116 protein-coding genes and 1 riboswitch are annotated in these 115,343 nt (G+C 44.6%); of the genes, 13 read left to right on the top strand and 103 right to left on the bottom strand.

What is annotated here, in order from left to right; genetic code table 11:
• Positions 1–28: 28 nt before the first annotated feature.
• From AC27IJ_RS01575 to AC27IJ_RS01305, 55 genes are all read right to left on the bottom strand, one after another.
• Positions 29–910 carry a DNA glycosylase gene (locus AC27IJ_RS01575; protein ID WP_312445999.1) on the bottom strand — a complete coding sequence of 294 codons (882 nt, stop codon included), beginning with the start codon at positions 908–910 and terminating at the stop codon, positions 29–31.
• Positions 911–968: 58 nt separating this feature from the next.
• Positions 969–1,583 (bottom strand): HAD family hydrolase, encoded by a 615-nt coding sequence (locus AC27IJ_RS01570; protein WP_487147281.1) that lies wholly within the window; start codon positions 1,581–1,583, stop codon positions 969–971.
• Positions 1,576–2,925 carry an MATE family efflux transporter gene (locus AC27IJ_RS01565; protein WP_312445997.1) on the bottom strand — a complete coding sequence of 450 codons (1,350 nt, stop codon included), beginning with the start codon at positions 2,923–2,925 and terminating at the stop codon, positions 1,576–1,578. The genes AC27IJ_RS01570 and AC27IJ_RS01565 overlap by 8 nt, the downstream gene beginning before the upstream one ends.
• A gap of 22 nt (positions 2,926–2,947) precedes the next feature.
• Positions 2,948–3,451, bottom strand: a complete 504-nt coding sequence (gene greA, locus AC27IJ_RS01560; RefSeq protein ID WP_312445996.1) for a transcription elongation factor GreA — start codon at positions 3,449–3,451, stop codon at positions 2,948–2,950.
• Between the two features lie 39 nt (positions 3,452–3,490).
• Positions 3,491–4,474: a hypothetical protein gene (locus AC27IJ_RS01555; RefSeq protein WP_312445994.1), complete on the bottom strand. Its 984-nt coding sequence runs from the start codon at positions 4,472–4,474 to the stop codon at positions 3,491–3,493.
• Between the two features lie 182 nt (positions 4,475–4,656).
• A complete protein-coding gene (locus AC27IJ_RS01550) occupies positions 4,657–5,901 on the bottom strand; it encodes a [Fe-Fe] hydrogenase large subunit C-terminal domain-containing protein (protein ID WP_312504204.1) in 1,245 nt (414 codons plus the stop codon).
• A 350-nt stretch (positions 5,902–6,251) separates the two neighbouring features.
• Complete coding sequence (aspS, locus tag AC27IJ_RS01545) at positions 6,252–7,577, bottom strand: aspartate--tRNA(Asn) ligase (RefSeq protein WP_487147280.1); 1,326 nt, start codon at positions 7,575–7,577, stop codon at positions 6,252–6,254.
• A 335-nt stretch (positions 7,578–7,912) separates the two neighbouring features.
• Positions 7,913–8,533 carry a peptidase C39 gene (locus AC27IJ_RS01540; RefSeq protein ID WP_312445990.1) on the bottom strand — a complete coding sequence of 207 codons (621 nt, stop codon included), beginning with the start codon at positions 8,531–8,533 and terminating at the stop codon, positions 7,913–7,915.
• Positions 8,534–9,009: 476 nt separating this feature from the next.
• Positions 9,010–9,597, bottom strand: a complete 588-nt coding sequence (locus AC27IJ_RS01535; protein ID WP_312504201.1) for a cyclase family protein — start codon at positions 9,595–9,597, stop codon at positions 9,010–9,012.
• Complete coding sequence (locus tag AC27IJ_RS01530; RefSeq protein WP_312504200.1) at positions 9,594–10,046, bottom strand: MarR family winged helix-turn-helix transcriptional regulator; 453 nt, start codon at positions 10,044–10,046, stop codon at positions 9,594–9,596. The genes AC27IJ_RS01535 and AC27IJ_RS01530 overlap by 4 nt, the downstream gene beginning before the upstream one ends.
• A 331-nt stretch (positions 10,047–10,377) precedes the next feature.
• Positions 10,378–11,562 (bottom strand): glycine C-acetyltransferase, encoded by a 1,185-nt coding sequence (locus AC27IJ_RS01525; protein WP_312504199.1) that lies wholly within the window; start codon positions 11,560–11,562, stop codon positions 10,378–10,380.
• 78 nt (positions 11,563–11,640) lie between these two features.
• Entirely contained in the window at positions 11,641–12,687 is a 1,047-nt protein-coding gene (tdh, locus tag AC27IJ_RS01520; protein WP_312504197.1) for an L-threonine 3-dehydrogenase, read from the bottom strand.
• 192 nt (positions 12,688–12,879) lie between these two features.
• A complete protein-coding gene (locus AC27IJ_RS01515) occupies positions 12,880–13,131 on the bottom strand; it encodes a hypothetical protein (RefSeq protein ID WP_312504195.1) in 252 nt (83 codons plus the stop codon).
• Positions 13,132–13,660: 529 nt separating this feature from the next.
• Positions 13,661–14,053, bottom strand: a complete 393-nt coding sequence (gene rpsI / locus AC27IJ_RS01510) for a 30S ribosomal protein S9 (protein WP_312445981.1) — start codon at positions 14,051–14,053, stop codon at positions 13,661–13,663.
• A gap of 28 nt (positions 14,054–14,081) precedes the next feature.
• A complete protein-coding gene (gene rplM, locus AC27IJ_RS01505; protein WP_312445979.1) occupies positions 14,082–14,516 on the bottom strand; it encodes a 50S ribosomal protein L13 in 435 nt (144 codons plus the stop codon).
• 259 nt (positions 14,517–14,775) lie between these two features.
• Entirely contained in the window at positions 14,776–15,801 is a 1,026-nt protein-coding gene (gene truA / locus AC27IJ_RS01500) for a tRNA pseudouridine(38-40) synthase TruA (protein WP_312504194.1), read from the bottom strand.
• 24 nt (positions 15,802–15,825) lie between these two features.
• Positions 15,826–16,626 (bottom strand): energy-coupling factor transporter transmembrane component T family protein, encoded by an 801-nt coding sequence (locus AC27IJ_RS01495; protein WP_312445977.1) that lies wholly within the window; start codon positions 16,624–16,626, stop codon positions 15,826–15,828.
• A 13-nt stretch (positions 16,627–16,639) separates the two neighbouring features.
• On the bottom strand, positions 16,640–17,488 hold the full coding sequence (locus AC27IJ_RS01490; protein WP_312445975.1) for an energy-coupling factor transporter ATPase: 849 nt from the start codon (positions 17,486–17,488) through the stop codon (positions 16,640–16,642).
• On the bottom strand, positions 17,478–18,383 hold the full coding sequence (locus AC27IJ_RS01485) for an energy-coupling factor transporter ATPase (protein WP_312445973.1): 906 nt from the start codon (positions 18,381–18,383) through the stop codon (positions 17,478–17,480). Before AC27IJ_RS01485 ends, AC27IJ_RS01490 begins: the two co-directional genes overlap by 11 nt.
• A gap of 653 nt (positions 18,384–19,036) precedes the next feature.
• The gene (locus AC27IJ_RS01480) at positions 19,037–20,062 is read right to left on the bottom strand and encodes an N-acetylmuramoyl-L-alanine amidase family protein (protein WP_312445971.1); all 1,026 of its coding nucleotides are present in this window, start codon (positions 20,060–20,062) and stop codon (positions 19,037–19,039) included.
• A 24-nt stretch (positions 20,063–20,086) separates the two neighbouring features.
• Positions 20,087–21,313 (bottom strand): N-acetylmuramoyl-L-alanine amidase family protein, encoded by a 1,227-nt coding sequence (locus tag AC27IJ_RS01475; RefSeq protein WP_312445970.1) that lies wholly within the window; start codon positions 21,311–21,313, stop codon positions 20,087–20,089.
• A gap of 334 nt (positions 21,314–21,647) precedes the next feature.
• Positions 21,648–22,184 carry a bL17 family ribosomal protein gene (locus AC27IJ_RS01470; protein ID WP_312445968.1) on the bottom strand — a complete coding sequence of 179 codons (537 nt, stop codon included), beginning with the start codon at positions 22,182–22,184 and terminating at the stop codon, positions 21,648–21,650.
• Between the two features lie 98 nt (positions 22,185–22,282).
• Positions 22,283–23,251 (bottom strand): DNA-directed RNA polymerase subunit alpha, encoded by a 969-nt coding sequence (locus AC27IJ_RS01465; RefSeq protein WP_025231347.1) that lies wholly within the window; start codon positions 23,249–23,251, stop codon positions 22,283–22,285.
• Between the two features lie 105 nt (positions 23,252–23,356).
• A complete protein-coding gene (gene rpsD, locus AC27IJ_RS01460) occupies positions 23,357–23,950 on the bottom strand; it encodes a 30S ribosomal protein S4 (RefSeq protein ID WP_312445966.1) in 594 nt (197 codons plus the stop codon).
• 16 nt (positions 23,951–23,966) lie between these two features.
• Positions 23,967–24,368 carry a 30S ribosomal protein S11 gene (rpsK, locus tag AC27IJ_RS01455; protein WP_120196334.1) on the bottom strand — a complete coding sequence of 134 codons (402 nt, stop codon included), beginning with the start codon at positions 24,366–24,368 and terminating at the stop codon, positions 23,967–23,969.
• Between the two features lie 98 nt (positions 24,369–24,466).
• Positions 24,467–24,835 (bottom strand): 30S ribosomal protein S13, encoded by a 369-nt coding sequence (gene rpsM, locus AC27IJ_RS01450; protein WP_312445964.1) that lies wholly within the window; start codon positions 24,833–24,835, stop codon positions 24,467–24,469.
• A gap of 27 nt (positions 24,836–24,862) precedes the next feature.
• Positions 24,863–24,976 carry a 50S ribosomal protein L36 gene (rpmJ, locus tag AC27IJ_RS01445; RefSeq protein ID WP_003497809.1) on the bottom strand — a complete coding sequence of 38 codons (114 nt, stop codon included), beginning with the start codon at positions 24,974–24,976 and terminating at the stop codon, positions 24,863–24,865.
• 345 nt (positions 24,977–25,321) lie between these two features.
• Positions 25,322–25,540 (bottom strand): translation initiation factor IF-1, encoded by a 219-nt coding sequence (infA, locus tag AC27IJ_RS01440; protein ID WP_013274317.1) that lies wholly within the window; start codon positions 25,538–25,540, stop codon positions 25,322–25,324.
• A gap of 5 nt (positions 25,541–25,545) precedes the next feature.
• The gene (locus AC27IJ_RS01435) at positions 25,546–25,827 is read right to left on the bottom strand and encodes a KOW domain-containing RNA-binding protein (protein WP_487147279.1); all 282 of its coding nucleotides are present in this window, start codon (positions 25,825–25,827) and stop codon (positions 25,546–25,548) included.
• A 10-nt stretch (positions 25,828–25,837) separates the two neighbouring features.
• The gene (gene map / locus AC27IJ_RS01430; RefSeq protein WP_312445960.1) at positions 25,838–26,602 is read right to left on the bottom strand and encodes a type I methionyl aminopeptidase; all 765 of its coding nucleotides are present in this window, start codon (positions 26,600–26,602) and stop codon (positions 25,838–25,840) included.
• A 3-nt stretch (positions 26,603–26,605) separates the two neighbouring features.
• Entirely contained in the window at positions 26,606–27,250 is a 645-nt protein-coding gene (locus tag AC27IJ_RS01425) for an adenylate kinase (RefSeq protein ID WP_312445957.1), read from the bottom strand.
• A 179-nt stretch (positions 27,251–27,429) separates the two neighbouring features.
• Entirely contained in the window at positions 27,430–28,752 is a 1,323-nt protein-coding gene (gene secY / locus AC27IJ_RS01420) for a preprotein translocase subunit SecY (protein WP_312445955.1), read from the bottom strand.
• A gap of 1 nt (position 28,753) precedes the next feature.
• Positions 28,754–29,194 carry a 50S ribosomal protein L15 gene (gene rplO, locus AC27IJ_RS01415; RefSeq protein ID WP_312445953.1) on the bottom strand — a complete coding sequence of 147 codons (441 nt, stop codon included), beginning with the start codon at positions 29,192–29,194 and terminating at the stop codon, positions 28,754–28,756.
• 26 nt (positions 29,195–29,220) lie between these two features.
• Positions 29,221–29,403 carry a 50S ribosomal protein L30 gene (gene rpmD, locus AC27IJ_RS01410; RefSeq protein ID WP_312445951.1) on the bottom strand — a complete coding sequence of 61 codons (183 nt, stop codon included), beginning with the start codon at positions 29,401–29,403 and terminating at the stop codon, positions 29,221–29,223.
• Positions 29,404–29,416: 13 nt separating this feature from the next.
• Positions 29,417–29,926: a 30S ribosomal protein S5 gene (gene rpsE / locus AC27IJ_RS01405; RefSeq protein WP_312445949.1), complete on the bottom strand. Its 510-nt coding sequence runs from the start codon at positions 29,924–29,926 to the stop codon at positions 29,417–29,419.
• Positions 29,927–29,946: 20 nt separating this feature from the next.
• Positions 29,947–30,315, bottom strand: coding sequence for a 50S ribosomal protein L18 (gene rplR / locus AC27IJ_RS01400; protein WP_312445947.1), 369 nt, complete (start codon positions 30,313–30,315; stop codon positions 29,947–29,949).
• A gap of 17 nt (positions 30,316–30,332) precedes the next feature.
• Positions 30,333–30,875 (bottom strand): 50S ribosomal protein L6, encoded by a 543-nt coding sequence (gene rplF, locus AC27IJ_RS01395; protein ID WP_312445946.1) that lies wholly within the window; start codon positions 30,873–30,875, stop codon positions 30,333–30,335.
• 67 nt (positions 30,876–30,942) lie between these two features.
• On the bottom strand, positions 30,943–31,344 hold the full coding sequence (gene rpsH, locus AC27IJ_RS01390) for a 30S ribosomal protein S8 (RefSeq protein WP_312445945.1): 402 nt from the start codon (positions 31,342–31,344) through the stop codon (positions 30,943–30,945).
• Between the two features lie 24 nt (positions 31,345–31,368).
• A complete protein-coding gene (locus tag AC27IJ_RS01385) occupies positions 31,369–31,554 on the bottom strand; it encodes a type Z 30S ribosomal protein S14 (RefSeq protein ID WP_124066982.1) in 186 nt (61 codons plus the stop codon).
• A 15-nt stretch (positions 31,555–31,569) separates the two neighbouring features.
• The gene (rplE, locus tag AC27IJ_RS01380; RefSeq protein ID WP_312445942.1) at positions 31,570–32,109 is read right to left on the bottom strand and encodes a 50S ribosomal protein L5; all 540 of its coding nucleotides are present in this window, start codon (positions 32,107–32,109) and stop codon (positions 31,570–31,572) included.
• Between the two features lie 21 nt (positions 32,110–32,130).
• Positions 32,131–32,436, bottom strand: coding sequence for a 50S ribosomal protein L24 (gene rplX / locus AC27IJ_RS01375; RefSeq protein WP_312445940.1), 306 nt, complete (start codon positions 32,434–32,436; stop codon positions 32,131–32,133).
• A 14-nt stretch (positions 32,437–32,450) separates the two neighbouring features.
• Positions 32,451–32,819, bottom strand: coding sequence for a 50S ribosomal protein L14 (rplN, locus tag AC27IJ_RS01370; RefSeq protein ID WP_024291900.1), 369 nt, complete (start codon positions 32,817–32,819; stop codon positions 32,451–32,453).
• Positions 32,820–32,845: 26 nt separating this feature from the next.
• Positions 32,846–33,100 (bottom strand): 30S ribosomal protein S17, encoded by a 255-nt coding sequence (gene rpsQ, locus AC27IJ_RS01365; protein ID WP_313153063.1) that lies wholly within the window; start codon positions 33,098–33,100, stop codon positions 32,846–32,848.
• Positions 33,101–33,193: 93 nt separating this feature from the next.
• Positions 33,194–33,400, bottom strand: a complete 207-nt coding sequence (gene rpmC / locus AC27IJ_RS01360) for a 50S ribosomal protein L29 (RefSeq protein WP_312446116.1) — start codon at positions 33,398–33,400, stop codon at positions 33,194–33,196.
• 2 nt (positions 33,401–33,402) lie between these two features.
• Positions 33,403–33,828, bottom strand: a complete 426-nt coding sequence (gene rplP / locus AC27IJ_RS01355) for a 50S ribosomal protein L16 (protein ID WP_089995526.1) — start codon at positions 33,826–33,828, stop codon at positions 33,403–33,405.
• The gene (gene rpsC / locus AC27IJ_RS01350; RefSeq protein ID WP_312445936.1) at positions 33,828–34,484 is read right to left on the bottom strand and encodes a 30S ribosomal protein S3; all 657 of its coding nucleotides are present in this window, start codon (positions 34,482–34,484) and stop codon (positions 33,828–33,830) included. Before rpsC ends, rplP begins: the two co-directional genes overlap by 1 nt.
• An 11-nt stretch (positions 34,485–34,495) precedes the next feature.
• Positions 34,496–34,882, bottom strand: coding sequence for a 50S ribosomal protein L22 (gene rplV / locus AC27IJ_RS01345; protein ID WP_312445935.1), 387 nt, complete (start codon positions 34,880–34,882; stop codon positions 34,496–34,498).
• 70 nt (positions 34,883–34,952) lie between these two features.
• Positions 34,953–35,234 carry a 30S ribosomal protein S19 gene (rpsS, locus tag AC27IJ_RS01340; protein ID WP_013274336.1) on the bottom strand — a complete coding sequence of 94 codons (282 nt, stop codon included), beginning with the start codon at positions 35,232–35,234 and terminating at the stop codon, positions 34,953–34,955.
• Positions 35,235–35,253: 19 nt separating this feature from the next.
• Positions 35,254–36,102, bottom strand: coding sequence for a 50S ribosomal protein L2 (rplB, locus tag AC27IJ_RS01335; protein WP_312445934.1), 849 nt, complete (start codon positions 36,100–36,102; stop codon positions 35,254–35,256).
• A 212-nt stretch (positions 36,103–36,314) separates the two neighbouring features.
• The gene (rplW, locus tag AC27IJ_RS01330) at positions 36,315–36,614 is read right to left on the bottom strand and encodes a 50S ribosomal protein L23 (protein WP_312445933.1); all 300 of its coding nucleotides are present in this window, start codon (positions 36,612–36,614) and stop codon (positions 36,315–36,317) included.
• The gene (gene rplD / locus AC27IJ_RS01325) at positions 36,614–37,234 is read right to left on the bottom strand and encodes a 50S ribosomal protein L4 (RefSeq protein ID WP_312445931.1); all 621 of its coding nucleotides are present in this window, start codon (positions 37,232–37,234) and stop codon (positions 36,614–36,616) included. Before rplD ends, rplW begins: the two co-directional genes overlap by 1 nt.
• Before the next feature lie 29 nt (positions 37,235–37,263).
• Positions 37,264–37,899 (bottom strand): 50S ribosomal protein L3, encoded by a 636-nt coding sequence (gene rplC / locus AC27IJ_RS01320; protein ID WP_312445929.1) that lies wholly within the window; start codon positions 37,897–37,899, stop codon positions 37,264–37,266.
• A 190-nt stretch (positions 37,900–38,089) separates the two neighbouring features.
• Positions 38,090–38,407 (bottom strand): 30S ribosomal protein S10, encoded by a 318-nt coding sequence (gene rpsJ / locus AC27IJ_RS01315; RefSeq protein WP_013274341.1) that lies wholly within the window; start codon positions 38,405–38,407, stop codon positions 38,090–38,092.
• Between the two features lie 326 nt (positions 38,408–38,733).
• Positions 38,734–40,086, bottom strand: a complete 1,353-nt coding sequence (locus tag AC27IJ_RS01310; protein WP_312504323.1) for a PspC-like choline-binding domain-containing protein — start codon at positions 40,084–40,086, stop codon at positions 38,734–38,736.
• Positions 40,087–40,381: 295 nt separating this feature from the next.
• Positions 40,382–40,618 (bottom strand): hypothetical protein, encoded by a 237-nt coding sequence (locus AC27IJ_RS01305; protein WP_487147278.1) that lies wholly within the window; start codon positions 40,616–40,618, stop codon positions 40,382–40,384.
• Positions 40,619–40,866: 248 nt separating this feature from the next.
• Between AC27IJ_RS01305 and AC27IJ_RS01300 the strand changes: the two genes are divergently transcribed.
• The gene (locus AC27IJ_RS01300) at positions 40,867–41,733 is read left to right on the top strand and encodes a class I SAM-dependent methyltransferase (protein WP_312445924.1); all 867 of its coding nucleotides are present in this window, start codon (positions 40,867–40,869) and stop codon (positions 41,731–41,733) included.
• 7 nt (positions 41,734–41,740) lie between these two features.
• Here the strand turns inward: AC27IJ_RS01300 and AC27IJ_RS01295 are convergent, their stop codons facing one another.
• The gene (locus tag AC27IJ_RS01295; protein ID WP_312445923.1) at positions 41,741–42,778 is read right to left on the bottom strand and encodes an acyltransferase family protein; all 1,038 of its coding nucleotides are present in this window, start codon (positions 42,776–42,778) and stop codon (positions 41,741–41,743) included.
• Positions 42,779–43,007: 229 nt separating this feature from the next.
• Here AC27IJ_RS01295 and AC27IJ_RS01290 point away from each other — a divergent pair, with 229 nt between their 5' ends.
• Positions 43,008–44,300: a S8 family peptidase gene (locus AC27IJ_RS01290; RefSeq protein WP_312445921.1), complete on the top strand. Its 1,293-nt coding sequence runs from the start codon at positions 43,008–43,010 to the stop codon at positions 44,298–44,300.
• A gap of 97 nt (positions 44,301–44,397) precedes the next feature.
• Here the strand turns inward: AC27IJ_RS01290 and AC27IJ_RS01285 are convergent, their stop codons facing one another.
• The 7 genes from AC27IJ_RS01285 to AC27IJ_RS01255 all read right to left on the bottom strand — a co-directional run bounded on the left by AC27IJ_RS01285 (position 44,398) and on the right by AC27IJ_RS01255 (position 53,504).
• Positions 44,398–45,447: a MupG family TIM beta-alpha barrel fold protein gene (locus AC27IJ_RS01285; protein WP_487147277.1), complete on the bottom strand. Its 1,050-nt coding sequence runs from the start codon at positions 45,445–45,447 to the stop codon at positions 44,398–44,400.
• Positions 45,448–46,878 (bottom strand): PTS transporter subunit EIIC, encoded by a 1,431-nt coding sequence (locus tag AC27IJ_RS01280; protein WP_312445918.1) that lies wholly within the window; start codon positions 46,876–46,878, stop codon positions 45,448–45,450.
• Between the two features lie 60 nt (positions 46,879–46,938).
• Positions 46,939–47,832 carry an N-acetylmuramic acid 6-phosphate etherase gene (gene murQ / locus AC27IJ_RS01275; protein ID WP_487147276.1) on the bottom strand — a complete coding sequence of 298 codons (894 nt, stop codon included), beginning with the start codon at positions 47,830–47,832 and terminating at the stop codon, positions 46,939–46,941.
• Entirely contained in the window at positions 47,825–48,682 is an 858-nt protein-coding gene (locus tag AC27IJ_RS01270) for a MurR/RpiR family transcriptional regulator (RefSeq protein WP_312445915.1), read from the bottom strand. Before AC27IJ_RS01270 ends, murQ begins: the two co-directional genes overlap by 8 nt.
• Before the next feature lie 285 nt (positions 48,683–48,967).
• Positions 48,968–50,641, bottom strand: a complete 1,674-nt coding sequence (locus AC27IJ_RS01265; RefSeq protein ID WP_487147275.1) for a DUF5722 domain-containing protein — start codon at positions 50,639–50,641, stop codon at positions 48,968–48,970.
• Between the two features lie 362 nt (positions 50,642–51,003).
• Complete coding sequence (locus AC27IJ_RS01260) at positions 51,004–52,830, bottom strand: LTA synthase family protein (protein ID WP_487147300.1); 1,827 nt, start codon at positions 52,828–52,830, stop codon at positions 51,004–51,006.
• Positions 52,831–53,099: 269 nt separating this feature from the next.
• Positions 53,100–53,504: an HIT family protein gene (locus AC27IJ_RS01255; RefSeq protein WP_312445911.1), complete on the bottom strand. Its 405-nt coding sequence runs from the start codon at positions 53,502–53,504 to the stop codon at positions 53,100–53,102.
• Positions 53,505–53,610: 106 nt separating this feature from the next.
• Here AC27IJ_RS01255 and AC27IJ_RS01250 point away from each other — a divergent pair, with 106 nt between their 5' ends.
• Entirely contained in the window at positions 53,611–54,036 is a 426-nt protein-coding gene (locus tag AC27IJ_RS01250) for a VOC family protein (RefSeq protein ID WP_312445909.1), read from the top strand.
• A gap of 134 nt (positions 54,037–54,170) precedes the next feature.
• On the opposite strand, the gene AC27IJ_RS01245 is transcribed toward AC27IJ_RS01250, so the two are convergent.
• From AC27IJ_RS01245 to rpoB, 22 genes are all read right to left on the bottom strand, one after another.
• Positions 54,171–54,635, bottom strand: coding sequence for a cytidine deaminase (locus tag AC27IJ_RS01245; RefSeq protein ID WP_487147274.1), 465 nt, complete (start codon positions 54,633–54,635; stop codon positions 54,171–54,173).
• A gap of 57 nt (positions 54,636–54,692) precedes the next feature.
• Positions 54,693–55,400 (bottom strand): purine-nucleoside phosphorylase, encoded by a 708-nt coding sequence (gene deoD, locus AC27IJ_RS01240; protein ID WP_312445906.1) that lies wholly within the window; start codon positions 55,398–55,400, stop codon positions 54,693–54,695.
• Positions 55,401–55,417: 17 nt separating this feature from the next.
• Positions 55,418–56,194, bottom strand: coding sequence for a uridine phosphorylase (udp, locus tag AC27IJ_RS01235; RefSeq protein WP_487147273.1), 777 nt, complete (start codon positions 56,192–56,194; stop codon positions 55,418–55,420).
• 17 nt (positions 56,195–56,211) lie between these two features.
• Positions 56,212–56,931, bottom strand: a complete 720-nt coding sequence (locus AC27IJ_RS01230) for a Crp/Fnr family transcriptional regulator (RefSeq protein ID WP_312445903.1) — start codon at positions 56,929–56,931, stop codon at positions 56,212–56,214.
• A gap of 83 nt (positions 56,932–57,014) precedes the next feature.
• Positions 57,015–57,932 (bottom strand): ABC transporter permease, encoded by a 918-nt coding sequence (locus AC27IJ_RS01225; protein ID WP_313256709.1) that lies wholly within the window; start codon positions 57,930–57,932, stop codon positions 57,015–57,017.
• On the bottom strand, positions 57,925–59,049 hold the full coding sequence (locus tag AC27IJ_RS01220) for an ABC transporter permease (protein ID WP_312445900.1): 1,125 nt from the start codon (positions 59,047–59,049) through the stop codon (positions 57,925–57,927). Before AC27IJ_RS01220 ends, AC27IJ_RS01225 begins: the two co-directional genes overlap by 8 nt.
• Positions 59,042–60,577 (bottom strand): ABC transporter ATP-binding protein, encoded by a 1,536-nt coding sequence (locus AC27IJ_RS01215; RefSeq protein WP_312445899.1) that lies wholly within the window; start codon positions 60,575–60,577, stop codon positions 59,042–59,044. Before AC27IJ_RS01215 ends, AC27IJ_RS01220 begins: the two co-directional genes overlap by 8 nt.
• A 70-nt stretch (positions 60,578–60,647) precedes the next feature.
• A complete protein-coding gene (locus tag AC27IJ_RS01210) occupies positions 60,648–61,703 on the bottom strand; it encodes a BMP family lipoprotein (RefSeq protein ID WP_331655741.1) in 1,056 nt (351 codons plus the stop codon).
• A gap of 24 nt (positions 61,704–61,727) precedes the next feature.
• A complete protein-coding gene (locus tag AC27IJ_RS01205) occupies positions 61,728–62,591 on the bottom strand; it encodes a YjjW family glycine radical enzyme activase (RefSeq protein WP_487147272.1) in 864 nt (287 codons plus the stop codon).
• The gene (locus AC27IJ_RS01200) at positions 62,588–64,084 is read right to left on the bottom strand and encodes a YjjI family glycine radical enzyme (RefSeq protein ID WP_312504342.1); all 1,497 of its coding nucleotides are present in this window, start codon (positions 64,082–64,084) and stop codon (positions 62,588–62,590) included. Before AC27IJ_RS01200 ends, AC27IJ_RS01205 begins: the two co-directional genes overlap by 4 nt.
• 326 nt (positions 64,085–64,410) lie before the next feature.
• Positions 64,411–65,604, bottom strand: a complete 1,194-nt coding sequence (gene tuf, locus AC27IJ_RS01195) for an elongation factor Tu (RefSeq protein ID WP_312445894.1) — start codon at positions 65,602–65,604, stop codon at positions 64,411–64,413.
• Positions 65,605–65,758: 154 nt separating this feature from the next.
• Positions 65,759–67,879, bottom strand: a complete 2,121-nt coding sequence (gene fusA, locus AC27IJ_RS01190; RefSeq protein ID WP_312445892.1) for an elongation factor G — start codon at positions 67,877–67,879, stop codon at positions 65,759–65,761.
• 15 nt (positions 67,880–67,894) lie between these two features.
• Positions 67,895–68,365, bottom strand: coding sequence for a 30S ribosomal protein S7 (gene rpsG / locus AC27IJ_RS01185; protein ID WP_312445890.1), 471 nt, complete (start codon positions 68,363–68,365; stop codon positions 67,895–67,897).
• A 179-nt stretch (positions 68,366–68,544) separates the two neighbouring features.
• Positions 68,545–68,964 (bottom strand): 30S ribosomal protein S12, encoded by a 420-nt coding sequence (rpsL, locus tag AC27IJ_RS01180; RefSeq protein ID WP_038281378.1) that lies wholly within the window; start codon positions 68,962–68,964, stop codon positions 68,545–68,547.
• 210 nt (positions 68,965–69,174) lie between these two features.
• The gene (locus tag AC27IJ_RS01175) at positions 69,175–70,434 is read right to left on the bottom strand and encodes an ABC transporter substrate-binding protein (RefSeq protein ID WP_312445887.1); all 1,260 of its coding nucleotides are present in this window, start codon (positions 70,432–70,434) and stop codon (positions 69,175–69,177) included.
• Positions 70,435–70,540: 106 nt separating this feature from the next.
• Complete coding sequence (locus AC27IJ_RS01170) at positions 70,541–71,458, bottom strand: AraC family transcriptional regulator (RefSeq protein ID WP_487147271.1); 918 nt, start codon at positions 71,456–71,458, stop codon at positions 70,541–70,543.
• A gap of 108 nt (positions 71,459–71,566) precedes the next feature.
• On the bottom strand, positions 71,567–72,646 hold the full coding sequence (locus AC27IJ_RS01165) for a glycoside hydrolase family 88/105 protein (protein WP_312504383.1): 1,080 nt from the start codon (positions 72,644–72,646) through the stop codon (positions 71,567–71,569).
• Positions 72,639–75,170, bottom strand: a complete 2,532-nt coding sequence (locus tag AC27IJ_RS01160) for a hypothetical protein (protein WP_487147270.1) — start codon at positions 75,168–75,170, stop codon at positions 72,639–72,641. The genes AC27IJ_RS01165 and AC27IJ_RS01160 overlap by 8 nt, the downstream gene beginning before the upstream one ends.
• Before the next feature lie 19 nt (positions 75,171–75,189).
• Entirely contained in the window at positions 75,190–76,011 is an 822-nt protein-coding gene (locus AC27IJ_RS01155; protein ID WP_312445883.1) for a carbohydrate ABC transporter permease, read from the bottom strand.
• 1 nt (position 76,012) lies between these two features.
• On the bottom strand, positions 76,013–76,888 hold the full coding sequence (locus AC27IJ_RS01150) for a carbohydrate ABC transporter permease (protein ID WP_313153049.1): 876 nt from the start codon (positions 76,886–76,888) through the stop codon (positions 76,013–76,015).
• Positions 76,889–77,024: 136 nt separating this feature from the next.
• A complete protein-coding gene (gene rpoC / locus AC27IJ_RS01145; protein ID WP_312445879.1) occupies positions 77,025–80,687 on the bottom strand; it encodes a DNA-directed RNA polymerase subunit beta' in 3,663 nt (1,220 codons plus the stop codon).
• An 18-nt stretch (positions 80,688–80,705) separates the two neighbouring features.
• Positions 80,706–84,611 carry a DNA-directed RNA polymerase subunit beta gene (gene rpoB / locus AC27IJ_RS01140; protein WP_312445878.1) on the bottom strand — a complete coding sequence of 1,302 codons (3,906 nt, stop codon included), beginning with the start codon at positions 84,609–84,611 and terminating at the stop codon, positions 80,706–80,708.
• A gap of 210 nt (positions 84,612–84,821) precedes the next feature.
• On the opposite strand from rpoB, the gene AC27IJ_RS01135 reads away from it, so the two are divergent.
• From AC27IJ_RS01135 to AC27IJ_RS01125, 3 genes are all read left to right on the top strand, one after another.
• Positions 84,822–85,271, top strand: coding sequence for a hypothetical protein (locus tag AC27IJ_RS01135; RefSeq protein ID WP_312504395.1), 450 nt, complete (start codon positions 84,822–84,824; stop codon positions 85,269–85,271).
• A gap of 554 nt (positions 85,272–85,825) precedes the next feature.
• The gene (locus tag AC27IJ_RS01130; protein ID WP_487147269.1) at positions 85,826–86,446 is read left to right on the top strand and encodes a superoxide dismutase; all 621 of its coding nucleotides are present in this window, start codon (positions 85,826–85,828) and stop codon (positions 86,444–86,446) included.
• A gap of 16 nt (positions 86,447–86,462) precedes the next feature.
• Entirely contained in the window at positions 86,463–86,903 is a 441-nt protein-coding gene (locus tag AC27IJ_RS01125) for a Dps family protein (protein ID WP_312445875.1), read from the top strand.
• A 171-nt stretch (positions 86,904–87,074) separates the two neighbouring features.
• Here the strand turns inward: AC27IJ_RS01125 and AC27IJ_RS01120 are convergent, their stop codons facing one another.
• Positions 87,075–88,769, bottom strand: a complete 1,695-nt coding sequence (locus AC27IJ_RS01120) for a cell wall-binding protein (protein ID WP_487147268.1) — start codon at positions 88,767–88,769, stop codon at positions 87,075–87,077.
• Positions 88,770–88,998: 229 nt separating this feature from the next.
• Here AC27IJ_RS01120 and AC27IJ_RS01115 point away from each other — a divergent pair, with 229 nt between their 5' ends.
• The 3 genes from AC27IJ_RS01115 to AC27IJ_RS01105 all read left to right on the top strand — a co-directional run bounded on the left by AC27IJ_RS01115 (position 88,999) and on the right by AC27IJ_RS01105 (position 92,007).
• Complete coding sequence (locus AC27IJ_RS01115; RefSeq protein WP_312444758.1) at positions 88,999–89,862, top strand: tyrosine-type recombinase/integrase; 864 nt, start codon at positions 88,999–89,001, stop codon at positions 89,860–89,862.
• Positions 89,863–89,868: 6 nt separating this feature from the next.
• Complete coding sequence (locus AC27IJ_RS01110; protein WP_312444760.1) at positions 89,869–90,714, top strand: tyrosine-type recombinase/integrase; 846 nt, start codon at positions 89,869–89,871, stop codon at positions 90,712–90,714.
• Between the two features lie 72 nt (positions 90,715–90,786).
• On the top strand, positions 90,787–92,007 hold the full coding sequence (locus AC27IJ_RS01105) for an AAA family ATPase (protein ID WP_313151749.1): 1,221 nt from the start codon (positions 90,787–90,789) through the stop codon (positions 92,005–92,007).
• A gap of 126 nt (positions 92,008–92,133) precedes the next feature.
• On the opposite strand, the gene AC27IJ_RS01100 is transcribed toward AC27IJ_RS01105, so the two are convergent.
• Genes AC27IJ_RS01100 through AC27IJ_RS01090 form a run of 3 tightly spaced genes read right to left on the bottom strand, consistent with a single transcriptional unit; the run spans position 92,134 to position 94,500 of the window.
• Positions 92,134–92,580, bottom strand: coding sequence for a YwiB family protein (locus AC27IJ_RS01100; protein WP_312444763.1), 447 nt, complete (start codon positions 92,578–92,580; stop codon positions 92,134–92,136).
• Between the two features lie 13 nt (positions 92,581–92,593).
• A complete protein-coding gene (murI, locus tag AC27IJ_RS01095) occupies positions 92,594–93,412 on the bottom strand; it encodes a glutamate racemase (protein ID WP_312502844.1) in 819 nt (272 codons plus the stop codon).
• 23 nt (positions 93,413–93,435) lie between these two features.
• On the bottom strand, positions 93,436–94,500 hold the full coding sequence (locus AC27IJ_RS01090; RefSeq protein ID WP_312502842.1) for a D-alanine--D-alanine ligase family protein: 1,065 nt from the start codon (positions 94,498–94,500) through the stop codon (positions 93,436–93,438).
• Between the two features lie 95 nt (positions 94,501–94,595).
• Between AC27IJ_RS01090 and spoIIR the strand changes: the two genes are divergently transcribed.
• Positions 94,596–95,252, top strand: coding sequence for a stage II sporulation protein R (spoIIR, locus tag AC27IJ_RS01085; protein ID WP_487147267.1), 657 nt, complete (start codon positions 94,596–94,598; stop codon positions 95,250–95,252).
• On the opposite strand, the gene AC27IJ_RS01080 is transcribed toward spoIIR, so the two are convergent.
• The 8 genes from AC27IJ_RS01080 to ispE form a co-directional block, all read right to left on the bottom strand.
• Positions 95,221–96,417, bottom strand: a complete 1,197-nt coding sequence (locus tag AC27IJ_RS01080) for a TolC family protein (RefSeq protein ID WP_487147266.1) — start codon at positions 96,415–96,417, stop codon at positions 95,221–95,223. The two genes, spoIIR and AC27IJ_RS01080, sit on opposite strands and share 32 nt — an antisense overlap.
• A 3-nt stretch (positions 96,418–96,420) precedes the next feature.
• A complete protein-coding gene (locus AC27IJ_RS01075; RefSeq protein ID WP_487147265.1) occupies positions 96,421–97,572 on the bottom strand; it encodes a TolC family protein in 1,152 nt (383 codons plus the stop codon).
• 133 nt (positions 97,573–97,705) lie between these two features.
• The gene (locus AC27IJ_RS01070) at positions 97,706–100,747 is read right to left on the bottom strand and encodes an efflux RND transporter permease subunit (RefSeq protein ID WP_312444773.1); all 3,042 of its coding nucleotides are present in this window, start codon (positions 100,745–100,747) and stop codon (positions 97,706–97,708) included.
• A gap of 12 nt (positions 100,748–100,759) precedes the next feature.
• On the bottom strand, positions 100,760–101,899 hold the full coding sequence (locus AC27IJ_RS01065; RefSeq protein WP_487147264.1) for an efflux RND transporter periplasmic adaptor subunit: 1,140 nt from the start codon (positions 101,897–101,899) through the stop codon (positions 100,760–100,762).
• Between the two features lie 22 nt (positions 101,900–101,921).
• Positions 101,922–102,545, bottom strand: a complete 624-nt coding sequence (locus tag AC27IJ_RS01060; RefSeq protein WP_312444777.1) for a TetR/AcrR family transcriptional regulator — start codon at positions 102,543–102,545, stop codon at positions 101,922–101,924.
• 220 nt (positions 102,546–102,765) lie between these two features.
• Positions 102,766–102,954, bottom strand: coding sequence for a hypothetical protein (locus AC27IJ_RS01055; protein ID WP_312444778.1), 189 nt, complete (start codon positions 102,952–102,954; stop codon positions 102,766–102,768).
• A 15-nt stretch (positions 102,955–102,969) separates the two neighbouring features.
• On the bottom strand, positions 102,970–103,644 hold the full coding sequence (locus AC27IJ_RS01050; RefSeq protein WP_312444779.1) for a GntR family transcriptional regulator: 675 nt from the start codon (positions 103,642–103,644) through the stop codon (positions 102,970–102,972).
• Positions 103,634–104,539, bottom strand: a complete 906-nt coding sequence (ispE, locus tag AC27IJ_RS01045; RefSeq protein WP_312444782.1) for a 4-(cytidine 5'-diphospho)-2-C-methyl-D-erythritol kinase — start codon at positions 104,537–104,539, stop codon at positions 103,634–103,636. The genes AC27IJ_RS01050 and ispE overlap by 11 nt, the downstream gene beginning before the upstream one ends.
• A 280-nt stretch (positions 104,540–104,819) precedes the next feature.
• On the opposite strand from ispE, the gene AC27IJ_RS01040 reads away from it, so the two are divergent.
• Both AC27IJ_RS01040 and AC27IJ_RS01035 read left to right on the top strand, forming a co-directional pair.
• A complete protein-coding gene (locus tag AC27IJ_RS01040) occupies positions 104,820–105,158 on the top strand; it encodes a P-II family nitrogen regulator (protein ID WP_312444783.1) in 339 nt (112 codons plus the stop codon).
• Positions 105,159–105,370: 212 nt separating this feature from the next.
• Entirely contained in the window at positions 105,371–106,582 is a 1,212-nt protein-coding gene (locus AC27IJ_RS01035; protein ID WP_312444785.1) for an ammonium transporter, read from the top strand.
• A gap of 128 nt (positions 106,583–106,710) precedes the next feature.
• On the opposite strand, the gene AC27IJ_RS01030 is transcribed toward AC27IJ_RS01035, so the two are convergent.
• Entirely contained in the window at positions 106,711–107,289 is a 579-nt protein-coding gene (locus AC27IJ_RS01030) for a GTP pyrophosphokinase (RefSeq protein WP_312444786.1), read from the bottom strand.
• 185 nt (positions 107,290–107,474) lie between these two features.
• The gene (locus AC27IJ_RS01025; protein WP_312444787.1) at positions 107,475–108,257 is read right to left on the bottom strand and encodes a YesL family protein; all 783 of its coding nucleotides are present in this window, start codon (positions 108,255–108,257) and stop codon (positions 107,475–107,477) included.
• A 172-nt stretch (positions 108,258–108,429) separates the two neighbouring features.
• On the opposite strand from AC27IJ_RS01025, the gene AC27IJ_RS01020 reads away from it, so the two are divergent.
• Positions 108,430–109,131, top strand: coding sequence for a hypothetical protein (locus AC27IJ_RS01020; RefSeq protein WP_312444788.1), 702 nt, complete (start codon positions 108,430–108,432; stop codon positions 109,129–109,131).
• Here the strand turns inward: AC27IJ_RS01020 and AC27IJ_RS01015 are convergent.
• From AC27IJ_RS01015 to AC27IJ_RS01000, 4 genes are all read right to left on the bottom strand, one after another.
• A complete protein-coding gene (locus tag AC27IJ_RS01015) occupies positions 109,067–109,816 on the bottom strand; it encodes a GNAT family N-acetyltransferase (RefSeq protein WP_312502832.1) in 750 nt (249 codons plus the stop codon). The genes AC27IJ_RS01020 and AC27IJ_RS01015 overlap by 65 nt on opposite strands.
• Before the next feature lie 4 nt (positions 109,817–109,820).
• Entirely contained in the window at positions 109,821–110,339 is a 519-nt protein-coding gene (locus tag AC27IJ_RS01010) for a peptidylprolyl isomerase (protein WP_312502830.1), read from the bottom strand.
• Positions 110,340–110,477: 138 nt separating this feature from the next.
• Positions 110,478–113,195 carry a magnesium-translocating P-type ATPase gene (gene mgtA, locus AC27IJ_RS01005; RefSeq protein WP_312502828.1) on the bottom strand — a complete coding sequence of 906 codons (2,718 nt, stop codon included), beginning with the start codon at positions 113,193–113,195 and terminating at the stop codon, positions 110,478–110,480.
• Between the two features lie 538 nt (positions 113,196–113,733).
• A riboswitch (M-box (ykoK) riboswitch) is annotated at positions 113,734–113,894 on the bottom strand.
• Positions 113,895–114,268: 374 nt separating this feature from the next.
• Positions 114,269–115,258, bottom strand: coding sequence for a choloylglycine hydrolase family protein (locus tag AC27IJ_RS01000; RefSeq protein WP_312502826.1), 990 nt, complete (start codon positions 115,256–115,258; stop codon positions 114,269–114,271).
• Positions 115,259–115,343: the final 85 nt, after the last annotated feature.

Below are 115,343 nucleotides of genomic sequence, written 5' to 3'. Positions count from 1 at the left end.
TTCCTGCATATGGCTCATGCTGCAAGAGTCAAACACCTCTCAGCTTGCTTCGGGGTATTTGATTTATCTTATAATAAAACATATACTGCTGAAGGATTCCGGCATATCCCTGATACCGCTCCAAGGGAAAGCCCTTAGGATAGTGAAGCTCTAAAATCTGCTTTACGTGGGTATCCACAGGAAAAGCCCCCACATGGTGAAGCCCGAACAGGCAGACGCAGTCTGCGACCTTTCTTCCAATCCCATACTGCTCCATCAGCATGCTGTGGGCGCTTTTATAATCCGTTTCTTTTAAGCGCAAAAGCCATTCCCTTCCCTCCGGCCCGCTGCAGATTTCTGCAATCGACAGGATGTATTTATCCCGGTAACCAAGGCCCAGGCCGGACAGTCCCTTTAGGCCTGCCGAGGAAAGGCTCTCCGGCCCCGGAAAGGCATTATAGTCTCTTTCAGTTTCTTTCCAGCTTCCGTCAGGAGACATAGTCAGACCCAGACCTTTCCTTTTGTCACCGAATTGCTTGCACAGTTCCTTAACACTGCCCGTAATGCGGGTGATATTATTATTCTGAGAAATCAAAAAGGTCACCAGCATTTCCCACAGATCCTGATGAAGGATCCGGACTCCCCAGCCCCATTCCATGGCTTCCCGAAGATAAGAATCCTCAGAATCCACTCGCCTTTTATAACCGCCGTAATCGGTCTGTAAGTCAAAATAGCCGGCCCACGTTTCTTTAAACTCCCTTTCCCCGCAGGAAAACAGGAAGCCGTCTTCTTCTTTCACTGCTTCCACGTATTCTCCCGCTGCCGCGATCATCCAGACCCCATTTTCGTCCTCTCGGCCTTCCATACGGAAGCACTGGCCGGACCTGGCAATCTGTTCGAAATCCATATCCTTTATCTGAATCCGGTACATAATAAGCGTTTCTCCATTTCATTGTAAAACCACAAAACTTTATGATTCCAGGCTATTTCTAGTTATCATTGATATGGGTCAAAAATTCTTTCAGCCGTTTCACATCTCCGTCCTCAAAACAGTACCCATCCATACCGCAGGCTCTTGCCCCCTCAATGTTCATGGGCAAGTCGTCAATAAAAAAGCATTCCTCCGGCTTTAAGTGGAACCGCTCAAACAAATGGCTGTACATTTCCTTTTGAGGCTTCAAACACTTTACTTCAGCGGAAAATAATATCCCGTCAAAATGTTCAATCCCTGGAATGATATTATAACACGTCTGCAGGCGGAGAGAAGCATTGGAGCAAAGATAGATGCCATATCCATTTTCCTTAAGCTGTCCTACCAGTTTTCCCATCTCTTCATCAGGCCACATATTGTATTCATGCCAGTGCTCCAGGCAAAGGGCGGCCATATCCCTGGCATGGGCGGTGTCCAGACGTGCCTGCATCTTCTTTAAAGCCTCTTCCTCTGAGATCAGCCCCATATCCAGAAACAGCCACTCCTGAGACTCAAAAACAGCGATCCTTACTGCCTTCCGCTCCGCCTCATCCTCAATAAAATGTCTGCAGACAATGTCTCCATCATAATGTACCAGCACTCTGCCCATGTCAAATACTATATTTTTAATCATTATTTTTCTCCTGTAATAATTCATTTTTCTTTTTAAACCAGAAATAATAGGGAACCTCATAAAGCAGCATACAGGCCCAGCCAGCCAGGCAGGCATAGGGAACGCCATTCATTCCCATGGACGGAACCAGCAGGATGACCAATGCCACCCGGACGGAAATCTGGATCAAGGTGGAGATCAGGGTGATGGACATATTTCCCATTCCCCGGAAAAATCCCTGGATCCCATTGGTAAAGGCAGGCAGCAGATAGAAAAAAGCCATGAGGGTCAAATATTCCGCCCCAATCCTTACCATGGTCCCATCCCCATTGGGCACAAATAATCTCATCACCGGTTCCTTCACCAGCAGGATGACAATGCATATGATCACCCAGTAACCTGCTTCTATGAAAAGCCCGGTCCGAAAGCCTTTCCTCACCCGTTCTCCGTTACCGGCTCCCCGGTTTTGGGCCACAAAGGTCATCATTCCGCTGGAAATGCTTTGTTCCGGAGTAAAAGCAAAATCATCCACCCGGTTCACCGCCTGAAACGCCGCTATGGTGCTGACGCCCAAAGGATTTATGACTCCCTGTATCAAAAGCTTGCCAATAGGCTGGCAGGATTGCTGCAATGCCGTGACCGCTCCCTGCTTTACCGTAAGTCCTAAAAGCTCCCGGTCCATACGGAATTCCTTTGGCTTAAGTTTAAGAAGAGGAACCTTCTTATATATGTAAGAAATGCACAGGATTGCAGAAACCGCCTCCGCAATGACAGTAGACAGTGCAGCCCCAAAAACTCCCATGTGAAACCCTGCCACAAATACCAGATCCAATAATGCGTTTAAAACCGAGGCCATAGCCAGGAAGCGGACCGGGGTTTTTGAATCGCCCACGCTCCGGAGGGCAGAGGCCACTCCATTGTAAAAAAAGGTAAAGGGCGTTCCTATTAATATAACCCTTAAATACACAGCTGCATCCTCCGTGATCTCATCCGGCACACGGAGAAGCCTTATGATCCCGCCGGACAAAAACAGCCCCAGGCATACAATGGCCAGAGAAAAATAAAGTCCAAACAAAAGGGTGGTGGCTATCTCCTGCTTTAGCTTCTCATGGCTTCCTGCGCCGAAGAACTCACTCATCAGCACCGAAGCCCCGATGCAGATTCCCGTAATCCCAAGGATCACAATGTTCATAACCGGGCCGGCCGCGCCAACTGCTGCCAGCGCCTCTTCCCCCGCAAACCGTCCTACCACTATGGAATCCACCGCATTATAGGTGAGCTGGAATAAATTTCCCAAAACCAGAGGAATGGAAAACCGTATCAGTTGAGAGGAAATGCTTCCTCTAGTCATATCCTTCATCATATCAGCCTGTCCTTTTGGCAGATCAATAGCTTCTCAGCTTGTCACTGTCATCGTCCTTTGTATTTTCCAGGCGTTTCACCACTACGTAGTAGCCTGCCTTGTCATTGACCTTTACATAGACCCGGTCGCCTACCTTATGCCCCATAACGGCCCTCCCCAAAGGGGATTCAGAGCTGATAAGGCCTTTTATGGAATTCCCGCGGACTGTTGTCACAAGCTTGTAGGTCTCTTCCTCGTCATCATCCTCAAAATACAGGTCAACCGTATTATAAAGCCCGACCTCATCATCCTTGGATTCATCGGTTATGATCTGGGCAGTCTTTATCATCTTCTCCAGATAACGGATCCTGCTTTCGTTCTGATTCTTGTCCTTTTTTGCGGCATGGTACTCAAAGTTTTCACTTAGATCTCCATGGGCTCTTGCCTCTTTTACCGCTTCCAGGGCTTCTTTCCGGACGACCAGCTTCCGGTGTACTATTTCTTCCTGCATTTTCTTAATATCATTCTCCGTTAATTTGTCAAACACGTTATCCCTTCCTTTTTCTGCATTCTCCTATAGGAACTGTCATTCTTTCTTTTGGGCAATCACCTCAATGCGTCCGGAAGCAGTCCCTACATGACGGTATGATCGAATGGAAAGTCCGCATTTTTCCGCCAGAGCATCTATGCCCCTGTCCGTCAGGCAGACCTCTGCCACCTCCCCCTTCCACATGGAAGCTCCCTTTTTTTCCAGATTTTTAATGGATTTATCCAGATCCGGCCCATCAAACCAGAGAATCCCGTCATCTGCCAGGTACTCCGCCGCCTGAGCCAGGATCAGCTTCATATCCTGAGTGCGTGGGATCCGGTCAATGAGGACGATCCGGTATGCTTCCTCACTGCCTTCTAACCGGTCTCCGGCTTCTTCCAGAGACATGGCCTCAGGATCATACCCGGCCTTTCTGGCTTCTTTATATAATGGGCTTTTCTCTTCTCCAATAAACAGCATGGTTCCTTCCGCCGCAAATACACCAATATCTGCTAAAAGCTGTTCACATCTTGCCTTTGTGCGGCGGGAGCCCTTCTTTCCGTTTACAAACCGGCTTTCTTCCTTTGTAAGATAATAATTTCCGCACTCCCTGCACTTCATAAAGACCCGGACCGGCTCCAGCACGTATTGATCCGTCTCCTCGTCTTCCATATAGAGCACCGCTCCATAATGGGGGACGCCTTTTCCTGAGCAGACGGGACACCGTTCTATTTCTGCTGTCATTAAGTTCCGAAGCTCCTTTAACGTTGAAAAATACCAGCGGTACAGCCTGTTTTTAAATTCCTGGTCATAAACAAACAGCCAGTTCTTTATGACTTCCGCCATCCATTTCGTTTCATGGATCACGGTTTTATCTGCCTTAAATACTCTTAAATTATCCTCCAAAGTGAAAAGCCCTGTAACAGTATCCTCTTTCAGCCGTTCATTTTCCTCATAGGCCATAAGGTGTTCAATTCCTTCCACAACACTGCCGCATAAATTGACCATTACCAACAGCTGATTCATTCTGCCTGTTGTCATATCATTTCCTTTCTTTCAGTTGCCTGTCTTGTCCATGCATACTCTTTTATATTAGCATTTTTAAGGGGTGAAAAGCAAGATGCAATCAGGAAAACCGAAAATCAGTACATGGAAACCGCCTGGCATGGTTCCCATGTACTGATTTTACTGAAACAATATAAAGCCTATGAAAGCAACTTATCTTAAGTAATATTTCTGCTGAATAGATCAGTTTCTTCCAGCAGGCTTTCAATGCTGTCCAGGTTTAGGCGGTGCAGCAGCTCGATCACATATGGATTCTCAGCCGGATGCCCATAAGTCGCCTTTTCTCCATAATCATTGACCAGCTCCGTTCCCTGATCCACTCCCAAAATGGATCTTGGTCCGCCGACGCAGCCGCCCACACAGCCCATGCCTTCATAAAAATTTGCCTCGATCTTTCCTTCCATGATATCCTGGATCATCTTCCGGCACGCAGGCACTCCATCCGCCTGTTTGGTGCGGATCTCTGTTTTTTTATTGGGATTAATGGCTCTTACCGTACTCTCGACCGCTTCGCTGACTCCGCCCTTTCTGGCGTAAATCCTTCCGGCTCTTGAGGAATGGTCCTTTTCACTCTCTTCCATAACAGCCGGATCGATTCCAAGGGCATCAAAGATATTCTTTACCTCCTGGAATGTGAGCACATAGTCAACCGCACCCGCCAGATCCTTTTCCCGGGCTTCCGCCTTCTTGGCAAGACATGGTCCGATGAATACGGTCATAGCATCAGGATGAAGCGCTTTTACCACTCTTGCGCAGGCAACCATGGGTGATACCGAGCCAGGAACATGAGGAACCAGCTGGTGATAGACTTTACGGATCATGCCGATCCACATGGGACAGCAGCAGCTTGTCAGCTGGTAATCATTGATATCATTGATATTTTTATCAAATTCGAGAGCTTCTTTTAATGTAAGGATGTCCGCAAACAGGGCAACCTCCAGCATTCCGTCAAACCCAACTGCTTTTAATGCCGATCTTAACTTTCCAGGAGTGACCTCCTTTGAAAACTGGCCTAAAAATGCGGGAGCTATCATTGCATATACCAGTCCCTTGGAGCTTCTTATCGCTTTTAAAGCCGGGATAATATCCGTACTGGCTGTCAGTTTTTCCGGTGCGCAGCCTTCAATGCAATCTTCACAGCCCAGACATAGCTCCGGATCAACAGTGACCCCATCCTTATCGATTCCCAATGCCCCGAAAGGACAGCGCTTTAAGCATTCCTCCCGTTCCTCTTTGGAACAGGTGCAGGTTCCGGTACGGATCACCACCGGATGCTTCGTCGGATTCAAAAGGCAATCCAGATGATGAGGATCATATGAAGTTTCTAAGTCCTTCACCGGATCCGAATCATTATTTAATACGGACTTCACCAAACTTTCATACAACTGCTTAAATGTCTGCATAAGATACCTCCCGCAAGTACGTTTTGATTTTCTTTGTAGTACTGTGATTTTTGTCGGTTCTGTGATTTTATTATAGCTATTATTATAATACTTTTTCTTCTTCCTTACCATACCATTCATGGGGAAGATGACAATTTCAGGAAAATTTTGGCTGTATAAATGAATCATGGTTTCATATCCGCTCCTGTCATCCATCCAGGCATGGTCCGGCTGTGCGTGACGTACAAAATATACTCTTGCCATTATGCTTTATTCTCTCTCCCCTGTCTGCTATTTATAACATGATTTTCCGAATTATTATTTAAGTTGGAAACCAATCATTTACAATTTCTGTTAGTCATTTCATGGTACTATGGAGTCAGCCTGTTAATATCTCTTGGAAACAGGGTAGAAAGACGTACATTCTCCTGTCCAAGAAGTTTACTTGTAAAACGTTCCAGGCCCAGACCCAGTCCACCATGAGGCGGCATCCCATATTTATGCATCATAAGATAGCTTTCAAATAATTCTGTATTCATCCCTCTTCGTTCCATTTTCTGAGTCTGATCTTCATACCCATGAATTCTCTGACCGCCTGTCGTTATTTCCAGTCCCCGGAATAAAAGGTCAAAGCTTAATGTTTCCTCTTTATTCTCCACGCTATCCATCGCATAAAAAGGTCTCTTTTGGCTTGGATAATGAGTTACAAATACAAATTCACTCCCTGTCTTCTGCTTAATCAGCTCATAAAGCAGTTTTTCTTCTTCCGGCTCAAAATCATCAAAATCCTTGATGGGTCTATTATATTCCATTGAAATCAATTCTTTTGCTTCCTTAAATTTAATTGCCGGAATTTCTTTGATTACGGGCATGTTCACTTTTAACAGTTTTATTTCATCTTCATATTGTTTATTCAAATACTCCATTACATGTTTTAACATCATCGTTTCCATCTGCATAATATCTTCAAAGCTGTCAATGTACCCCATTTCAAAATCTACGCTGGTATATTCATTCAGATGCCTGGAGGTATCATGTTTTTCCGCCCGGAATACCGGAGCAATTTCATATACCCTTTCAAAAACGCCTACCATCATCTGCTTGTAAAATTGCGGGCTTTGAGCTAAATATGCCTCTCTGTCAAAATAGTCTATACGGAAAATATTTGCTCCGCCTTCGGCACCTGCATAAACGATTTTAGGCGTACGGATTTCCGTAAATTTTTCCTTTTTTAAGAACTCACGTATTCCATAGGTGATTCCCTCCTGAAGCTTAAAAATACCCCGTTCTCTTTCGTTACGAAGTGTAACCGGCCTGAAATTAAGCAGAGTTTCCATAGAAGTATCTACACATTTATTATTTATTACAACTGGGCTCGGCTCTTTCGGTTTTGATAATACCTCTATCTCAATCATCGAAAGGTCATAGCCTGTTTTGGATCTCTCTTCCCCTTTGACACAGGCAGTTACTATGACACTGCTCTCTTCCTTTATTTCATCAAGAGAAAATAGAGAAATTTCCTTTGAATAAATGCACTGGACTACTTTCCTTTTTGTTCTCAATAGTACAAAAGCAAAATCGCTCATTTTCCTGATTTTATAGATGCTGCCATGAATCCTTATGGTTTCTCCGATATGGTTTATCAACTCCTCCGCTTCAACGGTCATCTCTTTGATCTCTCCAATGATACTCTTCATTGTTTATTCCTCCTGAATTATAATTATTTGATTTTCATTGCTATCTAATATATCCATGAGGACATCATCAATATGTCCCATACGATCACAACCTTTCCCTTTCCCGCATGGGTAAAAAAATAGAACCACACGGGCAAATTAAATTTACCAATGTGGTCCCTAAAATATTCTATCCACACAGGCGCAACGCTTTAAGCGCTTGCACCTGCGGTTCGTCACAGATACAAGCGCTATCAATCGTCGTCCCAATTCAACTTTTTAAGAAGTTGATGCTGATTCATAATAGCTGCCTCCATTTATAATTTGATTCAGGTTATCATAATGAGCTTGTTTTGTCAAATAAAATATTCAATGGTATCTGCCGGTTTCTTCTGTGTCACGCTGTTAAAAATGATGACAGCCTCTCTTGTTTCCTTGGGTCCAAGGGCATAAGTGCCTTTTCCGGTGTCATTAAACATTTCCCATGGCACGCACCGGTTCCTATGGTAAGGCATATCTGTGATCAGCTCCAAACCCTTTTGCTTAAAAGGCTTCTTTCTAAAATAAGGATCAAACAAATAAACGTTCTGACCATCGGCACCTGTCAGCAATACATAGTGCCAGCAGCCATACATCACCCGTGCCACCACAACACCGCCCTGCTGCAGACCATATATGACCTTACTGTTTTCCCCTATAAACACTTCGTCTCCCGTCAGATAATCGCTTTGAACAGGAAATTTTTTCATCTTGCCGAATTGGTTGATCCAGTTGCTAAAAAACATCATCGCCATACGCGAGGTTCCGTTTTTCCCAAACTCCCCCTTCGCATTATAGGAATCGAGACAAAAAAGCATAATATGTTTGATGATATCCGGCGGAATCTGATCTCTGGTGAAGAGAAAGCTCATTGCATTAAGTAATGTGGTCGGGCCGCAGTCATATTCCGTGATCTGATAGTTTAGTGGATTTTTCATATTATATTCACTTCCTTGTCCTTAAGCGTATTTTATACCTGTCTTTAATAATACTCATTGTCATTCCAGGCATCAAACAATCTCTTCAAAAGTATGCCATCCGCATTTCTTTCTTATAAACATTATTTGTATCATTTAAAGATGATGTTGTCAATATATTTGTAACCGTATTATTACCTTGCCTCTGTCATCTCTACCTTACTTCATACTTGTAATGTTACAGGAGAAGTATCATAATGTCAGAAATTTGCGCCGAGATGTCTGCTCTTTTATTCTTCCAGCACAGTCACGATTCTATCCTGGCAGAAAATATGATAAAATAGCTCACTTATAACATTGTACCGCTGGATTTATTCGTAATAACATAAACATAATGGCATGATATTAATTAATAAGGAAAGGAAACGTTATGGTAGTGAAAAAGCTTCCTGCAATTCGCAGGCAATCCTTAAGTCTTTGATAGCTTTTATGAGAGCTTAAGTTAAAAGTTTATATTTTCCAATTTCCACCACCACTTTACATCGCAGTCCAGTAGCAACCGGATCATCAAACCAAAGAGTATAGACCTGTAAGACATTTGTATCTATTAATTGATTAAGACCACTAAGATTCTCAATAACGTAGATTCCATGCTTCTCCAGCATTCTGTCAGCAGGCTCATGCTCTTTTCCATGGCGTATTCCTGAACAGTCTATTCCCAAAAAGCGAATTGGCTGATTTGAAAGCCACTGGATCAACTCTTTAGATAACTGCGGATGTTCCCGAAAATAATCAGGTGTACCATACTTTTCTTTTTCACTTCGGCCAGTGCGTATTAGAAGAAATGCATTTTCTGGTATATTTAAATTCTCAATATCCGAAAGTGAAATCTCTCGGTTTTCTGCAATATCTGATACATCCCAAAGAACGCCTGGGCAAGTCATGTAATCGAGTGGGATAACACTTTTCTCATAGGTATCTAAATGCGTACCCACATGTCCTGTGGCTAAATGACGGTTTTCCTGTGCAGAGAGCCATTGCTCCATTAAACGCAGATCCACTTGTGTTGTTAAGTCATATTTCATTGTGATTCCTCCTGTATTTTTGCTTGCAGATAGTTATTAAATTTTTGCAGAAAGTCAAGTATTACTTCTTGCTCCTTTATGGGAACAGAATATAAAAAGGCAATATCTCGCTCTTCCCATTTTGTATGAGCAACTTCATGTTCCTTATATAGAACCTTTCCTATAGAGGTCAACCGATAGTAAATTTCTTTTTTATTATCAGGAAGAACATAACGTTCTATAAGACCATCCTGCAGCAATCGCTTCGCCAGCCTGGTAACAGCCCCCCGGGTCATTGAGAGAATCGCAGCGAGCTGCACTCCATTTGGGTGATCAAGCTTTCCGATCGCTTCAATACAATGCAATTCTGAATTACTATATCGTGAGTTTAAGCCACTATTTATAAGATTGCTAAGTATGTCTTGATTGTTATAAAGCTGCGTAAATTGTTGAAGTATCTTTTGCTCCATTTAATATCTCCTTTTTGTTTCCTGGTAAGCAATAATATAATAGCATGTCAAAATATTGTTGTCAAGTCAACAAAAAGTAAAATAACACGTTATTGAATAGCGTTTTGCGGTTTTTATGATGAATGTACGAATGGATGCGTTCGATAAGAATGAATGATTGATTGAAGAAAGAACCCGATTGTGAAAATAGCTTTCCAATGTTTCCATACTGACCCTTTTAACTAAAAATGAGCTGGATTTTGATTACGCTTCATTTTATCAACGTAATCTTAATCCAGCCCATTTTAATCTTAAATCAACCTTAAACGACTAATCAGAAGGTAGATGTATCTCAAATCCCCATCTCATCCTTTACGCATTTAAAGCATTCTACTGCAAAATCCAAATCCTCCCTGGTATGGGCAGCGGATATCTGTGTACGGATTCTTGCCTTTCCTTTTGGTACCACCGGATAGCAGAAGCCGATGACGTATACTCCACGTTCCAGCATCCTTGCTGCAAATTCCACGGCCGTCTTTGCATCATACAGCATAATCGCCACAATCGGATGATCACTCTCTATAATATCAAATCCCACCTCTTTTATCTTCTCCCTGAAATAACGGGTATTTTCATGAACGCGGTCCCTGTACTCCGTGCTCCGCTCCAGAATTTCAAAGGTCTTTAAGGCCCCGCCGGCGATTGCTGGTGCTACGGTATTGGAAAACAGATATGGTCTGCTCTTCTGGCGGAGCAAATCCACGATTTCCTGCCTGGCGCTGGTATATCCGCCGCTGGCTCCACCCAGGGCCTTGCCCAGTGTACCGGTGATGATATCCACCCGGCCCATGACGCCGCAGTGCTCGGGTGTGCCTTTGCCAAGCCTTCCCATAAATCCTACCGCATGGCTGTCATCAACCATAACCAGCGCGTCGTACTTGTCAGCCAGATCACAGACGGCTTCTAAATCTGCCACAATGCCGTCCATGGAAAATACACCGTCTGTGGCAATCAGACGTATCCTGGCATCCTGGGAATCCTTTAAGCACTGTTCTAACTCCTCCATATTATTATTGGCATAACGAAAGCGCTTTGCCCTGCATAAACGCACGCCGTCGATGATGCTGGCATGATTTAACGCATCGCTGATCACCGCATCTTCCTCCGTCAGCAGTGTCTCAAATAAGCCTCCGTTGGCATCGAAGCAGGAGGAGTACAAAATCGTATCATCCATGCCCAGGAAGGAAGAGATTTTTGCTTCCAGTTCTTTGTGTATCCCCTGGGTTCCGCAGATGAAACGTACGGAAGACAAGCCGTATCCCCATGTATCATAAGTGGCTTTGGCCGCCTCTATAATCTCCTGGTTGTCAGAAAGTCCAAGATAATTGTTGGCACACATATTGATGACATTTTCTGTCTTCGTAGTATTGATTCTGCTCCTCTGGGGAGTTGTGATAATGCGCTCCTCCTTGTAAGTTCCGTCTCCCTTGGCCTGCTCTACCGCTTCTTTAAAATAGTTTAATGCTTTTTTCAACATATAACTTCTCTCCTATCGTTTTTTTCCAAGTCCGGCTGAATAACCTCACCCTTGTCAATTCGTTCTTCCCTTCCTCTTTCAGACCTTCGTCCAGTCCAGAACAACCTTTCCGCACTGTCCGCTGTTCATTACGTCAAAGCCCTTCTGGAACTCCCGGAAATCGAATTTGTGGGTGATTATCTTCTCTATCTCAAGACCGCTGTTTAACATGGCCATCATCTTGTACCAGGTTTCAAACATTTCTCTTCCATAAATTCCCTTTAACTGCAGACAGTTAATCACGATCTTATTCCATGGCACCACGGTATCGCTTCCCTGAAGTCCCAGAACCGCAATCTTGCCGCCGTTGTACATATGGTCAATCATTGAATTAAACGCCTGACCACTGCCGGACATCTCAAGTCCGATATCAAAACCTTCCTCGATATGAAGCTCCCGCATCTTATCTTCTAAGCTCTCCCTGGCTACATTGACAGTATGGGCATCGCAGATTTCCCGGACCAGGTTCAGCCGGTAATCATTGACATCCGTGATCACCACATGTTTGGCTCCCACATGGCGGCAAATCGCCGCAGCCATGATTCCGATAGGACCGGCTCCTGTGATCAGCACATCCTCTCCCACCATATCAAAGGATAAAGCGGTATGTACCGCATTGCCCAACGGATCAAAGGATGAGCATAATTCCTGGGGAATTCCCGGCTCACAGACGATGACATTGGTCTGTGGAATCACCAGATACTGTGCAAATGCTCCGTCACGGTTTACCCCTACGCCGACGGTATTTTTGCAGAGATGTCGTTTTCCTGCTTTACAGTTACGGCAGTGCCCACATACGATATGGCCCTCACCTGATACGATATCGCCGATTTTAAATTCCTTCACCAGGCTGCCCATCTCCACGATTTCACCAACAAATTCGTGTCCGATGGTCATCGGCGGTTTTATCGTTTCCTGAGACCACTTATCCCAGTTATAGATATGTAAATCCGTACCGCAGATTGATGTGTAGTGAATCTTTATCTTCACATCATTTTCCCCCGTAACGGGAATGGGTACCTCTCTGAGCGCCAGACCACTCGCCGCCTGTTCTTTTACAATTGCAAACATCATTCTTTCTTTCATTGTAAACCTCCACCTTTCTTATTACTTTATATGTCTTTGTGAGACGAAAAATGTCTTTTATGCGCAGACACTTTCCCTTTTAATGTCTCCCCCTCAGGGACATAATAACATGAATGCAGGTAGATTGCAATCCCTTTTTCTTATGATTTCCGTTAGGAAATTTAGGGTGAAACAACGAAAGACCATGACCATTTAGTTGGAGGTTATTACGAAAAAAACTTCGCCTGCAGGACCTCCCCCATGCCGAGCAAACAAAAAAAGAGACGGCTTCCAAAATGGAAATACTCCAATCTCTTTATCATCTAATTTCATAAATTCCAACGCATCCGAATTGTTTTCAAATTTACTATTTGTAAAAACCTGATACAACGTATATTTCATCCATAAATAGTCCAATGTACCAAACGGAGATAATCCTTCTATGTTACTTTTAGGATAACCCATATAAAATCGCTCCTTTACAAACCACGCAATGCGTGGTATATTTATCTTAGAAAAGGAACAACCGCCCACAAGGGGTTGACCGATTATATGAGAAGCAAAGCCACCCTTAACCGTCCAAAGTTTATAGGGTGGTTTTTGCTATGTATAGCTACTTACAAAACGTAAAAACGAATGTAAGTAATGCCAAAAGGAATAGACCAAAGGTCATTAAATCCTTAAAATCAAAATGATTTTTCATAGGCATCACCCCCATTCTTTTAGAATGAGGTCAACACACCCTGTAACACGATTGTCCTTGTGCTCATCCTATCATAATCAGTGTCTTCATACAATCTACATTTTTGCTATTTCAATTTTTATCGCCTATTTCACATACCCTTTCTATTTGCTAGTTATGTGTTAGCTACTTGTCAGTTACGAAGAAGATTTGATACATTTTCAAGCTATTTCATTATTGTTGAAAATATAAAAAACCCTTGAAAATATCGCATTTTCAAGGGTTCTACTATTTCTCTTATTAAATTTCTTATTATCTCTTTGAGAACTGTGGAGCACGACGAGCTGCCTTTAAGCCGTACTTCTTTCTTTCTTTCATTCTTGGATCTCTTGTTAAGAAGCCTGCCTTCTTAAGAATCGGGCGATACTCTGCATCTGCCTGAAGCAATGCTCTTGAGATACCGTGTCTGATCGCACCGGCCTGTCCAGTAAATCCACCGCCGTGAACGTTTACAAGAACGTCAAACTTATCAACTGTCTCTGTAGCAACTAACGGCTGACGAACAACAAGCTTTAATGTTTCAAGACCCAAATACTGGTCAATATCTCTCTTATTGATGGTTACCTTACCTGTACCTGGTACTAAATATACTCTAGCGATAGACTTTTTTCTTCTACCTGTTCCGTAAAATTTTGCATTAGCCATGATAACTTCCTCCTTTCAGCACCTCTGATTAAAATTTGAATTCTAAAACTTCTGGTTTCTGAGCTGCATGACTATGCTCTGCACCTGCATATGCGTGAAGTTTTGTTATCATACTTCTTCCTAAAGGTCCCTTTGGAAGCATACCCTTAACAGCCAGTTCAATAACTCTTTCAGGCTTCTTAGCCATCATTTCTCTTAAAGTTGTTTCCTTCATACCACCGACATATTCAGAGTGGTTGTAGTAGATCTTCTGATCTAATTTCTTACCGGTTACGGTAATCTTATCTGCATTTACAACGATCACATAATCGCCGCAATCCATATGCGGTGTGTAGATCGGTTTATTTTTACCTCTTAATACTTTAGCTACTTCTGAAGCCAAACGTCCTAATGTATATCCTGTAGCGTCAACTACGTACCATTTTCTTTCAATTGTTGCTGGACTAGCCATAAAAGTCTTCATTGGACTACCTCCTGTAAATTATGGTGTTTTTAAGCATAACTATATTACAAAATGCTCACTCCGGGGCTTTGGCTGAACATTTTCGTCTAACGTCACAGTTATACATTATATTACATTCAGCCGGATGTGTCAACCTCTTTTCCCATAATACATGAAGAAATACGCTATGCGAGCCTCTTCATGTTGCTGCGGCAGTTGCCAAATAGATATGCAAGCACATTCACTTCGCTCGTTGCAGCACAAATCAAAATTTTTCGGCTTATTTTTGCGTTATGCACCACTCCTGGTTCTCAGGATTAGCCTGAAAAATATAAAATCCATAGGGCTTTCCTAAAATGATCCTTCCGTCCTTCTCCTCGTCCCGTACAAAAATGGTTTTAGCACCGTTTTGCACCGCCTGATGGACCACACGTATCAAAAGCCTTTGAAAGTCCTCTTCCCTGCACCGGTGAATATGAAGCCAGGCTTTTCCTTCCGAAACAATCTTATCCTGAAAAAGAGTATAGCTCCATTCCTTATTCTCTCCCTGGATCTGTTTCTTAAGTGACCTTTCATAATCAAGGCTTACCAGAGTAAGTCCTTTTGCCGCAGCCTTTGGCCCGGCCACCTTCCGGTCCCTGGCATCGAGGATTTCTTCCACATGAGCCGGCGGATACGCTCCCATGCCGACCTTCATTAGCGTCCCGGCGATGATCCGTACCATGTTGTACAGGAAACCGCTTCCCTTGATGCGGATTGTAATGAGATCCCCGCTCTTTTCGATGTCCAGGCTATAAATGGTACGTACGGTTTCTTCCGCCTGTCCACGGGCCGTACAGAAGCTTTTAAAATCATGTTCTCCCACCAGGTAAGCCCCGCCTTCCCGCATTTGTTCCACATCAAGGGGAATGTAACAGAAATAGCTGTAAAGCCTCATGGTAGGTACTTCGATTTTCCTGTTCATGATTTTATATTCATAGGTTTTAACACAGTTTTGCTTTCTCGGATGATAATCCGGCGCTACCTCCTCAGACTGCAGGATCCGGATATCATCCGGCAGCCTCTGGTTTAAGGCAAAGCTTATTTTGTCGGCAGGCATCCGGTTTTCCGTATCAAAAACCGCCACATTTCCCTCAGAGTGAACCCCGGAATCGGTTCTGCTTGCCCCGATTACGGTTATAGGCTCCTTTAAAAGACAAGTCAGCTCCTTATTAAGAACTTCTTCAATGGTGATTCCGTTATTCTGGATCTGCCAGCCGCAGTAATTGGTTCCGTCATAGGCCGCAATCATTTTAACCCGTTTCATACATCCTCCTATATTATGGGAACCTTATCCCATGATTCGAAGTCCTGCGATAGCGGCCAGATATACCAGAAACACCAGATAGGCGATCCCGTCCTGTTTTCCATACCGGAGCGGCTTCATTTTAGTTCTTCCCTCCCCGCCCCGGTAGCATCTGGCTTCCATAGCCATTGCCAGATCCGTTGCGCGGCGGAATGCAGAGATAAATAAGGGAACCAGAAGGGGAATCATATTTTTTGCTTTCTGGATCAGATTTCCTGTTTCAAAATCAGCACCCCTTGCCATCTGTGCCTTCATGATCTTATCAGTTTCTTCTACAAGGATGGGAATGAATCTTAAGGCAATGGACATCATCATAGATACCTCATGGACCGGAACTCCCACTTTCTTTAAAAATCCCAGACTCTTTTCCAGGCCATCGGTCAGCTGGTTTGGTGTGGTGGTAAGGGTCATGATGGAAGAGCCAACCACCAGGTAAATGAGCCGGACTCCCATGAGGCCCGCCGTTTTCACACCTTCCTTTGTCAATTTCAAAAATCCCAGTTGGAAGATCGGCTCTCCCGGAGTCAGGAACAGATTAAAGCTGACACTGATGAGCAAGAGAAACACAATCGCCTTTAACCCGCGTACCATGAACTTAAAAGGAACCTGACTTAATCGGATCGCTGCGATAAGAAAAAAAGTGGCGATCAAATACGCCCATATATCATTTGCAATAAAAAGGGATATGATGAAAACCATAGTCCCAAACAGCTTTGTCCGGGGATCCAGCCTGTGCAGCTTTGAGTCCACCGGATAATACTGCCCTAATGTAATATCTTTCAGCATAATATCTCCCGACCTATTTTCCAAGAAGCCGTAAAATTTCGTCTCTGGCTTCTTCTACGGTTGTAATGTTATCATCAACAGGGACTCCGTGATCCCGCAGCGAATGGACCACATAGGTGATCTGAGGCGCCGCAAGGCCGATGGCTTCCAGCTCCTTATAGTGCTTGAATACTTCCTTCGGAGTATCATCAAACACCTTTTCCCCGTGATTCATAACCAGAATCCGATCCACATACCGGGCGATGTCCTCCATGCTGTGAGAAACCAGAATAATGGTCATATTCCTCTCCTTGTGAAGCCGCTCAATCTGGTCTAAGATCTCGTCCCTTCCCCTTGGGTCAAGGCCTGCAGTAGGCTCATCCAGTATGAGCACCTCCGGCTTCATGGCCAGTACACCTGCGATGGCTACCCGCCTTTTCTGTCCGCCGGAAAGCTCAAAGGGCGAACGGGCATAAAAGCTTTCATCAAGCCCTACCATGGTGAGTGCTTCCCTTGCCCGCGTCTCGGCATCCTTCCTTGAAAGCCCCTGATTCTTTGGCCCGAAGCAAACATCCGTAAACACATTGATCTCAAAAAGCTGATGCTCCGGATACTGGAATACAAGCCCTACCTTACTTCTTAAGGCCCGCAAATTGTATCCTTCCTCATAAATGTTTCTTCCATTATAACAGATGGTGCCGTCAGTGGCTTTCATCAATCCGTTCAAATGCTGGATCAGGGTAGATTTCCCGGAACCTGTGTGTCCGATAAGGCCAACAAATTCCCCATCGTTTATTTCCAGATCCACATCCTTTAACGCACGCTGCTCAAAGGCTGTTCCAGGCCCGTAAACATAACTCAAATGCTCTGCTTTAATTGCCATCTTTTGCTCCATTCCCCAGAGTTACCTTTCCAGGAAAACGCTCTGCGAACTCTGGCAGAAGATTTTCCATCAGTTCTTCCAGTGTCAGTATCCCATCCGGTAAGTCCACGCCATTCTTCTGAAGCTCATAGGCCAGCTCTGTTACCTGGGGAACATCCAAGCGGTAGGATTTAAGCTCCTCAACCCTTGAAAAGATCTCTTTTGGAGTTCCGTCCATGACCACCTTACCGTTGTCCATGACAATGACCCGGTCCGCGTCTATGACCTCTTCCATATAGTGGGTGATCAGAAGGACCGTAATTCCTTCCTTCCTGTTTAATTCCCTGACCGTTTTCACAACTTCCTTCCGTCCGTTAGGATCCAGCATGGCCGTAGGCTCGTCTAAGACAATGCACTGAGGCCGCATTGCCATAACGCCGGCAATGGCAACCCTTTGCTTCTGGCCTCCGGACAGCCTGTTCGGGGATTTTAAGCGAAATGCAGCCATTCCAACACTCTCCAGGCTCTCATTCACCCGCTTCCATATCTCCTCCGTAGGAACGCCCAGGTTTTCAGGGCCAAACCCCACATCTTCCTCCACGATATTTCCGATGATCTGATTATCAGGGTTCTGGAATACCATTCCGGTCCTTTTCCGTACTTCCCACAAATTTTCTTCCACAGAAGTGTCCATTCCCTGAATCCACACAGTCCCATCCGTTGGAAGCAGGATCGCATCCAGATGCTTTGCAAAGGTAGACTTACCGGAACCGTTATGTCCAAGAATGGCTACAAACTGCCCTGCCTTAATATCCAGACTGACACCGTCAATGGCACGTTTAATCTCTTCAATATTTTCTTCCTCATCTCTTCTGATATAGTCATATATCAGCTTTGAAGTTTTTATTATTCCCATAGCAGACCTTTCTCTGATAAATTCGAACAATCATATGCCACATAATTTTAGATGAATATTTCATAACAGTCAAGCATCGGCGCAAATCTTTTGCAAATTCATGGGTACGGCAAGGCAGTAAAATGGAGTATCTGGGAGAAAAATTGAAAATATGGTATAATTAAGATGGTTTTGGTCAAATAGATGGATCGCAACTGACAGTTGCGGAAGTTCAAGGTTGGTTTGGTGGATTGCTAGATAATTTCTTTAGGAATTATCTTTGCAGGCTTGATCATCATATTCGTCGGATGGCGGACCTGGCAAACTCTTATTCCTGTAGGGTTAGGGATTTTGGTACAGCTAGCTGGCTGCATGACTTTTGCGGTGTTCCATCCCTTAAGTATGTCAGATGTGCAAGAGCAGGGAATAAATAAGCCCGGAAAGTACTATACGATAGGAGCATGGCTGCTTTTCCCGATTCCTGTGTGTGCATTCGTGTTCGGAGCCTTTCATTTTTATCCTCGCCCCTATATATTCTTTTACACCGTATATTTTATCTTTTACCATATATCTTACGCTGGCAATAACCGCGACAATTATCATTCAAAGGAACATGAAGTAAAATACAATAGAGGTAAAAAAAGACACAGATGCAGCCATCTGTGCCTTTTTTATTACGGAACCCAAAGTCCGGAAGCATCAATGTGGTAAATACCGTCGACCTTCGTATTCACCGCCAGGCTGCCGTCACTATAGAGATAATACCACTTTCCAGGCTGAGGCTGGATCCAGCCGATAGCCATGTCTCCGTCAGCGTTTAAATAATACCACTTTCCGTTTATCTGCTGCCAGCCGGTCATCATCTGGGCGTTAGCTCCCATATAATACCATTTGTCGCCTATTAACTGCCAGCCTGCAACTGCGTAGCCATCTTTGTTAAAATAATACCATTTTCCGCTGACCATCTTCCATTGGCTGACAACGTAATTACCGTCCTCACCCCTGTACTTTTTTCCATTCTGATACTCTGCCCAGGTTCCCGAAGTATCTCCCAGTTCCTGAACCACAGAATCATCGGAGGTAGTCACTTCTCCTTCTTTTAGATAATCTTCCTCAGAAGAATCTTTTAGGATTGCCTTTACGGTATAGTAATATTTATAACCTCCATCCATATATTGCAAAAGGTCCACAGAAGTAGTTGAGGTGGTCAGGCTTTTGATCCAGATGCCGCCTTCCTTATAGAGGACCACCTGATACCTGGATGCAAAAGGAACCTTTTTCCAGGAAGCCTTCGTCTTTGCACTGTCGCTCCAACCTGCCTTTTCCGGGCTTTCAAGCATTGCTACCGGAACGTAGGAAACCTTTATTTCGGTTTCACCGTCTTCTGCCTTTACTGAAACCAGGCTTCCACCATAAATCGTGCAATCAGATCTGGTAAACGTGCCGTTCACTGTTATGGTGCCGGTGATCTTCTTACCGGGAACCCAATCGTCTGCCTCCTCCTTGCTCCATTTCGGACTTACCTCAGAATAGTTGACAGTTACATCAGGAACCTGTATTCCTGCCGTCCAACTGCTCTTACTCCCATGATCCAGGCGGATCTTCAAGCTTCCGGAAGCCGGGACCGTCATCCCTGTTCCCAGAACCATAAAGGCGCATAAAAGCACCAGCCACTTCCCTTTCCCCTGCATCCATTTCATTGATATCTACTTCCTTTCCTGCTATTACTTGCGCCAGATACCGTTGCCATCTACCGGAAAACCACTGATCGTGGTATTGACAGCTTTTGAGCCTTCACCTGGATAGAAGTAGTACCAGTTTCCGTCTACCTGCTTCCAGCCTTCCTGCATGGCTCCGGTGGAATCCGTATAATACCATTTATTATTGTAATTGATCCAGCCAATGCTCATGGCCCCCTCTACTCCGCTTGTAGTAGATGGATTTAGATAATACCATTTGTTATTAGAAACAACCCAGCCGGTTGTCATCGTACCATCGCTGTTTATGAAATACCATACATTATTTCTCTGCTGCCAGCCAGTCACCATACCGCCGTTGGCATCAAATAAATACCACTTATTATTGATCTTAGCCCAGTTGTTCTTTTGATAGGTTCCATCAGGATATCGGTAATACCAGACGTTTCCGGTCTTAATCCATCCAACCTGCCCGTTTGCTGCAGTGTTGTCATCCTGGCCGCTTCCATCTGATACCTTTTCCTGGGGCAGATATACTTCGTCAGATTCTGTCCAGTCACTGTTCTTCCCATACTTCTGCTCGCTTTCCGTATAAGGTACAGTACGGACTTTAAAGCTATAGGTTCCCGCTTTTGTCATATAAGGATAGAAATTGTACGTGGTGGCCTTTAGCTTCTCCACCTTCTTTACCACATTGCTTCCCCGGTATAAATAAACATCATAGGCGCCTGAAGTATTATCTACAGAGCTCCACTTGGCATTGCCATATCCGGACTCTCTCCAATAAGCATCCTCCGGTGAATCATAAGTGCCCTTTATGGGCTTAAAAGTAAATGTGACATACAGAGTGTCCGACCCTGAACGGCTGGCAGAAACATAGGTTCCTCCCTTAATGGATACGTTGCTGGACTGATACCCGCCCTTAAAAGCATAATCATCGGAGTTTGTCGCTCTTAAAGTCACCTTCATCTTAGGTTCGGAACCAACCTTCATTTCCTTGCTGTCAGATGTGACCCAGTCTAAATCCGTCACTTCGTATCTGTCGTTATTGGTATAAACGTAATTTCCTGTTCCTTCATTCGTTTTAAAACTACTCTCCGCTGGCAGAGTCTCTCCTGAGGCAATCTCTTCCAATCCTGCGTAAATGGTCACTGATGTTATGGTCTTTACAGCAGCCAGGGATTCAAATGGGATGCTGAGTCCCAACAGGCTTACCATAGAAGCCAAAGCAACTAACCGTTTAAAGTGTCTCATAAAAAAAACCTCCCACTATAAATTAACGTAATTTGACAAAACAGTCATCTACTTCTTCTACTGACATTATATCCCTAAAAGCAATTATCCGTCAACTTACGATATTCTTTCTTTATTCTTGCATTTCTGTATGGATGAACAGAAAAACAAAAAATCCCCATAGAGAGTATGCTCCTATACCGGGATAAGTCTGCAGCGTGAGCTGGCAAATAGTAGGATTTGCCAGCTCACAGGCATTACCCTATGAAGAAAGGTTCGATAAAACTTTCTTATGTGCAAGCACAACGAAAATTTTATCGAACCTCTCTTCAACACTGCTCATTGCTTTCGTGCTTTATACCAGTTCAAGAACCACAGCCATAGCTCCGTCACCCTTACGCTGGCCGATCTTTACGATACGTGTGTAACCACCGTTGCGGGATACGTACTTTGGTGCAACTTCTTCAAACAGTTTTTTTGGCAGATCAACAGATTTTGTATTTTTCTTTCTTCCTGCAGCTTCTGCCGGAACTTCTGTTACATCATAAAGAACCTTTAACATCTGTCTTCTTGCGTGAAGTCTGGAAGGAAGGTCTTTCTTGATCTCTTTCTCTACTTCATCGTAAACGGTAACTTTCTTGCCGTTTACAACTTCTTTTACTCTCTTGCCGTCTTTATCTTTACGTGCAACCTTTGCGGTAACCTTAACAGTCTCAAAGTTGTCTTTCTCTTTTACCGCTAAAGCGATGAGGCCTTCAGCCACCTTGCGGATTTCTTTTGCTCTTGCCTCTGTTGTCACGATTTTGCCATTATATAATAATGCAGTTACCTGACTTCTGATTAATGCTTTTCTCTGGCTGGAAGTTTTTCCCAGCTTTCTATATCCTGCCATTTTAATATTCCTCCATTTGTGGAACACAGGTACATGCTTCTTCGGACTTACTGTACCGGCGCTTAATCTCCATAAATCAGCTACTTCAAGCGGTCCAGTTATACACCGGCATCATCACTTGGGTTAAGCTGCAAACCTAACTCTTTTAATTTGGCCAGCACTTCTTCTAAAGACTTGCGGCCCAGGTTACGAACCTTCATCATGTCTTCAGAGGTGCGGTTACATAATTCTTCTACTGTATTGATACCGGCTCTCTTCAGACAATTGTATGAACGGACGGAAAGCTCCAGTTCATCGATGTTCATCTCCAGAACCTTTTCCTTTTCATTATCCTCTTTTTCTACCATGACTTCTGCAGTCTTGGCGTTCTCAGATAAATCAATGAACAGGTTCAAGTGCTCGCTGAGCACCTTTGCGGCAAGGCTAACCGCCTCATCCGGTGCCGAAGTACCATTTGTAAATACATCTAATGTCAGCTTATCGTAATCGGTAACCTGACCTACTCGGGTGTTTTCTACCGTCATGTTGACGCGCTCGACTGGTGTATAGATAGAATCAACGGCAATCACGCCAATCGGTAAATCTTCACTCTTATTCTTGTCTGCGCTTACATAGCCGCGGCCCTTGGTGATAGTAAGTTCCATATAGAACTTGCTGTCCGTACCGCCGCTGAGGGTTGCAATGATCTGCTCCGGGTTCATAACTTCAATATCCGGATCCGCCTGAATGTCCGCAGCCGTTATTACGCCTTCGCCTTCAAACTCAATGTATGCAACCTTAGCTTCGTTGGTATCGCTGTTATTTTTAATAGATAAGCTCTTGATGTTCATGATGATCTCAGTCACATCTTCCTTAACTCCTGGAATAGAACTGAATTCATGCAACACGCCGTCGATTTTTACCTGACTGACTGCAGCGCCCGGTAAGGAAGAAAGCATGATTCTTCTTAAGGAATTTCCTAAAGTCGTGCCATAACCTCTTTCAAGCGGTTCAACTACAAACTTGCCATATTTCTTGTCTTCTGAGATTTCAGCAATCTCAATGTTTGGTTTTTCAAAATCGAACACTAATAGCCCCTCCTTTTGGGTGTTTTGTATCGAGGGTCTTATACTCAAACCTTGCCCAGGGGCCACCCCCTGGGCGAAAGCCGGCTTCAATCAACAGACTTTCAATTATTTGGAGTACAACTCGACGATAAGCATTTCATTCACCGGAACATCAATCTCATCTCTTGTTGGTAACTCTTTTACAGTACCACGTAAATTCTCATGGTCAACATCAAGCCATGCCGGAACCATACGTCCTGCGGTTGTTTCCTGAACACTTTTGAATCTTGCATTGGCTTTGCACTTCTCTTTTACTTCGATCACATCTCCAGCCTTAATTAAATAGGAAGGAATGTTTACGCATTTGCCGTTTACAAGAATGCTCTTGTGATCAACCATCTGTCTGGTCTCTCTTCTTGTTCTTCCGAATCCCAAACGGAATACTACATTGTCAAGTCTTCTCTCCAGAAGGATCATCAGGTTTTCACCCACAAGACCATTCATTCTGGAAGCCTTGGCATAGTAGTTACGGAAAGGTTTCTCAAGAACTCCGTAGATGAATTTGGCTTTCTGCTTTTCTCTAAGCTGAATACCGTACTCACTCATCTTTCTGTTAGCTCTTTTTAATTCTCTGTTGGATTTTTTATCTATTCCTAAATAGATTGGATCAAGACCAAGGGATCTACATCTTTTAAGAACAGGAACTCTATCAACTGCCACTGTAATTACCTCCTAATTAGACTCTTCTACGTTTTGGTGGACGACAACCGTTATGTGGAACTGGGGTTACATCCTTAATGCTGGTTACCTCTAATCCGCATGCCTGAAGTGCGCGAATAGCTGCTTCACGGCCTGAACCAGGACCTTTAACCATAACGTCTACTGATTTTAAACCATGTATAAGAGCTGCCTTAGTTGCAGTTTCTGCCGCCATCTGAGCTGCATATGGAGTAGATTTCCTTGAACCTCTAAAGCCAAGACCACCAGCACTTGCCCAGGATAATGCATTACCCTGTGTATCTGTTAATGTCACGATCGTGTTATTAAAAGATGACTGGATATGTGCTTGTCCGCGTTCAACGTTTTTCTTTACGCGCTTTTTTGTCACTTTTTTAGTAGTGGACATTTTTTTAGCCATTTTAAACTAACCTACTTTCTTTTTACTTGCATCTGAATCCTGTTATTCCTGTTTTTAAAACATGTAACGTGATTCGCTGTTATTGGGTGTGGATATTCTTATTTCTTCTTGTTTGCTACAGTCTTTCTAGGACCCTTGCGAGTTCTTGCGTTGGTCTTTGTCTTCTGACCACGAACTGGCAGGCTCTTTCTATGACGGATTCCACGGTAGCATCCGATTTCCTGAAGTCTCTTGATGTTCATAGCGATCTCTCTACGTAAATCACCTTCAACAATCTGAGAATCAGTAATTACTGTTGAAATTCTCTTTACTTCGTCGTCTGTCAAGTCCTTAACACGAGTATCAGGACTAACGCCAGCCTCTGTCAGGATGCGGTTTGAACTTGTTCTGCCGATACCGTAGATATAGGTCAAGCCGATCTCAACACGTTTTTCTCTTGGTAAATCAACACCTGAAATACGAGCCATTTGTGTATTACACCTCCATTAATTTTTTTAACCTTGTCTCTGCTTATGCTTAGGATTTTCACAGATTACTCTGATACTGCCTTTTCTCTTTATGATTTTGCATTTTTCGCAAATTGGTTTGACTGATGATCTAACCTTCACAGCAATTCTCCTTTCCGTTATGCGCCCTTTCACATGAAGCACTTGCCGTCTTTTTTCGGACGTTTCCGCGCGAAAGCGCTCCCCCGCACCCGGCCGGCTCTTTTACGAGCCTGGTGGCGATGGAGCTCTTTTTGGAAAGAGCCTTCTGAGTATACCCGCAGTGTGTTTTATCGTAAAACCAGTGCTGCCCATAAGGGCATAATACACCCAGTATTTCAACAAAGTCGCTATAGCATTATAACACTGTTTATTTTAAAATGCAAGCACTTTTTCCTATATATTTATTAACCCTTTACCCTGGCGTGTCGCATTTAAGAAACAGGCAGTGTTTTATGAAACAGCACCTTATTTGTCTCTCCAGATGATTCTTCCCTTGCTTAAATCATAGGGGGACATCTCAATGGTCACTTTATCTCCCGGTAAAATACGAATGTAGTTCATGCGAAGTTTTCCGCTGATGTGAGCAAGTACCTGATGGCCATTCTCCAGTTCTACCTGGAACATGGCGTTGGGAAGCTTCTCCACAACGGTTCCTTCAATTTCAATAACATCTGCTTTTGACATAAAGCTTACCTCCTAACAACCTGTTCTTCTCTTTTGAAACATCTGATAAAATGTTTGATTTCTTCATCGGTGACTGATTTATTTTCCCGGATCTTCAGTCCGGGAGAATGTTTCTCCCATAAAAGGGGTTCCACATGCTTTTTCTTTTTCTTCTTCGGGCAGTTTAAACGTCTGCTTTTTCCGTCCACCAGATATATATATTCGCCTACCTCCCGCAATATGAGGAAATAACCGCCTTTATCGTGTCCCGCCGCAGACTTTACCAATGCTCCGGTACTTAATTCCATGGGCATTTCCTCAGCGGTCATGGGAAACCAGACTAAGAATCTCCGGTTCACCTTCCGTAATCAATACGGTATTTTCATAATGGGCGGAAAGGCTTCCATCCTCTGTTACTACGGTCCAGTCATCATCAAGCCATACGACCTCCGGTGTTCCCCCATTGATCATGGGTTCGATGGCCAAGGTCATTCCCGGCTTTAATTTGATTCCCCGCCTTTTCCGTGCAAAGTTCGGCACCTCCGGCTCCTCATGGAGATGAGAGCCAATTCCATGGCCCACCAGATCCCGGACAACTCCAAATCCAAATTTTTCCGCATGGGTCTGGATTGCGACAGATATATCATTCAGATGATTGCCAGATTTTGCAAATTTAATCCCTTCAAAGAAACATTGTCTTGTCACTTCTATGAGCTGCCCTGCGAAAGGAGTGATCTCCCCGATTCCGTAAGTCCTTGCCGCATCGGAATGATATCCTTTGTAAATAACCCCGGCATCCAGGCTCACGATATCGCCCTCCATTAAAACCCGTTTCTTATTTGGAATCCCATGAACCACTTCATCGTTTACAGAAACGCAGATAGAGGCAGGATAACCATTATAGTTCAGGAATGAAGGCGTACAGCCGTAGCTCCTTATGATTTCTTCTCCCAGATGATCAATATCCCAGGTTGTCATCCCCGGCTTCAAGGCTTTTGAAAGCTCTTCGTGAGTTTTACAAAGAATCTTTCCCGCCTCTCTCATAAGTTCTATCTCTCTTGCAGATTTAATCGTAACTGACATAAACTATGCTCCTAATAGGACAGCGATGTCCGTAAACACCTTATTTAATTCCTGTGTTCCATCAATATTCACCAGTACACCAGCTTCCTTATAATATTCGATCAGAGGCTTTGTCTGATCATGGTAGACCGACAAACGCTTTTTAACGGTCTCCGGCTTATCATCATCCCGCAGAACAAGCTCTGCACCGCACACGTCGCATACATCGGGAACCCTGCTTGGATTATACACAATATGATATGTAGCTCCACAGGCAATACAAGCACGTCGGCCTGCCATTCTGCCTATAATTATCTCATCCGGTACTTCCACATTAATCGCAAAGTCAATCTTCTGTCCCATCTCAGAAAGCGCCTTTTTAAGGCTTTCCGCCTGGGGAATGGTTCTTGGAAAACCATCCAGCACGTATCCGTTTACACAGTCATCATTCTGAATACGGTCCATCAGCATGCCAATGGTCAGTTCATCCGGCACAAGAGCGCCCTGATCCATGTATTCCTTTGCCTTCCTGCCTAACTCTGTTCCTTCTTTAATATTGGAGCGGAAAATATCTCCAGTAGAAATGTGGGGAATCTGATACTTTTCAGCAATTTTTTTTGCCTGGGTACCTTTGCCGGCACCAGGAGCACCTAACATGATAATTCTCATATACAGTCCCTCCCTTGCATCTATAAGGTCAACTATAAGAAACACGCTTTGTGTGTTTCTTATAATTATCGCGGCAGTCGCCGAATGAACGTACAAGCATGATCACCCGGCTCATTGCTCGCGTAAATAACACAAATTCCAAGAGAAACACGCCGTGCGTGTTTCTCTTGGTTTGTCCTCTAATCGTTTAAAAAGCCTTTATAATAGCGCACAAGCATCTGAGATTCAATCGCCTTCAACGTTTCTAAAACTACGCTGACAATGATGATTAAGGATGTACCTCCAAAGGATAAACGGCTTACACTGAATATGCCGGAAACCATGATAGGAATGATACAGATGATCGTCAAGCCGCATGCGCCTATAAATACGATATAGTTCAAAATAGAATTGAGATAATCACTGGTTGGTTTTCCTGGGCGGATACCCGGGATAAAACCACCGGACTTTTTCATGTTATTCGCAACTTCAAGCGGGTTAAACGTAATTGATGTATAAAAATAAGCGAATATAATGATAAGTGCCACGTATACAAGCAGACCAATGGTATATAACGGTCTCTCCGGTTTAAACCAGCTGGAAGAATTCAGCGCCGATAAAATGTGGCCTCCAATGCTGTTGTAGTCGATCCTAGCCCCAAAGAACTGGGAAATCACTACCGGGAACGACATAATGGAGGAAGCGAAGATAACCGGGATAACGCCGGCCGTATTCACCTTTAACGGAATGTTGGTGGCTTGACCGCCGACCATCTTCCGTCCCTGCATCTTTTTAGAATACTGCACAGGAATTCTTCTCTCACCATTCTGAAGGATAACAACAAATACAACTATCGCTATGATAACAGCGACGATAATAATGCCGGCAACTGCTGCTACGGCAACCGACTTTCCAGACATGAATCTGGTATATAAGGTTGACGCATCGGACGGAAAGCTGGAAATAATGTTAAAGGTCAGGACAATGGAAATACCGTTTCCCACACCTTTTTCCGTAATACGCTCACCGATCCACATCAGAAGAGCACTACCTGCCGTCATAGTTGCAACAGCAATGATAATACTTAATACGTTAAATTCTCTTAACAGACCCTGGCCGCCGAATCCGATCGCCATAGCGACGGACTCGATTAAAGCCAGACCAACTGTTACGTAACGGGTGTATTCTGCAATCTTTTTTCTTCCATCTTCCCCATCTCGCTGCATTTCCTCAAGCTTTGGAATCGCTATCGTCAAAAGCTGCATGATGATGGAAGATGTGATGTAAGGGGTAATGCTTAAGGCAAATACGGACATGTTGGTAAAGGAGCTACCTGTCATAGCGTTGAAGAATCCAAACGCATCGTTATTCTGCCGAGCAAAAAAATCTTTAAAGAAGCTTGTTTCAACTCCTGGAATCGGCAATTGAGAACCAATCCTAGTAACCACCAGCATCAGGAACGTAAAGATGAGTTTCTTTCTTACGTCCTTGATCTTGAATGCATTACGGAGTGTTTTTAACATATTAGATCACCTCGCAGGTTCCACCTAAAGCCTCGATTTTGGTTTTTGCGCCTTCGCTGAAAGCATCTACCTTTACTGTAAGCTTTTTGGTTAATTCTCCATTTCCAAGGATCTTAACACCGTCACGCGGATTCTTTACAATACCGCTCTCTAATAAAGTTTCAACAGTAATAACTGCACCATTGTCAAAGCACTCTAAAGCGCCTACATTGATACCGATAATTATTTTTGTATTTCTATTTGTAAAGCCTCTCTTAGGAATACGTCTGTATAAAGGCATCTGACCGCCTTCAAAACCTGGTCTGGTTGCACCGGAACGTGCTTTCTGTCCCTTATGACCCTTACCTGCTGTCTTGCCGTTTCCTGAACCATGTCCGCGGCCTCTTCTAAAGTTGTCGCTGTGTTTGGAACCTAACGCAGGCTGTAAATTTGATAAATCCATCGCTTGCACCTCCTTACTGTATTCTCTTAAATCTCTTCAACTTTTACTAAATGACGTACGTTGGCGATCATACCTCTTACTGCGCCATTGTCCGGCATCTCAACTGTCTTGTGAAGCTTCTTTAAGCCTAATGCTTCAACGGTTGCTTTGTGCTTCGGAACTGCGCCGATCGGGGATTTCACCAATGTGACTTTTAATTTATCTGCCATCTTCTTATCCTCCTTAGCCTAAAATCTCTTCTACAGTTTTGCCGCGAAGCTTTGCAACTTCTTCAGGAGTCTTTAACTTAGTCAATCCTTCAATGGTAGCAAGAACTACGTTAGTCTTATTATTGGAACCTAAAGACTTTGAATGGATATTCTTAACACCTGCAAGCTCTAAAACTGCACGTGCAGGGCCTCCTGCGATAACTCCTGTACCTTCGTTAGCTCTCTTAAGAAGTACGGATGCACTTCCGAATTTGCCGATCAGGTCATGAGGAATGCTGCTGTTCTCATCGATGGGAACTGCAACCATATTCTTAACGGCAGCCTCTTTTCCTTTACGGATTGCTTCTGGAACTTCACCGGCTTTGCCAAGACCAGCACCTACGTGGCCATTGCCATCACCCACGACTACTAAAGCAGAGAATCTCATGGTACGTCCACCCTTAACGGTTTTAGATACACGCTTGATAGCAACTACTCTGTCGTTTAATTCTAACTGATTTGCATCAAAAATAGTACGTTTCACGTTGTCATTCTCCTCTCTACTTAAAATTCCAGACCAGCTTCTCTTGCTGCGTCTGCTAATGCCTGAATTTTACCATGATATATAAAACCGCCTCTGTCAAAGACAACTCCCTTAATTCCTTTTTCAAGGGCTCTCTTTGCTACTACGGTACCTACATATGCTGCAGCATCAACGTTGTTAGTTTTCTCTAATTCTGCCTTTACTTCTTTTTCTACTGTAGAAGCAGTGACTAAAGTCTTACCAACTGTATCGTCAATAATTTGAGCATACACATGATTATTGCTTCTAAACACAGCTAAACGCGGTCTTTCTGCAGTGCCTGCAAAACGGTTACGTATTCTGTTGTGCTTTTTAACGCGAACTTCGCTTCTTGACTGTTTGCTAACCATCTTTACACTCTCCTTAATTATTTCTTACCAGTCTTACCAACTTTACGTCTGATCACTTCGTCAGCATACTTGATACCCTTGCCCTTATACGGTTCAGGTCTTCTCTTATCTCTGATTTCAGCAGCGTACTGGCCAACTTTTTCTTTATCGATACCTTTAATAATGATGACGTTCTGTCCTTCCATGGTAGCTTCGACGCCTTCCGGGTCTTCCATCTCTACCGGGTGGGAATAGCCAAGAGAAAGAACCAGTTTCTTGCCCTGCTTCTGTGCTCTGTAGCCAACACCATTAATTTCCAGTTTCTTCTCATAACCGTTGGTAACACCAACGACCATGTTGTTTACTAATGTTCTTGTCAGACCGTGTAAGGATTTCATTTTCTTTAAATCATTAGGTCTTGTAACAACGATATGACCATCTTCTTCTTTGATTGTCATCTCAGATGGCAACACTCTTTCAAGAGTTCCCTTAGGACCTTTTACAGTCACTTTGTTATTTTCTGCGATTGCAACAGTTACGCCTGCCGGAACCGCGATAGGCATTCTTCCTATACGTGACATGCCGTCTACCTCCTTAAATTTTCGGAAGAAGCGCAGAGCTTCTTCTGTTTTCAGATGTTTCCTTTAATTACCAAACAAACGCCAATACTTCTCCGCCGATGCCAATGGTGCGCGCTTCCTTATCGGTAACAACGCCCTGGTTGGTGGAGATGATAGCAGTTCCTAAACCGCCAAGTACTCTTGGTAATTCTTCCTTGTTTGCGTATACACGTAAACCTGGCTTGGAGATTCTCTTAATACCTGTGATGATTTTCTCATTTTTATCTTTACCGTATTTTAAGGTGATCCTGATGGTCTGGAATGCACCGTCTTCTACGACATCATATTTTTTAATGTAGCCCTCTTTTACAAGGATATCAGCAATAGCTAATTTCATCTTAGATGAAGGTACATCTACTGTATCATGTTTTGCAGTATTTGCATTACGGATTCTTGTAAGCATATCTGCGATTGGATCGCTCATAGTCATTTTGAAATTGCCTCCTTCCTTATTTTACCAGCTTGCTTTTCTAACGCCTGGGATCTGACCCTTGTATGCTAATTCACGGAAGCAGATTCTGCAGATTCCGTATTTTCTTAAATAAGCATGTGGACGACCACAGATTCTGCAACGATTGTATTCTCTTGAAGAGAATTTTGCAGGTCTCTGCTGTTTGATCTTCATTGAAGTCTTTGCCATGGATTATTCCTCCTACTATTTTGCAAATGGCATATTGAATAATGTCAAAAGTTCACGGGCTTCTTCGTCTGTCTTAGCGGTAGTAACGAAAATTACGTCCATACCTCTTACCTTGTCAACTTTATCGTACTCAATCTCAGGGAAAATAAGCTGTTCCTTGATGCCAAGAGCGTAGTTCCCTCTGCCGTCAAATGCGTTAGGATTTACACCTCTGAAGTCACGTACACGAGGAAGTGCAAGGTTGATCAGACGATCAGCAAATTCATACATTCTCTGGCCGCGTAAGGTTACTTTGCAGCCGATTGGCATACCTTCTCTGATTTTGAAGTTAGCAACTGATTTTTTAGCCTTTGTTAAGACTGCCTTCTGACCGGAGATGATTTCTAAATCTCTTACTGCAGAGTCTAAAATCTTGGCATTTTCCTTTGCTTCACCAATACCCATATTGATGACGATCTTATTTAACTTCGGCACTTCCATGACGTTCTTATATCCAAATTTCTTGACCATACCTTCTACGATCTCTGTCTGGTATATCTCTTTTAATCTAGCCAATTTTTATTCCTCCTCTCCGAATTAATCAATTACTTTACCGGTTGCTTTTGCAACGCGGACTTTTTTGCCGTCTTTTATCTCAAAACCAACTCTGGTTGCTTTTCCGTCAACAACAAGCATTACATTAGAGATATCAAGTGCAGCTTCCTTCTGAACAATACCACCCTGTGGGTTGCCTGCGCCTGGTTTCACATGCTTTGTAATCATGTTAATACCTTCCACTACCACTCTGTTATTCTTCGTATCTATGTGAAGAATCTTGCCCTGTTTGTCTTTATCTTTTCCTGCGATAACCTTTACCAGGTCGTCTCTTTTAATTTTATGCACAGTCCGACACCTCCTTATAATACTTCCGGAGCTAAGGAAACAATCTTCATAAACTGCTTCTCTCTTAACTCTCTGGCAACCGGTCCAAAGATACGAGTTCCTTTTGGAGTCTTGTCATCTTTGATAATTACGGCAGCATTCTCATCGAACTTGATATAAGAACCGTCTTTGCGTCGTGCGCCCTTAACGGTGCGTACAACAACGGCCTTTACAACGTCGCCCTTTTTAACAACACCACCAGGCGTTGCATCTTTTACGCTGGCAACGATAACATCACCAATATTAGCATATCTTCTTGTAGAGCCGCCCATAACACGGATACAAAGAATCTCTTTTGCACCGGTATTGTCGGCAACCCTTAATCTGGTTTCCTGCTGAATCATACCTGTTACTCCTTCCTGGAAATAAATTATTTCGCTCTTTCGATAATCTCAACAAGTCTCCATCTCTTGTCTTTTGACAACGGTCTTGTTTCCATTACTTTTACTGTATCGCCCATATTGCAATCGTTTTTCTCATCATGGGCTTTTAATTTATACGTTCTTTTTACGATCTTGCCGTATAAAGGATGTTCTACATGGTCTTCAATCGCTACAACGATGGTCTTATCCATCTTGCTGCTCACAACCTTACCAGTACGGGTTTTTCTAAGATTTCTTTCCACGTTCGGTATTCTCCTTTCGAGTTTTGGCCCTGGCGGCCGAATCTATAAGTTTACACACGCTCGTGTGTGTCGTGTTTTTTTAAAAACCGCAACTTAAGCTAATTTAGCCTTCTCAGTTATAACAGTCTGAATTCTGGCAATGTTCTTGCGTACCTCTTTAATCCTGCTTGTGTTGTCAAGCTGGTTGGTCGCGTTCTGGAATCTTAAGTTGAAAAGTTCTTTCTTTGCAGCTACTAATTCTTCATTCAGTTCTGCAGCTGATTTACCTTTTAATTCTTCAACATACTTATCAATTTTCACTGTCATTCACCGCCTTCTAAATCTGCTTTAGCAGCAATCTTACACTTGCACGGTAACTTATGCATAGCAAGACGTAATGCTTCACGTGCTGTTTCTTCAGGTACTCCAGCGATTTCGAATAATACACGGCCTGGCTTTACTACTGCTACCCAGTATTCCAGAGCGCCCTTACCGGAACCCATACGGGTTTCTGCTGGTTTTGCTGTTACAGGTTTATCCGGGAAAATCTTGATCCAGACTTTACCGCCACGCTTGATATAACGGGTCATTGCAACACGGGCAGCCTCAATCTGGTTAGATTTAATCCAGCATGGTTCCATGGAAACTAAACCAAACTCACCGTTGCTGATGGTATTGCCTCTTAACGCTTTACCAGCCATGGATCCACGGAACTGTTTACGACGTTTAACTCTTTTAGGCATTAACATTATTTTCCGCTCCCTTCCTTGTTTCCTTTAGTTGGAAGTATTTCGCCATTGTAGATCCATACCTTAACACCGATCTTACCGAAGGTTGTATCTGCTTCAGCGAAACCATAGTCAATATCTGCTCTAAGTGTCTGTAACGGAATGGTTCCTTCGCTGTAGAACTCAGTACGAGCCATATCAGCACCGCCAAGACGTCCTGCAACTGCAGTCTTGATGCCCTTTATGCCAGACTTCATGGAACGGCCCATGGTGGACTTCATAGCCCGGCGGAAGGATACACGGTTTTCTAACTGCTGTGCGATGGATTCAGCTACTAACTGAGCGTCTTTATCAGGTCTTTTGATTTCCTTGATGTCAACAAATAACTTTTTATCTGTAAGCTTCTGAACTTCAGCTTTTACTTTTTCAATCTCAGATCCGCCCTTACCGATAACAACACCCGGTTTTGCAGTGTGAATTATAACTTTCACACGGTCAGATGCTCTCTCAATTTCAATATCAGAAATGCCAGCGCTGTATAATTTCTTCTTAAGGAACTTTCTGATCGCATAATCTTCAACCAGGTTATCTGCGAAATCAGCTTCAGCATACCATTTTGAGTTCCAGTCTTTAATAACACCGACTCTTAAGCCGTGTGGATTAACTTTCTGTCCCATTATTTGCCTCCTTATCTTTCATTAAGCACGATGGTGATGTGGCTCATTCTCTTTTCGATCCTGTAAGCGCGGCCCTGTGCTCTCGGTTTTACTCTTTTCATTGTCGGTCCCTTGTTTGCAAAGCATTCCTCTACATAAAGTTTTGCAGGGTCCATACCATTGTTATTCTCAGCGTTAGCAACTGCTGATTTTAATATTTTCTCGATTAAAGTAGAAGCATATCTGGGATTGTACGTCACAATACCAAGTGCTGTCATAACGTCTTTGCCTCTGATGGCATCTAATACGAAGCATGCTTTCTGAACAGAAACCCTAGCATAGGATAACTTTGCTGATGGTCTGGTGTCCTTCACGGCATTTCTTTCTCTTTTAATCTGGCTTCTATGTCCCTTAGCCATTGGTGAATCCTCCTTTCAACTTAAACGCCCCTGGGAATCCGGAAGAATGCCCGGAGGAGTTTGCTTCTATCTACTTACGGCCTGATTTTTTCTCGTCCTTACCATGTCCTCTGTAGGTTCTTGTGGCAACAAATTCACCCAGCTTATGTCCAACCATATCCTCTGTAACATATACCGGAACGTGCTTTCTGCCATCGTGAACTGCAATTGTATGTCCAACCATCTGCGGAAAGATTGTAGAACGGCGAGACCAGGTCTTAATTACCTGTTTCTGTCCTGCTGCGTTCATAACATCTACTTTTTTCAGTAAATGCGCATCTGCAAATGGTCCTTTTTTAAGTGAGCGAGCCATAGATTCTAACCTCCTTTAATTATTTAACGGTCTTTCCATCTCTTCTTCTAACGATCAGTCTGTTAGATTGCTTGTTTTTCTTTCTGGTCTTTAAGCCAAGCGCAGGTTTGCCCCATGGTGTACTTGGACCTGGGCGTCCGATACCGGTCTTGCCTTCACCACCACCGTGAGGATGGTCATTAGGGTTCATTACGGAACCACGTACTGTAGGTCTAAAGCCCATGTGACGTTTTCTACCAGCTTTACCGATGTTGATTAAGTTATGATCTCCGTTGCCTACAACGCCGATAGTAGCTCTGCAGTTGATTGGAACCATTCTCATTTCGCCGGAAGGTAAACGAAGGGTTGCATATTTGCCTTCTTTTGCCATTAACTGAGCTGCATTTCCTGCGGAACGAACCAACTGTCCGCCTTTTCCAGGATAAAGCTCAATGTTGTGAACCTGAGCACCAACCGGGATCTGGCTTAATGGTAAGCAGTTGCCAACTTTTGCTTCTGCCATCTCACCGCTCATAACCTTCATGCCGTCTGTCAAACCAGCCGGAGCAAGGATATAAGCCTTTGTACCATCTTCATAGCAGATCAGCGCGATGTTAGCAGTTCTGTTTGGATCGTATTCGATACCAATAACAGTTGCTGCAATGCCGTCTTTGCTGTTTCTCTTAAAGTCGATGATTCTATATTTTCTCTTAACGCCGCCTCCGCGATGTCTTACCGTGATCTTACCCTGGTTATTACGGCCGGCTGTCTTATTGATTGTCTTGCTGATTAAGGACTTCTCAGGAGCTGACTTTGTGACTTCGCCGAAATCAGAACCGGTCATGTGTCTTCTGGAAGGGGTATATGGGTTATACTTTTTAATTCCCATGATATTTCTCCTTTCTTCTTTATTGTCCATGCTTTTGGACATAAAGGTATGCCATTGGCGCTTCTGCTTTATTCCCGCGTTCCCGGGGCATAAAGACCAGTAGTGCAACGCCGCCTAGCGTATCTCAATTATCGTGATATAATGTTCATCACATAGAAAACTGAAAACCGTTTACGCCGGGCTCGAATGAATTCTCACCAAGCGCCCCGATCTTACAGTCCTTCGAAGATTTCGATGTCTTTGCTGTCAGCTGTCAGCTGAACGATAGCCTTCTTTGTCTTAGAAGTCTTACCAAAAGTTGTACCTCTTCTTTTGGTCTTTCCGTCTAAGTTCATGGTGTTCACGCTGGCAACCTTTGTACCTGGGAACATCTTTTCAACAGCTTCTTTGATCATAGCCTTATTAGCATCTGTGTGCACAATAAATGTGTACTTCTTGGACGTCATAGCGTTCATGCTCTTCTCAGTTACTACAGGCTTCTGGATTACGTCGTAATACTTAATTTCTGCCATTATGCGTACACCTCCTCGATTGCTGCAACAGCAGTCTTGGTAGCAACAACTGTGTTGTACTTTAAGATATCGTATACGTTGATGGTGTTAACGAAAGCAGTCTTAATAGCAGTGATGTTTCTAGCGCTCATTACTGCGTTTGTACTGTCGTCGCCAACAACTACAAGAGCTTTGGATACCTTTAAGTTATTTAAAACAGTCTGGAATTTCTTTGTCTTGATCTCATCAAACTTTAACTCGTCAACAACGATGAACTTGTTGTCATTTACTCTGCTGGTCAGAGCGGATTTAAGAGCAAGTCTTCTTTCCTTCTTGTTAAGTCTGATTGTATAATCTCTTGGTGCAGGAGCAAAAACAACTCCACCGCCTGTCCACTGAGGAGATCTTGTTGAACCCTGTCTTGCATGACCGGTTCCTTTCTGCTTCCACGGTTTTCTTCCGCCGCCAGATACTTCTGCACGTGTCTTTGCTTTCTGTGTGCCCTGGCGCTTATTTGCAAGCTGGCTTACGACTGCCATGTGTACGAGATGCTCATTTACATCTACACCGAACACTGCATCGTTTAACTCTACTGTGCCAACTTCTTTACCTTCCATATTGTAAACAGATACGTTTGCCATCTGTATGATCCTCCTTTCTGATAAAAGCATTATTTAGATGCTTTTACTGTTTCCTTGATTGTTACTAAAGACTTCTTAGGTCCTGGTATAGCACCCTTAACCAGAATCAGGTTGTTTTCTGCATCAACCTTAACGATTTCGAGGTTCTGGATTGTTACCTTCTTGTTACCCATCTGGCCAGGCATCTTTTTGCCCTTGAATACCTTGCTGGGATCAGAAGCTGCACCGTTGGAACCTGCATGGCGGTGGAACTTGGAACCGTGAGCCATAGGTCCTCTGGACTGTCCGTGTCTCTTAATAGCACCCTGGAAACCTTTACCTTTGGAGATTGCGGTTGCATCGATCTTGTCGCCTGCTGCAAAGATCTCAGCTTTGATTTCATCTTTTACAGAATACTGGTCAACATTCTCAAGCTTAAACTCTCTTACGTATCTTTTGTAAGATACACCGGCCTTATCAAAATGGCCCTTAATTGGCTTGCTGACAAGCTTTTCTCTCTTATCAACGTAACCAACCTGTACTGCACTGTAACCATCGTTCTCAACAGTCTTAACCTGTGTTACTACACAAGGACCTGCCTGAAGAACTGTTACCGGAGTTAAGACTCCGTTCTCATTGAAGATCTGTGTCATTCCGACTTTGGTAGCTAAAATACCCTTCTTCATGTTTTTACCTCCTGTTTGTTAATTCTACAGCGGATTGCTTTCGCAATCATCCTAGAACAGCCCAATATACGTGGAACACTATGACTCCGCCTGGCGGAGATGTTGATTCCTTACAGGAAAAAGTGTTGCTTCTATATTAAAACCCTTCAGGACATGCATGGAACAATTTCCATAATGGTTCTGATGAAGATTATTTATTCTTCATCTTGATATCGATGTACACACCTGCCGGCATTTCCAGTCTGGATAATGCATCAACAGTCTTCTGGCTTGGTGTAATGATATCAATGAGTCTCTTATGCGTTCTCTGCTCGAACTGCTCTCTTGAATCTTTGTATTTGTGGACCGCCCTTAAGATAGTTACCACTTCCTTCTTGGTTGGTAACGGCACCGGTCCGCTCACTTTAGATCCTGTCTTTTTTACAGTGTCGATGATCTTGCCCGCAGACTGATCAACCAACTGATGATCATACGCTTTTAATGTGATTCTCATTACTTGACTTGCCATAAAAAAAGTCGCCTCCTTTTCGCACTTAGTAGAAGTACGACAAGCGGTGACTGTACACGTTCCCGTGTGTGTCCTTCAGGATCACACACTGACCTCCTGTTTAAATAAACAGAACTTTAAATTGTACAGTGACTTGTCGCCAGTTTCCTAACTTGACATTCGCTCCACGGAAAACCTGCTTTTATAAGCAGCAACCTCACGTTTCACAGCTATCATGCCACAGCCTTTGTATAATAACATATTTTTTTTTACATTGCAAGCATTTTTTTCAAAAAAATGGCGCAAAATCTGATTTTCCAGGTTTCACGCCATTGATCGCTCTTTTCCTAATTCCAGGCCGGTTCTGTAGGGGTTCTGCCCTCTCCGCTTGGGTTTTCATCATCTACCTTTAATAAATTCCCGTTGCCCCCGGTCTTATACTTCACTCCATCGGAATTCTTTACCGTGGTACTTTTGGCCACCTTGCCGGAAGTATTCACCACATAGGTCGTGGTAGTGCTTCCTGTAGGAATCGCAATGGCTTCATATTTGGTTCCTTCATCCGCACACTGAAGCTTTCCCATATAATAGAGGGAACCATCCTTAACTCCGGTATAACCGCGGCCGCTGTCACTGAAATAATAGGTGGCATCGCTGCCGTCTCCCTCGATTACCTTTACCTTGCCCTTTTGCATGGTGCTGGCTTTCTTATCCCCGAAATAGAATGCCGTATATTCTGAAGTATTTCCAATCATCACCTTCTGCAGTCCATATACAGGATTGCCCAGGCTATTAAACAGATAGGTTTTATCATTAATTTTAGTTATATTCTGAGTGGTGGCATTTCCTTCCTTCGGACCGGTCTTTGGAACACCTGAACTTGAAAAATAAAACCATTCCACGCTCTCTTCATAACCGGAAATATCCTGAGGCGGTTCCACGGAATACCAGCCCACTCTCAGCTTTCCATTGCTGTCATAATATTTATAATTCTGGATTTCATACTCGGCATTTTCAATTCCGACGTTCTTCCAGCCTGTCTGAAGCGCTCCGTCTGAGTCAAAGCAATAAGCAACTCCGTCAATCTTATAGGAAGCATAATCCCCGGACACATCCTTTGGAGCATACTTTTTGCCGCTGTCATTAAAATAATACCAGGATTTTCCGTCGTCATTATCCCCAGGAGTGACACGGTCTCCGTCGTAATTGCTGTCCGGTGAGAAAAGCTTCTGCCAGCCGGTGCGCATGGCTCCGTCGGTTCCGCAATAATACAGGTTATCAAGGACCCATCCGGTCTGCATCTCACCATTGGAATCAAAGTAATACCACTTGTTATTAATCTTAGACCAATTGTCCATAATAGCTTTTCCGCTGCTGCCGAAATAATACCACTTGTACTGGGAATTGCCTGAATCCTGGAACTTCATCCACTTATCCGTGACCAGGATTCCGTTGGAGTCCATATAATAGGTGTTTTCCACCCAGGTATTTACGGCCATCTCACCATTGCTGTTTAGATAACGCCAAAGGTTGTCCGCTCCCTTTTTCCAGGTATTTGTAACTTTGCTTCCGCTTTCATCTTTATAAATCCATGCATTCCCCGAACCAGACTGTTCCCAACCAGCCCAAGCTTCCATGGATAAAGTACCAATTGCCAGCATAGCCGCAGCAGCTAACACAATGAGACCTTTTCTTTTCATATCTTCACTCCTTACAGGGATTTCCTTTTTTGCTAATATTTATTTTAACAATTAATCTAAGATTATTCAACTGTTTTAATCTTTCAATTCTATTACGAATTTATTTCCCCTGCTTTTTTAGCATCTTTACTTCAAAAATGAACAGTAAATGGAGATTTCCGTCATGGTAAATTTCCTCGGCCTTCAAAAGATAGAATTGTTTGCAGACTAATAGGACGGAGTTCTGTACAATACAGAACTCCGTCCTATAAAGCTACTTAATTAAAAGCTCCTGCATTTCCTGAAACCAAAGCTTTTAAATTCTTTTTAGGTCAATTACAGCGATTGTTACAGCCCCAGTTACCACAACATCGATTGCACCGGTTGCAACAACCCTGATTACAGCTATTATTACAGCTATTATTACAGCTATTATTACAGCCCCAGTTACAGCCGTTGCTCCAGCCCCAGTTGCAGCCATTGTTACAGCCCCAGTTGCAGCCATTATTACAGCCCCAATTGCATCGGTTGAAGCAGCCATTATTGATTCCACAGTTCCACCCGCAGCCGCAGTTACCGGCAGTGAATCCTATATTAAAACAACACATAAATTTTACACCTCATTATTTAAAATTATACTATATTATATAGGACAAAAGACAAGGTGTGATTACAGCCCGTTTACCAGCAATTCTCACGTACTTGACGCTCCCGGCTCCATCCAGTATAATCAAGGAAGTTCAAATTGGAATCATTTGAGAAAACTACTATTATCTATTTATGGAAAGGGCGGCACCAATTATGTGGATTGCAGACGGCTGGAAAGATTATGAAGTGATAGACTGTTCAGAAGGAGAAAAGCTTGAACGCTGGGGAAATTATCTCCTTGTTCGTCCTGACCCACAGGTTATCTGGTCCACTCCCAGGACAGAAAAAGGCTGGAAGAAGATGAACGGCCACTATCACCGGAGCGTAAAGGGCGGCGGCGAGTGGGAATTTTTCAATCTTCCGGAACAATGGACAATCAGTTATAAGGATTTAACCTTTCAATTAAAGCCTTTCAGTTTTAAGCATACAGGTCTTTTTCCTGAGCAGGCAGCAAACTGGGACTGGTTCAGTGAAAAAATAAAACAGGCCGGACGGCCTGTAAAAGTGCTTAACTTATTCGCCTACACCGGAGGAGCTACCCTGGCAGCGGCAAAAGCCGGAGCTTCTGTCACTCATGTAGATGCGTCCAAGGGAATGGTCGGCTGGGCCAAAGAAAATGCCCGTTCCTCCAATTTAGAATCCGCTTCTATCCGCTGGATCGTGGATGACTGTGTAAAATTCGTTGAAAGAGAAATCAGAAGGGGAAGCCATTACGATGCGATCATTATGGATCCTCCTTCCTATGGAAGAGGACCAAAGGGTGAAATCTGGAAAATAGAAGATGCCATTCATCCTCTTGTTCAATTGTGCGCCCAGCTTTTATCCGAGAAGCCGCTGTTTTTCCTTATCAATTCCTATACCACAGGATTGGCTCCTTCCGTATTAACCTACATGCTTTCCATTGAGGTGAAGCAAAAATACGGTGGTGCTGTCCAGTCAGGGGAAATAGGGCTTCCGGTAACAAGCACCGGTCTTCTCCTGCCCTGCGGCGCATCCGGCCGATGGTCGGCGGATGCTTAAAACTCGTTCAGCGCCCACCGTTTAACAGACGCCACAGGCCCGGAAGAAAATGTCTTAAAAACCGACCGATCTGATAACTGAAGAAAACACAAAAAAGCGGCATGAGCAGAAAAAGTCCAAACGGCACTGCCGAAACAGTCGGGAGCAGCAATGCTCCCGTTTTGTTCATCAGCCTTACCATGGCAAAGTGAGTGGCGTACAGAAAAAAATTCTGCTTCATCCATTCCTTTGCCTCTATCAGATGCCTTTCCGGTACCATGAGCCATAATCCTACCGGAACAAGAAGGCGGAAACATACATCAGAGGCAGCCATCTCCCCTTTGATATCTCCTGGAAAATCAACCCAATGAAGAAAAAAGGCTGCGATAAGAACCGCTGCACCTGCTTCAAGGTATTTTAAATTCCAGAGCCCTTCTACGATCTTTTTCCCATGTACGGCTGCAAAGGCGCCGAAAGAATAATAAAACAAGGCATCCAAATTTAAAAAGGGAAGCACACCTCCCATATAGATTGCCGCCAAAATTCCCGCTAGAAACAAACTTCCTGTTACCTTCCGCTTCACAATGATATAAATAAGGGGAGCCAGAAGGATCAACTGGATCAATTGGTTTAAATACCAGAATACATAATTATACGTATAATGAAGGACCGATTCCGCTGCCATGGAAAATGTAAAAGGAACTTTTCCCTTTCCAATAACATCAGAAAGCACCGGGATACGGCTGCCGATGACATATCCAAGATAATAAAGGAAATTCCATAGGATATAGGGGACCAACACACTCCGTATCCTGGAATTCCACTTTACCCAAAGGCGGTCTAAGGTAAAGCCGCGAAAGAAAAGATAGGAAGAAATCAGGAAGAAACCCGGTACGGCAATCTGTGCTACCGAGCCTCCTAAAAACCGTTCCATCCAGTCTGTCTTGTAAGCCAGCCTTGTGCTGCCTAAGAACAGCACTGCGTTGTAGGAGTGGACCCATATGACCAGAAAACTATATAGAAATGTAAACCATGTGATTTTATTTCGAAAATATTTTTCTTCCATGAAAGCCCTCCTCTCTGCATTTTTATATTTTATCACAGGACAAGAAGCTTTATCAAACTATTTTCATCAAAACAATTCTGATTGGTCAAATGAAGTATTTCATAGATACTTTAACCAAAAAATGTAAAATTTTCAAATTTTTCACATGTTTTTCCAACCTACTGCGTAGGGTATATGGTATAATAGGAACAATTTCAAAGATTGTTTTATATATAAGGAGATAGAAACCATGAAAAAAATAACTCGCGCTGCCTGTCTGATCCTAGCCCTCCTTCTAGCAGGCCTGCCCTTTTTTAACAGCCCCGATTCCGGGAAAGGATTTAATAAGACCTTAACCAGCGCACTTCAGACATATTCTTCCGACAGTGGACAAGCCCTGCAGACTATGGCCCTTGGCCCCGGCCTTGTAAACTTATCTCCCTCGGATGAATTTTCCACTTACCAGTGGGGATTAAAAAATGACGGAGAATTCCGTCTGATAGAGCTAAAATCCAGATTCAAATCCGTTGATAATATTTACGATGGGCGGAAATCTAAAGACGGGGCTTTAAAACCCGGCCCCGGAGATTATGAATCTACAGTGATCGGCGCTGTTACGGGAATTGATATTAACATACAGCCTGCCTGGAAGCTTTATGACCAGGGTGAAAACAAGCGTTCCGTCATTGTTGCCGTCATCGATACCGGCATTGACATCAATCATCAGGAGCTTAAAGATGCCATATGGACCAATCCCGGAGAGATTGACGGCGATGGAGTCGATAACGACGGCGACGGATATGTGGATGATGTTCACGGCTGGAATTTTTATTCCGGGAACAACCAGGTCTTTACCGGCAGCGAGGACAGCCATGGAACCCATGCGGCAGGAACCATCAGCGCCGCACGCGGATCCTACGGCATTGCCGGGATCACGGATAATAACTACGTAAAGATCATGCCCTTAAAGGCCCTTGGAGGCGAAGACGGGCTGGGGTCACCGGATGCGGTGATCCAGGCCATTCATTATGCCGAAGCACACGGGGCTTCCATCTGCAATCTGAGCATGGGTACCACTGCTTACAGTGAAGAACTGGCCCTGACTATGAAAAATTCCAAAATGCTGTTTGTGGTTTCCTGCGGAAACGGCGGGATCTCCGGGCTTGGATATGATACAGATACCTACCCTGTTTATCCGGCTTCCCTCCCATATGACAACATCATTTCCGTGGCAAACCTCCTGTTTGACGGAAGCTTAAGCAAGGATTCCAACTATGGTGCAAACAGCGTTGATATCGCCGCCCCTGGAAGCTACATTTTAAGCACGGTTCCAGGAAACGCCTACGGTTTTATGAGCGGCACTTCCATGGCAGCTCCCATGGTAACAGGTGTGGCCGCTATGCTCTATTCCTACCGGCAGGACATTTCTCTGACTGATGTGAAAAATATTCTTTTAAATTCCAGCAGGAAGCTGGATGCGCTTACAGGAAAGACGGTGAGCGGAGGCCTTTTGGATGCCTATGCCGCCCTGACCTGGCAATAAAAAGACAGGAACGCTGTTTTGCATTGGCTGATAAAAATTATAAATGTAAAAAAGTCTGTAACCCGGTTTCACCAATGGTTACAGACTTTTTTAATAGTTATATCAGCTTTACCCCAAGCCCCTTTTGAATATAGGGCAAATATTTCATATGAGAGTCATGTACCTGTCCGATGACATTTACCCTGTCCTCTCCGGGCAAATCAACTCTGGCAATTTCAAGTTCTCCCATATACCTTAAATAATTAACATTGGAGATACAGATACTTCCCTGCTTCCTTACTTGTGACTGATTCTCATGATCAGGCTTGATTTCCTGCTTATATTGTCTTGATTCCTGGGAACGGAAAACGTATTCGCTGGAATCCGGCCTGTCATGATGGATGATGTCTCTTACAAATTCATAGGAAGAAAGTATGTCTGCCTTAAGCTCCACATAATCATGGCTTAAGCATTGAATATCCTTCCAGTCCTTTTCTTCCACATCCACATCACCGGTCAGAACCACATCACAGGAACCTTCATAATAAAGCTCCAGCATGTTCAAAAGCACCTGGCCTTTCCTCCCCCGGTGTTCCTCCACCGTGGGAAGGCCCTCAAATAAAGGTCCTCTCAGCTCCAGATTTCCAGGCACAAAGGCCATGGTAGTAAAGCCAAGATATTGAAGCCTCTGATTCATTTCCTTTGTCCGTTTTAAGGACAGAGCCGTGAACTGCTTGGGATAAAAATTATGGCATGCTGTAAATCTGGTAAAATCAGCCCCATACTTTTTCCACTCCAAAAGTTCTTCCTCCATAATGGTGGAGGCATTAAATACCACATAGAAGTCCTTGGAAATCTCTACCGTCTCTTTTGCATCAAAGCCATAATCAAGACGGACATGGGTGATTCCAAGCTCCTTCAGCTCTGTAATGCTTTCTGTTCCAAGCTTTTCTAAGGTTTCCGGGCCAACATCCACAATGAGATTTAACCCGCCTTCCCTGCACATGCCCAGAAGCTTTTGCACATCAGAACGGTAATCAACTCCTGTTTCCTCAGGAATGTGGAGTGAAGTAAACGCATATTTCACTCCGCTCTTTACCGCTTTTTTTATTAAGCGTTCATTTTTTTCCATTCCGCTTGAAAAATAGATTGAAATTCCTGTATTCATTTATTCTCCATATACCTCGTTGATTCTGTCTTCATCTACTCCGAAGAAATAGGTTACCAGGAAGCCGCCTGCATAAGCAATGAGCATGGATATTATGTAGCCTACCTGCTGTCCCGGCTGAACAATCAGTAAACCAAACAAACCGGATACGCCCTGGGATACGGTACCAATGTGCATGAGAGCTGCAACAGCTCCTCCAAATCCCGCACCGACACAGGCTGTGATAAAGGATCTGCCAAGAGGCAGAGTTACCGCATACATCATGGGCTCTCCGATTCCAAGAATACCTACTGGTATGGAATCCCGAATATATCTCTTTAACTTTACGTTCTTTGTCTTTACATACAATGCGATACCGGCACCCACCTGTCCGCCGCCTGCCATCATAAGGATCGGAAGGAGATAGTTGATACCTTTTGTTGCTCCTGCAGGGTCATTTAACAGGGCATGGATCGGGGTCAAGGCCTGGTGTAAGCCTACTGCTACCAGAGGAAGGAAACCTGCTGATAAAATGTATCCGCCCACAACGCCCATTTTTTCATATACAAAGCTTAAGATGGCAAAGATCACCTTTGTTAAACCTGCACCCAGAGGCTGAATTACCAGCAGTGCAACGATACCTCCAATGATAAGCACTAAAAGAGGGCTTATAAAGGTATCAATTAAGTCAGGCATACGTTTTCTGATATTCTTTTCAAGGTAGGCAAAGAACGCACCTGCAATCAGAGCCGCTAAAAGTCCGCCGGAAGCCGGATTAAATGCCGTATTCGTAATAGGAAGAAGAATCTGGGCATCATTTACCGTTGCAAGCAGGGGCATACCCGGATTGGCAATGGACATGGCACCAGCAATCGCTCCAAGAACTCCTGAACCGCCGAATTCCTTTGCAGCATTGTATCCAACCAGAATAGGCAGGTAAGCAAACAGCGCCCAGCCCATCGTACGGATGCATTGATACCACCATACTCCTGAAAGTGCTCCACCGGTAGAAACATTAATAACATTACAGATACCATTGATCAAGCCTGCTGCAATGATGCCGGGAAGCAGCGCTACGAAAATATTAGAGATCTTCTTTAAAAATCTCTGCACCGGCTTATCATATTTCGCCTTTTGAAGAGCCTTATTTTCCTTTGCAACCTCATTAATATTCTGATCCGGGCCATTCTCAGCCTGGCCTTTTGCAAGCCCTGTAAGCTTATAAAATTCGTCCAATACCTTATTTACTTTCCCCGGTCCAAATACAATCTGGAGCGTGTCACTCTCAACCACTCCAAGAACTCCCTCTACCTTTTTCACACCTTCAATATCGGCCTTAGATGTATCCCTTAAACCGACACGAAGCCTTGTCATGCAGGCAGCATTGGAAGTTATGTTCGCTTTTCCCCCAAGCAGCGTTAATAATTGTTCACTGATTTGCTTGTAATTCACGATAATCCTCCTTCATAAATGTATTTTGTTACTTAAAATAACCCTTAAAACTCTTTTCTTTTATCTCAAAGCCTCTCGGATCTTCCCTACGGCTTGTGATAACTTCTGTCTTGCATCCTCTGGGGCACAGTCCAGCAATATCATGGTTATAGCAGTTTTAACATGTCCTTCTGCCAGCTTTAATACCTTTTCGGCCGCTTCCCTGGTGCAGCCTGTTGCTGTCATCACAATGTTCTGTGACCTCACCACCAGCTTTTCATTGCTCTGCTTTACATCCACCATAAGATTTTCATAGGCTTTCCCGATTCCAACCATGCTTCCTGTTGAAATCATATTGAGGATCATCTTCTGTGCTGTTCCTGCCTTTAATCTGGTTGATCCTGTCAATACCTCAGGTCCGGTCACCGGTTCAATGGCAAGCTTTGCTTTTTTACCTACATCAGATCCTTTATTACATGAAATGGCCACGGTGTGACATCCTGTTTTATTCGCATAATCAAGACCGTAGATTACATAGGGCGTTCTGCCAGATGCCGCCAGGCCGATCACAATATCTTCTGAAGTAAGGCCGATCTCCTTTAAATCTGCCTCACATAAAGTCTCACTGTCCTCAGCTCCTTCTACCGCCTCTACAAAAGCTTTGTCCCCGCCTGCGATCAAGCCTACCACCAGTTCCCTGGGAACGCCGAAGGTGGGCGGACATTCTACCGCATCCAGTACTCCCAGACGACCGGATGTCCCTGCGCCAATATATATGATACGGCCCCCTGCTTTCAGGCTGTCTGTTGCCCATTCAATCGCTGTGGCGATCTGGGGGAGCACTTCCTCCACGGCTTTTACAGCCTTTTCATCTTCCTGGTTCATGATGGCCGCAATTTGAAGCGGTGTCATTTCATCCAGGTTCATGGTATCCGGATTTCGGGACTCTGTTGTCAGCACTGACAAATCAATCATGCTCTGTACTTCCTTTCTTCTGTATATAATTTTTAGTAAATTTGCTCATACACACTTCATAATTTCGATTAACATAAGCAGTAAAAAAAATGTCTATTACATTTAATTGTGAAATACGGGAAGACATGGCGCCGCTTCGGTGTATCAGCTCTGTTGCCGCAACGGGAAGGACGAAATCAGCCTCCGAAGCCAGTTCCGATTCCACTGCCCTTGTTATAGCAATCACCTTTGCCCCATTTCCCTTCGCTTCCTTCATACATTGAAGTATTTCTTCCGTAAGTCCTGAGTAACTGATGGCAATAGCCAGGTCGTCTTTCCTTAAATTTCTGGCAGCCAGCAGTTGTGTATGCCAGTCATCACAGACATTGCATAGCACATCAGCCCTAAGGAGCTTCAAGTATAAATCTCTTGCAGCCAAAAGGGAGGTTCCAAGTCCAAATAAGGTAACGCTTCTGCTGTTTTCCAGCAGCTTCACACATTCTATTACAACCTTAGGTTCAATCAGCTTTTGGGTGGTTTCCAGGGATTCAATATTTTTCTTTGTGACCTTATAAATAATATCCTCTATGGAATCTTCCCGTGTGATCTTCTGAAACGCAATATCCCTGCTCTCCCGGAATAATGCCACCTCATAAGCAAGGGTATTCTGAAAATCCTTATATCCTTTACAGCCCAGCTTTTTGCAAAGCCTTACAACGGTTGCCGGAGATGTATAAGTTTCCCTGGCAATCTCCTTAATACTCTTTCGGAGGACTGATTCAGGATTTTTGTGCAGTCTTTTCATCAGCTCTTTTTCCGCTTCTCCCGCATCCTGGAGATAGCTGTCAATCCTTACAAGTAGACCCTTCATGCATTTCTTCTCCTTTCTTTAAAGCCAGAAGAAATTTAACATATTTTTTACCTAATATCATTCTAGCTTTGTTGTATCGTTTTTTCAAGATATCCATGGATTTATGAAACTTTTTTTCATACTATGATGTTTTAAAAAGGAATCAATATGTTTATGATCTTTTAGAAGCCCGACGGAATCATTATGTTCCTTCCTTTTATAATATACAAAAAACCGCCTTTAAAATTATTTTAAAGGCGGTTTCCATGCTTGAAAAGCCAAATATTCATGACTCAATTGTCAGTTTTATTTCTCCAGGGATCTCCACCGGAAGTTTGGTACGACATCAGACCATTTCTCAATTCCTATAATGGATTTAGCGAACTCCGTTGATTCCAGTGTGTATTTCTTTTTGTCAATATCCCTGAATACCTGCCAGATTTTACGGCGCCTTGTTGCTACAATGTCATCTCCCCGGTCCATGGAGCATTCCCAAAGTCCGAAGGATAAGCCGCTTCTCACTTCCAGAGGGGCATCCACCTGACGGCTTAAGATATAAGCATCAATATATGGATTGCTGTCAACCATGTAATAGGAATACGCATAAGCGGCAGCCTGAATCTGAGCTACATTGCCTCTTGTCTGGCTAGTTGCCGTAAATCCCTGCTCTGTCAGTATGATGTGGCGCACATGGCCGGTGGGGGATTTTAAGGAATCCTGAGCCATGTAATCCGTCAGAGTGGTAAGGTTCTTAAAGTTAATAACCGGAGAGTTAAAATCATTGGTGATTAATCCGGTCTGCTCATCATCCCAGAATTCCGGTTCTGTCATCGGACAGGGATATGGATGATAGGACAGCCCCCAATCCATCTGCCCCTGTTCATTGGCAATGGAATTAAAGGTATCTACAATCGCTCTTCCGCCGTATTTCAGCTTGTTATCAATCTCATTGTTCCAGTTATAATCCAGGGAGTAATAAACCCTGTCATTGGCACTGGTACTCTTAATGGCCGTGTAGAAAATCCGGAAAGCATCCTGGTAAGCCTGTACGTAGCTGGTAATATCCCGGGATCCCATATGATTCCACTGCTGGTTGTTGATCTCATTCCCAATGATCCAGTTGGATATCTTTCCATGGTTTGGATTGGAACCGCTGTAGCGCTCTGCCAAGAAAGCAGCAATGGCTCTTGTCTGGTCCAGCCCTTCCTGGGTCGCCGGATTGAACATGTAGTAAAATGCATTGGCATTTTTCTTTGTTCCAGGATAGATCAGATTTGGTTCGGCATCATTCCACCCATTCAATATAATGGCAGTTACTGTCATCCCTTTCCCGGATAAAGCACTGATCGTCTCGTCATAGCTTGTGATGGCATTCTTATCAAAATGATAGGTCTTTCCATCGTACTGGTAATCAATTCCCTGGCCCAGGATCTGATGAAAAGAGATATTGGTGGCAACGTGCTTCACGCCTAATTCAAAAGCATCGCCAAGCATGTTAAGCTGAATGTTTAAGCCCTTCTTGGTAAGAGGATCATTAAATGGCTGGGTATTTGCTGCAACCATCTCAGGGTTTGTAATATAATGAGGTTTACTGATTTCAATATATTTTGTTCCATCCCAGACAGCAATGACGAATTTGCTGTAAAGTCTGTCCTGGGCCGTATTACGGTTTAATGGAAATGTAAAGGTAACCCTGTTTCCCGGTGCTGTGGAAGCCGCATAATCCGTTCTGCCGTCAAGATTATTCTGGTAAGGCTGAAGCTCAACCAGGTAGAGGACGCCATCCGTTCCCCCCATATCAGCATTGCTGTCTGCCTGAACCGTCACGCTGTTCTTGTCAGAATTGACCAAACAGGACTGAATCGTTGCCTGCACTCCGGCTGCGCCTACATCTGCCAGCGCAACAATGGCAGAGGCACAGCATAAAAATGCAGCGGTAAAAAGTCCGGTCATGACCCTGCCTATATTTATTTCCTTCATCTTCGCATCCCTCCATGTTGTCTTAATCAGGTTCCATACAATAATAACCAATTTTCCTGCTTTTTACAATAACGTTTTTATTACGTATTCGTAAACAAACCGTAAGGACCAAATAAATTCCTTTACAATGGTGCTTTCAGCAAGGGGTGGAGCAGGAGAGATTCACATATATTACTTTGGAACGTAATGGCCCAGCTTTCGTAGCCGGTGGTGTTAGCTATGGTGCGCGGCCGCCCGGGACTATATAACTACTGCAAAATAACGGTCATTGGGAAGTATCTTTCATATAAAAAGCGGATGCGGCATCTTCCTGCCCCATCCGCCTTTTTTATCTGATTTTTCCGGTAACAGCCCACCCTGGCTTATTTGTCGGTATCCAGAGAAAACATTTCCTTATACTTTTTTCCATCAAAGATGTGGTTATACACCAGATATTCATAGTCCATGATCAAGTCCCTGTACGGACTTTCCGGATCCTGTAAAGCCTCCCAGGAATAGTAGGTTCCTTCTTTATTAAAACATCCGATGGGGTGTACCACAGGAAAGGTCTCTTCCATTGTCAGGAGAAACTGCTGATAAGGTGTCATATTGACTCCGGCTCTCTTTAACACCTCTGAGGAAAGATAAATAGCTCCCATTTTCCCCTTTTCCTCTGCCCGTGTCTCATAATTCGTCCAGATCATAAACGGGGTCTGGTACCACATCAGCCGATCCTTATTCTTCACAAGGTTGCTGGGTGTCCCTGAAATTTCATCAAAAAATTCATCTTCCACACTGGGCTGATGATCCCCGAAAAAAACGACCATAGTAGGCTCCGTGCTTTTCTCAAAATAAGAGATCAAATATTCCAGTGCTTCATCCGACCGCTTCATAAGAGATAAATACTGGTCAGCCTTTGGGTATTTACCCTTCAGTTTTCCGGTCAGCCATACCTCCTGGTCAAAATTATCATACAGGGTCTCATAGCCTCCATGATTCTGCATGGTCACATTAAAAAGAAACAGTTTATCCTCCGAATTTTCCTTGGATTCCACCCTTTCTATCAACTTTTCGTAATCCGCACGGTCACTGACATAGTTTCTAAGCAGCTCACTGTCCTCATAATCTTCTATATCCAGAAATTCATCAATCCCCATGTTCCGGTAGCACTCCTGACGATTCCAATTCTCTTTTGGATAAGGGTGCATGGCAACAGTCTCATAGCCCTGGGATTTTAAAGTACTTACAAGGCTGTATGTATTGGGCTTGACATTAAACTGGTAAGCAATGCTGTTAGCCGGAAGTAAGGAAACGGAATCTCCCGTAAGAAATTCAAACTCAGAGTTGCTGGTCAAAGAGCCGAATACAGGAACGCTAAGGCTTCCCTTCATCGTATTTTCCTTCAGACTGTTTAAAAAAGGAAAATATTCCTGGTTCGTTTCAAACTCTCCTGCCACTTTTAAATCGGAAAAGCTTTCATTCATAATGCATATAATATTGACCGGCGTTGTCTTACCTTCTCCCTCCACGTCAACATCTCCCGCAGAAGCCAGAAGGACCTGATTGTCCTCTCTCACAGAATCATAAATCTGCTTTACTTTTGAAAAGCTGTAGCCCTTCGGCTTTTTCTTCACCGCATAATTAAGAGAAACAGCCGTTGAAAGCACATATCCGTATTCCTGATAGGTCTCACCTACCTCCCACATATTAATTTCAAGTCCTTTGTATGGGATTAAGCATGTATAAAACCATAAAATAAAGCTCAGGACAACACCTGTACTTCCCCCGGCAAAAACCAGGCGCTTGTTCCTGCCCTTTACCCTTTTAGGGAATATCAGGGCAAAGATACAGATTGCCTGGACTCCCAGACAGGCAAGGTACATTTCCTCAGTTAAAACAAATTCATAATTTCCTGCCACACTCATGGCGGTCCGAAGAGCCAAAACGTCCCAGATCATGATGGGTCTTCCCCGGAAGCCTAAAACCAGGTATTCTGCTACAGAAACAATATACAGAAAAACTGCTGTAAGCGGGATTCCTATCCTGGTGCTTCCGCTGACAGTAAAAGCAGCAAGATACAACAAGTAGATCCAGCCTATATTTAAAACAGCCATGGACAGGGGGATTGTCGGCAAATTGCCGGTTACATATTCAAACAGAATATAAGATGCGCAGGGAATTAAAAGTATGATGACAGTGGTTATAAACATCCCTGCGGTTTTACACCACTTAAGCAGCCGTTCTCTTATCACTTAAACATCCTCTTTTTCCATATTAGATTGATTTAATGGTACCACAAAGAGACCTTGCCATCAATAGACAATTTATGACAATCCCCTGTTAACTGTACCATCCTTCCACCATGGGCAGCACATCCCAACATCTTTATAACCGGACGGTAGACCGGTATAAGTAAGCAAAAAACACTAATTTATTAACCCATTCATCGGCTTCAAATTAACACTCTGGAATTTACAATTTACTGTATTTTCAATAAACGGTACATGTCTTCCAGGGATTTTTCCCTCTCCTTAAGATCCGGCCACGCATGAATACCATCGTCATCTTTTCTTGGAATTATATGAAAATGAAAATGGGGTACAGACTGCTGCGCACTTGTCCCGCTGGCATTTAATAAGTTCACTCCGGAATAGCCGCAATGGTCTGCATAGTGGTTTGAGATGGATTTTACAGCATTCATGACATGTCCCAGCATTTCCTCATCACAGTCAAGAATATTAGTTAAATGGGTTTTAGGGATGACGATTGTGTGCCCGTCTGCTTCGTTCCCAATATCCAGAAATGCCAGTGTGTGTTCATCCTCAAATATTTTATAGCTTGGGAGCTCCCCGTTAATTATTTTACAGAAAATGCATTCTTTCATGATATTCTCCCAATTCTCTTTTATATAATTATTCAATCCTATGCTTTTTTCCTTCTGTGTAGTATAATAGAGAAAATCAAAATTTATTTGAGGAGGTATTCGCGTTATGGATGATGAACTGAAAATCAAAATGTACTCATTTACATTGGATTGTAAAGACGCGCATGAATTAGCAAAATTCTATGCGGAGTTACTCAAGTGGGAAATAGCGTTTTATGATGAAGAATGGGCATGTGTATGCGCTCCGGGAACGGGTCAGGGGACGTATCCTGGTATATTGTTTCAACAGAATCCAGAGTATAAACCACCTGTGTGGCCGGGAGAGCCCGAGGCGCAACAGCAAATGGCACATCTGGACTTCGCTGTTAATGATTTAGAAAAAGCAGTTCAATATGCAATCCATTGTGGAGCAACAATTGCGAATGAGCAATTTTCTGATAATTGGAGAGTTATGTTTGACCCCGCCGGACATCCTTTTTGCTTATGTCAAATGAAAGACATTTTCGGGAGTGCCCATTTTGCTTTGTTATAGAAATTCATATTTAATAGGGAACAAATAAGACACCAGATATAGCAATGATCTGGTGTCTTGTATTTTTTAAACAAAATCTGTATAAAACAAATTAGAAATATGGTTTATTTACAGAGCTAAGGGTTTTTCGTGGTTTATAGATTTTTAGGTCCGAATCCCATTGGCAGCAATTCCTTTAAATAAAATATCTTATACTCTTCTCTTCCAGCCGCTAATATAATCCGGAATGTTTCCGGGTCGCAAAACTCCATCATCACCTGACGGCAGACTCCGCAGGGAGCCGTGAGCCCTGTAGGGATTCCCTCTTTACCTCCGACGATGCAGATAGCTTTAAATTCCTTCTCCCCCTGGCTGACCGCCTTAAAAAAAGCCGTGCGTTCCGCGCAGTTGCTGGGAGTATATGCAGCATTTTCGATATTGCATCCCTGATACAAAGTGCCGTCAGCAGATAAAAGTGCCGCTCCCACCTTAAATCCCGAATATGGGGTATACGCTCTGCCCATGGCCTCGAATGCCTGGTCAATCATTTCCTTTACAGGAAGTTCTGTTCCGGCTAAAGCCTCGCCCAGCCCAGCACTTTTTACTGTTTCTTCTTTCATTTCCAGCCTCCTGTCCACCACCCTCTCCCGAAAACCGGAGCCGGGATTTTCTGTAATCTACAATTCCAGGGCGATTTCTATCATTTTTCCAAATCCAAGCTGCCGTTCCTCTGCGCTTAGTTTTTCCTCTCCATAAACAAGATCGGAAATCGTCAGCATGCAGAGAGCTTTTTTCCCGGCCGCAGCTGCATTCATGTATAAAGCCGCCGTTTCCATTTCAACGGCCAGAACTCCCATATTGCGCCACTTGTCATTAACCCCGCTGTCAGCATGATAGAAAATATCACTGGAAAGCACATTGCCTACAACCGCTTTTTTTCCCTGCCTTCCGGCCGCATCCACCGCTTTCGCCAAAAGTTCATAATCGGCAATAGGCGCAAATGTTCCCGGAAGTCCATATTGGTAAGCATAATTGGAATCCGTGCACGCGCCCATGGCGATGACCACATCCATAAGCTCCACTTTATCCTGCAGGGAACCGGCGGAACCAATGCGGATAATCTGGTCAACTTCATAAAAATGATACAGCTCATAGGAATAAATTCCCATGGACGGCATTCCCATTCCGCCTCCCATAACGGAAATTTCCTTTCCCTTATAGGTTCCGGTAAACCCAAGCATATTCCGGACCGATGTTACCTGTACCGGATTTTCCAGATACGTTTCCGCAATATACTTTGCCCGCAAAGGATCCCCCGGCATCAAAACTGTTTTTGCTATTTCTCCTTTTTTTGCCCCATTATGGGGAGTTGGTGTCAACTCCATTTGATTTCCTCCTCTTTTTATGATTCATCCTGCTGTATCATCAGACGGATGGCCTCTACCGCTGTACAGATGGCTCCATCCGTATCATGTACGATGGGATTTTCAAGGCCGAGTCTGGCTCGTTCCTGATTGGCTATTACAAGGAATACGGAACCTGCCCTCACCTTAAGCGCACTTGCCACTATAAACAGAGCTGCCGACTCCATCTCCGAAGCCTTGCAGCCAAGCTTCATCCATGCCTCCCATTTGTCTAAGAGTTCATGGGATACCGGTTTTGTCTCCGGAGAATGCTGCCCATAAAAGGAATCCTTACACTGGACAACTCCCACATGATACGGCTTTTCCAGGGCTTTTGCCGCAGCCGCCAGCGCGCCTGTCACTTTAAAGTCCGGGACTGCCGGAAACTCAATGGGCGCGTACTCCCGGCTGGTTCCTTCCATGCGGATTGCTCCGTTTGCAATGACCAAATCTCCGCTTTTCACCTCTACATCCATTCCGCCGCAGGTACCGACGCGGATGAAGGTGTCAGCACCGGACATCACCAGTTCCTCCATGGCAATTGCCGCCGAAGGCCCACCGATCCCCGTAGATGTGACGCTGACCAACTTGCCGTCTAACGTACCGGTGTAGGTCACGAACTCCCTGCTGTCCGCTATCAGCCTGGGATTGTCAAAATACTTTGCTATAAGGGCACAACGCTTGGGGTCTCCGGGCAGAATGACATATCTGCCCACGTCCCCTTTCCCCACCTGGAGGTGATACTGTTTTCCTTCTGTTTCTGAATAATTTGTCATACTTAATCCACCCTTCTCTATATCTCATTCTCATCAATTTTTTCTGCAACCACCGCCTTAATCCGCCGGTATTGCTCTTCATCGATTACAATGGTCCTTCCTTCCCGAGAAATATATCCTTTCTCCTCCATCTGGCTGATACACCGGTTTACGGTTTTTATGCAAAGACCGGTGCTGTTTGAGAGATCTTTTCTTGCAAGCTGTATGCGGCAGGTTCCGCGGTGGGATGATTTCCGGTAAATCTCCATAAAGAGCAGAAACAGCCTGTCGCTTCCCTGTAAAAACAAAAACAGACGTTCCTTCCTGACCTGCTCTAAAAGATAGACGCCCATAGCCTTCACCTGCTCCAAAACCGCATGGATATCTGAAAGCATCCAGCGGCTGAACTGGTCCTTGGACACGCAGAGGAACCGGCAGTCTGTCTCTGTCACCAGAGTGGTCCGGTAGAGATCAAAGCCCATGAGAAATTCCATGGCTCCAAACACCTCCACCGGATAGAATCTGGTATAGTCGTAGGCGATTTCCTGAACCCGGTAATCCGTAGCCTTTACGACACCTTCCACCAAAATATAAATGGTATCCACATTTTCATTTTCGTGAATAAAGGTGGCGCCCTTTTTTAAGTTTACTATCTTAAAGGCTTCCAGGAGCCATTTAGGCGCATTGGCCAGATAATTATTTAAGTATTCCCGCGGCTCACTGCGAAGTTCATTGATTAAAGACATAGCATCGTTCACGATCTTGCTCCTTCCATTTCTTTCTCTTTGATTTCTTCATATCACGTTTATGATCCGCCGGGAATCATCTTATCTCTAAGCTCTTACCTTGCATCCTTTTCGTATGGCTGCCCGCTGGCTTTCGGCGCAGAGGATTTCCCCACAAACAGGATCAGTATCACGATAGTAATGAGATACGGAAGCATAGCCAGAATGGACGAAGGAACCGCAAATCTTCCCCCTCCCAGGGTAACGGTAAGGGCCTGGGCTGCTCCAAATAACAGGCAGGCGCCATAAGCCCCGTGAGGAGTCCATTTTCCAAAAATCACAGCCGCCAGTGCAATAAATCCCTGGCCGCTGATCGCGGTGGGCGTAAACTGAGGGATGATGGCCAGAGTCATGGACGCCCCACCCAGTCCGGCTAAAATGCCGGAAACCAGCACACAGATATACCTGATTTTATATACGTTAAGTCCCATGGTATCCGCTGCTGCCGGATGCTCTCCGACTGCCCGGATATGAAGCCCCCACTTCGTCTTATAAAGAAAGAACCAGATAAAAACGGCCAGTGCTAATGCGATGACAACCGTCACATCAACATTTAAATTCTGAAACGCCTTTGAGTTTAAGCTCCCAAACACCTTTGGGATTTTATGAGGCACCGGCAACGACATGGTAGCGCCGTCAAAAAGCAGGCGGCAGACAAACAGAGCCACACCGGGGCCGATCAAATTGATGGCAATACCGGAAATCGTCTGGTCTGCCTTGCATGTAATTGACGCAAAGGCATGGAGAAGGGCAATAACGCCTCCAGCCAGACCGGCTGCAAAAAATCCTACCCAGGCACTTCCTGAATAATAACCCACAGTAGCACCTGTAACCGCTCCGATGGTCATCATTCCTTCAATACCGATATTGGTAACGCCGGACCGCTCCGACACCACTCCACCCAATGCTGCAAATACCAAAGGAGTGGAATACATAAGTGTAATGCCTACAAATAGCATCAGACTGTTAAGCATGTTTCTTACCTCCCTTCGAAAACCGGTCCACCAGCGGCGGAATGATACGGGTCAGCGCCACAAAAAATACGATGACACCGATAACGATGTTGATAATTTCTGACGGAGCCCCCACCTCGTACTGCAACGACTGGCCGCCATATATCAGACCGCCAAACAGCAGCCCTGCAAAAATACAACCGATTGGTGAACTGGCAGCAATCAGACAGACTGATAATCCGTTAAAGCCCGTGTTTTCAAAGGCTGCCAATGTGGCAATCCCATGAGGAGAATTTCCGGTAATGTAAAGAGATGCAGCCAGCCCGCAGATAGCCCCGGAAATAAGCATGGAATGCAGGATGTTTCTGTTTACATAAATTCCAGAAAATTCCGCTGCGCTCTTATTGAATCCTACCGCTCTGAGTTCAAATCCCTTAGCCGTTTTATATAGAAGGAACCATATAAACACAGCCAGAATGACTGCAATAATAATTCCCACGTTTACATCTGTTTTCAGAATGGTGCTGCGAAGAAATTCGTTCTGTGCAAGGGCCGCCTTTCCCGCCTCCGTGGTCTTGTAATTTCCCAGAATCATCGTATAGCCGGAACGGTTGATCGGGTACGTTCCAATGGTATCCGGCTTATGGAACCGGTTTAAGGTACATATATAATTGGAGAAATAAAGCGCAATCCAGTTCAGCATAATGCTGGTAAGAACCTCATGGATTCCGAACCTCGCCTTTAAGAAACCTGCAATCCCGCCATACACTGCCCCGGCTGCCACGCCTGCAAGGACAACGAGAGGAATCTGGATCACCGGAGGAAAATCAAACAGAATGCCGACTACGGTAGATGCCACACACCCCATAATAAACTGGCCTTCGGCTCCGATGTTGAAAAGTCCGGTCTTAAACGCAAATGCAACGCCGATTCCCGTGAGAATGATAGGCGTACTCTTGATGATTACATTGGAAATGTGTTTCGGACTGGAAAAGACTCCGTCAAACAAGACGGCTAGTGAATGAACCGGCGGATATCCCGCCGCCGCGAGTATGATCCCCGCTACGATAAATCCAAAGAAAACAGCGATCAGAGTCATTGTTAATGGTTTTTTTAAAATCTTTACAGCTTTATCCATGATTATTTCCTCCTGCCATTAACAGACCGATCGTATTTTCATCTACTGTTCCCTGTTGAAACGTATCTTGAATTTTTCCGTCGTAAATCACCGCTATGGTATCGGAAACATTCATGACCTCGTCCAATTCAAAAGAGATCAAAAGCACCGCTTTTCCTTTATCCCTTTCACGGATCAGAGTCTTATGCACGGTTTCAATGGCCCCTACGTCAAGTCCTCTGGTCGGCTGTACCGCAATCAGTATATCCGGATTCATGGCGACTTCACGTCCGATAATAACCTTCTGCTGATTTCCACCTGAAAGCTCCCCCACCCGTCTGGAACCGCAGTCATCCGGCCGGACATCATACGCCTCGATGAGGGTTTGGGTAAACTCTTCCATTTTCTTTCTGTTTAAGATCCCTTTTCTGGAAAATGGCTCTTTGCGGCACCGTTCCAATACCGCGTTCTCATTTACAGTGAAGTCAAGGACTAGGCCCCTTTTCTGCCGGTCCTCAGGAATGATGCTGACTCCGCTGTCTATGACCGTCCTTGGGTTTGTGTTGAGGATCGGTTTCCCGCAGACCGTAATGCTTCCCTTCTCCGCAGGAACCAGGCTGCTGATCGCTTCCACCAGCTCCTTCTGCCCATTTCCGTCAATACCGGCGATCCCCACGATTTCTCCTTTTCGGACCGTTAAGTTAAGCCCCTTTACTGCTTCAAGCTTTCTCTCATTTTTCACAACAAGATCTTTTATTTCCAATACCGTTTCTCCTGGCTTTGCCGGGGTCTTATCCACCACCAGCTTTACTTCATGGCCCACCATCAGCGCAGCCAGCTCTTGTCCGGAAACCTTCTCTACCGGGACCGTATCAATATATTCGCCGCGGCGGATGATGGTACAGGTATCGGAAGATGCCTTGATTTCCTTCAATTTATGAGTGATGATGATAATGGCCTTTCCGTCATCTACCAGATTGTGCATGATGGACAGAAGATCTTCAATTTCCTGAGGAGTCAAGACGGCGGTAGGCTCATCAAGAATTAATAATTCCGCTCCCCGGTACAACGCCTTTAATATTTCCACCCTCTGCTGCATTCCCACAGAAATATCGCAGATTCTGGCATCCGGATCTACTTCCAGGCCGTATTTTTCAACGATTTCCAGGATCTGTTTCCTGGCCTTCTTCATATCTACAATACCTGCGCGGGATGTCGTTTCATTTCCTAAAATAATATTCTGTGTGACCGTGAAATCTTCTACCAGCATAAAATGCTGATGAACCATGCCGATGCCGTTTGCTATGGCCACATTAGGATTTTTTATGTCCACTTTATTCCCATTGATAAAGATTTCTCCCTCATCGGCCTGATATAATCCGTACAGTACATTCATCAGCGTCGACTTCCCCGCACCGTTTTCACCCAGAAGAGAATGAATGCTGCCCTTCTTAACATCCAGACTCATATCCTTCAAAGCGTAAAATGCCCCGAACCGTTTTGTGATTCCGTGCATCTGGACCGCATAATCGCTGCTTACCGTGACCATGACAACTTTCTCCTTTCGTTTTTACACCGCAGGCTCTTTCGATATCCTGCGGTGTAAAATTTTTTCTCTTCTATTTAGCGATAAACGCTTCATATTCCTCTTTTGTGGTCGGCGGTGTCAGTTCTCCGTTCTTAATTTTATCCTTCACCTTTAAGGTATCCTCATAAACACCTTCCGGCATGTTGCTATGCTCCTCAGGAATTCCCACACAGTCTTCCTGTAAGCCGAAGGTCAGGGTCTGACCGCCGATTTCCTGGCCGTTCATTGCTTTTTCAGATACTTCCTGTACTGCTTTTCCAACTAATTTGAGTGCAGATGTCAACACGTTTTCCGGTGCCAGATACGCCTGATCACGGTCTACTCCGATTACCCACTTGTCCGCCTCCTTGGCAGCCTCGATAACACCGGTTCCTGTGCCGCCTGCTGCGTGGTAGATAACGTCACATCCATCTGAATACATTCTTGCAGCAATGGCCTTTCCCTTGGCCGCATCACTAAAGCTTTCTGCATACTGTACGGAAATATCAATATCTTTCCCGAGTTCTTTTGCCGCATACTTTACGCCGGCTTCATAGCCGAACTGGAACTGGTCGATTAAGCCTGAGGAAATTCCGCCGACAAAACCTACCTTTCCGGTCTGTGTAGTCCGTCCTGCCACATATCCAACCAGGAAGGATGGTTCCTGGGCACGGAACATAACTCCAGTCACATTGGAAGGGGTATCCTGATAAGCATTGTCAATGATCGCATACTGGATATCCGGATTGCTTCCGGCTGCCTCCAGCACTGCGTCAGCACAGGCGTAGCCTACGCCCCATAGCAGATTGGCACCGCTGTCTCCCAGCCTTTCTAAATTCGTTACGAAATCCGATGCCTGCTTTGATTCGATGTAGTTAACCTCTGCACCGGTCTTGTTTTTTAACTCGGTAAGACCTTCCCATGCTGACTGGTTAAAGGACTGGTCATTGATTCCGCCTGTATCCGTAATCATTGCAACGGAAAAGCTGCTCTTTCCTCCGGTAGTTTCCTCCTGGGCTTTTGTAGTCTCTGTTTTTCCGCCTCCGCAAGCCGTAAGTGACAGCACCATAGCCGCTGTTAAACCAAATACAATACCTTTTCTCATCATAACCTGAATCCTCCATTTTTCATTCTATACAATTTGTATATCTTTAAACCCACATTGAACCGCCAGTTCCTTTAATTTCTCCATTTGGTCCTGTGTAGGGCTTTTTCTTTTTTCCATTTTGCCTCTCACCCCATAATTGCGGAATGTAATAAGCTTTAACTTAAATTCCTCCAGATAAGGGGTCACTTCGGCGGCAACTCCTCTGATGACCTCCTCCATATCCACATCTTTGTCTTCTGCAAGACCGGAAGAAGATTCTTTATCCAGACATACAAGCCTTACCTCATATAATTTTCCTGCCTGGGCCAAATATTTTAAATTCTTTTTAACAATACTATTATCTCCGCCTGTCAGCCGGTAAAATACATGGGAGTCCCACGCTTTTACATCCAGCATGACTTTATCCGTTACCGCCATGAGCCCCGGATGCTTTGTGAAATCCACGCAGCCATTGCTGTCCAGAAAACAGGATAACCCGGCTTTCCCTGCAAGCGTAAACAAATCTGTTAAAAATTCCGGATACAGGCCGCATTCGCCGCCTGATACCGTGATCCCCTGAATAAAAGGTGTGTTTTTTGAAATCTGTTCCCAGACGTCCATAGCCTCCATCCACCGCACCTTTGGAGATGAATGATTGGGACAGACCTGGATGCAATTATCACACTGAGTACAGACCGCTTCATCCCATATTACATGTTTCCCTGAAAGGGACAAAGCGCCTGCAGGGCACTGGCTTACGCAAATGCCGCAGCCATTGCATAACCTCTGCGTCTCCGGGTTATGGCAGTAAGCGCAGGCGATATTGCAGCCCTGGACAAACACCGAAGTCCGGCAGCCCGGCCCGTCTACTACACTTAAGGGGATCATTTTGTTGATCGCGGCTCTCACTGCAGCCCCCTTACCTTCCGGTTCTCAAGATGGGCATTGCGGTAATTGTCACCGCCCAGATGTACCGTATTCTGGAGTACGGCTTCGCCTTCATAATATTTTTCCATCTCGCTCCGCTTGACCAGATAGCCCGTTATCCGGACCAGATCGCTGTCAGAGGCATAGAAGCTTATATATTTGTCTCCCAGTGAAAAAGCTCCCTTTACGATATCCAGCATGGCAGCCGGATTGTTTCTTCCTGTGGGATCAAAGGAGAAAATATCCGCGCAGCCAGTTGGGAAAAACTTGTGGAACCTGGCACTGTGACGAAGATGGTCAAACATGAGCTCCGGCTCCATCCCTACCGGGATCCGCACGCCAGAGGTAATGCCGTGGTCCGAATCGATGCCGACCTGGGCGTGAAGCGCAAAATGATTATCAAAAACCTCTGAATATAAGGCTTTTGCAGTACCTGCATAATCTGCAATCACCTGCATGATCTGCTCTGCCAGATCATCGGCTTCTTCATTGTGACCATATGTTTTCTCCGGATCTTCCATCAGCATGTTGGTGCATTCCGCCAGCCCTACGACTCCGAACATGGCAAGAAATTTTTCCCTGGAAATAAAGCCTTCTCTAGAGAGGAAAGAGGTTTCAAAGAAATTGGATTCTTCTACAAGGAATCGGATTCTTTCATTCATGTAGTCTCCCATGCGGGTAAGACAATCAGGCAATAACTCTGTTAAAAACTGTTCCCTGCTCTTTGCTTCCGCCGCCAGCTTAGGAAGGACGATTCTCGCCAATGTGTAGGAACCGCCTCCAATGGGAAGGATATTATAGCAGCTTGATATTCCGTAATCGCCGTAAGTGTCCTTGTGCATCTTGTGATTGCAGATAGCCGGGTTTGCACAGTACAGGGAGGTATAAAGGGCAAGCTCTGCATAAGAATCCGGCGTAATGTCCCTGTCATATTTCAGCGTCAAATTGGGAACTGCATTTTGAAGTTCTTTTTCAAGCTTTAAAATCAGGCGGCCCGCTCTCGTCTCTTCCGGCCCCAAATTGGCATGGCAGAAGCCATCGGTTATGGTCCGGTCCAAATAAACAAGGAAAAGCTTCAGTTTTTTTTCCGCTTCCTCATCCGTCACCCCTTCAAGAAACGGCTCAATCAGTTTATCAATATCGCCAAGATAAACGGGATAGCTGGTGATAGAGGGAACATGGCGGTAGAGAATCGTCAGAAACTGCAATACTTCGTCCAGGTCCTTAGGCGCCTCCATCTGTAAAAATTCACAGCCGTTTTTTACTGCTTTTTCGTAGTCCGGCATCACATATCTGGGACGGTAAGGCGCGTGCCCCTCATCCAGATCGCAAATCGCACCGGTGTCCATGTAATGACGGGTTATTTCCGGTATAGAAAGCACCTCCAGACTATTTTCCGCCGCATGGGCCAAGGCTACGACTTTCTGCTCATAAGTCAGGTTCTTTGATGTAACAATGTCTAAAATTTTATTCATGCATCCTACCTCTTTCATTTCAAGTCTTATCCATCATAAAAGGACTTATATCTCTGATACCCCTGAAATATTCACATTATAGCAATTACTTTTTACTATCTAAAGGACTTATGTCCTTTTTGATGCAAATATAATACGATTTGTACATAAGTAACATTTTTACATGCAGAATTTTAGTAATAAATACAACAAAATTTGAGTGAATTTGTACATTCTGCGTTAAAATATTCGCATGATTCCAAGCTTTAACTGGCAATTAGTGCCATTTTAGCGCAAAAAAAGAGCCAAAGCTCTTTGTGAACAAAGGGTTTGACTCTCAATTTTAATTATTCAACGATAGTAGCAACTCTGCCTGAACCTACTGTACGGCCGCCTTCACGGATAGCGAAACGAAGACCCTGCTCCATAGCTATCGGATGAATCAGCTCTACAGACATTTCTACGTTATCGCCAGGCATACACATCTCTGTGCCAGCTGGTAAATCGCAAACGCCGGTAACATCAGTTGTTCTGAAATAGAACTGAGGTCTGTAGTTGTTGAAGAAAGGAGTATGACGTCCACCTTCATCTTTTGTTAAAACGTAAACCTGAGCGGTAAACTTCTTGTGGCACTTTACAGAACCTGGCTTAACCAGACACTGTCCTCTTTCGATTTCAGTTCTCTGAACACCACGAAGTAATGCTCCGATGTTATCACCAGCCCTAGCTTCATCAAGCAGCTTACGGAACATTTCAATACCGGTTACAACAACCTTACGTGTCTCTTCATGGATACCAATGATTTCAACTTCATCAGATACGTGTAAGGTACCACGCTCTACTCTACCAGTAGCAACGGTACCACGGCCTGTGATGGAGAAAACGTCCTCGATTGGCATTAAGAATGGCTTATCTGTTTCACGTACAGGATCTGGAATCCACTCATCTACTGCCTTCATTAATTCAAGCACCTTGTCGCCCCAAGAGCTGGTAGGATCTTCAAGAGCCTTTAAAGCAGAACCCTGGATGATTGGTGTATCATCGCCTGGGAATTCATACTCGTTTAACAGCTCACGGATTTCCATGTCTACTAATTCAAGTAATTCTTCATCGTCAACCATATCGCACTTGTTCATGAATACAACGATGTAAGGAACGCCTACCTGGCGGGAAAGCAGGATGTGCTCTCTTGTCTGAGCCATAACACCATCGGTAGCAGCTACAACTAAGATAGCGCCGTCCATCTGAGCAGCACCAGTGATCATGTTCTTAACGTAGTCAGCATGTCCTGGGCAGTCAACGTGTGCATAGTGTCTCTTCTCTGTCTCGTACTCAACGTGAGAAGTAGAAATTGTGATACCACGCTCTCTCTCTTCTGGAGCCTTATCGATATTCTCGAAAGCTACTGCCTGTCCAGTACCTAATCTTTCATGAAGAGTCTTTGTGATAGCAGCTGTTAAAGTAGTTTTACCGTGGTCTACGTGACCAATGGTACCGATGTTACAATGGGTTTTGTTTCTTTCAAACTTAGCTTTAGCCATTTTATAACGTCCTCCTTAATTTATGCTCTATTTGAGCTTTAATTTTTATGTTAGGCTGTTTTTTATTATATGCTATTTGTGCACTATTTTCAAGCCTATTTGATGGATTCCAGACAGTCATTGCCGCCTGGAACCCAGTGGAACCAGTTAGGAATTATTTGCCCTTTTTATCTGCAAGAACTTTTTCCTGTACGCTCTTCGGTACCTGCTCATATTTCTCAAAGAACATGGAGTAGTTACCGCGTCCCTGTGTTCTGGAACGTAAGTCTGTGGAATAACCGAACATCTCTGCCAACGGAACATATGCTTTTACCATCTTTCCGCCGCCGATGTCTTCCATACCTTCGATACGGCCGCGACGGGAGTTGATATCACCGATAACATCGCCCATATAATCCTCTGGCATAGTTACTTCTACCTTCATGATCGGCTCAAGAAGGATGGCGCCGCCCTTGTTCATAGCATCCTTAAACGCCATGGAACCGGCGATGTGGAATGCCATTTCACTGGAGTCTACCTCATGGTAGGAACCGTCGTATACGTTCGCCCTAACACCCAGTACCGGGAATCCACCCAGAATACCGGACTTAGTAGCTTCCTCGATACCTTGGCCAACTGCCGGAATGTATTCCTTGGGAATCGCACCACCGACAACAGAAGACTCGAACTTAAAGGTCTCTTCGCCGTTAGGATCCATCGGCTGAAAACGAACCTTACAGTGTCCGTACTGACCACGTCCACCAGACTGCTTTGCATACTTGCTGTCAACTTCAACTGATTTTGTAAATGTCTCCTTATAAGCAACCTGAGGAGCACCTACATTGGCTTCTACGTTGAATTCACGAAGAAGACGGTCTACGATGATCTCCAGATGAAGCTCTCCCATACCGGAAATGATAACCTGGCCAGTTTCCTGGTTGGTCTTTGCGCGGAAGGTAGGATCTTCTTCTGCAAGCTTTGCTAAAGCTTCGCCCATCTTGCCCTGACCAGCTTTGGTCTTTGGCTCGATAGCAATATCGATAACCGGCTCTGGGAATTCCATGGATTCCAGAATAACCGGATGCTGCTCGTCACAGATCGTATCACCTGTTGTTGTTACTTTAAAACCAACGGCAGCAGCGATATCACCGGAATATACTTTGTCCAGCTCGGATCTCTTGTTGGCATGCATCTGAAGGATACGTCCAACACGCTCTTTCTTGCCCTTGGTCGCATTCAGCACGTAGGAACCGGAATTCATAACACCGGAATATACGCGGAAGAATGCCAGCTTTCCAACAAACGGGTCTGTCATAATCTTAAATGCCAGAGCTGAAAATGGCTCTTCATCAGAAGAATGACGCTCGATTTCATTGCCGTCCATGTCAACACCCTTAATAGAAGGAATGTCAGTAGGAGCCGGCATAAATTCAAGAACTGCATCAAGGAGCTTCTGAACACCCTTGTTTCTGTATGCGCTTCCGCAGCATACAGGAATGGCCGTACAATTGCAGGTTGCAGCTCTTAATGCTTTCTTTAATTCTTCTACGGAAGGTTCTTCCCCTTCCAGGTACATCATCATTAAGTCATCATCTAACTCGCAGATTTTCTCAACTAATTCACCGCGATAAAGTTCTGCATCATCCTGCATATCCGCTGGGATATCAATGATAGAAACGTCATCGCCCTTGTCACCGTTGAAGATATAAGCCTTCATTTCAAACAGATCTACGATTCCCTTGAATTCATCTTCTGCACCGATAGGCAGCTGAATGCAGATTGCATTCTTGCCCAGACGGGTTTTGATCTGTTCAACAGCGCCGTAGAAATTTGCACCCATGATATCCATCTTATTAATGAATGCCATACGGGGTACGTTATAGGTATCAGCCTGACGCCATACGTTCTCGGACTGTGGTTCAACACCGCCCTTTGCACAGAATACGCCTACGGCGCCATCAAGTACACGTAAGGAACGTTCAACCTCTACTGTAAAGTCAACGTGTCCTGGAGTATCAATGATGTTGATACGATACTCAGGAGCGCCTGGCTTCACCTGGCAATTTTCATGCATGGTCCAGTGGCAGGTTGTAGCAGCTGAAGTAATTGTGATACCTCTTTCCTGTTCCTGCTCCATCCAGTCCATGGTGGCAGTACCTTCATGAGTATCACCAATTTTGTAGTTTACACCAGTATAATAGAGGATACGCTCGGTCAATGTAGTTTTACCTGCATCGATGTGGGCCATAATACCAATATTTCTGGTTCTCTCTAATGGATATTCTCTTCCAGCCAAAGCTTTTTCCTCCTCTTAGAATCTATAATGAGAGAATGCCTTGTTTGCCTCAGCCATCTTGTGCATATCTTCTTTCTTCTTTACAGCAGCACCTGTGTTGTTGGCAGCATCCATCAGCTCATTAGCAAGTCTTTCTTCCTGAGTCTTTTCGCCTCTCTTACGAGAGTACAGAGTAATCCATCTTAAGGCTAATGTTTGTCTTCTCTCCGGTCTTACTTCGATCGGCACCTGATAGGTAGCTCCGCCGATACGTTTTGCCTTTACCTCAAGTACAGGCATAATGTTGTTCATCGCCTCTTCGAATACTTCAACGGCTGGTTTGCCAGTCTTTTCTTCCACACGGGTAAATGCGCCGTATACGATCTTCTGAGCAACACCCTTTTTACCATCATACATGATGTTGTTGATCAGCTTTGTAACAACTTTATTATTATAAAGCGGATCTACTAATACGTCTCTTTTTTGAGTATGTCCTTTACGTGGCACGTTACTTCCCTCCTTAATATGGCCGTTCAGCCTATACTGACCAATCGGCTATTCATTAGATCCTAGGTACTCACAAACATTCAAGTTGCGTTCGCGCTCGGTTTCTATATATATAACCCTGCAACCTACAGGTTCAATATCTAAAGTCCGGCACTAGAAATTCAAATGTGTGGTTCTAATTATTTTTTATCTTTCGGTCTCTTTGCACCATACTTGGAGCGAGCCTGTCTTCTGTTAGCTACACCTGCAGTATCCAGTGTACCTCTGACGATATGGTATCTTGTACCTGGTAAGTCTTTTACTCTACCGCCACGGATTAAAACAACGCTATGCTCCTGAAGGTTATGACCTTCGCCTGGGATGTAACTTGTTACTTCGATACCATTAGAAAGACGTACTCTGGCGATCTTTCTAAGTGCTGAGTTAGGTTTTTTAGGTGTAGCAGTCTTAACTGCCGTGCAGACGCCCCTCTTCTGTGGAGCAGAAATATCAGTTGCCTTTTTCTGTAAAGAGTTGTAACCCTTCTGCAGAGCTGGTGCCTGAGATTTCTTTGCGCTTGTCTGTCTACCCTTTCTTACTAACTGGTTAAATGTTGGCATTCCATTCACCTCCTGTGATATTGTCTGTTGGTTGCTGTTATCTTCAGCTTAATTTACGCACAAAAACTTGACGCGTTAATGCACGCCTAATTATTATATACATATTGTATTTTTCTGTCAAGGTTTTTTTAAAAATAAAACATTTCATAATATAAACCCGGAGCTTAAATTCCTGATGACATTCCTGCTCCGGGTTTTATAAATGATGAATTAATTCAGTTCCTTCAGTGTATCAGTGATCAGCCCATCCATTTCTTCTGCATACTGGTCTACAGTCAGTTTTCCTGCCAGCACCTCGATAAGCTTATCCCTCAAATCACTCTGGACAGCTCCGGTAAATGCCTGATACCCCCATTCCGCTCCTGGCTGGGAATCCGTAGCAGCCAGTTCCTTTGAAAAAATTTCAAAAAATTCTTTTCCATATTCATAATCCAGACTTTCATTTCCTTTTACCTGGGATAGGTAGCTGTTTTCCTTGCAATACCTGGCATTATTCTCTGCCTTTGAAATCCATTCAATGAACTGGGCAGCCTCTTTTTCTACTCCCGTGTTCTGGAATGCAGCCAGATACTTTCCTCCCGGCACGGAGGAGCGTCTTACTTCCTTTGGAAGATAAGTTACACCCCATTCAAAATCAGTGATCTGGTCTTTGTAGTTTGAAATCATCCAGCTGCCGGCAAAATGCATGGCAACCTGACCGGTCCGGAATAAATTATTTGGATTTTCAGAACCAAGCCATACCGATGACGGAATGATTTCTTCGTCATGAAGTTCCTTAAAGAAGCTCACCGCGCTTCTGGTTTCTGGTGTATTGAAATTGGAAGCATTTAAATCCTTATTTAACAGGCTTCCCCCTGCCTCGTAAAGAAGTGTGCTGAATCGCTGGGGGGATTTGTCATATACAAGGCCGTATTTGCAGTCACTTTTCTCCATAACTGTTTTCATGGCGTCCTTCCATTCTTCCCACGTCCATACCTCTTCCTCTGACTGGGGAACTAACACACCGGCCTTCTCAAAAGCCGTCTTGTTGTAGATCAAACCATTGGATGTCACATCCATGGGAGCAGCCAGAACCTTATCATCAAAAACAAATTTCAGCCCTTCGCCAAAGCTGTTTACAAAGGCGTTCTTATCCGAAACATACTGTCCTAAATCCACCAGCTGATTCTGGAACGGACCTAAATTAGTAAGCCTGGCCAGTGCCGGAGCCTCTTTGCCGTTGAGCATATTTTTAATTTTACTCTCCAAATCCGCATAGGGAACCTCGATCAGTTCAATTTTGATGTCGGGATGCTCCGACATATACTGATCTGCCAGCTTCAGGAAGGATTCCCCCTCCTTTCCGTCACTGAACCATACTACATCCAGAGTTTTCACTTCACTGTCCGCCTTTTTTCCCCCTCCGGAACAGCCGGTGAGTGCACCAAGCGCCAATACCCCTGCTAATACCAATGATACCGCTTTCTTCATAAATAACCTCTCCTTTTCATTTTTTCGCCCGGTTTTCGGGCATATAATTGATATTCCCATTCCATCGGCTGAACCTGTATAAAAGCTGCGTATTAAGAACAGGAAATCATTCATGGTTGCTTTTTCTGGACTGCGCATATTTTTTCGGCGTAATCCCGGTCAGCTTTTTAAAAACCTCAATAAAATGGCTGTCACTGTTGTAGGAAAGCTTCAAGGCCACATCCGTCACCGAATTTCCTTCCTTTAACAGGGCTTTTGCTGCGATGATCTTCTGATTCGACACATACTGCATGAGTGTAAAGCCTGTTTCCTTTTTAAAATAATGGCTCAGATAATAACGGCTTATATAAAATTCCCGGGAGATTTCATCAAGATCCAGCCTCTCCTCCACATGAGTTGCAATGTACTTTTTCAGCTGTTCAACCCTTTCCCTATATAAAATAGGGTCCTTAAACTCCTGCTTCTGTTTCTCCTCTCCCCAGCCCCTGATGCTTTTGTTTTTCTCTTCTTCCATAAAAAACCGGTACATTTCATTAATGGCGGTTATGGCTTCCAGAATAGCAATTTTAAGACGGACCGTGGACTCGGCACTGTTTTTATGGTCGGAATTTATATTCCTTTCAATTTTCCCAAACGATTTTTCTACCTTCTCAAGCTTTTCCCCGGAAAGGTGGAGCCTGTGGATAAACTGTTCCGGCCGGTTCTCAAAAAACATGGAAAAATCGTAGTGAAATGCTGCTCCCATATGCACAAGAAGTTCCGGCTCAAACATAAGGACATAACGGTTGTGGGCCTTTCCTTCCGCCCCGCTGGTCCTGTGATATTCCTTATTGTTAATAAAAAACAAATCCCCGGCTTTTACGTGATAAGCACGGTTTCCGATTTCCATCAATGCCCCGTCCGTAAGGAACAGGATGATTTCATACTGGTTGTGAAAATGGAAGCCCTTCATGGCCCAGTTTTCGGAACTTCCATGAAAATAGTACAATGATTCAAATTCTTCAAAGAATACCCTTTCTTTCATTTTCGCAACCAATCCTTTCTATGGCATGTTATTCTTAGTGAAGTCTGGCGCAGCCCGGCCGGACTTAGAAAAATGGCCGTTCGGTGAGCCGTCAGGCGAGTGGAACTGCTAGCTCCAATACGGCTGCAGCGCCTCCTGAAGCACCAGGATCATAAGAGCCTGACCATAAGTCATGGGACAGCGTGGAATTGTTTTATAAAAGTCTTCATCCATTCCAATAGGGGTGCCATAGGATACGTTTGATACTGTCCCATCCTCTTCAATATAATCCATAAGGCTTTCCATGGCTTTTTCAATCAGTTCTCCAAATTCTTCCCTGTTTAATATCCCCAGCCGGACGCCCTTCATGATACCGTAAAGAAAGGCGGCGCTTGCGGATAATTCGATATAGGAGGAAGCATCGTTAATGACCGTATGCCACAATCCCTTTTCCGGATCTGCATACCTTTTCAGTGCCTTGACCTGATTCTCATATACATTGAGGAAATAGCGTTTTAACCCTCCATCAAGCTCTATCTCGCCAATGAGCTCCATAATGACAATGGTATACCAACAGTTCCCTCTTCCCCATAAAATGCCTCCGTAGTTATCTCTTCGCTTAAAATTAAAGCCATGATAAAAGAGCCCCTCCTTCTTATTCAGAAGATATTTGATATGGCTTAATATCTGATAGCCGGCCTCTTCCATGTAATCCCGGCGTTTTAGCAATTTACCTGCCCGCGCTAAAAACAGCACCGTCATAAAAAGGGTATCTATTAAAATTTCATCCTCGTTGGGATCACCTGTGATCATATGCTGAAAACAACCGTCACCTGTCCTGATCAGCATTTTATCCTTCATGATCCAGTCCGCCCAGTCCTGAATGAAAGCCAGGTACTTGTGATTCCCTGTTTTCTCATAAAGATAAGTAAGGGTCAGCATGGGAGATGTGGTATTCACATTCCGTTCCAGGATTCCTTCTTCCAACCTCTTATCATACCAGTCTACCAGGAAATCCAGTATCTCTTCCCTTCCACTGACTTCATAATATTTATAAAGTCCGAAAAGCCCTACACCCTGTGGCCACTCCCAGCAATTGATGTCAATGAGGCTGATGGGATATTTCTCTTTCATCCCATTGTTCTTAAGTACCATCATCCTTCCGGATACAAGATTCAATTTTTCATCAACCGCCTGTTTGTCAATCACGTCTTTTCTTCTCCCTTAATGTTATTTTTCCTTCCACTCCCAGGGGATAATCATATACCGCTTTTCCATTTACCCTTAAAAGAGATTCTTCATCTACCAGATAACAATCTCCTCTGTCATCGACTACTCTGGTTTCTTTACCCTCCATAGCAATCTCTATTTTCTGGAAGGCCTCAAAAACTCCGTCAAGACTTCCGTACTCCTCCATGCTGCCCACTCTCATCACCCATACATTATCCCTGCCCCTGCTGATGAACTCACGGAACCGGTTCGGGCCCTCTTCCTGTATGTTCAGGCCATTGAAAGCTTTTACAGCCAGATATGCCCCGTCTTTTTCCAGCACAAGCACGCCGCCTTCCCCCTTATAGCGGGAAAATGCGCTGATAGGGATATAGGCATGGGTATAATCAATTCTTTCTTCCTCGTGGATATGGTATCTTAAAATCCCCGTGTCTCCATACTGCACTCCCAGAGGAAGCACCCCATTGCCTGCCCAGAAATTAGGCCTTCCGCTTCCATAAGGAAAGGATTCTCCCGGGTGATTGATAAAAGCCTGGGCTACTTCGTCGATCACTGCCTGCATGATATGTTCCTGATACCCCTTTTGGAAAGGCTTAAACCCTACAGCAGTGGATAAAAGCCCGTAACTGTCCTTATACAGATAAAGGTTCACATGGCCTTCAAATCCCTGGGTATTTTCAAATATCATTTCCTGGCCTTTTTCCATTACCGCATAATCCTTATACTCTTTTGGAGCTTCATAATCCCCCAGAACCAACGAGATGTAACCTATACAGGCCCTGTTTAAATAACCGGCATTGTATGCAATATACAAAAGAGAAGTGGTTCCGGCATTATAATTTCCCTTCATTTCTTTCTCATAGGTCCGTCCAAAGCTGGTCATAACAGCACCCTTATGGGCATTTAAGGCAATGGAACGGAAAATCATATCAAGAGCTTTCTTTGCCTTTTTATGAAGGGAGCTTTCCCGGTCCGTCAGGTTATAAAGAGTGCCGATTCCCAATACATCCACAGGTATGTAGGCATTGGAGTTCCATTCCGTTATGAACTCCCGGAAGAATTCATCAAACCACTGATGAAGCAGTTCTTCTCCTCTTTCCTTTGCTTCTGCTCCGGTCCTGCCGCTGTTTGTGAAGACGTAGTCCGGCAGATAGGAACCGGCCAGATACTGACAGCAATGGAACAGTAGGGCATGGTTTTCACTGAAAAACCACATCACGTCATCTCCCGGCTCATCGATCCAGTACCGGTAATTTACCATAGCATCTTCCAGGGCAGCTTTTAAGGTTTCAGATATCCCGTCATAATAAGTGCCGTAAATATAAAGCATGATGATAAAATGAAAATCCGAGCAGTCTTTCCTGTTTCTGACTCCTTCCAGTTCTTCCAGAAGAATGCGTTCCGCCCTCTGGTATTCCCTTCCGGCCTGGAACAGTGCTGCCGCCTTATAAGTGTTTTCCGGAGCAAACCGGATTATGGTTTCTAAGGCATGGCGTTTCCTGACCATTACATCAGACTCGTGATATGTGAGAAATTCCTTCCTAACCAGCTGGTTTCCGATCTTTCTCTTCAAGGAAATTCCCTTATAGTCCAGGGAGACCGTAAAATAATAATATCCCGGCGGCATCTCATCCGTCTCGAATAAGTAAAGGCCCTTTTGTTCTGGTTCCATGGTGTAATGCTTTGTTTTTATCATTTTCCAGGCTTCCTGCATCTTTTCAACAAATTCACCTGGAGCTATGATGACATCAAGCTCCAAAGGGATATCAAAGGGATTGTTCAGATTCATTTTTAAGGGCTCGCTGATATAAGCTTCCTTGTCAAAGCTCATTCCATTCAGCATACGTTCCATTCCGGCAAGCACTGTTTCCTCTGTCTCTTCGCCGACAGGAAGCATAAGCTTTAAGGTTGCATCTCCCAGCCGTTTTATGCGGAAGTAATAATCCGTATCCCTCTCAGCCAGATCATCCAGGCAGACAATCACCTTATTATGCCCCTGCAAAAGCGGTACGGACACCACAGTCTTCTTCACCAGGTTCCGCGTAAACGGAGTAAAATCTGTAACCAGTCGGTCATTGACCCACAAAGTGAGCCCTCCGCATGTCTCCAGTTCAAAATCCACGGTTTCCTCTTTTTCTGCACAAAGCTCCACATAACCATACAACCGCAGATAAGTAGGCTGGTAATAAAATCCGGAAGCATCCACCCCGGTGTTGCCAAATGGAAAATACATCTTCACAGGGCTTGTCTGGTCAAATACGGTGATTTCATCACCATGCTTGATTCCGCAAAAATCAGGACAGGGCGGCAGTTCTTCTTTTCTTTTTGCCGCAAATTCCTTCCTGCAGGGATTTTCGTGAATGGCAAACCCTTTCTTTAACCATTCGTTTACCCGTCCGCTTAAGGTAGTTTTCGTAAACTGCTGGATCTGGGTGTACACTCCTGTGACTAAAAAACGGTTTACAAACCCTTCCGCAAATAGCGGATATTCCAGATATTTCATGTCTTCTCTTCCTCTCCAATCATTCTTTTACTCCGCCGGCCGTCATGCCGCCGATGATGTATTTCTGCAATGTAATAAAAACAATAATAACCGGTATCATGGAAACCACCGACATGGCAAGTAAGCTGTTCCAATCCACGGAATATTCTCCCGAATAATTTGCCAGTGCCAGCTGAATGGTGTAACGCTCCTTGCTGTTAATAACCAGTTTAGGCCAGAGATAATCATTCCATCTCCACATAAAAGAAAAAATACAGAGCACGGAAATGACTGGTTTTGCAAGAGGAAGCATGACCCTCATCAATATATTCAGCTCAGAAGCACCGTCGATCCTTGCGGCCTCCATATAGGCGTCAGGAATACCCACATAATACTGTCTTACCAGAAAAACTGCCGTGGGCGACGCCACCGCCGGAATGATCAGACCCCATAAGCTGTTATAAAGATTAACAGCTACGATCACCTTGAAAATCGGAATCATGATGACCTCTAAGGGCACCATCAGGGTTGCCAGAACGATGCCGAAAAGCAGCTTTTCCCCCTTAAAGTGATACTTGGCAAAGGCATAGCCGGACATTACATTTACCACAATAGTCAGACATGTGGCAATCACGCTGGCAAACACGGTGTTAAAAAAGTAAATACCAAAACGACCTTCTGCCATAGCCCTCCGGTAGTTGCCAAGAGAGGGGCTCTTTCCAAATAAGCTGGGCGGCCAGGCAAACAGCTCTCCCGTGCTTTTAAAGGAAGAGCAGATGACCCAGACAACGGGCATCAAAAACAGGAAGGTGAGAAGCAGTAAAAGCACCCATGTGATCCCTGCCGAAAATCTTTTTTTCATATCAGTCTGCATCCTGTTCTCCTCCCTTGTTAATCTTAAATTGCAAAACAGTAAACATAGCTAAAAGGAGAAACAAGATCATGGTCATAGCACTGGCATACCCCATCTGGTTCTTTTCAAAACCTGTCTCCTGAATGGCCTGAACCATGAATTTTGTAGCTCCTGCCGGACCTCCCTGTGTCAGGGCATATACAAGAGGATAGGTTTTAATAATGGTGACCGTGGAGAGAACAATGACCAGCAGGCTGGTAGGCTTTAAAAGGGGCAGGGTAATATAGCGGAACTGATGCCATGCCCCTGCGCCATCGATTCTGGAAGCTTCATAATAAGTCTCAGAGATAGACTTAATGCCGGAAACGAACATGACCATATAGTAACCGGACATGCTCCAGGCCGTGACAAATATCACAACTCCCATGGCATTATTCTGATCGGTCAGCCACTTGACCGGAACCTTGCCCCATGAAGTCAGCAGATAATTGATGACCCCAAAATCCTCGCCCAGCAGAAATCTCCAGGTTAATCCTACGATAATACTGGAAATCATGGTCGGCCAGTAAAACACTGCCCGAAAAAAATCACTTCCCTTAATATTTCCGGTCAAAAGCACAGCCAGTCCCAGAGAAGATACATAAACAAAGGGAACTGAAACTGCGGTAAAAAATATGGTCCGGAAAAAGGATCCCCAGAAGCTCCGGTCTGACAAAAGCTTAACATAGTTTTGAATTCCTATAAATTTCTGAGGATTCACTCCATCCCATTTTGTCAGGGAAATCCACATTCCATTGATAGCGGGAAAGAACAGAAACAGCCCGAAAATTACCAGAGTCGGCGCCAGCAAAAGATATGGAAATACTTTCTGTTCAACACTTTTCATTTTCTTTACCTCCTCTTTTTTATAATTATAGCATGGGGAAATAAAGAAAAATTTTGTTTTCTTATGCAAATACCATAAATTATTGCCATTAAAAAAGCCCCTGGCAGTCTAATCCTGCCAAGGGCTATCTCATTGCTTATTCTTCTATTATATTCTCGTCAATATCCAGAACCTCTTCCGCCTCATTAAATCCATCTTCTGTCAGCAGGATCTCATCCTCATCCTCTGACAACTTGATCTCATCCTTTTCCTCGAAAGCAGAATCTGTATTCAGTCTGATGGTACGGTAACGCTTCATACCGGTACCTGCCGGAATCGGCTTACCGATGATTACGTTCTCCTTCAGACCAATTAAGTGGTCCACCTTGCCGTTAATGGCAGCTTCGGTCAGAACCTTTGTGGTCTCCTGGAAGGAGGCAGCGGATAAGAAGGAATCAGTAGCCAGAGATGCTTTTGTAATACCAAGCATAACCTGTTTTCCATCTGCCGGGTTCTTTCCTTCTGCAAGAAGGGCTTCATTTAAGTCATTGTAATCCAGAACATCCATGGAGGTTCCCGGAAGCACATCACTGTCTCCGCTCTCCTCGATCTTGATCTTCTTAAGCATCTGTCTTACGATCATCTCAACATGCTTGTCATTGATTTCTACACCCTGCAAGCGGTATACACGCTGTACTTCCTGGATCATGTAATCCTGGACCGCACGAACGCCCTTGATCTTTAAGATATCGTGTGGGTTCACACTACCTTCCGTCAGCTCATCACCGGCCTCGAGCACCTGGCCATCCTGAACCTTGATTCTGGATCCGTAAGGGATCAAATAGGTCTTGGAGTTGCCTGTTTCGTTCTCCGTCACAATGATCTCCCGCTTTTTCTTAGTGTCCTTAATGGCCACTACGCCGCCGAACTCTGCGATGATTGCAAGGCCCTTAGGCTTACGAGCCTCAAAAAGCTCCTCAACACGTGGAAGACCCTGTGTGATATCGCCACCGGCAACACCGCCGGTATGGAACGTACGCATGGTAAGCTGGGTACCTGGCTCACCGATGGACTGGGCAGCGATGATGCCGACTGCTTCGCCTACCTGAACCGGCTGTCCGGTAGCCATGTTGGCACCGTAACATTTTGCACAAACACCCATATGGGATTTACAGGTCAAAACAGTACGGATCTTCACGGAATCACGGCCAAGCTTCTTTAACACGTTCATAACCATTACCGCACGCTTAGGCGTACACATGTGGTTCGCTTTCACAATCACTTCTCCGGTATCCGGATCTGTTATGGTTTCCGCAATGAACCGTCCTGTGAGACGCTCCTGCAGGCTCTCAATGGTTTCCTCACCATCCGTAAATGCCTTGATTTCCATAAACGGATTATCTTTGCCTTCGCAGCAGTCGATCTCACGGATAATCATATCCTGGGAAACGTCTACCAGACGTCTGGTCAGATAACCGGAGTCAGCGGTACGGAGAGCCGTATCGGAAAGTCCTTTACGTGCACCGTGAGCGGAGATAAAGTACTCCAGTACGTCAAGACCTTCACGGAAGTTGGACTTGATAGGAAGTTCAATGGTGTGGCCTGTGGTATCGGCCATAAGTCCACGCATACCTGCCAGCTGTTTGATCTGCTTATCAGAACCACGGGCTCCGGAATCGGCCATCATATAGATGTTGTTATACTTATCAAGTCCGGTCAGCAGGTCATGGGTCAACTGGTCATCAGTGACTTTCCATGTGTCAATTACTTCTTTATAGCGCTCTTCCTCCGTAATAAGTCCGCGGCGGAAGTTCTTTGCAATCTGGTCAACCGTTGCCTGTGCGTCAGCAATCAGCTTCGGTTTGCTCTCCGGCACTGTCATGTCGGAAATGGATACGGTCATAGCGGCTTTGGTAGAGTACTTATAACCAATGGCCTTGATGTCATCTAAGGTTTCCGCAGTCTGAACTGCACCATGGACGTTAATGACCTTTTCAAGAATCTGCTTTAACTGCTTCTTTCCTACATGGAAATCAACTTCCATCAGAAGCTCGTTGCCTGGAATAGACCGGTCAACAAAGCCAAGGTCCTGAGGAACGATCTCATTGAAGATGAAACGGCCTACGGTTGATTCCACAGAACCGGTTTTTACGGTTCCGTCTGCCATTTTTTTGCTCACTCTGGCCTTAATTCTGGAATGAAGGGTAACTGCCTGGTTTTCATAAGCGAGAATTGCTTCATTCACGCTCTTAAATACCATTCCTTCGCCCTTGGCTCCCGGCCTTTCCTGAGTAAGGTAGTAAATTCCCAGAACCATATCCTGAGAAGGAACTGCCACAGGGCCGCCGTCTGACGGCTTTAATAAGTTGTTGGGTGATAGCAGAAGGAAACGGCATTCTGCCTGGGCTTCCACGGAAAGAGGCAGATGGACCGCCATCTGGTCTCCATCAAAGTCGGCGTTGAACGCAGTACAAACCAGAGGGTGAAGCTTAATGGCTTTACCTTCTACCAGAATTGGCTCAAATGCCTGGATACCAAGTCTGTGAAGGGTAGGCGCACGGTTTAACATAACCGGATGTTCCTTGATTACATCTTCCAGCACATCCCAAACTTCTGTCTGTAGACGCTCCACCATCTTTTTTGCATTCTTTATATTGTGAGCGGTTCCGTTGGAAACAAGCTCTTTCATAACAAAAGGTTTAAACAGCTCGATAGCCATTTCTTTTGGCAGACCGCACTGGTAAATCTTAAGTTCCGGTCCGACTACGATAACGGAACGGCCGGAATAGTCCACACGCTTTCCTAAAAGGTTCTGACGGAAACGGCCCTGTTTTCCCTTAAGCATATCGGAAAGGGACTTTAAGGCACGGTTTCCTGGTCCGGTTACCGGCCTTCCCCGTCTGCCGTTATCAATGAGGGCGTCCACCGCTTCCTGAAGCATACGCTTTTCGTTGCGGACAATGATGTCCGGAGCTCCCAGCTCCAAGAGACGGGCCAGACGGTTGTTACGGTTTATGATCCTTCTGTATAAATCATTTAAGTCGGAAGTTGCAAAACGGCCGCCGTCAAGCTGTACCATGGGACGGATATCCGGCGGAATTACCGGAACCACCGTCATGATCATCCACTCCGGTAAGTTGCCGGAATTGCGGAATGCCTCTACAACTTCCAGCCTCTTGATAATTCTGGCACGTTTCTGTCCGGTAGCTTCCTTTAACCCTTTCTTTAACTCCTCAGAGTCCTTTTCAAGGTCAATGGAATGTAAAAGTTCCAGAATGGCTTCTGCTCCCATTCCTACACGGAATGAGCCGTAGCCGTATTTCTCAACTTCTTCCCGGAATTCCTTTTCTGATAAAACCTGCTTATACTGCAGTCCCGTATTGCCGGCATCAAGCACCACATAAGATGCAAAATACAGCACCTTTTCCAGGGTTCTTGGAGAAATGTCCAGGATCAGACCCATGCGGCTGGGGATCCCCTTAAAATACCAGATATGGGAAACAGGAGCCGCAAGCTGTATATGACCCATACGCTCTCTGCGGACACTGGCCTTGGTTACTTCAACGCCGCATCGGTCACAGATAACGCCTTTGTACCGGATTTTCTTATATTTACCACAATGGCATTCCCAGTCCTTGCTAGGTCCAAAGATCCGTTCACAGAACAAACCGTCTTTTTCCGGCTTTAAGGTTCTGTAGTTGATTGTCTCAGGCTTTTTCACCTCACCATGGGACCATTCCAGAATCTTCTCCGGAGATGCCAAACCGATCTTTATGGCATCAAATGTCATTGGGTGGTAAGTTTCATTGTTTTCAGGCATAAGCGGTTCTCCCTTCTATTATTCTTCGTCTGAATCTTCAAATTCTGCGTCATCGAACTCCTCAAAAGAATCGTCGATACCGTCTGCTTCTGCTTCCTCTAATTCCTCTATTTCCTCTATTTCCTCTATTTCCTCTTCTTCCACACTTACCAGCTCTGCATCCTTGAATTCCTGCTTCTGGTAACCGTGGTTGCTAAAGGACTCTTCTTCCCGGTAATGTCTGTCGCCCTCGATGATGGATCTTAAATCAGTTTCTTCATATTCGGTGCTTTCCGCAATCTGAACCTCCGTATTGTCGTCACGCAGCACTCTTACATCCAGTGCCAGAGACTGAAGCTCTTTTAACAATACCTTGAAGGATTCCGGAATTCCTGGCTCAGGAATATTATCGCCTTTGATAATAGCCTCGTAGGTCTTCACACGTCCTACCACGTCATCGGATTTCACGGTCATGATTTCCTGCAGCGTATAGGAAGCGCCATATGCCTCCAGAGCCCAAACCTCCATCTCTCCGAAACGCTGGCCGCCGAACTGGGCTTTACCGCCGAGTGGCTGCTGGGTAACCAGAGAATATGGTCCTGTGGAACGGGCATGGATCTTATCGTCAACCAGATGGTGCAGCTTCAGATAATGCATGTGGCCGATGGTAACCGGGCTGTCAAAATACTCGCCGGTACGTCCGTCGCGAAGGCGTACTTTACCGTCACGGTTGACGGGAACACCCTTCCACAGCTCCTTGTGCTCCAGGTGATCGCCCAGATACTCGATAACTTCAGGCTTTAAGGTTTCATTATATTTCTCCTGGAAATCTTCCCAATCTGTGTTTACATAGTCGTTGGCTACATCCAGGGTATCCATAATGTCGATTTCGTTTGCGCCGTCAAATACCGGGGTGGATACGTTAAATCCAAGAGCCCTTGCTGCAAGGCTTAAGTGGATTTCAAGCACCTGCCCGATGTTCATACGGGACGGCACGCCCAGAGGGTTTAAAACGATATCAAGCGGACGTCCATTGGGGAGGAACGGCATATCTTCTACAGGAAGCACGCGGGAAACAACACCCTTGTTTCCGTGACGGCCGGCCATCTTATCACCTACAGAGATTTTTCTCTTCTGGGCAATGTAAATGCGGACGGTCTGATTCACGCCTGGGGAAAGCTCATCGCCGTTTTCTCTTGTAAATACTTTAGCATCCACGATAATACCATAAGCGCCGTGAGGAACTTTTAAGGAGGTATCGCGGACTTCTCTTGCCTTCTCGCCGAAGATGGCACGCAGCAGCCGCTCCTCTGCGGTCAGCTCGGTCTCTCCCTTAGGAGTAACCTTCCCAACCAGAATATCACCAGCACGGACTTCCGCACCGATTCTTATGATTCCTCTTTCATCAAGATCCTTTAAGGCATCCTCGCCAACGCCGGGAACATCCCTCGTGATCTCTTCCGGCCCTAACTTGGTGTCACGGGCTTCCGCCTCATATTCCTCAATATGAACAGAGGTATAAACATCCTCCTGCACCAGCTTCTCGCTTAAGAGAACCGCATCCTCGTAGTTGTAACCCTCCCAGGTCATGAATCCGATCAGAGGATTCTTACCGAGAGCAATCTCGCCGTTCTGAGTGGACGGGCCGTCTGCAATAACTTCACCCTTTTCCACATGGCTGTTCTTATATACGATTGGCTTCTGGTTGTAACAGTTAGACTGGTTGCTTCTTTTAAATTTAGTCAGGCGGTAAACATCTTTTCCTCCGTCTGAATCTCTCTTTACGATGATTTCATTGGATGCGGAACGTTCTACAACGCCGGCATTTCTGGCAACAACACAAACACCGGAGTCTACCGCTGCCTTAGATTCCATACCGGTTCCTACTACAGGGGTCTCTGTTGTCAGCAGAGGCACGGCCTGACGCTGCATGTTGGATCCCATGAGGGCACGGTTGGCATCGTCGTTTTCAAGGAAGGGAATCATGGCAGTTGCAACGGAAAATACCATCTTTGGAGAAACGTCCATGAGGTCAATATTTTTCCTCTGGAATTCGGAAGTTTCTTCACGGAAACGTCCGGAAATATTCTTATGAACGAAATGACCGTCATCATCCAAAGGTTCATTCGCCTGTGCGACTACGAAATTATCCTCTTCGTCAGCAGTCAGGTAAATGACTTCATCGGTAACCACCGGATTCTGGACATTGGTTTTATCCACCAAACGGTAAGGAGCCTCTACAAATCCGTACTGGTTTACCCTTGCATAAGTAGCAAGAGAGTTGATCAGACCGATGTTAGGACCTTCCGGCGTCTCAATTGGGCACATACGTCCATAATGGGTATAGTGAACGTCTCGGACCTCAAATCCGGCACGGTCTCTGGAAAGACCTCCAGGTCCCAATGCAGATAAACGCCTCTTATGGGTCAGCTCTGCCAGCGGGTTGTTCTGATCCATGAACTGTGACAGCTGAGAGCTTCCAAAGAACTCCTTTACTGCTGCGGTGACTGGCTTGATATTGATCAGGGATTGGGGGGTGATGCCATCCATATCCTGTGTTGTCATACGTTCCCTGACCACACGCTCCATTCTGGAAAGACCGATGCGGTACTGGTTCTGCAAAAGCTCGCCAACAGCACGGATTCTACGATTTCCCAAATGATCGATATCGTCAGCCGCTCCCACTTCTTCTTCCAGGTGCATGTTGTAATTGATGGAAGCCAAAATATCTTCCTTTGTAATATGTTTTGGAATCAGTTCGTTTATATTTCTGTGAAGGGCTTTCTTAAGGGTCTCTTCATCCTCGCTGCCAGCTTCTGCCAGAATTTTTTCAAGGGCAGGATAGAATACTAACTCTGTAATACCCGCTTCCTTTGGATCAAAGTTAACAAAAGAAGTCAGATCAACCATTAAGTTGGAAAGGACCTTCTGCTTATGCTCCACTCCTTCCAGCCAGACAAAAGGAACAGCCGCGTTCTGAATATCGATTGCAAGCTGCTTGTCTACTGTGGTCCCGGACTCTGCCAGAATCTCTCCGGTTGTGGTATCTACCACATCCTCAGCAAGTACATGGCCTGCAATGCGGTTTTTAAAATGAAGCTTTTTATTGAATTTATATCTTCCGACCTTTGCAAGATCGTATCTTCTGGGGTCAAAAAACATACTATTTAACAAACTTTCAGCACTATCAACAGATAAAGGTTCACCTGGGCGGATCTTCTTATATAACTCCAATAAGCCATCCTGGTAATTGTCGGACGTATCCTTACCAAAGCTGGCCAATAATTTTGGTTCTTCACCGAACAGTTCAATAATCTCAGCGTTGGTGCCAAAGCCCAGGGCACGAATCAGCACGGTTACCGGAACCTTTCTGGTTCTGTCTACACGCACGTAGAAGATGTCATTGGAGTCCGTTTCATACTCCAGCCATGCACCCCTGTTCGGGATTACCGTACAGGCATAAAGCTCCTTCCCTACCTTGTCATGTTCGATGCCATAATATATACCTGGGGAACGTACCAACTGGCTAACAATAACTCGCTCGGCACCGTTGATCACAAAGGAACCGGTATCTGTCATAAGCGGAAGATCACCCATGAAGATCTCATGTTCATTAATCTCATCTTTATCTTTATTGCAGAGCCTTACCTTTACCTTTAAAGGAGCCGCATAAGTTGCATCTCTTTCCTTGCATTCTTCTATTGTGTACTTGATGTCGTCTTTACATAAAGTAAAATTGACAAAATCAAGACTTAAGTGTCCTGCAAAGTCTGCAATCGGAGAGATGTCTTCAAAGACTTCCTTTAACCCTTCATCAAGGAACCACTGATAGGAATTCTTTTGAATCTCAATCAGGTTTGGCATCTCAAGCACTTCTTTTTGTCTTGAGAAGCTCATTCTCAGGCTCTTACCGGCTGGGACCGGACGCATTCTGCTTTTCTCCATTGACGTTTCACCCCTGTTTTCTTTCTATTTGTTTCTGTTTTTGGGCATAAATATGCCTTTAAGGCACACAAATCCACAATAGTGCACATTCCATAATATCATGAGACTGTCAAGGTGTCAAGCATTTTTTGCTTGTATTTTCCAAGAAAATGTGTTATACTATTGCAGATAGGCCCAATTTTACAAAATGAACTATTGGAGGTATTCCCGGTGAGCACATTTTTAAACGTATTATTAGTGATTCTTTTCATCGCAGCCGTGGCTCTGGCAGTCCTTTATTTTCTTGGAAGAAAGCTGGAAAAGCGTCAGGTGGAACAGCAGCAGGCATTGGAAGCTGCGGCACAGGCCGTATCCATGCTGGTAATCGATAAAAAGAAAATGAAGCTAAAGGATGCAGGGCTTCCTAAGATCGTGTACGAACAAACCCCCTGGTATATGCGCCGCACAAAGCTGCCCATTGTAAAGGCAAAGGTTGGCCCAAAGGTTATGACACTGATCGCTGACGCCAAGGTATTCGAAGTGCTTCCGGTCAAAACAGAAGCTAAGGTTGTGGTAAGCGGCATCTACATAACCGAGATCAAGAGCCTTAGGGGCAAAGCAGTTCCTCCGGCGCCGAAAAAGAAAAAATTCCTGGACAGGTTTAAAAAGGGCAGAAAGTAAGATATCTGGTTTCTGTATTTACGAATACATCAATACCCGATTTTTAGAAAATGATCTGTATCATAAGAGGATCTGTGCAGAATGCCGGAGCGCGATTGAAATCGTACTCCGGCATTTTTTGTTATTAAAAATGGATTCTTGGGTTATAAGATATTATTTTGTCGTTTCTTTGCAGAAAACGGGCTCATGAAAAATACTGGCTCTGCTTTTATATATAATAAGAAGAAACGCCCAACGCTTTTCGACATTAAAAAACATATATATCATTATTCTTATTTGAAAATATCTTTCAACACTATCCTGTCAATGATTTAAAAATATAAATTGCAATTTTCTTTTAATTCGACTTGAATCTCACATTAATCTCATTCTTAGAACATATTTTTGACAAATATCACCATCATGGTTGTTTTCAATTAAATTTTAAAAAACCGATTGACAAAACCGTATATATGATATACAATTAAGCCACAAGGTAGTTAGTTATAACTAACCCCTTTATAAGATAACCAATTCCATATAAAATAAAAATTAGAAACGAAAGGAGAACTACTATGTTTAATCAAATACAATTACCTTACGCATATGACGCTTTAGAACCCCATATCGATGCTCTCACAATGGAGACTCATTATTCCAAGCATCATGCAGCTTACACCAAAAACTTAAATGACGCTGCTCAGAAGGCGGGTGTTGCAGATAAAGAAATCACCTCCCTGCTCTCTTCTCTGGACAGCATCTCCGACGAAGCGCTCAGGAAGGCCATCCGCAACAATGGAGGCGGCTTCTACAATCACAACCTCTATTTTTCCACTATGAGCCCTGATGGCGGCGGAGAGCCTGTGGGTCCCTTAAAAGATGCCTTGGAAAAAGCTTTCGGAAGTTTTTCCGACTTTCAGAATCAGTTAAGCGGCCTGGCTGCCGGTCAGTTTGGCTCCGGCTGGGGCTGGCTGTCGGCAAACCGGGAGGGCAGGCTGGTCCTTTCCGCCAGTGCCAATCAAGACAACCCCCTTATGGAAGGCGGAGGCTTTGTCCCAATTCTGGGCATTGACGTTTGGGAACACGCCTACTACTTAAAATATAAGAATCTCAGAGCTGACTATATTAAAGCATTTTTCAATGTAATTGATTGGAAAGCTGTTGCTACCAACTATGAAAACATTATGAACAGCTAAGAAAAGGAGGATTGTAATGAGCAAGAATTTATTTGATAAACTTAATGAGTATCTGGCCAATCAGCAGGTCATGTATATGAAACTTCATAACCTTCACTGGTATGTGAAAGGCCGCAGCTTCTTCACACTCCACGCAAAGCTGGAAGAGCTGTATGACCAGACCGCCCAGATCATGGATGATGTTGCGGAGCGGCTGCTGGCTTTGGGTGGTTCCCCAGTAGCCAGCTTAAAGAAGGCACTGGCACTCTCTTCCGTAAAAGAGCTGGAGGACGTTCCTATCTCCTCAGATGAAACCATTAAAAGCCTGATTTCGGATGTAGAATACTGGATCCGGGATACAAAGGAAATCGTCAAGCTTGCCGAAGACGATGACGATGGAGCAACCGCAGATCAATTTAATGGCTATTTGGCCGAATATCAGAAACTTTTGTGGATGCTGAAATCGTATATCAGCTAAATAAATTCCTATAAACCTGGAAATGCCGCTTCCTGACAGTAATATCGACAGGAAGCGGTATTTTTATATTGATTTCCTCATAAAAACGGGGGCCGCTGCCCCAGGTTGATTTCTCAACAATGGTACAACGGCCCTTGAAAAGTAACTGAAATTATTTCATTTAATAATGAATTAATCTTCTACAAATACAGCTGTGATCACTTTGCTGCTTTCTACTTTGTAGCAACGATCATCGCCATCTTTTGCTTTGCTCTTGCTCTTCTGAACATTACCAGAGGTATTAACCAGTCTGTATACTACAGTCTTATTACCATCTTTCTTATCTGCAGCATCAATCTCATAATACTCGGAATATCCAGGTTTGTTTACTTTCTCATAAGTTACATCATCTAAGAATTTCTCTGTTGTCAGAAGCTTAATCTCTGTATATTCTCCATCGACTGTAGTGGCCTTAACTACAGAATACTTGTCATCCTTATCAGCCTTTAACAGCATGCCTCCAAGGTAATATTTGTCACTATCTACGCCAAATTTACCCTGTCCCTTTGAGCTTCCGGATTTATTTAATAAGAACTGGAAAGTATCTCCGTCAATGCTAACATTCTGCTTGCCAGTCTTCATAGAACCGTCATCACCGCCGCCAAAATAGTACAGCCTGTAATCTGCTTTTGTATACAGATCAGATACATTATCCTTAAATTCATCTTCTGTATCAAAGTTGTAATCATCTAAGTCGTCATCACCTGCAACATCTGCAATGTCAGTTGTACTGTTTCCAACAAACTTAATAGCAACCAGGCCATCTTTCATTACGCCATAGGAATCAAATGCATATTTCTTTCCATTAATGGTCTTGATTTCAGATGCAACTAATTTACCATCTTTATCAGAATAGTACCAGCTGTTCTCGTCATCATCATAATCACCCTTGTTCAGGTAAGAATCAGGCACAACCTGGAACCAACCCTTGGTTACTCTGGCGCCATCCTCTGGACTTCCATAATATCTGAATCCTCTGGTATATACAGCATTTCCCTGGCTGGAAGTAGCTGTGCTGTCTGTTGCCTCGTTAGGCGTAGCTTCCCAGTTAACCCACTCAGCATTCATACGGCCATCTGCATCAAAGCTGTACTTCTTACCATTAATGGTCTTGCCTTTTTCGTCGGTCATCTTCTTACCATTGGTCTTGAAATAGAAATAACGAGTCTGGTCTTCATCATCAAACAGGTTATCGCTGGAAACACCAGGATCAACCGCGCTATCATAGCTATTATCAACGATATCTAAATACGCCCACTCGCCAACTCTCTGAGCACCATCGTTCTCATCGCCGCAATAGTAAATGCCGTCGCGCCATTTGTCATCACCAGTTACCCGTTCTCCGGTTTCGTCAATCCAGCCATACAACATCTTGCCTTCATCATCAAAAACATATTTCTTCCCGTTGACTGTCTTGAAAGAAGCATTGTTTCCGGTAGTAGAACTCTTAAAAGCTTTACCGTTAGATCCGAAATAGTACCAGTGGTTCATCGGTTCTTCATCATCATCATCGCCACCGTCATAATCATCATTCTCAACGGAAACCCACTTATTGGTTACCATGGCACCATTCTCATCTACATAATAGTAGTTGTCACTGTATTCAACGACAACATCAGTAGCCATCTCACCGTCTTCGTTTAAGTAGAACCAGTTATCTCCTGATTTTTCCCACTTCTCTGTTTCTAAGTCGCCGCTCTTGTCATAGTACACCCATGTACCATTTTCTTCCTGCCAGCCTGTTGCTGCGAAAGAGGACATGGAAGCGCCTAATGCCAGCAGTGCTGCTGTGGATAATACAGCAACTAATTTAGTCTGCTTTCTCATAATTAATGCACTCTCCTTTTTTCTTTTTGAAATACTCTTCGAAATTCCTAATTGCATTACGAGGTAATTATACTTCTAATATTGGAAATTATCGAAAGCAACGCGTACTTTAGATGCATTTAATCGTTATTTTATACATTTTTTTCGAAATTTTCTTGCTTATTTTTCGTATTACATATATACTTGTATAAAACTGTTTTTGCATCATTACATAAGGAGTGAAAAAGATATGATAAAGGAAAATACTTTAACTGGTTCAGAAGCAGAAAATAAAAGTGTCGTCGAACAAAGCCTTGATGATTTTCAAAGCTATCTGGAATTTAACAACATGTCCTCCAATACCATTCATGTGTATTTATTCGCAGTAAAACAATTTCTTGGTTTATATCATGTGATCAGCCATGATAATCTCATGCTTTATAAATGTTATCTTATGGAACATTACAAGCCCCAGACAGTCAACTTAAGAATCAGGGCACTTAATTGCTTCACGGAGTCTTTAAAGCTGTCCTCTTCCAAAATGCTGATGATACGGGTCCAGCAGAAAACATTCCTGGAAAACGTTATCAGCCAGGCAGATTATGAATACTTAAAAAAGTGTCTGATACGTTCCGGGAACATGCTGTATTATTTTGTAATACGTTTTATGGCAGCCACAGGCGTCCGGGTCAGCGAGCTGGTCCAGATTAAAGTAGAGCACGTAAAACGCGGTTATATGGATATTTACTCCAAGGATAATAAAATAAGAAGAATCTACATACCCAAAAACCTCCGTGACGATGCACTGAAATGGCTTCGCCAGATTGACCGTGTAAGCGGATACGTGTTCTTAAACCGCTATGGGGATCCGATCACGCCTGCCGGAATCCGGGGCCAGCTAAAAAAATTTACCGTCCTATATGATTTGGATCCCAAAGTGGTTTATCCTCATTCTTTCCGTCACCGTTTTGCAAAGAATTTTATTGAAAGTTGCGGGGACATTTCCATGCTTTCAGATATTTTAGGACATGAGAGTATCGAAACCACAAGGATCTATCTTCACCGAAGCAGCACGGAACAAAAACAGATCGTTAATCAAATTGTGAATTGGTAGGATATTATGTTAAATGAAGAATTGTTAATTGATTTTAAGAAGTTTTTGAAAAAAAAGAATTTATCAAGTAATACCATCACAGCCTATGCAGGCAGCGTCCGGCTTTTTTACAGCATGTACAAGGAAATCACACCGGAAAGCCTTCAGCGTTATAAGAACTACCTGATTACCCGCTACCGTCCTGCAACCATCAACCAGCGGATCTATGCCATGAATCATTATTCCCGCTTTTTGGCGGAAACCTATGGAGAGGAATTCATTTTAGTCGCCTCTTACCACTTACCTTCCGTGAAAGTCCAGCAAAAAACATTTCTGGATACCGTTATTTCAAATGAAGATTATGATCTCTTTAAAAACAAATTAAAAGAAGAGAAAAATTATTTCTGGTATTTTATCGTCCGCTTTCTGGCAACAACAGGCGCCAGGGTCAGTGAACTGATTCAAATCAAGGTAGAGCATTTAAACCTGGGCTATCTGGATCTTTATTCCAAGGGCGGAAAGCTGCGCCGCATCTATTTCCCTGATTCTCTATGCGAAGAGGCACTGGAATGGTGCCACAGCAAGGGCAAGAAAAGCGGTTTCCTCTTTTTAAATAAAGATGGACGTCTGATCACCCCACGGGGGATTAATTTTCAGCTAAAACATCTGGCAAGGCGTTATGGGATAGATCCTGACACGGTTTATCCTCATTCCTTCCGCCACCGTTTTGCAAAAAACTTTTTGGCCTGTTTTAACGATATTTCTCTTTTGGCGGATTTAATGGGGCATGAAAGCATCGAGACTACGAGAATTTATCTCACCCGTTCCAGCCAGGAGCAACAGCAGCTCCTTGACGAAATTATCACATGGTAGACAACTTTTTTGTATTCTTATTTATTTTTACACACTTTTACAGTATAATCTCGTAAAGGAGGATAATAAACCATGATAATTTCTTTTCGTTTTAAAAACTTCCGTTCCTTTCTGGATGAAACTTTTATTGATATGAGGGCAGTTAATTATAAGGAACACCCAAACCATTTGGTAATGGCAGGCAACAAGAAACTGATTAAGACTCTGGCCGTATATGGAGCAAACTCCAGTGGTAAAACCAATCTTTTTCTCGCTTTTACCAGCTTTCATTCTTTTATTTTCTGGCAGCTTTTTTCAATGGAGGACATTCCAAGAAAACATTTTATGTCGCTCCTGCAGATCAGCTCCTTGGACAAGATCCTTCCGTTCCTGGATGAGAGAGCCAATTCCCAGCCCACGGAAATGGAGCTTTCCTTTATCAGCGAAAAGCGGGTCTATGAATACGGCTTCTCTGTCCTCGACAGGAAAATTCTCTCGGAAAATCTGGCCGTGGATAACCATGTGGTATTCACACGGAATGACGATGAGATTACCATTGGACGCCAATATGAAAAGGCCTTACGCCAGAAGGCAGGGATCCGCCCTCACGAGGACCGGTTATTCTGTTCTATTTTATCATGCCTGGATATTCCCGAAATCACGGCAATCATGGAACCTTTTGAAACCTTTTTTTCGAAGCAGATTGCCTATTACTGCGACTTCCTTGAACCATTCCAGCTTGCAGGTCACTTAATCATGGATGGAAGGGTATACAAAGCCCTTGAAAACCCGGAGGCTCTTAATTATGCATTGGCGCAGCTAAGAAAGCTGGGAATCCCGGCAGAAGAATTTATTATTGAAAAGGGAATCCCTAAGCTTGGATACCGTGTGAAATCCCGGGAAACCGGCGAGTACAAGATGCAATATATGGACTACACAAAGGTTTCCCTGGGCACAATGAAATACCTTCAACTATTTATACAGGTTTACCATCTGTCCCAAAGAGGTGGTGTTCTGATCATAGATAACATATCAAACGAATTCCATCCGGCTGTTACTAAATTTTTTATTGATTCTTTTCAGCAGGATAAAAATTTAAACATACAGATTCTTTTCACGACTTATGATATCTCTATATTAAATAATCAGCAGTTCCGCCGTGATGAAGTAGCTTTTGTGGATATAAACGAATATCAGGAATCCAGGCTCTACACCTTAGCAGACATAAAGGTCCGGTCTGACGCCAGCTTTTCCAAAGATTATCTCTTAGGCAAATATGGGGCAATTCCGCTTCTTAAAGAATGCATTTTTTAAAATAATTAAAAGGCATACTGCTAATTGAACTGACCTCTGCCAAGTAGACAGACAAAATATTTAAAAAGTTTTTATATTTAAACTGTCTACTTTAGAGGTACCATATCAAATGGCATATGTCTTTTTTTAATTTAAAAGGCGAATATCCGCTGTGGCTTTGGAATGAATATCCAGCACAATGTTGCATTCCGTCACATGCTGGTAATTGATATCCAGAGAATAAGCCACCCGTACCTTTAAGCTGTCCTCTTCCTCATTAATCTGGATATCCTTTGTGCTGATCCCGATCATTAGTTCTCCAAAGGGCGTGGCATAGCATGACATATTTTTTTTATCCTTTTCAAATGTCATATGAACGCTGGAGCTGCCGCGTTTGATGATATCCAGACCAGACCGGTGGATTTTAATGGTGTTCTTGGTCACTCCCCCTGCTTCCTCCTGGATCTCGTCATACAGAATGTAGTGATTGCCGTTTTTCAGGAAATAATCACCGGCTGTTATCATCTCAACCGAATTGCTGTCATCTTCTGCAATCTGCATCCCGCTGATGCTAATGAGAACATCTCTTGTCATAGTAAAAACTCCTTTAGTACTCCTCAATATTGATTTGCTTTGTCTCTTTCACCTGTCCCGGAAGGATGGAAGCGGCAAAACTGGTGAACTTTTCTGCCAGATCACTGACATAGAAATGGTACTTTTCCAGATCACTGCTTTTCTGCACGCATAAAAGGTCATTTTCTTCCAAAACCTGTTTTAACTCTAAGGCCGTTTCATAGGCGGGGTTTACCAATGTCACCTCCGGCCCCATAAGCCTTCCCACGGTAGAACGCAGAAGGGGATAATGGGTACAGCCAAGTACCAGTGTGTCAATATATTTTCCCTTTAATTCACTTAAATATCTGGAAGCGATCTCATCGGTAACAGAATCGTGCAAAAGCCCTTCTTCCACAAGAGGAACCAAAAGAGGGCATGGCTTTCCGGTCACTTCAATATCTTCTTTCATTTCCTTCATCACTCTGGTGTATACTCCGCTCCGAATGGTACCTTCTGTTCCAATGATGCCGATCTTCCCGTTTTTCGTAGATTCTACGGCGGTTCTTGCCCCTGCATGGATTACACCCAGAATGGGAATATCTACTTCCTTTTCCACGGCCTCAAGGGCGCAGGCGGTGGCAGTATTACAGGCAATCACGATAGCCTTCACATCCTGGGTCATAAGAAAGCGTATGATCTGTCTGGTAAAACGGACCACCGTGCTGCAGGATTTACTGCCATAGGGCACTCTTGCCGTATCTCCAAAATATACAATTCTTTCATCCGGCATCTGCCGCATGATCTCACGGGCAACCGTAAGCCCGCCAACGCCGGAATCAAATATTCCAATGGGGGAATTTCTGTCTGCCATTAAATTTCCTCTTTCCTGCCCTGCTATACCCGGCCGCGGTCCATTGCATGCTCCATCAGCCGGTCAACCAGTCGGTCCTTATTCATACCAGCCGCTTCCCAAAGCATGGGATACATGCTGATCGCCGTAAATCCAGGCATGGTATTGATTTCATTGAATACTACACCGCCGTCCTTTTTCACAAAAAAGTCGACTCTTGCCAGGCCATAGCCGTCTACTGCCTGGAAAATGGCCTTAGCGGCTTCTCTTACCCGCTCTGTTGCCCCCTCCGGCAGGACCGGGTCTACAACCGTCCTGGAGTCAGAGTTGTAATACTTTGCATCAAAATCATAGAATTCCGCTGCCGCAAGGATCTCCCCTACTCCGGAAGCTTCCACCGGCGCGTTTCCGCCTCCAAATACGGCGCATTCGATTTCCCGGCCAACAATCATCTCTTCTACCAGAATCTTGCGGTCATGTTTTCCAGCTTCCACCAAAGCCTCCATAAGCTCCTGACCGTCGCCCGCCCGGCTAACTCCCTTGGAAGAGCCTGCATTGGAGGGCTTTACAAACACCGGGTAAGAGAACTTTTCCTCCACCTTTCCTACAACTGCCTCTATGTCCTTTAAGTCATGGCGCATCACCGGCACATAAGCTGCCTGAGTGACCCCCAGATCCTCTACAACGATCTTTGTATATAATTTATCCATGGAAATTGAAGAAGCCAGTACTCCGCAGCCCACATATGGAATTCCCGCCAGCTCAAGCAGCCCCTGGACGGTCCCATCCTCTCCAAACAATCCATGAAGCACAGGGAATACCACATCAACTCTGATGACCTCTGTCTTTTCCCCATCCATCAGGATAACACCACCCATGGTTGCATCAGGAGAGATAACAGCAGAAACCGAACCTTCTTTCCATGTGCCTTTTTCTATATCTTCAACAGAATCCGCTTTAATCCAGCGGCCCTCTTCTGTAATCCCAATTAAAATTACATTGTATTTCTCTCTATTAATATGGTTAATAACATTGACCACCGACATACAGGATACAATATGCTCCGATGACTGGCCGCCGAATAGTACAACCGCAGTTTTTCTATCCATTTTGCTCTCCTTATTAATTTCTCAATTTACAGTGTTTATATTATAGCACATATGGTAACAATTACAAATAGATTCCAGAAAAAGGAGGAACTCTAATGAAACAGAGACGTGATTTATTTCTATGTATCACCTGTCTTCTGATCGCATTTTTGCTTACCCTGTCAGACGGAAGGCAAAAGGATGAAGCCCTGGCCGCACGGATCGCCCCGGAAATCCTGCGTTTTCACGTACTGGCTAACAGCGACAGCTCAGAAGATCAAACCCTGAAATTAAAAGTGCGCACCATGCTGCTCAATTCAATATATGAGGATCTTGGCGAAAAAGCATCCCTTGAGGAAACAAAAGAATATGTCCTCTCTCACAAGGACAGCCTGGAAAGACAAGCAGAACACTACATGACAAAACTGGGATATGATTATCCCGCACATATGGAACTGACCAATTGTTACTTTCCCACCAAAACCTATGGAGACATGGTATTTCCCTGCGGCAATTATGAGGCCGTCCGGGTAAAAATAGGCGAAGGAAAAGGACGCAACTGGTGGTGCGTCCTTTATCCTCCGCTTTGCTTTACAGATTCTTCTTATGCGGTTGTGCCGGATACTTCCAAAGCAATACTGAAAAGCTCCATGGATGAATCTGATTATAAGATGATCAGCCGGGAAAATCCGAAGATCCATATCCGTTTCAAGCTGGCTGATCTGCTATCCAAGCCGGAACCTACTGCTCAGAAGACGTTACAATCCCCTTAACCGCCCACTGGTAGGTATTATACGCCTGATACAGGGTGTTATAGGCGCTCTGTTTTTCTCCCTCTGCCTGTGAAAATGCCATCTGGGCCTGCAAATAGTTTATCTTGCTCAGCATGCCCAGCTGATAGGAACGGTCAGCCTTCTGCTTTTCCAACACTGCCTTTTCATAAGCGGTGGAGGCGGCGTCATAGGCGGATTTAGACTGAAGGATCTCCTGATAATAGGACTGCATGGTAACCGTAAGGTTTTGCTCAGCCTCTGAAATACCGGCATCCTTGTTCTTTACACCGGTAGTTGTCTGGTTGGAAGCTCCGTGACGGTTTTCAATCAGGTCGTAATTATTTCCGATCGCTTTTGCTGTATCCGCTGCCAGGTCCAGGGTGGTAATAACGGAAAGATCCAACTGGGGGACCTCTCCGATCTGGACTGCCCCATCCGCCGGATACCCGGTCATCAGGCATAAGGAGCGCTTCAGGCCGTCAATGGTGTTGTCAAGCTGCTCAAGAGCCGCCTGGGCTGCCAGGACCCCTTTATTGGCTGCCAGAACATCTGCTTCTGTTGCCATGCCCTGTTTCTGACTTAGGGACTGTGCCTCATAACCTGCCATGCTTACGTCCAGCGCTTTTTGAACCACATCCCGATTGGCCAAGGCGCTGCTATAACCTATCATGATCTGGTCTGCGGCAGAAGAAAAGGTTTTTGAGTAGCGGTCAACATTTTTCTTGACCCCTGCGTTAATGCGTTTGATTCCTTTATTCATCATCTCCGCCCTGACATCCAGCCCCTTTGCCGTGTCTTTTAAGTTCTCGTATATCTCCATCCCCTCCTTGCTGTCTGTGGCTCCTGAATCTTTCATCGCTTGAGCATTGTCATTGAGATCCCGGATAGACATTCTCATTTCGTCATAGACATACTGCTGGTTGCTTAACTCATTTCCGGCCGAATCGGCTATGTTCTGAACATCAGGGTTAAAATACCTCACCAGATCAGAAAGCTCATCAAATTCTATGGTCTGATCGTAAAGTCTGTTCCACGTTTCCTCTGCCATTCCGTCAGGAATAGCCGTTCCCGTACTGCCGGGGCCTGCTGCCCCGTAAACCGGCAGGGCAGTGGAAAGAGCGAGCGTCACTGCCATACAGGCAGATAAGTAGCCTTTTTTTCTCATATCTTATAAACCTCCCGCCGAAGCCAGTCCGTTTACTGCATTATCATAATTCTGAACCGCCTGGAACAAGGTAAGTTCTGCTGTCTTTATGGCTAGATTCTTCGTGTCATACGCATTTTTCTGTTTCAGGTAATCTAGTTTGCTTAAAGAACCCAGGTCATATTTCCTCTGGGCAGTATCCATATTTTTACTTTCAAGAGCAAACTCCGCTCCTGCCTGGTCATACGCTGCCTTTGCCTGCAGAACCGCCCGGTAGCGCTTTGTCAAATCGGAACCGATATTCTGCTCATTGTTTGCAATCGTCCGGTTCAAGGTCTGTTTAGTCACATCCCCAACGGCATTTTCCAGCTTTCTCTTATTAATTTTTAAGGTATAGCTGTTGCTAAGGGCGGATTCCTTATCTGTGTCGGGGCTCATGGCGGCCATGCGTTCCATATTTACAGCCGGAATTTCAAGGATCTCAGGTACGTCGTTGTATTTCCAGCCCAGCATGACGCAAAGTTTTTGCCTGGTCTCCTCAACGGAAGATGTCAGCTTCTCAATGGAAGCCTGGGTGCTCTGAACACTTTCTAAGGCTCCCAGCACATCCACCTGGGTTGCCATTCCTGCATTTTGCCTTACCAGCGTAGACTGGTACACAGCCTCTAAAAGCTCTAAGCTGCTCTTTGCACTTTCCAGCTCATACTTCTGCTGATAATAGGCAACCATGGAGGACTGGGCCGTTGCCACAAGATTGGCTTCCTCTTGGTCATAGGTAAGCTGATATACCTTTAAATCCTCCACATTGGTATCTGCCATGGCTTCCGCCCGGTTGGCACTGGCCGCACCGCTTGCATCAGACACCGGGTCATCTCCGGTAATTGTGTTTCTGTAATCGTTTGCCGCATCCCGGTAATATTGGGCATTTTGGTCACTGGTAACCCGGTCATCTTTTTTCTTATCATTAATATCCAGCTGGTTTTTCTGAACCGTCACGTTATATTCACGGATCAGGCCGGCCAGTTCATCGTATTCCATCACATTATCCCTAAGCCTTGCCCACTCTTCAGGGGTTCTTGCAAACTCCGGGCTGCCGGCCCAGGCTGTTGCCGCCGGTCCTGAGACCGTCAACGCTGCTGCAAGGCAGTACGCACAAATATGTTTCCATCTTCTCATCCTTAATCCTCCTTAACTGGGATTTTTATGCTATATATCTGTCATTATCTTATCATATCCTGCTTGAAACATGAAATCCACTTTCTTCCATAAGGGAACCGGATTTCCCGAAGGTCCGGCTCCCTGCTGCCTCTTAATCCGGCAATAAACTCTTATCCGTCTTACCGCTCATAATGGAATAATATACCGGAAGCATGAGCAGCGATAAGATGGTGGAAGCTGTCAAACCACCCACGTTTACTAATGCAAGACCCTGCATGGTCTCCCCATTCTTTCCGACGGCCATAGCCATAGGAACCATGGACACCACTGTAGTGAGTGTTGTCATGAGGATGGGGCGGAGTCTGGTCGCTCCTGCTTCGATCAGGGCTGTGCGCTTATCCATGGTTGAGCGGTACTGGTTCACCGTATCCACATAAAGGATACCTGAATTCACCACCGTACCGATGAGCATCAAAAAGCCAAGGAGTGATGGCATGCTGATAGCAACTCCCGCAGCCGCCAGGAATCCAAAGGAGCCGATCAGGCTGAAGGGGATGGTCGTCATGACCATCAGTGAGAATTTGGGGGACTCAAACTGGGCAGCCATAACGATGAAGATCAGGAATATAGCCGTAGCGATCGCTTTAAACAGGCTGGAAAACTCCTCCTGCATGGATTCATCTTCACTGTTCTTTGCCCTTGTAACGATATCATTTAAATACTTATTTACAATCTTTTCATCAATATCCTTGTTTGCAGCTTCTTTATCCTTTTTCGTTTTAACTACATCGGTAAAGGAGCCTGTTATGGTAACCAGGTATTGTTTGTTCTTCCTGCTAATTGCGGAAGGACTGTCTTCATAAACGATATCAGCAATATCCGTAAGAGCCACAGAGCCGCCATAATTGTTTGGAACCATGATTCCCTCTACTTTATCAAGAGTATCATAGGAATCCTTTGGATATTCCACTTTAATATCAACTTCCTGGCCTTCCACATCCATGGTGGATGCTTTCGTACCGCTCAGCATGCTGTTTAATAAGCCACCCATATTGGCGGGTACAACGCCTTCTGCCGCTGCCTTTATAGGGTCAACCCGGACTTTTATTACAGGCGCCGCATTTTCCAGGTCCGAATGGACCTTAATGAGCTGTGGACTTTCGATCAGCTCTGCTACCATCTGGTTTGAAACGCTTTTCAGTTTATCCAGCTGGGAGCTTTGAAGAATTACCTCAAAATCATTTTTACTGCTCATTTCGCTCATGGAGGAGGTGGACTCTACCGTAACATTGCAGTCAGCAAGTTGGTTCATCTCCTTTTTCCACTTGTTTACAATCTCCTTGGTGGACAGCTTTCGGTCATCCTTTAAGTAAGCGGTTAAGGTTCCCTTCTTACCTCCACTAAAGCTTAGGCCGCTCCCTCCATAGTTTACCATATAGGACTTTAAATCTTCCTCACTGGTAACAATATCTTCCAGTTTCTTTAGGATTCTATCCGCCTCATCCACCTTAAGCCCAGGTTTCATCTCTGCAGAAACAGTGACCGTTCCCTGATCCACCTCGGGCATCAACTCAAAGCCCAGTCTGGTAGCCAGGGCAATGGAGGCAATCAAAAGCAGAACCGACACGATCATAACCATAGCACGTCTGTTAAGCAGCCTATCCACGATCCTTCGGTAGCCATTCTGCATTGCTTTTACAATTCCTCCCATAGGAGAATTTTGCTTTTCGATAGGACGGAACCGGCTGTAGCACAGAGGAACAATGGTAATAGCCGAAAGCAGAGACGCCAGCATACAGAATACAATTGTGTAGCCCAGCGGCTTAAAGAGCTGGCCTGTAAGGCCTTCCAAGAGTGCCAGAGGGATGAATACGACACAGGTGGTAATGGTTCCTCCAAGTATGGACTGCAGCACAACTCCTGTTCCTTCCAGCGAAGCCTGCATGTATTCCCTAAACCCGGTGCCTTTTTGGGAACGGAAACAGCTCTCCATAACCACTATTGAGTTATCCACCATCATACCTACACCAAGAACAATACTGCTCATGGTGATGACGTTTAAGGAAAAGCCCATGGCCGCCATTAAGATCAGCGACACCAGAATAGATACCGGAATGGAACTTCCTACAATTAGAGATGCCTTGATATCTCCAAAGAACAGGAAAATAATAATCATGGAAATGATAACCGCCATGATCATGGTGTCCTTAACACTGTTAAGGGCTGATGTGATCTGGTCACTGGTATCATCAACTACTACAATATCCAGATTGGGATATTCTCTTTTTAAAGTTTCAATGGTTTTTGTCACGGCCTTGGAAACATCCACTGCACTGTTTTTCTGCTGCTTATTAATGGATAAGGTAATGGTATCTTCCCCATTATACCGACCGATGGCTTCCTGATTTTCAGAGGTTTCCGTAATATCGGCAATATCCTCCATATAAATGGTCTTTCCATCGCCAGCCACTACAGGGACCTTTTTAAGACTTTCAATGTTCCCTACTTCTACCCCGGTGCTGACAGATAAATCACGCTTTCCCACTCCGGTACTTCCTGCCGGGTATGTAAAATCAGCTGCTTTGATGGCCTGGCTGATGGAATTCATGGTAAGATGATACTGATTCATCTTTTCCGGAATCAGCCGGACACTCACATAGCCCTTTTGGCCTCCGCTAACACCTATACTTGCAACGGAAGAGATTTTCTCAAATTCAGGTACAATCTTATTGTTCACATAGTTGTAAAGATTATTCTGGGATGAGTCCTTTACAGCCAGAGTCACCACCGGCATTTCATTGATATTGAACTCCATAACACTGGGAGTTTCCACATCGTCAGGGAGATCAACATTATCCATTTTCTTTTTCAGATCCGAATACGCCTTATTCATATCCGTACCATATTCATACTCCAGCATCACGATGGAGACATTCTCCTGGGAGCTGGACTGAACATTCTTAATACCCGACAGGGTACCTACGGCTTCTTCCACCGGCCTGGTGACCAGATCGTTCACATCCTCCGGGTTGGCTCCGGCATAAACGCTGCTGATCAGCAGCATCGGAAAGTTCATTTCCGGCGTCAGTTCCAATTTTGAGGACAAAACAGAGGACAAACCAAATACAATCAAGCATAATATTGCTAAGACGGTGGTTACGGGCCGCTTTAAAACGCCTTTTGTAATTCCCATTTTACCGCCCCCTTACTGTGCAGGATCCGAAGGTTCTGCTCCAGTTCCTTCTTCTGCCATGCCTTGTGCTGTCTGGGATTCGTTTTCATTCCCGCCTGCTAAAGTAACCCGGGATCCATCATATAATTCACTGGTCCATGTTGTCACTACCTGATCCTCGGCAGTGATGCCGCTTTGGACTTCCATATACTCATTGTTCGCCAGTCCTACGGTTACCGCATTCTTCTTAAGTGATCCATCTGCATATGTATAAATGAATGGGTTCCCGCCCTCATAATAAACGCTGTCAACCGGAACTGTAAGGACATTCTCCGCTCTTTGGGCGATTACGTAAAGCTTTACGGAAGTCCCCGTAGCCAGGGTATCTCCATCCGGAATGGAAGCTTTTACCTTGAATAAGCCGCTTGCCTGATCAATCATTGTGCTCACTTCTGTAATTGCTGCTTCATGATCGGTTCCATTCTTTTCTACCCTTATGGAATCTCCTGCCTTCAATCCTCCTACAATACGCTCCGAAACATAAAAGGTCAGGGATTTCCCTCCTTCCCCTGAAATAACGCAAAGGGTGGTCTGAGGGGAGACCATATCATGAACGCTGATGTTAAAGCTTTCCACACGTCCTGCAATAGGAGCCGTCACCTGGCTGCTTTCCATTTGGATCTTATATGCGATCTTGGCATTTTCATATTGAAGCCTTGCCATCTCCACTTTATCAGCCAGAGACTGATAATCTGCTTCCGCTACATCACCCGCTGCATAAAGAACCGAATAACGGTCCAGATTCTTCTTGGCGTCTTCATAAGTGATCCGTGCGGTTTCAGTGGTGATCCGTGTGCTTTCCACCTGTTTTGTGTCAATAACACAGAGTAGCTGGCCCGCAGATACCACGTCGCCGGTCTTAACTCCTACACTTGTAACTTCTCCTGCTCCAAGAGGCATGACATGGACAATGCTGTCAGGCTCAATTGTTCCGATCAGCTCATTGCTTATCTCAATGGTCCTGGTCTCGGGTTTTTCCGCAGTTACTGCCGGCGGAACCTCTGCTACAAGCTCTTCCTTCTTTCCCTCCAATACCTTTGGAAGAGTCAATCCTGCCACGGCCGCTACAATTACAACCGCCCCTGCAATGATGAATGTTTTTTTCTTAGTCATAGTAACTCCTTATTTGGCCATATTAAGATTGTAATGTTTGTTTACGAATTCCATATTGCAGAATTTCTAATTTTTCCTGGAAAATTTTCTTAATTTTTTCTTCATCTTCCTGATGATGATAATACCAGCCCATACAATGAGCAAGTTCCAAGAAGATCATGGATACCAGCTTGCCAAAAGTTTCTATACTCTTATCCTTAAAATCAGAGGTATCGATGGAACGGTACATCACTTCCTGCAGTTCCTGCTGGCCCCGGGTATTTTCCTTGCATAACTGATGGGTCATGCCAAACAATTTTTCGCTGTCGGCAATGTTCTTAATCAGCTGCAATACATTTTCTTTTGCATTGGCCATGCTGTATTGCAAAAACGTTTCGGCAGTCTTCCATAGATCACCCTTATTTTTTTCAGCGCAGTTCACCCAGCTATTCTGAAAGTTTTCAGTGGCATCTTCAAAAATATATCCCAGAACATCACGTTTATCTACAAAATAAGTATAAAAACTTCCTCTCGATATCCCTGCTGCCTGGATGATTTTATTGATAGAAGCTTTTTCAAACGGCACCCGTATAAACTCCTCCACCGCTGCATCGCGGATGGTTTTCTTTTTTCCTGCCGGAAGATTATAAAACCGCTCCGTTGGCATCTTTTCTTCTCTCCTTTCCCTTTTTCCATGTGAATCCTGCGACCACACAAAAAGGTGACAATATGCCATTTATTATAATGACACGTTGTCACCTTGTCAAGAAAGGTTATATTTATTTAATAATTTTTCTAATTCTGTTTATGATTACCAATTTCCTGCCATAATTTCAGGCAGGCACGCCCCGCTTTATTGGATGCAAGGGTAAGACAGCAGCTCGTTCCTATCTCCTGTCCAAAAGCTCCTTTAAGGCTTCATCGCTCTCTTCAATCCACACATCCTCTTCCTCTCCACTCAGGCCGAGAAACCGGGCAAGAGTTTCGGCTGTGCCGCTGTTATTCCATTCTTCAATAAAATCATCAATGGCCTCAAATTCTATCTCACCGGCCAGATACCTCTCCTTAAATGTCATAAAACACCTCTCTTCTCATTCCTGTTCCTTGATATTCTTTGATACGGTGATCTCCTGGTTATCAATATGCTCCCGCATTGCTTCCTTGGCTTCCTGTACTTTCCGCTGTCTGACCGCCTTTAATATGTTGTCGTGCTCCAGCAGAAGGATCTGGCGTTTGTCCTCATCCTTGATATATTCCAAACGGTAACGGTACATCTGCTCTCTTAAATTGTTGATCATCTGCACCAGCCTGTCATTGCAGGTACCTTTATAAATCACATCATGATAAGCTTCATCCGTCTCCGCAATCTCCATGGCATTGCCCTTTTCAACGGCCTCTTTAAATTCTTCCTGCTTAATTTCAAGCTCCTCTACGGCCTCCGGGGTCATTCGCAGGCAGGCCAGTTCAATGGCCAGCTCCTCTAAGGATCTGCGGACTTCCAATACATCCCTTAAGCTCTTTTCCGAAATCTTTGCAACCTCGGCTCCCTTTCTGGGCACCATTAATACCAGCCCTTCCAGTTCCAGCTTCCGGATGGCTTCCCGGATAGGGGTACGGCTGACTCCAAGCCGTTCCGCAAGCTGGATCTCCATAAGGCGCTCTCCCGGTGCAAGTTCTCCTTTTAAAATCGCCTGGCGCAGTGTGTTAAAGACTACATCCCGAAGCGGTAAATATTCATTCATATTAACCTTTAAATCATTGCTCATTTGTAACCTCCCTGGTATTGTAAAAATTCGTCAGATAAACCTGTTTTGCAAGACACTTTGCCTCGCCGTACCTCAATTCCTCATAAGCCCTTTCAGCGGCCCTTGGACTGGTAAAAATGCCAAAAACCGTGGGGCCGCTACCGCTCATCAAGGCGTTCACCGCACCCAATTCATTCATTTTGTCCTTAATCTGTGCTATCACCGGATATTCCGGAATTGTAACCGTTTCAAGCACATTTCCAAGCCGCTCTGATATCTGGTATATGTTGTGATTCCCAATGGCTTCGATCATGCCGTCAATATCCGGATGGTCCTCTTTTTGTAAGGCGGATAAATCCAGATGCTCATAGACGAACTTCGTGGATACGCTGACCCCAGGCTTTGCTATGAGCACCTGGCACTGGGGCATATCAGGAAGGGGCGTTAAAATTTCTCCGATTCCTTCGCTTAGTGCAGTTCCTCTCATCAGACAATAGGGGACATCCGCTCCGATCTTTACTCCCCGTTCCATCAGTTCTTCTCTTGTCAGCCCAAGCTGGAACATCTTGTTGACCCCGAACAGAACCGCCGCCGCATCGCTGCTGCCGCCGGCCATGCCGGCAGAAACAGGAATGAATTTATTTAAGTGAATGCGGATGCCGTGAAGGACGTGAAACTCTTCCATAAGAAGCTTGGCGGCTTTATAAACCAGGTTGTTTTCATTCGCCGGAAGATAATAGAGATTTGTCACAACTTCAATTCCCGGAGTCTCTTTTAAGTAAATATCAATCTTATCATAAAGGCCTACGGTCTGCATGATCATTCGTACCTCATGGTATCCGTCTTCCCGTTTTCTCAAAACATCAAGTCCCAGATTAACCTTACCATATGCTTTTAACCCCAGATGTCTTATCATAGGCAAACATCCCTCACTTTTTATTCCTTAGGATTGTATTTTTTTATTTTTTTGTATACAGTATTTATTATATAACAAAACAAGGAAAAGTACAAGCCTTTTATTCTCATATGTGCTTCCTGTTCTTGTTAACTTTTTACAAAATTTTCGTTTAACTCCTCTCAAAAATTTATTTGACAGAAAACATAAGACGTGTATAATATTGTTATACTGAACAAGGGCGTTCCAAAACTGGAATTGCCCTTTTTTTCTGTAAACAAAATAGAGGAGGTCGCGCTGTATGAAAAAATTGGAGATTATCATCAAACCAGAAAAGCTTGAAAGTCTGAAGACGATCCTGGAAGGCTGCAAGGTCAATGGACTAATGATCAGCAACGTCATGGGATATGGTAATCAGAAAGGCTACACACAGATGTACCGCGGTACCAAGTATAATGTGAACCTGCTTCCAAAGGTTAAGGTGGAAACCGTTGTGCCAAAGGAATTGGCAGATCTGATTATTGATGCGGTTGTAAAGGAAATCAATACAGGCAATTACGGGGACGGCAAGATTTTCATTTACGACGTGCAGGATGCGGTGCGGATCCGAACCGGGGAACATGGCCGGGAAGCTCTGTAGTTCCCAATAAGAGCGGACATTTAATTTCATACAGAACGGAAATAATCTATCAACGGGGATAATTGCTTTCTTAAGCGGTTATTCCCGATTTTTATTCTCGTGATGTTAATGAGTCAAAGTCAGGTTTACTTAATCTTGACGGCTGCCCTCAGGGCATTTGGTTTATAATTCTGTAATGATCCCAGCAAAGAATATAAGGAGGAGTTATGATTATGGAAAATACAACTTTATTACTGAATATTATTTGGACCATGCTGGCCGCAATTCTGGTCTATTTCATGCAGGCCGGTTTTGCCCTGGTAGAAACAGGGTTCACAAGAGCAAAAAATGCAGGGAACATCTGCATGAAGAACATGATGGACTTTGTTATCGGATCCCTCTTCTACTTTATCCTGGGTTTCCCCCTCATGTTCGGAAACAATTTGGCAGGCCTTTTCGGCAGTTCCGGGTTCTTTAACCCTTATTCTCTGGCTGACGGAAACGGCTTATTCAACGGCCTTCCCATCGCCGTTTTCATGATTTTCCAGACCGTATTCTGTGCCACCTCCGCCACCATCGTCTCCGGAGCTATGGCAGAGCGCACAAAATTTTCCTCTTACCTGGTCTACTCAGCAGCCATCAGCGTGGTCATTTATCCCATAACCGGACACTGGATCTGGGGAGGCGGCTGGTTAGCAGACTTAGGATTCCATGATTTTGCAGGCTCTACTGCGGTTCATATGGTGGGTGGCATCTGCGCCCTGGTAGGAGCTAAAATCGTCGGCCCCCGCATTGGGAAATACAATGAGGACGGGACTGCAAACGCAATTCCCGGCCACAACATTCCCCTGGGAGTTCTCGGCGTTTTCATTCTCTGGTTCTGCTGGTTTGGGTTTAACTGCGGCTCCACTACTGCTGCCACAACCACTCTCGGCAACATCGCCATGACAACTAACCTGGCTGCTGCTGCTTCTACTCTAACCACTCTCCTGTTTACCTGGGTGCGTTACGGTAAGCCAGACGTATCCATGACATTGAACGGTTCCCTGGCCGGTCTGGTGGCTGTTACTGCAGGCTGTGATGTGGTGACGCCCTACGAAGCCATCATCATCGGAGCAATTGCAGGTTTTGCAGTGGTTCTTGCCATTGAATTCATTGATAAGAAAGCCAAAATCGATGACCCGGTGGGCGCTGTGGGCGTCCATGGATTCTGCGGGCTTCTGGGCACGCTGCTGACCGGTATCTTTGGAGAGGGCTGCAATTTCCTGACACAGTTAATGGGCGTTGCTTCTGTTCTAGTCTATACGGCCATAACGGCATTTATCATCTTTACTCTGCTTAAGAAAACCATAGGCTTAAGAGTTTCCGACCAGGAACAGCTGGACGGCCTGGATTTACATGAACACGGTATGACCGCCTATTCAGGCTTCCGGATCGATAAATAACCTGCTTTTCCTCATATTTATAATACATACTTCCTAAATCTCCCGGCGTAACACTGCCGGGGGAATCTTCCTACGAAATATTTATGCCGGACGTCTTCCCATCTTACCGCGTTCTTATCGTATGGAAATCAGAGAAATCCCTCCATCTCTTCCTCCATCTGCCTTAAGGCTATGGCATACTTCTTAAATTCCTCTGCTGCCTGTTCCTTTTCTTCTCCCTTATAGCAGATACGATGCTCCATACTGGCCCATAGGTCCATGGACATGGTGCGCAGTTGTATTTCTACCGGATAATATTCCATGCCATCGGTGTGATAGACAGGAACTCCAAAAACAATGTGATAACTTCTGTACCCATTGGGCTTTGGATTGGCAATATAATCACTTTCCTTTATAATTACAATATCCGACTGCTTCTTAAACAGGCAGACAATATCATAGATATCCCTTACAAAATAGCAGATGACCCGGATTCCGGCAATATCCGTCAGATAGTTTCTGGCTAGATCCGCGCTGGCCTCAAATCCGTTCTTTCCCAGCTTGTTCTCAATGCTTTCCTTTTGCTTGATTCTGTGCTGGATATGATGGATGGGGTAATTCTGGTTCTTTCTTCTGTAATCATTATTCAGCACATCCACTCTCACACGGATGTTTTTAAGCGCATCCTCATAGGGCTGGATAAAACAGAGATACTCTTCTTCAGTCATATTCCACCTCCCAGGCATTTCCTTATCACAATTATAAAGTATATCTTTTTTTTGTGTCCATACAGTGACCATAGTATGAACTCATCATAAAAGCCTCTATGGGTATTCTTAAGAATTTTCCTGATATACAAAAAAACAGCCGGATAGGGATGCATGTGCGATCCCCGGCCGGCTGTCAGCAGGATTTAATCCTGTTCGTCTTGCGTTTCTTTCACTTCTGTCTCTTCGGTCTTAAGCATCTCTTCCCGGTGCTCGTCACCCTTTGCCATCAAAATGCTGCTCACAGACTCTTCCTCATCCGCAAACAGCGGCCTTAGCTCGTCCGATTTTTGTTCCTCCTCAGGAATATACAGACTAAATACGGGAGCCAGAATATAGGAATTGATAAATGCCAGCAGCGGAAATCCGAACAGCATGAATACCATCAGCATCGGCGGTATCATAAATACGAATGCGGCCGCAATCAGTACCCCATCAATCGTGATCAATCCAATGGTGCGGAATAAATGTCGCAGGGACATAAAAAAGGCATTGAAAAAGGTGCGCTTTACTGTGTTGAAAAATCTGGCCTGAAGCGGAAAAATATACGTAAAAACAGCCGCATAAATAAGAACCATTGCCAGGAATACGGTAAGCATCACCGTCCGGAAGGACCCGGACCCTGTATACAATCTGGTAAAGAAGTACAAATCGACTCCAAGAATCATACCCACGGCCAGAAGGATGAGCCAGATTGCCGTGGACTGCTTAAAGTTTTCTTTAAAAGACTTAAAAAAAGAGCGGATGGTATACCCATCGTCATCTCTTACAAGCTTCAGGGTTACATAATATACGGCTGTGGTAGAGGCACCTATGGTAAAAATAGGAATGCTGCATACCAGCCACAAGATATTTAAAATAATCAGATCTCCAAATTTACCGATAAACCGCCATACCGGATTATCATAATTAAAAAAACCAGATAACATATGTTATTCCCCTTCTCATAGTTGCATTAAAGGATATTATAGCGGATTTGCCATTAAAATGCAAACGTTCTTTCTTATTTCACCAAAATTTTATTTTTATTTTAATGAAAATCCATCGTTGTATGATATAATTAGAAAAGTATCTGTAATAACAAAGAAAGAGGCGTAAATCATGACCCCATACGAAGACAAGAACCTGAAGGACTCCCTGCGTGAGGAACGGGACAAGCTGAAAAATATGAGCTTAAAAGACAGGCTCTGGTATATCTGGGAATATTACAAGATTCCCATCATCATTGCCGTTGTGGCCGTAGTCTTTATCTCCTCCATCGGTTCAGCCGTGTATAATAACCGGTTTGAAACCGCTCTTTCCTGCGTCATTATAAACAGCAGCCCTACCGGTGAAACCGATTCCGTAGATGATTACTTTAACCAGGGCTTCCGTCAGTACATCGACCTTAAGGAAGATGCAAAGATCGATGTGGACTACTCCATGTCCCTCACCTTTGACGAATCCTCCATGAATGAGTTTACCTATGCCCAGATGGCCAAAATCACCGCCATGATATCCAGCAAGAGCCTGGATGTTATGATCGGGAAGCCGGATACCATAGATCACTTCGGCGAAATGGGCGGATTTGTTGATTTAAAGGAACTCCTCCCTGCCGACGTTTACGACAAGGCAAAAGAGAACTTCTATTTTGTGACCAATCAGGAAACCGGTGAAAAAGCGGCCTGCGGCATTCTCATCGGCAACACGGACTTCTGCAAGAAAACCGGTCTTATTATAGATGATCCGATTCTTGCCGTCATGAGCAATTCCACTCATACAGACACTGCCGTGGAACTGATCCGCTATGTGTTCGGGCAATAAGCCGGAACCCCAGATCCTCTGCCAGCTTTATTGACGTAAGGTTCTGTTCATCGATCCTTGCGTAGATTCTCTCTGAAACAGCCAGGGCAGCGTAGGAAAGAATGGCCATACAAGCCTCTTTCCCATATCCCTGCTGCCTGTATGGGGAAAAAATGTGATATCCCAGTTCCACCGGGGTATCATTATTTTTTATCGCCCTTAAAAACTCTTCCTGTCCGGTAAGTTCCAGGTTGGTGATCCCTGCCTTTCCCACAAGCCGCCCGGTAACATGGTCAACCACAGCCCAGATACCGTACTCATAAAAAACGTATTGATGCCTGATGTAATCTTTCAGGGTTTCTTCCTTTAAAAAAATGGCTCCCGGCTTCCCGGCCTCAGGCTCATACGGGATATCAGTAAAGTCCTGAGGGACAAACTCCCGGATTGTCAGGCGCTGGGTTTTGGCAATATTCCACGGAAGTCCCGCTCTTCTCCGGACGACCCGCTCTATAAATGCATCATCAAGGTCCTCAAGGTTCTCCACCACATAGGCGGCAGGTGCAAGGTTCTGGTCCGCTCTTTCCCGGTCCCATAAACCAACAACAGCCCTGCCTTCCGCAAAAGCAGAACGCAGGGCCTCATGATTATCGGATATGGTAACCTGGAAAATCTTTCCTTCTACTGTGATTTCCCTTTCCCAGATCATTGCCTTAGAGAGTCTCCGGTTCCGGATATTCTTCCCCAAAGGTTTCCACGGTAATGGACTGGATCTTCTGCTCTTTCATTGGACGGTCATTGTAATCCGTTTTCACATCGGCGATTTTGTTCACAATATCCATACCCTCTGTGATCTTACCGAATGCAGCATAGGCGCCATCCAAATGAGGAGAAACCTTGTGCATGATGAAGAACTGGGAACCTGCAGAATCGGGATTCATGGCTCTTGCCATGGAAAGCACTCCCTCTGAATGCTTGAAAGCATTGGAAAAGCCGTTTTGGCTGAATTCTCCTTTAATAGAATAGCCTGGGCCTCCCATTCCGCTTCCTTCCGGGCATCCACCCTGAAGCATAAATCCATTGATAACTCTGTGAAAGATCAGACCGTTATAAAAACCTTTTTTTACCAGACTGATAAAATTATTTACTGTGTTTGGTGCAATTTCCGGATAAAGCTCTGCTTTCATCACATCGCCGTTATCCATTGTAATCGTTATAACCGGATTTTTCATGTTTTCTCCCTTTCTTTTTTCCTGTCCGTGTTATCCGGACATGAAGGTATGCCTGACGTCTCTTGCGTCAGACTCCACATATGGCTATATTCTATCAAATCCTTATGCGTTTGTATAGTCCTTTAAGTGCAGAAAATCCTAAAGCAGTTCCCCATATCTTCTGACAAAAAGCTTTTTAAAAATTGTCACCAGAACCATATAAAGGAGTATGGTCAGCGCCAGCCAGGCAAAGTATACGGGCGGCAGCGCGGCCAGACCAATTGACGCGCCAAGGGCGGTAAAGGGTATAATGGTCAGGACGGCAATTCCGGTAAAGGTGAGCAGCGTCACCGGCAGCGATGCACGGCTCTGGATAAACGGAATTTTCGGCGTACGGATCATGTGTATGACAAGCGTTTGGCTCCACATGGATTCCACGAACCAGCCAGCCTGGAAAACGGCAATATAGTACGCCTGCATCGCCGGGTCGGTAAGCTGGTGGAACAACTGTCCGCCGCTCATGGCGGGGCATATGATAAAGTACATCAGTAAGTATGTTGTGATATCAAATACTGAGCTTGTAGGGCCTATCCATACCATGAACTTACCTATAGAGGAAGCATCCCACTTTCTCGGCACTGCAAGAAAGTCTTTATCCACATTGTCCCACGGAATTGCGGTACAGCTTAAATCATAAATCAGGTTAAGCAGTATCAGATGAATCGGCATCATCGGCATAAAGGGCAGGAAAGCGCTGGCCGCCAGCACTGAGAACATATTTCCGAAATTGGAGCTTGCCGTCATCTTGATGTACTTGATCATGTTGGCATAGGTTATGCGGCCTTCGATGATCCCTTTTTCCAGCACCATTAAATCTTTTTCCAGCAGGATAACATCAGCGGATTCTTTGGCAATGTCCACGGCGGTATCCACCGAAATGCCCACATCGGAAGCCTTCATAGCCGCTGCGTCGTTAATGCCGTCGCCCATATAGCCGACACCGTGACCGTTATTCCGTAAAACAGTGATGACACGTGCCTTTTGCTGGGGCGATAACTTGGCAAAAACACTTACTTTCTCAGCAGCTTCCCCTAATGCTTCGTCAGTCATGTGATCCAAATCAGAGCCGAGCAGAATGTGGTCAACAGGGATGCCCACCTGGCGGCAGACGCAGCGCGTCACCTTGTCGTTGTCCCCGGTTAGGATTTTCACATCTACGCCATGGGCATTCAAGGCTTTTACCGCTGCAGCCGTCGAATCCTTCGGCGGGTCAAGAAATGCCAGATAACCCATCAATACCATTTCCGATTCATCGGCTACTGAGAACGCACCTACAGGGGATGGATTGGTCTTTTGTGCCACGGCGATAACACGCATCCCATCCTCATTGAGTTCATCCACTTTTTTGAGGATATAGGCCCGGATATCGTCGGTCAGCGGCAGAACCTTTCCCTCATATTCAGCAAAGCTGCAAATTGACAGCATTTCCTCTACCGCACCCTTTGTTATCATCTGCGTTTTGCCGTTTTTCACCACTACGCTCATGCGGCGGCGTTCGAAATCGAAGGGGATCTCATCCACCTTTGTGAATCTGTCCGTAAGGCCGCGCAGTTCCTCCACAGCATCCTGTTCCTGCTGTGTCCGCTCAATGATAGCAATGTCCATGAGGTTTTTAAGCCCCGTCTGGTAATAACTGTTAAGGAACGCATGGCGCAGCACCCGTGCATCTTCTTGCCCGTGGATGTTTAGATGGTACTCAAGCACTACCTTATCTTGTGTCAGCGTACCCGTTTTGTCTGTGCATAATATATCTATGGAACCAATGTTCTGTATGGAATTTAAGTTCTTGATAATCGTTTTTTCCTTAGACATAGCCACCGCACCTTTGGCAAGGCAGGTGGTGACAATCATCGGCAGCATTTCTGGTGTAAGCCCCACCGCAATGGAAAGGGCAAATAAGACGGCTTCCATCCAGTCGCCCTTTGTGAAGCCGTTGATAAACAACACCACCGGCACCATCACAAGCATAAAGCGGATGAGCAGCCATGACACCGAATTTACACCTTTTTCAAAACTGGTTTGAACAGACTCTTCGCTGACGTTTTTCGCCATATTGCCAAAAATCGTGTCATCGCCCGTTGCCACTACTACACCAATGGCACTGCCGCTGATAACGTTGGAACCCATAAAGGCAAGGTTCGGGCATTCGGTCACCGTATCGGAACCGTCTCTGCCGGGGTCAGGAAACTTCTCCACCGCCTCGCTTTCACCGGTCAGGGCCGACTGGCTGACGAATAAGTCTTTGGCATGCAGAATACGCATATCAGCTGGAATCATATCGCCTGCCGCCAGATGCACAATATCACCCACCACCGCATCTTCAAGAGGAATTTCCTCTTTTCCGGACTCCTGCCTCTGGACGCAGATGGTGGTTTTAATCATTTTTAAAAGGCTTTCCGCCGAGTTCCCGCTTCTTGTTTCCTGAACCAGCCGTAAAGCACCTGATATCATCACCATTGTCATAATAATAATGACGGTCATGGGATCGGCATCTCCCGGATCCGCTAAAATAATGTCGGTGAAAGCCGATACTGCCGCCAGCCCGATTAGGATAGCGGTAAATGGATTGATAAATGCCGTGCAGATACGATGAAACAGGGACTTCTTTTTACCATGGGTGACCTTGTTGTCACCATATTTCTCGCGGGAGGCCTCCACAAGGTCATTATCCAATCCCCCTTGGGCTGTCCCCAGCTTGTCGAGCAAAATATCAGTTTTTGAAGCGGCGGCAAAGGTTAGTCTGTCGTTCACCTCGTTGCGGCGAACCATTTCCGCGAGCATTTTTTTTGATTCAATACGATTGTTTTTGTTTTTCATTGGTCTGTACCTCCATTTCTTGATTTTAAAAAGATGGTTGGAAGCACAGCCCGTAACTGATGAGCTACATCATTATTTCATGGTGGCGGAACAGAAACCACGTTTTTATTCCATACCATATTTGTTGCTGCCCGTCAGGATCAGGGCTGCCTTGACTTCCGGTTTCCATTCCGTTCACCTCTCTTATTTTTAAAATATCTATATAAAACCCTAACAGGGTGTTGCCGAGTATCTTAGCGCCCTAAAAAGGGCATGAAAAAACCACCGTTTAAAAACCAAACGATGGCATAAGGAGATATCCTGCCGGCCTAAAGGCCAGCAGGTGTATCAAATTAAGGCGGCCACGGACACGCGGCGGCCATGCGCCTCCTGAAAAGGCGCCCTCCTCATATAACCATCATTTAGATATTGTTTATAACTACTGCCGCTATCCATAACCTCACCTCCTTACAAAAAAAATCCTCTGTTAACGTTTCATAACGACAACGATAACAGAGGATATATCCTCATACATACAACGCCTCACTGTTCGAAAAGCGTTTCCTCGCCATCGTACAAGTTTTAGCTTCACAGGGCGATGAAGTTACGTTATTCCATGCCTTGGATTCGACATGGACTGTTTAACCTACTCATAGTGTCTCCACTACTCCGCGGCAGCAACCCGTATCCCTGTGGTAGCCTCACCTACCGAAACGGAAAAATTATTCCAAAAATAGTATATTTCCGAAATTCTGACTTGTCAACCCCTTTTTTTATATTTTTACAACAGGCATAGCCTGATTCTCCGCAAAAGTATCATAACGCAATTGTCCGGTCGTTCATATTTTGTTTAAATTTCATTCAAAAACCTTTTACACAAACAACATGATTTCTTCATGTTTCATGGATATACTTAAAACATAGAACACAAATTGCTTATAAGATTTTTTTCATAATACTCGAGCTGGTAATTTATTATCAGCTCTCCTCCCTTTTTGAAATAACTTTTTGCATGACGTATTGCATGACTGATCCTGTAATTCAGCCATGCAATACGTCATTTTTTTTCGTACTCCCTTTGATCCGGTATAAATTTATAACTGGCCATCGTCAACAATCCCAATCCCCCCCAGATTCACAAGCTCCGGAAATTGGGCGCAATTCTCAAAAAGGCTCGCCGTTCCTACCTGTATATTGTCATAGGTCTTGAAAAAGTATTCACAGGTTGCGGTATTGATAAAAGCCGTATATTTGGTGTAATCATAAGAATTCCGGCTTGTTACGACGGCTCCTTTTGGTATGGAAACACTCTCCATAACGTGAAAGCATGAAACAACCGCTTCCATACGGCTTTCAGGTGTTGGAATAAATGATTTTAAATAAGCGGTCCTTACAAATCGCTCCGGAGATGTAAACCCTCCCGGAAGAGTCTGGGTACCTCCCGCCTGTCCAAATGGAGTCAGCCGGACATTTCCCCAGGCAGCCTCCTTGGACTGATAGGGAGAGACCTCCATGTAATTTCTTAAATTCGTCATATGCCACCGGAAATCAGGGCTGTTAGACATAACGCCAATCGGATTTGCCATTATTTCCATGCCTCTTTCCGTCTGCTCTATGACAACGCACTCCCCGCTATGGTCTACCGCCATCCAGTGCAATGGGGCCACGGTCTGTGTCACCGGATCTTCAAGACCAACGATTGAGAGATTCTTCAGTAATTCCCGTAAATCAGCTATATTGGCGCATCTTCCCAAAATATAATGAAGGAAATCAGTGGATGCAATTTGTTCTCCGGACCCCGAATCCTGCATGGTATTATATTGGGCATAGCCCGCAAAATAAAGAACCGCCGCCGCAAACCCCATTTCATTGATCCCGTCAAAAAATCCTAGGATCCCATCCTGTTCCTGTCCAATGCCGATAAAGCAGTAGATATCATAGATTTTTTCCATATTTAATGCATTATTCCATTCATAATTCTTTGGAACAATGTAAAAGTGAGGGTCAATATCATAAGAAAAATCCATATTCCTTCCAAAAAAGGTTTCACCTTGCCGGGTTTTTAAGGTAAATGCCGTGCACATATAAACTACCTCCCATATTGTAAATTGCTTATTTATTTATATGGGAGCCGGTGGTTTTTATGTATAAATATGGGATTAGCCTTGC

Source organism: Lacrimispora sp. YZC11, assembly GCF_057543815.1.
This window is presented reverse-complemented; position numbering and strand designations above follow the sequence as displayed.

Coding starts and splice junctions, on each gene's coding strand:
- AC27IJ_RS01575 (WP_312445999.1), bottom strand. CDS start 910: ATGTACCGGATTCAGATAAAGGATATGGATTTCGAACAGATTGCCAGG.
- AC27IJ_RS01570 (WP_487147281.1), bottom strand. CDS start 1,583: ATGATTAAAAATATAGTATTTGACATGGGCAGAGTGCTGGTACATTAT.
- AC27IJ_RS01565 (WP_312445997.1), bottom strand. CDS start 2,925: ATGATGAAGGATATGACTAGAGGAAGCATTTCCTCTCAACTGATACGG.
- AC27IJ_RS01555 (WP_312445994.1), bottom strand. CDS start 4,474: ATGACAACAGGCAGAATGAATCAGCTGTTGGTAATGGTCAATTTATGC.
- AC27IJ_RS01550 (WP_312504204.1), bottom strand. CDS start 5,901: ATGCAGACATTTAAGCAGTTGTATGAAAGTTTGGTGAAGTCCGTATTA.
- aspS (WP_487147280.1), bottom strand. CDS start 7,577: ATGAAGAGTATCATTGGAGAGATCAAAGAGATGACCGTTGAAGCGGAG.
- AC27IJ_RS01540 (WP_312445990.1), bottom strand. CDS start 8,533: ATGAAAAATCCACTAAACTATCAGATCACGGAATATGACTGCGGCCCG.
- AC27IJ_RS01535 (WP_312504201.1), bottom strand. CDS start 9,597: ATGAAATATGACTTAACAACACAAGTGGATCTGCGTTTAATGGAGCAA.
- AC27IJ_RS01530 (WP_312504200.1), bottom strand. CDS start 10,046: ATGGAGCAAAAGATACTTCAACAATTTACGCAGCTTTATAACAATCAA.
- AC27IJ_RS01525 (WP_312504199.1), bottom strand. CDS start 11,562: ATGTTGAAAAAAGCATTAAACTATTTTAAAGAAGCGGTAGAGCAGGCC.
- tdh (WP_312504197.1), bottom strand. CDS start 12,687: ATGAAAGAAAGAATGATGTTTGCAATTGTAAAAGAACAGGCGGCGAGT.
- AC27IJ_RS01515 (WP_312504195.1), bottom strand. CDS start 13,131: ATGGGTTATCCTAAAAGTAACATAGAAGGATTATCTCCGTTTGGTACA.
- rpsI (WP_312445981.1), bottom strand. CDS start 14,053: ATGGCTAATGCAAAATTTTACGGAACAGGTAGAAGAAAAAAGTCTATC.
- rplM (WP_312445979.1), bottom strand. CDS start 14,516: ATGAAGACTTTTATGGCTAGTCCAGCAACAATTGAAAGAAAATGGTAC.
- truA (WP_312504194.1), bottom strand. CDS start 15,801: ATGAAACGGGTTAAAATGATTGCGGCCTATGACGGAACCAATTACTGC.
- AC27IJ_RS01495 (WP_312445977.1), bottom strand. CDS start 16,626: ATGCTGAAAGATATTACATTAGGGCAGTATTATCCGGTGGACTCAAAG.
- AC27IJ_RS01490 (WP_312445975.1), bottom strand. CDS start 17,488: ATGGCAATTAAAGCAGAGCATTTGAGTTATGTTTACGGGCCTGGAACA.
- AC27IJ_RS01485 (WP_312445973.1), bottom strand. CDS start 18,383: ATGGGAATAATAAAAACTTCAAAGCTGATATATGACTATATCAGAAGA.
- AC27IJ_RS01480 (WP_312445971.1), bottom strand. CDS start 20,062: ATGAAATGGATGCAGGGGAAAGGGAAGTGGCTGGTGCTTTTATGCGCC.
- AC27IJ_RS01475 (WP_312445970.1), bottom strand. CDS start 21,313: ATGAGACACTTTAAACGGTTAGTTGCTTTGGCTTCTATGGTAAGCCTG.
- AC27IJ_RS01470 (WP_312445968.1), bottom strand. CDS start 22,184: ATGGCAGGATATAGAAAGCTGGGAAAAACTTCCAGCCAGAGAAAAGCA.
- rpsK (WP_120196334.1), bottom strand. CDS start 24,368: ATGGCTAAAAAAATGTCCACTACTAAAAAAGTGACAAAAAAGCGCGTA.
- rpsM (WP_312445964.1), bottom strand. CDS start 24,835: ATGGCTCGTATTTCAGGTGTTGATTTACCAAGAGAAAAACGTGTTGAG.
- infA (WP_013274317.1), bottom strand. CDS start 25,540: ATGTCAAAAGCAGATGTTATTGAAATTGAAGGAACCGTTGTGGAGAAG.
- AC27IJ_RS01435 (WP_487147279.1), bottom strand. CDS start 25,827: ATGGAATTAAGTACCGGAGCATTGGTAAAGTCTGCGGCGGGACACGAT.
- map (WP_312445960.1), bottom strand. CDS start 26,602: ATGTCAGTTACGATTAAATCTGCAAGAGAGATAGAACTTATGAGAGAG.
- AC27IJ_RS01425 (WP_312445957.1), bottom strand. CDS start 27,250: ATGAGAATTATCATGTTAGGTGCTCCTGGTGCCGGCAAAGGTACCCAG.
- secY (WP_312445955.1), bottom strand. CDS start 28,752: ATGTTAAAAACACTCCGTAATGCATTCAAGATCAAGGACGTAAGAAAG.
- rplO (WP_312445953.1), bottom strand. CDS start 29,194: ATGGATTTATCAAATTTACAGCCTGCGTTAGGTTCCAAACACAGCGAC.
- rpmD (WP_312445951.1), bottom strand. CDS start 29,403: ATGGCAGATAAATTAAAAGTCACATTGGTGAAATCCCCGATCGGCGCA.
- rplR (WP_312445947.1), bottom strand. CDS start 30,315: ATGGTTAGCAAACAGTCAAGAAGCGAAGTTCGCGTTAAAAAGCACAAC.
- rplF (WP_312445946.1), bottom strand. CDS start 30,875: ATGTCACGTATAGGAAGAATGCCTATCGCGGTTCCGGCAGGCGTAACT.
- rpsH (WP_312445945.1), bottom strand. CDS start 31,344: ATGACTATGAGCGATCCAATCGCAGATATGCTTACAAGAATCCGTAAT.
- AC27IJ_RS01385 (WP_124066982.1), bottom strand. CDS start 31,554: ATGGCAAAGACTTCAATGAAGATCAAACAGCAGAGACCTGCAAAATTC.
- rplN (WP_024291900.1), bottom strand. CDS start 32,819: ATGATTCAGCAGGAAACCAGATTAAGGGTTGCCGACAATACCGGTGCA.
- rplP (WP_089995526.1), bottom strand. CDS start 33,828: ATGTTAATGCCTAAAAGAGTTAAACGTCGTAAACAGTTCCGTGGATCC.
- rpsC (WP_312445936.1), bottom strand. CDS start 34,484: ATGGGACAGAAAGTTAATCCACACGGCTTAAGAGTCGGTGTTATTAAA.
- rplV (WP_312445935.1), bottom strand. CDS start 34,882: ATGGCTAAGGGACATAGAAGCCAGATTAAAAGAGAAAGAAATGCCGTG.
- rpsS (WP_013274336.1), bottom strand. CDS start 35,234: ATGGCTCGCTCACTTAAAAAAGGACCATTTGCAGATGCGCATTTACTG.
- rplB (WP_312445934.1), bottom strand. CDS start 36,102: ATGGGAATTAAAAAGTATAACCCATATACCCCTTCCAGAAGACACATG.
- rplW (WP_312445933.1), bottom strand. CDS start 36,614: ATGGCAGAAATTAAGTATTACGACGTAATCCAGAAGCCTGTAGTAACT.
- rplD (WP_312445931.1), bottom strand. CDS start 37,234: ATGGCAAACGTATCTGTTTACAATATGGAAGGTAAAGAAGTTGGCACA.
- rplC (WP_312445929.1), bottom strand. CDS start 37,899: ATGAAGAAGGGTATTTTAGCTACCAAAGTCGGAATGACACAGATCTTC.
- rpsJ (WP_013274341.1), bottom strand. CDS start 38,407: ATGGCAAGTCAAGTAATGAGAATCACATTAAAAGCGTATGATCATCAG.
- AC27IJ_RS01310 (WP_312504323.1), bottom strand. CDS start 40,086: ATGAAAAGAAAAGGTCTCATTGTGTTAGCTGCTGCGGCTATGCTGGCA.
- AC27IJ_RS01300 (WP_312445924.1), top strand. CDS start 40,867: ATGTGGATTGCAGACGGCTGGAAAGATTATGAAGTGATAGACTGTTCA.
- AC27IJ_RS01295 (WP_312445923.1), bottom strand. CDS start 42,778: ATGGAAGAAAAATATTTTCGAAATAAAATCACATGGTTTACATTTCTA.
- AC27IJ_RS01290 (WP_312445921.1), top strand. CDS start 43,008: ATGAAAAAAATAACTCGCGCTGCCTGTCTGATCCTAGCCCTCCTTCTA.
- AC27IJ_RS01285 (WP_487147277.1), bottom strand. CDS start 45,447: ATGAATACAGGAATTTCAATCTATTTTTCAAGCGGAATGGAAAAAAAT.
- murQ (WP_487147276.1), bottom strand. CDS start 47,832: ATGATTGATTTGTCAGTGCTGACAACAGAGTCCCGAAATCCGGATACC.
- AC27IJ_RS01270 (WP_312445915.1), bottom strand. CDS start 48,682: ATGAAGGGTCTACTTGTAAGGATTGACAGCTATCTCCAGGATGCGGGA.
- AC27IJ_RS01265 (WP_487147275.1), bottom strand. CDS start 50,641: ATGAAGGAAATAAATATAGGCAGGGTCATGACCGGACTTTTTACCGCT.
- AC27IJ_RS01260 (WP_487147300.1), bottom strand. CDS start 52,830: ATGTTTATAACCACTGTCATCATACTTTTAATTCCCTGCGCATCTTAT.
- AC27IJ_RS01255 (WP_312445911.1), bottom strand. CDS start 53,504: ATGAAAGAATGCATTTTCTGTAAAATAATTAACGGGGAGCTCCCAAGC.
- AC27IJ_RS01250 (WP_312445909.1), top strand. CDS start 53,611: ATGGATGATGAACTGAAAATCAAAATGTACTCATTTACATTGGATTGT.
- AC27IJ_RS01245 (WP_487147274.1), bottom strand. CDS start 54,635: ATGAAAGAAGAAACAGTAAAAAGTGCTGGGCTGGGCGAGGCTTTAGCC.
- deoD (WP_312445906.1), bottom strand. CDS start 55,400: ATGGAGTTGACACCAACTCCCCATAATGGGGCAAAAAAAGGAGAAATA.
- udp (WP_487147273.1), bottom strand. CDS start 56,194: ATGACAAATTATTCAGAAACAGAAGGAAAACAGTATCACCTCCAGGTG.
- AC27IJ_RS01225 (WP_313256709.1), bottom strand. CDS start 57,932: ATGCTTAACAGTCTGATGCTATTTGTAGGCATTACACTTATGTATTCC.
- AC27IJ_RS01220 (WP_312445900.1), bottom strand. CDS start 59,049: ATGGATAAAGCTGTAAAGATTTTAAAAAAACCATTAACAATGACTCTG.
- AC27IJ_RS01215 (WP_312445899.1), bottom strand. CDS start 60,577: ATGGTCACGGTAAGCAGCGATTATGCGGTCCAGATGCACGGAATCACA.
- AC27IJ_RS01210 (WP_331655741.1), bottom strand. CDS start 61,703: ATGATGAGAAAAGGTATTGTATTTGGTTTAACAGCGGCTATGGTGCTG.
- AC27IJ_RS01200 (WP_312504342.1), bottom strand. CDS start 64,084: ATGAATAAAATTTTAGACATTGTTACATCAAAGAACCTGACTTATGAG.
- tuf (WP_312445894.1), bottom strand. CDS start 65,604: ATGGCTAAAGCTAAGTTTGAAAGAAACAAAACCCATTGTAACATCGGT.
- rpsL (WP_038281378.1), bottom strand. CDS start 68,964: ATGCCAACATTTAACCAGTTAGTAAGAAAGGGTAGACAGACAAGCGCA.
- AC27IJ_RS01175 (WP_312445887.1), bottom strand. CDS start 70,434: ATGAAGAAAGCGGTATCATTGGTATTAGCAGGGGTATTGGCGCTTGGT.
- AC27IJ_RS01170 (WP_487147271.1), bottom strand. CDS start 71,458: ATGAAAGAAAGGGTATTCTTTGAAGAATTTGAATCATTGTACTATTTT.
- AC27IJ_RS01160 (WP_487147270.1), bottom strand. CDS start 75,170: ATGAAATATCTGGAATATCCGCTATTTGCGGAAGGGTTTGTAAACCGT.
- AC27IJ_RS01155 (WP_312445883.1), bottom strand. CDS start 76,011: ATGAAAAAAAGATTTTCGGCAGGGATCACATGGGTGCTTTTACTGCTT.
- AC27IJ_RS01150 (WP_313153049.1), bottom strand. CDS start 76,888: ATGAAAAGTGTTGAACAGAAAGTATTTCCATATCTTTTGCTGGCGCCG.
- rpoC (WP_312445879.1), bottom strand. CDS start 80,687: ATGCCTGAAAACAATGAAACTTACCACCCAATGACATTTGATGCCATA.
- rpoB (WP_312445878.1), bottom strand. CDS start 84,611: ATGGAGAAAAGCAGAATGCGTCCGGTCCCAGCCGGTAAGAGCCTGAGA.
- AC27IJ_RS01130 (WP_487147269.1), top strand. CDS start 85,826: ATGTTTAATCAAATACAATTACCTTACGCATATGACGCTTTAGAACCC.
- AC27IJ_RS01125 (WP_312445875.1), top strand. CDS start 86,463: ATGAGCAAGAATTTATTTGATAAACTTAATGAGTATCTGGCCAATCAG.
- AC27IJ_RS01120 (WP_487147268.1), bottom strand. CDS start 88,769: ATGAGAAAGCAGACTAAATTAGTTGCTGTATTATCCACAGCAGCACTG.
- AC27IJ_RS01115 (WP_312444758.1), top strand. CDS start 88,999: ATGATAAAGGAAAATACTTTAACTGGTTCAGAAGCAGAAAATAAAAGT.
- AC27IJ_RS01110 (WP_312444760.1), top strand. CDS start 89,869: ATGTTAAATGAAGAATTGTTAATTGATTTTAAGAAGTTTTTGAAAAAA.
- AC27IJ_RS01105 (WP_313151749.1), top strand. CDS start 90,787: ATGATAATTTCTTTTCGTTTTAAAAACTTCCGTTCCTTTCTGGATGAA.
- AC27IJ_RS01100 (WP_312444763.1), bottom strand. CDS start 92,580: ATGACAAGAGATGTTCTCATTAGCATCAGCGGGATGCAGATTGCAGAA.
- murI (WP_312502844.1), bottom strand. CDS start 93,412: ATGGCAGACAGAAATTCCCCCATTGGAATATTTGATTCCGGCGTTGGC.
- AC27IJ_RS01090 (WP_312502842.1), bottom strand. CDS start 94,500: ATGGATAGAAAAACTGCGGTTGTACTATTCGGCGGCCAGTCATCGGAG.
- spoIIR (WP_487147267.1), top strand. CDS start 94,596: ATGAAACAGAGACGTGATTTATTTCTATGTATCACCTGTCTTCTGATC.
- AC27IJ_RS01080 (WP_487147266.1), bottom strand. CDS start 96,417: ATGAGAAAAAAAGGCTACTTATCTGCCTGTATGGCAGTGACGCTCGCT.
- AC27IJ_RS01075 (WP_487147265.1), bottom strand. CDS start 97,572: ATGAGAAGATGGAAACATATTTGTGCGTACTGCCTTGCAGCAGCGTTG.
- AC27IJ_RS01070 (WP_312444773.1), bottom strand. CDS start 100,747: ATGGGAATTACAAAAGGCGTTTTAAAGCGGCCCGTAACCACCGTCTTA.
- AC27IJ_RS01065 (WP_487147264.1), bottom strand. CDS start 101,899: ATGACTAAGAAAAAAACATTCATCATTGCAGGGGCGGTTGTAATTGTA.
- AC27IJ_RS01060 (WP_312444777.1), bottom strand. CDS start 102,545: ATGCCAACGGAGCGGTTTTATAATCTTCCGGCAGGAAAAAAGAAAACC.
- AC27IJ_RS01055 (WP_312444778.1), bottom strand. CDS start 102,954: ATGACATTTAAGGAGAGGTATCTGGCCGGTGAGATAGAATTTGAGGCC.
- AC27IJ_RS01050 (WP_312444779.1), bottom strand. CDS start 103,644: ATGAGCAATGATTTAAAGGTTAATATGAATGAATATTTACCGCTTCGG.
- ispE (WP_312444782.1), bottom strand. CDS start 104,539: ATGATAAGACATCTGGGGTTAAAAGCATATGGTAAGGTTAATCTGGGA.
- AC27IJ_RS01040 (WP_312444783.1), top strand. CDS start 104,820: ATGAAAAAATTGGAGATTATCATCAAACCAGAAAAGCTTGAAAGTCTG.
- AC27IJ_RS01035 (WP_312444785.1), top strand. CDS start 105,371: ATGGAAAATACAACTTTATTACTGAATATTATTTGGACCATGCTGGCC.
- AC27IJ_RS01030 (WP_312444786.1), bottom strand. CDS start 107,289: ATGACTGAAGAAGAGTATCTCTGTTTTATCCAGCCCTATGAGGATGCG.
- AC27IJ_RS01025 (WP_312444787.1), bottom strand. CDS start 108,257: ATGTTATCTGGTTTTTTTAATTATGATAATCCGGTATGGCGGTTTATC.
- AC27IJ_RS01020 (WP_312444788.1), top strand. CDS start 108,430: ATGACCCCATACGAAGACAAGAACCTGAAGGACTCCCTGCGTGAGGAA.
- AC27IJ_RS01015 (WP_312502832.1), bottom strand. CDS start 109,816: ATGATCTGGGAAAGGGAAATCACAGTAGAAGGAAAGATTTTCCAGGTT.
- AC27IJ_RS01010 (WP_312502830.1), bottom strand. CDS start 110,339: ATGAAAAATCCGGTTATAACGATTACAATGGATAACGGCGATGTGATG.
- mgtA (WP_312502828.1), bottom strand. CDS start 113,195: ATGAAAAACAAAAACAATCGTATTGAATCAAAAAAAATGCTCGCGGAA.
- AC27IJ_RS01000 (WP_312502826.1), bottom strand. CDS start 115,258: ATGTGCACGGCATTTACCTTAAAAACCCGGCAAGGTGAAACCTTTTTT.